Genomic DNA, 115,343 nt, shown 5'->3' with positions numbered 1-115,343 from the left:
CTGACCTACGATGAAAAGGATATTAGTGTATTGGCAGCTAAACTTTGTTCGGATTTAAGAGAATCATATCCGTATTTGCATCGTGGCGAAATCGTTATCTGTTTCGAACTGGGCGCCAAAGGCGAGTACGGCGATTATACAGGCGTCAATCTGCGCACATTTTGCAAATGGCTGAAAGCCTACAAAACCAGCGACTTGCGCTATCAGATGATCAAGCAGATGGAGCAGGAAAAAGAAGTCAAAGCCTTGCCGGCGGTGAGCCGCGAATACAACGAGCAGAGCATGAACCGACTGATCATCAAGCGGTTTCACGAATACAAGAGCCGCCCGGACTTGGAAATCCCATTTGCCAGCATCTTGTATCAAGAACTGCAAAGCCGCGGTTTTATCCGCAACAGCCTGGAAGAAAAGCTCAGTGCGATGGCGCAGTTTTCCCGTTGGCGGCCACAAAACAACCTGCACGTCAGCGAAGATTACCGCCAGGCCATGATCAAACTCAAAGCCCAGGAATGGCTATTGAAACAGTATTTCAATTCATTGGTGCGCCTGCCGTTTGAAGGATGAGAATTGCCTACCATTTTGCTAACGTCAGCAAAATGGTAGAATTGGCAAAAGGCACTCAGCATGAGATGAATGCCTATAAACAGCGATAATGAAAATGACTGTAGAGGCGTGATGCAATTGAAAATGGACAATTGAAAATTAATGATAGAACATGACTGTAGAGGCGCAGCGCTGCTGCGCCTCCTACTGGCGGTATTGGGAGAACTGGCGGATAACAAAATAAACCAATGTAAATACATATATGCACAAAAGTTTATTTCCTTACCGGTTTTGAAATTCAATAAAGTCAACCTATCTTTGTGTAGATTCACAAAAAGAGATATAGAATGATGTCACAAAAATCAGATATAAAAGAAATTATGGAACAGATCGTACAGTTTACCCATGACAGAGACTGGGATCAGTTTCATAACGGAAAAGATTTGGCTTTGGCTTTATCCATTGAGGCTTCAGAGTTAAACGAGGCTTTTCTATGGAAGCAACCGGAAGATGTAAATATTGATAAGGTTAAGGAAGAATTAGCTGATATTCTGAATTATGCATTCTTGATTGCCGACAAATACAATTTAGACATCAAAGAAATCATATTATCGAAATTAGCTAAAAACGCGGAAAAATATCCTGTTGACAAATCCAAAGGCAACGCAAAAAAATACACTGAATTATGATCGTATACCACGCCAGTAAGAAAGGATTCATTAAAGATGTCTTCAATAATACCATTGCGGATGACATCGATCATGCTTTTTTACTTCATTTGGGAAGGCATACTTCGCCCAATGAAAAATCATCATGGAAAAACTCCATGATGCATATGTATAAAGTTATCGACACACCAGATATTCCTGATACTTCGACAATTGCCATCGAGTATCAGATACCGCTTACTTCCAAGCGAATTGACTTTATCATTTCCGGAGCGGACGAGAATCAACATTCCAACATGATCATTATTGAATTAAAGCAATGGGAACAAGCCAAACTTTCTCAGAAATCCGGCATCATACAGACACGTTTCCAACACGGCGAAAGTGAAACAGCACATCCTTCTTATCAGGCCTGGTCGTATGCTTACATGCTTCAAAACTATAACGAAACCGTACGTGAGCAAGGCATTCAGCTTTTCCCTTGTGCCTTTTTACATAACTATCAGGAAGATCATATCATTTCCAATGATTGTTATGCAGAATATATTACGAAAGCACCACTCTTTCTAAAGTCGGATGCAGGGAAATTACAGGAATTTATCAAGCAGCACATCAGATATGGTTCGAAAGAAGATATCGTGTGGCTGATTGATAAAGGGAAACTACGTCCGTCTAAGCAATTGGCTGACGCATTAAGTTCTATGCTTCATGGGAATAGAGAATTCGTATTGCTGGATGATCAAAAGGTCGTATACGAAACCGCATTAAGTCTGGCTCGCGAAGCGGCAAAAGGCCGCAAACAAGTTTTCATTGTAGAAGGTGGTCCTGGCACAGGGAAAAGTGTCGTTGCCGTCAATCTTCTGGTTGAATTGACCAAAGAGGGAGCCGTTGCCCAATATGTATCCAAGAATGCTGCCCCGCGAGATGTTTACACCGCCAAACTATCAGGGAGTTTCAAGAAAAGTTACATCAATAACTTGTTTGTGGGAAGTGGCAGTTTCATCGAAACGCCACCAGATACCTTTGGAGCGCTGATTGTTGACGAGGCTCACAGACTGAACATGAAAAGCGGTCTGTACAGTAATTTAGGTGAAAACCAGATTATTGAAATTATACAAGCTTCCCGTTTTTCTGTTTTCTTCATTGATGATCGTCAAAGGGTTCATATTAAAGATATAGGATCGAAAGCTGCCATTCAAAGATTCGCAGAATCGTGTGGTGCTGTTGTACACACAGCCAAGTTAAGTTCTCAATTCCGATGCAACGGTTCAGACGGCTATTTAAGCTGGCTCGACAATACGTTACAAATCAAAGAAACAGCCAACATCCGATTAGCGGCTGATGATTATGACTTCCGCATATTTTCTGATCCTAACCAGCTTTTTGAGACGATTAAGGAAAAGAATAAAATCAACAATAAAGCGCGTGTTGTTGCCGGCTATTGCTGGGATTGGAATAGTAAAAAAGATCCCAATGATTACGATATCATCATACCGAAGTTCAATTTCAAAAAGCGCTGGAATCTGAATACCGACAAAAATCTATGGATCATAGGAAATAATTCTATCGAAGAAATAGGCTGTATACATACATGCCAAGGTCTGGAATTAGATTATGTGGGTGTAATTATCGGACCGGATATGCGTTATGAAAACGGACAAATCGTTACGGATGTTACTAAACGCTCTGGCAATGATCAGTCAGTAAAAGGATTCAAGTCTCTTATCGCCAAAAACAAGGACAAAGCCTTGCAGGATGCTGATGAGATTATAAAAAACACATACCGGACATTGCTCACACGAGGAATGAAAGGCTGTTACGTTTATTGCTGCGACAAGCCGCTGGCAGAATATCTTGCAGCCCAACTCGAGCCGCAACAAGCGCCAGTTCCTGAAATACGAATTGAACCTGAAGTCAATGACGAAGTTAAATACATCGACTTTTTACCCTTATATTCAATTCGGGCAGCCTGTGGTTATTTCGGAGAAGGTGAAATGGTTGAAGAAAGCGGCTGGATGAAAGTGGAAGGAATGGGAAAACTTAACCGTAATATGTTTATCGTGCAAGCAGTAGGACATTCCATGGAGCCACTAATTCATGATGGTGATTATTGCGTCTTTAGAGCTAATCCGGCAGGTAGCCGACAAGGAAAGATTGTCCTTGCGGAACACCACAACTATTATGATCCGGATTATACAGGCAGTTATTCTATTAAGACGTATACCAGTAAAAAAACTTATGATGCGCAAGGAAACTGGAGTCACGAGGAAATTGTTCTGCATCCTAAAAATCCAGACTATTCTCCGATCATCATCGATGAAGAAAATGCAGACGAATTTAGAATTGTCGGAGAATTTATAGGTATTTTGCAAGCAGAGGTAAAATAAAACTGCAAGCCAGGAATTCTTTGGGTTGTATATCAATAGCTTGAATTTAAATAAGATGATAGCTATCATACAAATAATATCTTACAGTAACGAGCATTTCCGAACAACCGGCACCGACTTGGATAAAATCTTGCCGCCCGTTTCCCGTTTCGGCGGTGGCCGAGAAAAGAAGAAAGCAACAGTTATCGGAAAACTCTCTGCATTCTTTGAGCGGTTTTTTGGGATTTCGTGAGAGTAGTAATGATTGAAGTAAGGGAATATAAGTAACGGTATTAGAATATTTTCGGATAGAGTTCAAGTTTTAATTGCACCATATTTGCCATGTTAAAAAGATAGTGTATCTTTGTATAATATGAACAAAAGAAAAAAGAAAAATATTATTTCATTATCATGCGAGGATAGTAATCAAGCATTCATGACTTCTTTAAAGATAGTACAAGAAGTCATGAATGTTCCTATGTGTGCATTAACTTCCCTGCTAAGAGTTAATGGATTCAATGATAATGAAGATCCTTCCAGCCTTTGTATAGATGAAAAAAGGCTGAAAGTATTTGTGAAAGCTTATATTCGCAAAATGCGTAGTTATTTTCTCAGTTCTCTACGCAATATTAGCAGTTTATCCCTAAAAGAACGATATGATTTTAATCATTTTGTTAAACTCTTTAGAAAGAAAGGAGACGTTCGAAGTACTTCTTGTAGTTGGTCTGATATTGATGAAATAAAGATCGAACAAGTATTTAGGAGTACTATTAAAAAGAAAACACAAACGGGCATTCTTAGTTTACATGACAATTTCAATGATTTATTAGAACATGTTTGCCTGGCATGTGATAAACCCAAAAATGATAAGCTAAAGAATAGCCTTTACAATCTACTTGAAAAAGTATCGCCCATTGATAAACTTGTATATAATGCTGACGATATTTTAAAAACTTTCACAAGTAGATTTAGCGAAGAAGAAAATTTACTTTTAGAAATCACTCATAGTGATTATTATGTAGCCAAAATCACTTGTACTGTAAATAGAAATAATACAGTAGACTTTATAGAAAAAATATTAAGATCCGCTAGATACTACATATACTCTTCCAATTCTGATGATGATCACAATAATATAAGATTCTATGCTCTAGGTGGTTATTAATCCATCATTAGAGTCTATAACAGGAGAATTTATAAAAATATTATTAATTCTTAATTGTATTATTATGATCAAGATTTTTTTTAAATACTCTAAAATAGACAGTATAAGTAGAGTAGAACAAAGATTAGTTTTCAATCTTTCAAAAAATCATAATTCTTTTATTAATAAAGAGTTATCAATATCATTTTTTACAAACCTACTAAAACGCTGTTTCAGGGTATTATATTATTTTCTTTTTACCCAAAAATAGTGACTAATTTAAATTAGAGGTTAGTGAGATGAGAAATATTGAGTCAGGTAAATCTTTCCCGGGAAAAGAAACAATAAACAAAATCTGTGAATCCTTGCAGATTCCAGAATCTTATCTGTTGTTGTTTAGTTTAACAGAAGAAGATATTCCTGAACACAAAAGAATATTATATCGGATTTTATGCGAACCTTTAAAAGAAGAATTGATGCGGGATTATTAATCTTGCGTTTGTAGATAATAAGATAGCAAAACAAGAGTTTATTCATTTCCAAAACTCTTAGTTTTGCTATTTTTTTACATTAATTTTTCTCCCATCATCCACCATCTAATCATAACCCAACACCCGAGGCGCAGCAGCGCTGCGCCTCTACTTCGCATAATCATAATGAAGAACGCCGTTTTTTTGTCTGCTCTAATCGGCCATTTTCCCAAAAACTTCCCCCTATTTCATCCACATTGATCCACATTCATCCCATTTGATCCCTTTTCGTCCACATTCATCCACACTGATCCACATTGATCCACACGGCGATTTTCGGGTGTTGTATCTTTGTAGTGTGACAAGAGAGGAAGAGGCGCGGTTGCCGAACCTATTAAAAACTTGTCCTGATAAAGTTATGGCAATTTCTTATACCTTAGTGCAGAGAAAAGACATGAGTAAGGGCGCGTTGGAAGACGCGAAGTTGTATTATGCCCAGGCAGTGAGCACGCGCCGGGTGAATTTCGATGATTTGTGCGACGAGATCGCTGAAACCTGTACGCTGACATCGGCCGACATCAAGGCCGTGTTGGACCGTGTGATCTGGGGCATGGTAACGCACCTGAAGAACAGCGAGATCGTTCAGTTCGGCGATTTGGGTAATTTCCGCATCGCTGTGGGCAGTTCCGGAGCGTCGACGCCCGAAGAATTCACTGCCACCATGCTCCGCAAGCCGAAAGTGGTGTTCCACCCGGGCAAACGCTTGCAGGAGATGCGCGATGTCGCCAAGTTCGCCCGCTTCACCGTCGATAAAGACGAGGGCGCAGATGGCGGCGGCGTGTAAGCCCTGCCCTGTAATGATTCCGGCTTCCCCGAAGTCAGGCTGTCACATCAGTCGCTTCCGGGAAGCCGGATTTGTTTTTTCCCGTTTCGCGGAGAATTTTTGTATATTCATCCGTCTTGTCGTACTTTTGCACCGTTATGCAACAAAATCAGATTATCACTCCGACCATTCATCTGCAAAGGCAACTGGATGCCCTTCAGAAAGAGTACCTGTATGAGAAGGAAATGTATCAGGAACAGACGGAAAAGACCGGCGTCTGGAAGAAGATACAACAGGGACTTTGCTGGTATCCGGTCAGCGTGGGCAGAAGCTATTATAACTCATTGAACCAGCTGGTGGTGGAGATAAGCCGCCGCGAGGAAAAAGAAGTGGAACACAACTTCGAATACGGCCGCCCCGTCTGCTTCTTCAAGACCAACGGAAACGGGAAGCCGTTCTACTTCAACTTCAGTTCGACCATCAGTTATGTGCAAGACGACGTGATGGTCGTCACCCTGCCCTCGCCTTTCGCCCTGACCGAAATTGAGGGAGAAACCGATCTGGGCATCCAGCTTTATTTTGACGAGACGAGTTACAAGGCCATGTTTGCCGCCCTGAAGGAAGTGCTCGCCGCCAAGGGAAACCGGCTGGCCGACCTGCGCGACATCCTGCTGGGAAAGTCGGCTGCCTCGAGGCGTGAGCTTTTCCCGATCCGCTTCCCGTGGCTCAACCCGTCGCAGGAAGCAGCTGTCAATCAGGTACTGGCCGCCAAAGATGTAGCCATCGTACACGGGCCTCCGGGAACGGGAAAGACCACCACGCTGGTGGAAGCCGTCTATGAAACCCTGCACCGCGAGAACCAGGTGATGGTATGCGCGCAGAGCAACACGGCCGTCGACTGGATTGCCGAGAAGCTGGTTGACCGCGGTGTCAATGTACTGCGTATCGGCAATCCGACGCGGGTGAACGACAAGATGCTCTCGTTCACCTACGAACGGCGGTTTGAAGCCCATCCCGACTACAGCGAACTGTGGAGCATCCGCAAGGCCATCCGCGAGATCCATTCCGGACTCCGGAAGAAAAGCCGGAGCGAACGCGATACCGAACGCAACCGGCTGTCGCGCCTGAAATACCGCGCCACGGAACTGGAGATGAAGATCGACGCCGAACTGTTTGACGAGGCACGCGTCATCGCCTGCACCCTGGTGGGCGCCGCCAACCGCCTGCTGACGACACACCACTTCACGACGCTTTTCATCGACGAAGCGGCCCAGGCACTGGAAGCTGCCTGCTGGATAGCCATCGGGAAAGCCGACCGCGTCGTCCTGGCCGGCGATCACCAGCAGCTGCCGCCCACCATCAAATGTCAGGAAGCGGCGCGCGAAGGACTGGACCAGACGCTGATGCAGACCATCGCCCGCAACAAGCCCGAGACGGTGTCGCTGCTGACGCTGCAATACCGGATGAACGAGACCATCATGCGCTTCCCCTCACGCTGGTTCTACGACAACCGGCTGAAGGCGGCTCCCGAAGTGCGCGACCGCGGCATCCTGGAATGGGATACGCCGATTGTCTGGACCAACACCGCCGGCTGCGAATACCTTGAGCACCAGCAGGAAGAAAGCCTGAGCCGGATCAACAAGCGGGAAGCCGAGCTGCTGGTCCTCCAGCTGCAGGTCTATATCGAGAACATCACCAAAGAACGGGTACTGGAAGAACAGATCGACTTCGGCGTCATCTCGCCCTACAAGGCACAGGTCTATTACCTGCGGAGCCTGATCAAGCGGAATGCTTTCTTCAAGCCTTTCCGCAAGCTCATCACGGTGCACACCGTCGATGGCTTCCAAGGCCAGGAAAGAGACGTGATCCTGATCAGTCTGGTGCGGGCAAACGAGGCCGGACAGATCGGTTTCCTCAATGACTTGCGGCGCATGAACGTGGCCATCACCCGCGCCCGGATGAAGCTCATCATCATCGGCGACGCTTCTACCCTGTCACATCATCCGTTCTACCGGAAGTTATATCAGTATATACAGGAAAAAGGGAAAGTCATCCAGCTGGGTGACGACACGAAACAAGAAACAGCAGAAACAGAAAACGACGAGATATGAAATATAAACTACTTGTATTGGATCTGGACGGCACACTGACGAACAGCCAGAAGGAAATTACACCTTTCACGAAAGAAGTATTGATCCGCGCCCAGCAGCAGAGCCTGCACATCGCGCTGGCTTCCGGACGGCCCACGTACGGTATCGTCCCGCTGGCCGACGAATTGGAGCTGAAGCAGTACGGCGGCTTCATCCTCTCCTTCAACGGAGGGAAAATCATCGATGTCAAGACAGGCAAGGTCTTGTTTGAACAGGCGCTGCCGCCCGATGTCATCCCCGTGCTCTACCGCGAATCACAGCTGGCCGGCGTGTCGATCCTCTCGTACAACGGGCCTTATATCCTGACCGAAACGCCCGACAACCAGTATGTGCAATACGAATCGTTCCTCACCCGGATGAAGGTGCAGGCAACCGATAACTTCGTACGCGACCTGCTGCAGCCGGCCGACAAATGCCTGGCTGTGGGCGAGCCCGAAGCGCTGGTCCCGCTGGAAGAGAAGCTGCGCCGCGAGCTGGCCGACCGCATCAACGTCTACCGCTCCGAGCCGTTCTACCTCGAGCTGGTGCCCAAGGGAATCGACAAGGCCAATTCGATCAAGGTACTGCGAAACCGCACACGCACCAAGCGCGAAGAAGTCATCGCCATCGGCGACGGCTACAACGACTTGTCGATGATCAAGTATGCCGGACTGGGTGTAGCCATGGGAAATGCCCAGCCGCCGGTCAAAGCCCAGGCCGACCTGGTGCTGCCGCACACCAACGATGAAGACGGCGTGGCGCGTTTCGTACAAAGCATCCTCGACGCGGGCGAATGACGGGCGAACGAATACGAAACTTCCTGAAATTATCCCAAAAGCGATAGGAATCTTTCGGCAATTTCCCTATATTTGTCAGATAATCCCTAAAAATAAAGGCTATGAAGTACAAATTATTAGTGATCGATGTTGACGGGACACTGTTGAACGATCAGAAACAAATAACACCTCACACCAAGGCTGCCATCCTGAAAGCGCAGCAGATGGGAGTACATGTTGTATTAGCCTCCGGACGTCCGACAGGAGGAATTCTGCCATTAGCCCAAGAACTGGAATTGAACAATTACGGCGGATACGTCATTTCCTACAACGGCGCGCAAATCATCGACATGCCGACAGGCAAGGTCTTGTTTGAGAAACGGCTTAATCCGGAACTGATTCCGTATCTCGACAAGAAAGCCAAGAAAAATGACTTTGCCATCTTCACCTATCTGGAAGATTTCCTGATCACCGACAGTATCGACGATCCTTTCGTGCAGCAGGAAGCCAATCTCAATAATATGCACATCCGGCAAGTATCCAACTTCCCGAATGCCATCGACTTCGAACCGTGTAAATGCATCCTGGCGAGCGACAACGAGGAAGAGCTGGTCGGCCTGGAGAATCACTGGAAGAAGAAACTGGCCGGTGTGGCCGACGTGTTCCGCTCGGAAGACTACTTCCTGGAAGTCGTTCCTCCGTCGGTCGACAAGGGAAATGCCATGGCCCTGCTGATGGAAATGCTGAAGATGAGCCGCGAAGAAGTGATTGCCATCGGCGACGGTATTGCCGACGTGCCGATGCTACAGCTGGCCGGACTGGGCATAGCGATGGGAAATGCCCGCGACTCGGTCAAGGTCTGCGCCACGGCAATGACACTGACCAATGAACAGGACGGTGTGGCAGTCGCCATCGAAAAGGCTATCCTGGCCGCTATTCATCCGACCGAGATACCGCTCGACCAGCTGAATGAACGGGGCAAGCACGCGCTGATGGGAAATCTGGGAATTCAATATACGTATGCTTCGGAAGACCGCGTAGAAGCGACGATGCCTGTTGATGAGCGGACCCGCCAGCCATTCGGCATCCTGCACGGCGGAGCGACACTGGCTTTGGCAGAAACCGTAGCCGGACTGGGTTCGATGCTGATTGTGCAGCCCGACGAGATCGTTGTCGGAATGCAGGTCAGCGGAAATCATATTTCGTCGGCACACGAAGGAGATACAGTCAGAGCTGTCGCCACCATATTCCATAAAGGACGTTCATCTCATGTATGGAATGTAGATGTTTACACATCAACAGACCGGCTGGTTTCATCCATCCGTGTTGTAAACAGCATTTTTAAGAAGAAATGATAACAAAAGAGTCTTATTATATCATTGACGCACTTATCAGACAAGGCCGGAGTTTCGCCCTGTGGCGTACGCCGGGAAGTGACACCATCCATTTCCGGATGCAGAGTTACGGAACTCCGGACTTGCTGACTGATTATACTGAATTGAACGGGCGGACAGGCTTTGTCATCGCCCCGTTCCAGATATCCGATAAACATCCCATTGTACTGATCCAGCCGGACTGCATGGATTTGCCGGAAGACATACTGGAGACACCGCAAGGCGACATCGAAGTCTTCTCGCAGGAATATCCGGAGATCACGACGTACGAAAAGGAGAAAGAGCATTATCAGGCATGCTTCACGGCTTTCCGGGAACCCTTATTGCGGGGCATTCAGGACAAGCTGGTGCTCTCGAGAGCCAAGACGAGCGCGAAACCGATCAGCTTCTCGCCCGGGAAGGCTTTCTTCCAGGCATGCGACCGCTATATCTATTCGTGCGTCTATCTGTGTTATACTCCGCTGACAGGCATCTGGATGGGCGGAACACCCGAAATCCTGCTGGCCGGCGAAGGCCATCAGTGGCAGACGGTGGCTCTGGCCGGAACGCAGCGGCTGAAGAACGGCAAGCTGCCTCATGCCTGGGACCAGAAGAACTGGCAGGAACAGCAGCTGGTGGCGACCTATATCCGCCGGCAGCTGGGAACGCTGGGAATCGTACCGGATGAGAAAGGGCCTTATTCGGCCCGGGCAGGCGAACTGGCCCACCTGAAGAGCGACTTCCGCTTTACGCTGCCCGATAATCGCCACCTGGGCGACCTGATCAACCTCCTTCATCCGACACCGGCCGTGTGCGGACTGCCCAAAGAAGAGGCTTATCAGTTTATCCTCGGACACGAAGGCTATGACCGCAGTTATTATTCCGGCTTCGTGGGCTGGCTCGCTCCCGCCGGACGCACAGACCTGTACGTCAATCTGCGGTGCATGCACATTCATGCCGATACTTATACCTTGTTTGCGGGCGGCGGCCTGTTGGCCTCTTCCCGACTGGAAGATGAGTGGAATGAGACAGAAGATAAGATGAAAACGATGAGAAATATTTTAGAATAACGATATATTTATGTACGCTGATAAAAAGAACATTCTCCAGCTTGTGGCGCTGCTGAAAGCCCATGAAATCAGAAATATAGTTTTATGTCCGGGAAGCCGGAACACACCGATTTCTCATACGATAGCCAATCATCCGTTCTTTTCCTGCCATGCCGTCACCGACGAACGAAGCGCCGGATTCTTTGCCTTGGGCCTGGCTCTTTGTACCGGAAAGCCGGCTGCCGTGTGCTGCACGTCGGGAACAGCCCTGCTGAATCTGCATCCGGCCGTGGCAGAAGCCTATTATCAGCAAATCCCGCTCGTGGTGATCTCGGCCGACCGCCCCGGCGCCTGGATCGGACAGATGGACGGACAGACGCTGCCGCAGCCTAATGTATTCGGTTCCCTGTCTAAATACTCGGTCAATCTGCCCGAAGTGCAGACGGAAGAAGACGAGTGGTATTGCAACCGCCTTGTCAACGAGGCTTTGCTCGAGCTGAATCACCACGGAAAAGGTCCGGTGCACATCAATGTCCCAATCTCAGAACCGCTCTTCCGCTTCACCACAGAAGAGCTGCCGGAAGTGCGGGTCATCACCCGATATCAGGGATTGAACATCTATGACCGGCAGTACAACGACCTGATTGCCCGCCTCAATGCGTATCCCAAACGCATGATGCTGGTCGGACAGATGAATCTGATCTATCTCTTCGAGCGGAAGATATGCAAGCTGCTCTACAAGCATTTTGCCTGGCTGACCGAGCACACGGGAAATCAGACAATACCGGGCATTCCGGTCAAGAACTTCGACGCTATCCTCTATTCGCTGCCCGAAGAAGAACAGGTCAAGCTGGTGCCCGACTTGCTGATCACCTATGGCGGACACATCGTCTCGAAGCGGATGAAGCAGCTGCTCCGGAAACATCCGCCCAAAGAACACTGGCATGTGGCAGCCGACGGCAAAGTGACCGACACCTTCGGCTCGCTGACGACGGTCATCGAAATGGACCCGTTTGAGTTCCTCGAGAAAATCGCCTATCTGATCGACAACAAGAGCAGTGAATACCCGAAACAGTGGGAATTCCAGTCCAAGAAAATACAGCAGCCCGACTTTGCCTTCTCGGAAATGGCGGCAATCGGGAAAGTGCTTCAGGCCATTCCCAAAGAGGCCGTGCTGCATCTGGCCAACAGCTCGACGGTGCGGTATGCGCAGCTGTTCAAGATTCCCGACACCGTGGAAGTGTGCTGTAACCGCGGAACCAGCGGCATAGAAGGCTCGTTATCGACGGCTTTGGGCTATGCCTGGATTTCCGACAAACTCAACTTCGTCCTGATTGGCGACCTGAGTTTCTTCTACGATATGAACGCGCTGTGGAGCAATCACCTGCGCGGCAACTTGCGTATCATGCTGCTCAATAACGGAGGCGGAGAAATCTTCCAGGCGCTGCCCGGACTGAAGATGGAAAACCGGACGCACCGCTTCGTGACAGCCACGCATTCGACACATGCCGAAGGCTGGGCCAAAGAGCGGGGCTTCGACTACCAGGCCGTGCATTCGATGGAAGAACTCGAACAGGCACTGCCCGCCTTCATGCAGGCCGAACAGCAGATTCATCCGCAGTTCATCGAAGTCTTCACCGACAGAGCCGAAGATGTCCGCCTGCTGAAAGACTATTATCATTCACTTAAATAAGGAGAAACAACCGTATGTATCGGATTCAGGTCTTGCCCAAGACACTTCATTTCAAGCAGCCCGCCGGAACGTCGCGGGGAATTTACACCATCCGGAAGGTCTGGTACGTCGTCCTTTCCTCCGACGAACAGCCGGAGCGGAAAGGCTGGGGCGAATGCGCGCCACTGCCGCAGTTGAGCTGCGACGACCGGCCCGACTATGAAGACATCCTCAAGTCGGCCTGCCGCGATGTGGAAGTCAGCGGACGCATAGACAAAGAAGCCTTGCGCCCTTATCCATCCATTCTGTTCGGCCTCGAAACAGCCTTGCGCCACTATGAACAGCAGTCGGTGGCCTTGTGGGACACGCCTTTTTCCAGGGGCGAAGCCGGCATTCCCATCAACGGATTAATCTGGATGGGAAACTATGAGCGGATGCTCGAACAGATACGGGTCAAGATGGAGACCGGCTTCCGCTGCATCAAGCTCAAGATCGGAGCGATCCATTTCGAGGAAGAACTCGACTTGCTGGCCTTTATCCGGAAACATTTCTCGGCGAAGGAAGTGGAGCTGCGCGTCGATGCCAACGGCGCTTTCCAGCCCGACACGGCCCTGGAGAAACTGAAGCGGCTGGCGGAACTCGATCTTCATTCCATCGAACAGCCCATCCGCGCCGGACAGTGGGAAGAAATGGCCCGGCTCTGTGCCGTCACGCCGCTGCCGATTGCCCTCGATGAAGAACTGATCGGCATCAATACGCCCGAACGGAAACAGGAACTGCTCGACACCATCCGTCCGCAATACATCATCCTGAAGCCTTCGCTGCACGGAGCGATGTGTGGTTCGGAAGAATGGATTCGGGAAGCCGGGAAACGACAGATCAACTGGTGGATTACTTCGGCCCTCGAGTCGAACATCGGACTGAATGCCATCGCGCAGTGGTGTGCCACGTTCCGGAATCCGCTGCCACAAGGACTGGGCACAGGCGCTTTATTTACGGATAATATCGAGATGCCGCTCGAGATCCGGAAAGACTGTCTCTGGTTCAAGCCGGAAGGAAAAGACTTACTCATCCGGGAATAACATCGCCCGCAGGCGGGCAACGGCTTTCTGCAGCTGAGCATCCACCGTATGAACGCTGATATTCAGGGCAGCCGCCACTTCTGCATACGACTGCCTGTCTTCACGGATGCGGATAAAGACCTCGCGGCACCGTGGTGGCAGGCGGTCGAGCGCTTTCACATAGCGGGCAAACAGCTCCTCGCCTATCATGATTTCTTCCGGCGAGTCATCCGCATCCGGCAGGATGTCGGCAGTCAGGTCGGTTTTCTCGGGCTGTCTGTTTTCCTGTTCCAGGCGCGCCAGGGCGGCATTGCGCACGGTGATGAAGAAATAATCTTCCAGATTGGCAATCTCCTGCAATGACCCGCGCCGCTGCCAGATACGGAAGAACACATCCAGCACGACTTCCTGCGCGGCTTCATCGGCATGCAGATAATACCAGGCGATCCGGTAGAAACGGTCATAACAAAGATCATAGAACTTCTTCAATGCCAGCTGGGAATCATCGTCCCGCATCTGCCGCAAATATTTCCTCACCTCCTGCTCTGTCATATCCGTTCTTCTTTACTGCGGATGCAAAAGTAGCATAAAAAACAGAAAGAAGAACAATCGCCCCACAAAAGAAGCCCGGAAAGCGGAAAACGCTGATTGGTCTTCCGGCTTCCGGGCTTCAGGCTATCAATAAACTTCTATTTACAAGGTTCCCTGTTTCAGCTGCTCGACAAAGCTGTCGATCCGGTGCAGCTCTTTCGGGATATCGATGCTTTGCGGGCAATGCGGATTACACTGGGCGCAACCGATGCAGTGACTTGCCTGGCGGAGTTTCGGTACACTCCGGTCGTATCCGACCAGATAAGCCCGACGTGCTTCCTTGTAATTCTCGTCTTGCTGACTCTTTGGAAGATTTCCCTCGTTCACACATTTATTATAATGTAGTAGAATGGCAGGAATATCGATACCATACGGACAAGGCATACAGTACTTGCAGTCGTTGCACGGCACCGTCGGATACTTCAGCATCAGCTGGGCTGTCTCTTCCAGGAAGTCTTTTTCCTCGTCAGAGAGCGGAACCAGCGGAGAATAGGTGCGGATATTATCCTGCAGGTGCTCCATATACGTCATGCCGCTCAAGACGGTGATTACTTTGTCCGGTGAGCCGGCAAAGCGGAAAGCCCACGAAGCCACACTGCTCTCGGGCGTGCGTTCTTTCAGGCGCAGCATGATATGTTCGGGAACATTCGACAAGCGTCCGCCCAACAGCGGCTCCATGATGATGGCCTGGATGTTCCGTTTCTCCAGTTCGCTATACAGGTATTCGGCATTCACATTATTGCCCGAAGCATGACGCCAGTCCACATAATTCAGCTGGATCTGGACAAAGTCCCAATGCGCATGTTCGTGCATGGCCAGCACTTCGTCGAAGACTTCCACCGTTCCGTGGAAAGAGAAACCCAGGTTGCGGATCCGGCCGGCTTCACGTTCCTTGATCAGATAATCGAGCATGCCGTTCTCGATATAGCGGGCACGGAAGGTTTCGATACCGCCGTTTCCGATAGAGTGCAGCAGATAATAGTCGATATAATCGGTCTGCAGGTTCTCGAACGACTGCTTGTACATGGCAATGGAGTTCTCGCGCGTCCAGTTCTGGAAGTTCGACAGCTTCGTAGCGATGAAGAGTTTCTCGCGCGGATGGCGCTTCAGGGCAATACCGGTCGACTTCTCCGACCAGCCCTGCACATATACAGGTGACGTATCGAAGTAATTGACTCCATGTTCGATGGCATAGTCAACCAGGCGGTTGACAGCATCCTGATCAATGATGTTTCCTCCTTTTTCGGGAGCCGGAATCGTCGGCCAGCGCATGCAGCCATATCCTAACAAGGAGATTTTCTCACCTTTCGGATTGGTCCGGTATGTCATCTTGTCGGTCGGCACTTCGCCCAGCGGACCGCTGGCGGCTCCATTTGCCTTATCCGACGAACAGCCTGTCAGCAACGGAGCTGCCGTGGCTGTACTGATTCCTACAATCTTCAGGAAATCCCGACGATTGATGTTATGTTTGTCTTGTAATTCCATATCCAATCTCTGTTTATACGTTATACTTCGCGGTGGCGTTCATGTCCTTCTACATAGATGGCACTGTATGGACGTGCCGGACACAGGTTCTCGCAGGCACCGCAACCGATACATTTCTCTTCGTTGACGATCGGCTTCTTGACGGAGTTCGGGTCGTTCTTGTCGACAGGGATCATCTTGATCGCCTGTGTCGGACAATGGCGCTCGCAGTTGCCGCACTCAACACCGTCGGTCACCGGAATACAATTCTTATGGATCGTAACGGCATGACCAATCTGGATGGCCGACTTATCCGCCCGTGTGATCAGCTTGATGGCGCCGGTCGGGCAGACTTCAGAGCACTTCACACATTCCGGACGGCAATAACCGCGCTCGTACGACATTTCCGGCTGCATGAGGTTCTCGAGCTTGGTGGAAGGACGAAGCACCTCGTTCGGACAAGCCGAGACGCAAAGCTGGCAGGCCGTACAATGCTGGTAGAAGTTGCTGATGCCCAGTGAACCCGGAGGCGTCAGCGGAGTAAGGCGTTCGGGAGCGAGTTTCGGCTCGATATCAGCCAGACCACCATCTACTTTCTGTTCCACTTTATTCTTGTCGGTCGGCAGATCAGCTCGTGTATCCTTCCGTTTGTTCGGGTTCTTCTGATACTGACGGAGCGTTTGCTGCTGCTTTTCCTGTGCATGCAGGGCAGCCGTAGTCGCTACAATGCCCACAGCCGAGAAGAAACTGCGGCGTGACGTGTCGGTCGCCGTCTTGCCGGCTTCCTTCTTTCCATAAGCATACTGATAATGCAGCGCGCCGTGCTTACAGTTGTCGAGACAATCCATGCAGGCCACACAGCGGCTGTAATCAATCGTATGTTCCGGGATGTTGATACACGCCGCCTTGCACTTGCGGGCACAGAGGTTGCAGTTCTTGCATTTGTCGGCATCGATCACCGGACGGAACAGCGAGAAGCGGGCCACAAAGCCCAGCAGAGTTCCCACCGGACAGATCGTATTGCAGTATGTACGTCCGTTCCGCCAGGCCAGGACAGCCACAACAACGAACGTCAGAGCGGCAACAGCCAGCGTCGACAGGCTCTTCACCCAAACATCTACCGAATAAAAGGCATAACTGTCGGCCCGCTCAGCCAAGTGAGCCAACAGGTTGTTTCCCCACAAGTAGATCGGAGAAAACAGGTTGTTGGCAATACGGCCATAAGCGCTGTAAGGCGCCAGCAAAGCCACGGCCGCATGAACGCCGGCCACCAGCAATACCACAAACAGAACAAAGACACCATAACGCAGCCAGCTCACAGCCGGTGAATACGTGAAGCGCATCTTCTTTTTCTTGCGCTTCCCGCTTATCCACGAAATGATATCCTGAAAAACGCCCAATGGGCAGATAACCGAGCAGTACACACGTCCTAAAACGAGTGTAAGCAGCAACAAGGCGATTACTACGCCTACATTCAGCGCCAACAACGACGGCAGGAACTGGATTTTAGCCAGCCAGCCGAACCACGCGTGAATGGTTCCCGTAAAATCGAGGAACAACAGCGTGATCAGCGCAAAACAGACAATCGCTAATGTCAATCGAATCTTTCGTAGCATATAAAATTAGATATAAATATTAGAAATTCGCTTTTATATAGTCATCCTATACAAAGGAATAAAAAAACAAGGACAATTTATACACTTTTTCTGTTAAAACGACATAAACCCGCAGCGGAATGATCAGGAAAAGCATTTTAAGCAGCCAAAACGAAAAAGAACAGGTCAGACAGCCTTTCCGGCCTGTCTGCCTGCTCTTCCTGCTTATTCAGTCATGTTCTGATTTATTTCTTCAGCCACTTATCAAGCCATTCGAAGAAGGTGCGTTGCCACAGCACGCCGTTCTGCGGCTGCAATACCCAGTGATTTTCGTCCGGATAAATCAATAATTCAGCCGGAATGCCGCGCAAGACAGCCGCGTTGAAGGCAGCCATTCCCTGATTGGCCAGGATGCGGTAGTCTTTCTCGCCGTGGATACAAAGAATCGGTGTATCCCACTGATCGACGAACTTATGCGGCGAGTTGGCAAAGGTGCGCTGTGCCGTCGCATTCTGCTTGTCCCAGTAAGCGCCGCCCATATCCCAGTTGGCGAACCACATTTCTTCGGTCTCCAGATATTGCATTTCCATGTTGAAGATACCGTCGTGCGCGATGAAAGCCTTGAAGCGCTTGTTGTGATGACCGGCAATCCAATAGACCGAGAAGCCGCCGAAGCTGGCGCCTACGCAGCCCAGGTGATCTTTGTCGACAAACGGCTCTTTAGCGAATTCGTCGATGGCCGTGAAGTAATCTTTCATACATTGTCCACCGTAATCACCACTGATTTCTTCATTCCATTCCTTGCCGAAGCCCGGCAGACCGCGGCGGTTCGGAGCGACAATGATATAATCGTGGGCAGCCATGATCTGGAAGTTCCAGCGATATGACCAGAACTGGCTCACCGGACTTTGCGGACCGCCTTCGCAATATAATAAGGTAGGATATTTCTTGTTCGGATCAAAATGAGGCGGATAGATAATCCACGTCAGCATGTCCTTGCCGTCGGTCGTCTTCATCCAGCGGGCTTCCACCTTGCCCATTTCCAGCTGGTCGTAGATAAACTTGTTCTCGAAGGTGAGCTGGGTGGCTTCGCCCGATGCCGGTGAGACGGAGAAGATTTCATCCGCAGCGCTCATCGAATGGCGCAGGGCAATCAGCTTGTCGCCCATCAGGGCAACACCCGAATAATCGTTCATGCCTTCTGTGATCTGACGTATCGAACAAGCCGTAGCATCAGCACCATAAATCTGGATTTCGCCATGCCATACACCGGTGAAGTACAGGGTATTCGAATCAGAGCCCCAGCAGAATTCGCTCACGCTCGAATCGAAGTCCTTGCTCACAAAGCGCTTCTCGCCTGTCTGCAGGTCCATCACCATCAGGCGGTTCTGGTCTGATTCATATCCGTCGCGCTCCATGCTCAACCAGGCAATCTGCTTGCCGTCGGGCGAATACTGCGGATTCGTATCATATCCCATGATGCCTTCGCTGATGTTGGTCGTCTGCTTCGTATTGAGGTCATAAACATAAATATCCGAGTTGGTAGAAAGGGCATACTCTTTTCCCACCTTCTTGCGGCTCGTATAAGCCACCTTGTCTGACGACGGGCTCCAGGCCAGCTGTTCCATGCCGCCGAAAGGCTTCATCGGAGATTCGTAGGGTTCGCCTTCCATGATATCGACCGGATTCGAAACCGTGTCGCCATCGAAATCGGCTACAAACGGATGCGGAGCCGTCGTCACCCATTCATCCCAGTGCTTGTACATCAGGTCTGTCACAATGATTCCGGTCGTCTTGTCGAGGTCCGGATATTTATCCTGCGTGCTCGGGACAGTCTTCACCTGCGAGATAAACAGCACCTTCTTTTCATCCGGCGAAAAAGCGAATCCTTCGATATTTCCGTCGTAGTTCGAGATTTGCTTGCGGTCGGACCCGTCCGGATTCATCACCCACAACTGGCTGGAACCACTTTCCGACGACAGGAAAGCGATTTTCGATCCGCCTTTGATCCATTTGGCTTCATTTTCCGAGAACGGGGTGCGTGTGATCTGCTGGTTTTCTGAACCATCGGCATTCATCACGAAGATTTCCCGATTACTCTTGTTCTCCGGTACGCTGTAATAAGCCACCGAATACACCACCTTCCGGGCATCGGGCGATACTTGTACACCGCCAATACGGCCCATGGCCCAGAGCGCTTCCGGAGTCATCCGCCCGTCTTCGATCTTAATGTCAGAACGACCAATCACAGGCTTCGTTTCCACCGGGTCAGTTTTTGCGTCTTTTACCTCCGACGACTGGCAAGAACCCAATAAAATAGAGGTAGCCACCATCATTGTACTTAATGTTTTGTTCATTCTTTTATAATAAATTATTTTTACATGCGAAAGTACTAAATAAATTTATATCTTTGCGCAATCAGAACACGAAGAACAAATAATTTAAAACATAAAAAGACATGAATAAAATTGTGTTATTTGCTGCAACAGCTTGTTTTTTACTGACTTTCGGATCATGTAAACCGAAACAGAGTGCATACAAGGCAGCATATGAGCAGGCTAAAGAAAAAGAAACGACTGCTCCTGTAACGGATGATGAAGATACTTATGATGAAGAAGAGGTAGCGCCGGTTTCCAAACCACGGACCAGCAATGTTTCTACTCGTTCGGAACGTATCAATGCGGCCGAAGGAGAAGATGCCAGCCGTCTGAAACGGTATAGTGTAGTTATCGGCAGCTTCAAGAATAAAACAAATGCTTACTCACTGAAGGAACGCATGCAGAACGAAGGTTATCATGCTGTTCTGGGTGAAAATGAACAGGGTATGTTGCGTGTGATCGTATCCAGCTTCGACGATAAGGCCGATGCTGCTGCCAGCCGCGACGCCATCAAAGCTAAATATGCTCCTAACTTCCAGGATGCCTGGTTGCTGGAAAGAGCTTATTAATCTCGGGTAAATTCATAATTTATCTTCTCCATAAAGCCGGACAGTCCTTGTTTTTTCAAGGGTTGTCTGGCTTTCTTTATGTATGCGAGACTGACCGAATGTCAAGGAAACGGGTCTGAAACAGACACTTTGCCCCTAATGAGCCTTTCCTGCTGACAAGCCCATGGAAGAAAAGAGGCCATATTTTTACTCAAAGACGAGGTTTTCAGACCGATTTCGGGTATTTTCCGCCTGATTTATGCCTATTTTGCGGGAAAAATCCCCTTACTTTTCCCGCAAAAGCCCGGATGTTTGGAAGAAAAGGTAAGGCATTTTTGGAAAAATGTCCGACATTTTCAGGAAAAGACGCCGGCTTTGGGCCTTTTCGAGCCGGAAATCACTCCAATCAGTGGCCAAACTTTTCAATTTAACACTTTTTGTGATTGTAAAAGCCTCCCGTTTTTTGTGGCTTAAAGTCGGCATAAAGATTTATTCACCAGTGTTTTATCCGATAACTACATAGAAATTAACCCCTTTCAGAATCGTTTATTTTCCGGTCGGCCGTACTGGGCTCCGAAATAGACGATTCTGGAAGGGGTTAATCTGACATTTTGCTATTTTGACAAGCTGACACACTGGTAGGTTGCTGCATCAGCCGAACAAATCCAGCGTCAGCTGTTCCTGTTCTGCCTGCATCTTGCGCAGGTGCTTCTTGCCCTGCGGCGTGATGATCTCCATCTTATCGACACGCGTGCGGACCACAGTGCGGACGACATAGCAGGTATTGACTACTTCGCCCAGTTCGGAGAGGCGTCTCGAGATTTCCAATACACAGTCGATGCACATGCCGCTGGCAAAAGCGATCTTGTCGTCAATCATCTGCCGCTTGAAATCTTCGTCCTGCATATAGAAATCGATGGTGATTCCACCTTTATTATAAATACCTTTCCAACGATAGCGGGCATCGCTCAAGACAGGCGAGATGATTTCGATCGTCGCTTTCTGGTCGACCATCGGAGGCAGATCGTCGGTGCGCAGGATATAATAGTCGAACTGGTCGCGCTTCACCTCGAGCGAGCCCGAGCGGAGGCGATTGTTCTCGTTCAATTCACGAATCACGATCTTGGAAATCTTCGGGAAACCTTTGATGGCCTCGAAAAAGTTCGACTTGTATTTACAGAAGCGCGGCGAAGTACTCAGCAGTTCCACCAGCCGGTGCGGCACGCCCTGCGCCTTCAGCTTCAGGTCTTTGCGAAACAGAGCCGTCTCGCGCTGGAGCAGAGCTTCATCGTCGGCCGAGCGTTCGCCCAGCGGCTGCCCGCCCACCGAAAGGGTTTTCCGCACCAGCACCTGCATCATCAGATTCAGGATCACCGAGATGCAGCGCGAGTTTTCGCCCGCCACGGCCCAGATCTCGCGGTAATTGTCGGCTGCTATGGCCGCCGGCTCGTTATAAATCATCAGACGGACATCCAGCATGTCGGCCAGCGCACGGATCATGGTCAGGATTTCCTTCTCACAGCGGTTTCGGATCACCGCATCCATATAATTCGACTTCTCGTTGAAGACGTAGCGCAATTCCAGTTTGTTCAAGAATTTCATACCTGTGTTTTTCTGCATTCGCTCATCCTTATTTATTCTCTTTCGGCTTCCGGTCGAAGAACGGATTCTTCGAAGAGGCACTTACCGGAATCGCCATCACGCATTTGCTTTCCTCGCCCAGATAATGTAAATGCTGGGCAGCCAGGCCGGCGCTGAACATCACTCGCGTATCGACGCGCAGATCGGCCGCCGTCGCACAAGCCGAACCGATGGCAATGCCCAAGTCGATGGCATTGATCGCGCACGGAACAGCTTCAGGCTTTTCAGCACAGGTGGCAAAACCGCAATGTGCGCAGTTCAGTCCCTGCACCTGCTGCCGTGTGCCGAGCAGCAAAATGGCTTCGGCGCTCTTGATGTTCTCGGCATCGCGCAGGAAGAACTTCATGCCTGTCTCACCGGCAATGCGGATCATCTCGGCCGAGAGGCGCTCGATGTCTTCGTCGGTTGCCATGCCTACTTCTACAATGTCAATACCTTTCCCTTTCGGAGCCGTGCGAGCTGCCACCATCATCCGATGTGCGGCTTCCAGCACGAGCTGATGTCTTATATTTCTTTCATTTACTACCATACAATAACTCCTTTCCTTCAAAACAGATCCGCCATCACCGCCCGGACAGGCCGTATGAATAACGAATTAATTCTTCAAAGATAATAGATTTTATGCAGACTGCCTTACTTTTTGCGGGATATTTCACGGCATCGGAAACAGAGAAAAAAATAGCGGCCGAAAGTGCATTTTCGATTCCAAAAAGTATCCACAATCGAAAATGTTTATGTAAGTTTGCATAGTATAAAAGACAGAATATACACAAATTTATGAAAAGTAAAAGTTTAGTATCAATCGATCAATGTTCTAAAGAGGACATTCTTCGTATTCTGGACAACGCAGCCAAGTTTGAAGAAAATCCGAACCGGCGTCTGCTGGAAGGAAAAGTCGCAGCCACTTTGTTCTTCGAACCTTCTACGCGTACCCGATTGAGTTTCGAAACAGCTGTCAATCGCCTGGGCGGACGTGTTATCGGTTTTCAAGACGCTTCAACAACCAGTTCATCTAAAGGAGAGACATTAAAAGACACCATTCTGATGGTCAGCAACTATGCCGATCTGATCATTATGCGTCATTATCTGGAAGGTGCAGCCCGCTATGCTTCGGAAGTGACACAGGTGCCTATTATCAACGCCGGTGACGGAGCCAATCAGCACCCGTCACAAACCATGCTCGACCTGTATTCTATCCGCAAGACACAGGGCAAGCTGGAAGACCTGACCATCACGATGGTGGGCGACCTGAAATATGGCCGCACGGTTCATTCGCTGATTGTCGGCATGTCGCACTTCAACCCGACTTTCCACTTCGTCGCTCCAGACGAATTGCGTATGCCGGACGAACAGAAGAACTTCTGCGACAAGCACGGACTGAAATACTATGAGCATACTGACTTCACCGAAGATATCATCAACCAGACAGATATTCTGTATATGACCCGCGTACAGCGCGAACGCTTTACAGACCTCGAAGAGTATGAACGAGTAAAGAATGTGTATATTCTAAAGAATGCCATGCTGGCCAACAGCAAAGACAATTTGCGTATCCTGCATCCGCTGCCCCGTGTGAATGAAATTGCCTATGATGTAGACGATAATCCGAAAGCCTATTACATCCAGCAGGCACGCAACGGTCTGTTCGCACGTCAGGCTATTATTTGTGAAGTATTGGGTATTTCAATCGATTAAACAAGAAAATCATTATGTCAGCAGCTAAAAATAACAAAGAATTGCAGGTGGCCGCTATCGAAAACGGTACAGTCATTGATCATATTCCTTCCAACCAGCTATTCAAGGTGGCTTCTTTGCTGGAACTCGACAAGATGGAAGGTAACACCATTACGATTGCCAACAATCTTCCGAGCAAGAAATGCGGTTTCAAAGGAATGATCAAAATATCGGATAAGTTCTTCGACGACGATGAGATCAGCCGTATCGCGCTTGTGGCTCCGAATGTGATTCTGAATATCATCCGCAATTATGAAGTGGTTGAAAAGAAACGGGTGGCTCTGCCCGACGAAATCATCGGACTGGTGAAATGCAACAACCCGAAATGTATCACCAACAACGAGCCGATGCCGACTCGCTTCGAAGTGATCGACAAGGAAGCAGGCACCATCAAATGTCATTATTGCGAACGCAAGATCAACAAAGACGACATCATTATCAAATAAGTTATTACCGTATGAGCATACAGGCCCGAAGCAATGCGCAAGCAACAGCGAAGGCCTGTATGTCTTTTTAGCGTTTTCTCTCATAATTCATTCCATCGTATGAAACAGTCTTGGAAACCGGGAACCATGATTTATCCGCTTCCGGCCGTCATGATCAGTTGCGGAAGCTGTCCCGAAGAATACAACATCATCACCGTCGCGTGGGTGGGAACCATCTGCACCAATCCGCCGATGTGTTATATTTCCGTCCGGCCCGAGCGTTACTCCTACCCGATTCTCAAGAAGAACATGGAGTTTGTCATCAACCTGACCACCAAAGACCTGGCCTATGCCACCGACTGGTGCGGCGTCAACTCGGGAAAAGACCATCATAAGTTCGAGGAGATGAAGCTGATACCCGGAAAAGCCAGTCTGGTAAAAGCGCCGATCATCGAAGAATCGCCGCTCTGCATTGAATGCCGGGTGAAAGAAATCATCGCATTGGGCAGTCATGACATGTTCATCGCAGATGTAGTCAATGTCTTGGCCGACGACCGGTATCTGAATCCGGAAACAGGCGCCTTCGACATGCAGAAAGCCAATCTGATGGCCTACTCTCACGGGAAATATTATGAATTGGGTGAGATGATCGGCAAATTCGGCTGGTCGGTACAAAAGAAGAAATAAAGATGAAAATCAGGCAATGGATCATAGGAAGCTGTCTGGCGCTTGTCTCTCTGGCCTCGCCGGCACAAAGTATCATGGAAGTGTATGACAAGCCCTGCAGTTTCAGTGTGCGCGTCGGGTTCAATTCCTCCTTTCCGGTGATCCATTCGTTCATGCTCGACGATCAGGCCATTGATCATTTCCGCCTGCATTACAAAGTCGGCTATATGGCTTCGGTTTTGTGCAGCATCAACATGAACCGTTTCTTTATCCAGCCGGCCGTCAATTGGGAACGGAGCAGCTCGGAAATCCAGTTTGCCTGGCCACAGACGGAAGATATTTATCCTTCGGGAAGCATCTCTGTGTACGATCATAAGATTGATGCTGAATACAATTCGATAGCGGTGCCGGTATTAGTGGGCTATCATCTGGTGAAAGAAGGGCCTTACGGGTTGAACTTCAAGCTCGGTCCGAAAGGAGTCTATCATTACAAGAAGCAACAGTCCGGCTCTGGTCCGCAGGCTATTATCACCCATCAGGATGACAATATCAACTATGCCGTCGATCTGGTAACGGCCGTGGGTGTTACTATCGGCCGTCTGTTCCTCGACTTCTCCTACGAATTCGAACTGCACAAGACGCAATCTACATATACTTACCAAAGCCTGACACAGAATCAGGCAGGCATTCTTTCCATCCAGCAACGGCGGAATGCCCTGAGCTTCTCGTTGGGCATTATCTTCTGACCGCTTTCCTACGAGGTTTATTTCCCGCACAAGCCACGGAATGTACAATAGGCACACGCCTTTCCAGTCTCCGTCTGGGTAAAGGGAACATCCGGATCAAAGATTTCTTCCAAGCAACGCCGCAGCCCGTCTTCAAAGTCGGAGGCAAATTCCTCAAACGAATCTACCTTTTCACCTTTTCCATGAGCCTTGTACAGCACCACCGGATCAAACGTGCCCTGAAACAACGTCCGCAGGAAATAGATAGCCGGCTGAATCGGCATTCCGTTATAAACAGGCAACTGCCGGTACATCCAGGCATACAGGAAAACCTGCATGACAGCCTTCGGGCGGTCTTTAGCTTCCTTGTCGAATAAGCCGTCGACCGAATCGAAGACCAGCTTTCCGTTGCCGGTCTTGTAATCCACGATACGCAACACGCGGTCCAATGCATCCACCCGGTCGATGAATCCTTTCAGCTGGACAACTTTCCCGTCGCCCAACGCCAGGTTCGCCCGCACCTGCTTTTCCGATTCCACATACTGGAAAGGCGTATAATGCGCATCCTGCTCCAAAATCTTCTCGACATACTTGCGGATCATCTCGCCTGTCAGGAAATTCTTCCCTTCCAGCGGACGCACGACCGGCGACTTGAAGAACAACTCGGCAAAAGCCCGGGCAATGGTGCCCGTCAGCAGCGCCTTGTCTTTGCGCAGCAGCTTCAGCAAATCGGCCGTCACCATCTTTCCTTTGAACGGAGCATACAATTCTTCCATTACTTTATGCAGGATGCTGCCAAATACATTACGTTCGACGGTTTCTGTAATCTCATCTTCTTCCCGTATCTGCTCGACAGCCGAGAAATAGAACTTCAGCGGACAGTCCAGGTACGCATTGATCGCACTGGCCGACAAAGCCCTTGATCCGCCAGCCAGGAAGTCCGACAGCAAACGCCTGACTTCGGCCGTCTTCTGCACAATGATCGGAGGCACAGCCGATGAAGCCACATCATAAACCACCAGCTGGTCGGTCAGCGGATACTGATAATGATAACGGAGCTGATGCACAAAGCGGCTTACTTCGCCGGTCTGCAAGCCGGTCGTCCGCGTGTCATACAACAGCGAGACTTGCTTGGCACGGCGGATCAGGCGATAGAAATGATAAGCCCACACACTGTCCTGGTGTTCATAGGTCGGCAGGCCGAATCCACGGCGCAAGTTATAGGGGATAAACGAATTGGCCGCCTTCTTCAGCGGAAAAATGCCTTCATTCATCGAGAGAATAATCAAGCGGTCGAAGTCGAGCGCACGCGTTTCCAGCACACCCATAATCTGAAGACCCGACAACGGCTCACCTTCAAACGGAATGGTAATCAGATCGGTCATCCGCTTCAGCAGGCGGAAATACGTATCCAGGCGCATTTCTACCTTTGTTTCGCGCATGACCTCCTTCATCCGGTTCACGGTGGCGAAATAATGGAAGATAAATTCCTGCTCGATATCCACGGCTGTCTGTCCGCTGCCGGCAGATGCCGTTTCGTCTTCATCGTCGGGAAGCTCTTTATGCAAGCAGGCGTTGAGAGCTTCCAGCACACGGATCAGATAGTCCGACAATTCCGCCGCATGCTGCACCGGAGTAAAAAGGATCGACAGCAGCTCGTGGCCGTTCAGGTCTGAAGCCTGTACATAAATCCGGTTTCCTGCCGTCATGTCATTCACCAGCCGGGCAACTTCTTCGGGCGCAGCGGCCGTTATATACTGATGATTCAGGATCGGCAACACATCGCGGAAATAGAAAACCGGAACCCGGTCTATATAACGGATATTCTTCTGCAGCGTCAGGATATATTCCATCAGGGCAGCCACCGGCGTTCCGGCCAGCGGATAACCCATCGTCACATTGATATGCTGAATAGCTTCCGGTATGGCATTCAATACCGGGACAAGCAGATGCTCATCCGGCAGGACAATCGCCGTCCGCAAAGCCGATTCATCCGTCAACGCTTGCTCCTCAGTCAGTGCCTGCAAGATAGGATATACTTGCTTGGCCTGTCCGATAGCCGACGGAACGCCCATCACCCGAATCTCTGCCTGAACTGGTTCTTCTGCCGGCAACTGCATGCTGGAAGGGAAAAGCCTCAGGTTCCGTTCGAGGAAGAACGACGCCTTATTGTCCGGATCTGTCACCCACGGTTCCACATAATCCCAATAGAAATCAGCCACACCTTTCTTCTGCAACGCCAGCAGCAACCGTTCTTCCGAGACCGAAAGAGCATTCAGTCCGACAAACACCACCTGGTCGAATGGGAAATCGGCCAGCGGTTCTTTCTCCAACTGCTCTACGACTTCCCGAAAGATCATTCCGTCGTAGCCACAGCCTTCTTTCGCTAATGAAAGGCGCAGGCCGGTGTACAGATCATACAGGATTTCCCAAAGCTCCAGGAAATGCTGCTGGTTCGGAGAATCGCTTTTGGGATAGAATGACGACCAGAACGAACGGATGGCCTGAATCTGTTCAGGCGACAAATACTGGAAGTCATCGTCCAGGCTCTTCAGATCGGAGACGTTCCGGAACAGCATCCGGGCATCAACCATGTATTTGTCGATGTCATCGAAGTCGTTGAGCAACATTTCTCCCCAATACAGGAACTCATCAAACGACTCCGACGAACCGCTCCGCTGCCGATAAAGCTCATAAAGCCGGAACAGCATCTGGATCTTATCTGCTGTGTGCTTGCCCGAAAGCTGCATGAACAGGTCGTTTATCGTCAGTACAGACGGAGAAAAGAGCGGCTTCTCCGAAATCTCGGACAAATACTTCTGGAAGAACAGACCGGCACGGCGGTTCGGAAAGACAAAGGCCAGCCGGTGAATCTCCGCTCCGTACTGTTGATAGAACAAGGCTGCTACCTGATACAAAAAAGGCTTCATATTTCCATTCGTTTTCGGCGTATCACATTAAAAGGGGAAATCTTTGTTTCCCGTACTCGTCAGCAGCTCGGTCGGAGGCAAGGCCTGATCCGGAGCGGCTGTCGTATCGGAAGGCAACTGGTTTCCGGAGCGGAATTCCTGCACCGGAATATCATCCTCGATGTTCATGAACTTGGCAAATTCACTCTTGAACCGCAGACGGACATCGCCCGTCGCACCATTACGGTGCTTGGCTATGATGATCTCGGCCAGTCCGACCAGTGAATTTCCCCGTTCGTCTTCCGTAATCTTGTAGTATTCCGGACGGTGGATGAAACAAACCATATCGGCATCCTGCTCGATCGCACCTGATTCACGCAAGTCGGCCAGCTGCGGACGCTTGCCTTCTGCTCCCTGACGATTTTCTACACCACGGTTCAACTGCGAAAGGGCAATGATCGGGATATTCAGTTCCTTCGCCAGTCCTTTCAATGAGCGGGAAATCATACTGACTTCCTGCTCACGGCTGCCGAAACTCATGCCACTGGCGTTCATCAGCTGCAAGTAGTCGATGATGATACACTTGATATCGTGTTCGCGTACCAGGCGGCGCGCCTTGGTTCTCAACTCGAAGACCGACAAACTCGGTGTATCGTCAATATAGATGGGAGCATCATAAAGCTCCTTGATCTTATAGTCCATCTGTTCCCATTCATACCGTTCCAGCCGTCCGCTCTTGATCTTCTCACCCGGAATCTCACAGACATTCACGATCAGACGGTTCACCAGCTGGACGTTGCTCATTTCCAACGAGAACAAAGCCACCGGCGTATTGAAGTTGACAGCCATGTTCTTGGCCATCGACAAGACAAAGGCGGTTTTACCCATGGCCGGACGGGCTGCAATGATCACCAAATCTGAATTCTGCCAGCCCGACGTGATCTTGTCGAGTCCGTCGAAGCCGGTACGCAAGCCGCTCAGACCTTCTTTCTGGTTGGCCGCATTTTCCAGCATCTTCAAGGCTTCTTTGATGATCGGGTTGATCTGCGTCACGTCTTTCTTCACATTCCGCTGCGAAATCTCGAACAGCTTTCCTTCAGCTTCCTGCATCAGGTCGTCGACATCGGTGGTCTCGTCGAAGGCTTTCGACTGAATCTGCGAAGAGAAAGAGATCAGCTCGCGGGCCAGGTATTTCTGGGCAATGATTCGGGCATGGTATTCGATGTGCGCACTACTTGCCACCTTGCTTGTCAGCTGGGCAATGTAATAAGGGCCGCCCACCTGATCCAGATCGCCCCGCTTCCGAAGCTGTTCCGTCACTGTCATCATATCAATCGGAAGCTGCTGCACGGCCAGATCGACAATGGCCGCATAGATCAGTTCATGCGCCTTCTCGTAAAAGCACTCCGGCTTCAATATTTCACTGACAATCGAATACGCATCCTTTTCCAGCATCAGCGCACCTAAAACGGCTTCTTCCAGTTCGGGCGCCTGCGGCTGCAACCGTCCCATTTCCGGGACGACCACCGTCTTCTGCTGTGTTCGGCGTGTTGTCTTACGCATTTGTTCTGCCATATCTCTCGTTGATTATTACTCTTTAAATGTATAGACTTTGTTAAAGATAAAATTGATGACTGTATAAAAAGCCATCGCTATTAACTGATTATAATACGGATCAATAGGAAGCCAGGCATTCAGCAGGAAGAGAAATCCCAATTGCAGGAGATAACAGATGCCGAACACCAGTCCGAAGCGGACGGCACTTTTCACCCATCCGGCATGGCTCTGGAATGTCCACTGCTTGTTCCAGACAAAGCTGTTGACGACGCCGGCTATATAGCCCACCACGTTCGACAGCACATCCGAACAATGCGCGACCTTCATCAATATCCATATCACCACGGCTGTAATCAGGGTGTTGCTCACACCCACAATGCCATACTTAATCGCCTGCCTGACCGTCTTCATCTTCTTTCTCCAGTATTTTCTGTATTTCTTCTTCCGTCAGCGGTTTCACGTTGGTGATGTTGTAACGGTCTGACAGGAAATGACCGTATTCATTACATTCCTGAATCGTATCACCCATCACTTTCTTGATGTTCCCGGCAATCGGGATCAAGAGCAGCAGTTCCGCATAATTATCGGCAATGTGCAAGGACTCGATTTCCCAGTCGACTTGCGAGAAGGCATACGTAAACTCCCGCTCGATGACCTGCCGCTGATACGACTCAAACGGCTTCCCTCCGGCCGAGACCAGCAGGACATAGAAACGCAGCTTCGTCCCTTTGCCGCCCATGCCTGTAGAAATATAAATCTGCCGCTCGTCTGAATAATCCGACTCCAAGGCGATCTGTATTTCCATCAAGGCCAGATAAGCCCAGTCGGCCACATCAGGATCAGGCCCGTCGGCCACATACTGCTTCAGCAGCCGGAACGACACCGGATTCTTCGAGTTGGCCAGATTAAGCAGCAGGTTCTGCTTCTTCTCGACCGACTTCACATCTTCCCGGTCGGTCAGCTGCCGATACCAGTGATTGCATTCTTCGTCATACGCCGGCAGCAATCCGCCCGCATTTCTCTTCCACTGTTCGGAAGCCCGGAAATAACGCATCTGTTCTTCTACCGGCACCTGCTGTTCCAGTATATGAATCTTCCCCTTCAAGTTCCTGAAGGACTGCTGATATTTCCGCAATATATCATCTTCTTCCTCTTTCATGATTCTTCCGTTTTGGTTTCTTGTTATTCCTCCTCGTCTTCCTTCAGATAAGCCGTTTCGACTTTCTGCAGCCGATTCCGCAAGCGCTCGGCTTCCCCTTTGCGGATGCGCAGCCGCATGACACAGTCCATATCAAACTGCTGGGAGACGATCGTCGGTCCGTCTTCCTTCACAATCCGCATGATCTGATTCAGATAAGGATATTCGAATACGACCGTGATGTCTTCATCGACGGTCCGTTCTTCTATGGTGGCCGCAGCAATGGCATCGGCGGCAGCCGTCCGGTAAGCCACGATCAGTCCGCTTGTTCCTAATTCAATGCCACCAAAATACCGGATCACGATCACCAGTATATCCGTCAGCTCGTTGGAATTGATCTGTCCCAAGATGGGTTTTCCGGCAGTCGACGAAGGCTCGCCGTCGTCATTGGCACGGAATATCTTCCGCTCCGGACCTAACATATAAGCCCAGCACACATGGCGGGCATCATAATAGTCCTTCCGGTACTTGGCCAGCTGGGCTTTCACGTCTTCCACGGTTCTGACCGGAATGGCATACGAGATAAAACGGCTGCGCTTTTCGGTATAATAGCCTTCGGCCGTACCGGTAATCGTCCTGTACGTATCTTCTGCCATATCAATCGGGTATTTTGGTTCGTTCCACTTCCTCCCGATAAGCCCGGAAGTCTTTCATGATCTCTTCTATTTCTTCCACGAAATAAGGATTCTTGACGTGCTTCTTTACTTCGTTATAATAGGCTTCGATGGCCGCCAGTGCACAACGGTCTTGTCCGCGAAGGACGAAATAGGGTTCGTCTTTCTCCACACACTGCTTGATCATTTGTATCGGATTCTTCATCTCATTTCTGTTTATGCTTGTTCGACCATTCCAGTTCTTCTTTCAGATAAGGTGCTGTAAAGCCCACCTGCTGTTGTGCCAGCATTTCGGGCGTACCCGAGAAAAGGATTTCTCCGCCGCGCCGTCCGCCTTCCGGGCCCAAGTCGATGATATAATCGGCCGACTTGATCACGTCGAGGTTATGTTCGATGACGACCACGGTATTCCCTTTTTCTACCAGTTTGTTCAAGACGCCCAACAAGACGCGGATGTCTTCGAAGTGCAGACCGGTTGTCGGCTCGTCGAGTACATACAACGTGTTGCCGGTGTCTTTCTTGGCCAGCTCGGTGGCCAGTTTGACGCGCTGGCTCTCGCCTCCCGACAAGGTTGTTGAAGGCTGGCCCAGCTTGATATATCCTAATCCCACATCTTGCAGCACCTTGATCTTCGACAAGATGGAAGGAATGTTCTCAAAGAATTCGACTGCCATGTTGATGGTCATGTCCAGCACGTCGGCAATCGACTTGCCACGGAAACGGACTTCCAGTGTTTCCCGGTTATAACGCTTTCCCTGGCAGTCCTCACAAGGCACCAGAACATCGGGAAGGAAGTTCATCTCGATCGTCTTGTAACCGTTTCCCTTGCAGGTCTCGCAGCGTCCGCCCGGAACATTGAACGAGAAACGCCCCGGCTTGTAGCCGCGCATCTTCGATTCGGGCAGCTCGACGAACAGATTCCGGATGTCGGAGAAGACACCGGTATAAGTAGCCGGATTGCTTCGCGGAGAACGACCGATCGGCGACTGGTCTACATTCACGATCTTATCGACGTATTCCAGTCCTTCGATGGCATCGTAAGGCAACGGATCTTCCAGCGAATGATAGAAATGCTGGCTCAGGATCGGCTGCAAGGTCCGGTTGATGAGCGTCGATTTGCCACTTCCCGACACGCCGGTCACGCAAATAAAGGTTCCCAACGGGAACGAAGCCGTGACATGCTTCAGGTTATTTCCGCTGGCACCGATAATCTTCAGGAACTTCCCGTTGCCCGGCCGGCGTGTTTCCGGCACGGCTATTTCAGATTTACCGTTCAGATAAGCCGATGTCAGGGTATTGGCCTTCAGCATTTCGGCCGGTGTTCCGGCAAAGACTACTTCGCCGCCCAGCCTTCCTGCCCGCGGACCCATGTCGATGATATAATCGGCATTCAGCATCATGTCTTTATCGTGTTCCACCACGATCACCGAGTTGCCCAAGTCGCGCAGCTCTTTCAGCGAATGAATCAGCCGCGTATTATCCCGCTGGTGCAAACCGATACTCGGCTCATCGAGGATATAGAGCACATTCACCAGCTGGCTTCCGATCTGCGTTGCCAGTCGGATACGCTGACTTTCTCCGCCTGACAGACTTCCCGACGAACGGTTCAGCGACAAATAATCCAGTCCGACTTCGAGGAGGAAATTCAGGCGCGAGCGGATTTCCTTCAGGATTTCGACCGCGATCGTCCGCTGCTTTCCGTCGAGTTTATCTTCCAGTCCGTCGAGCCATTCCTTCAGCTCCGAAATGTCCATCGCGGCCAGCTCGGCAATGTTCTTCCCGGCGATGCGATAATGCAAGGCTTCCTTATTCAGGCGCTGACCTTTACACTCCGGGCAGACCGTCATCTTAACGAACTGCCCTGCCCACTTCTGGGCCGAAGCCGAAGCATCCATCTCTTGCTGCATCATAATGTATTTGGCCACACCCTCATACGAAAGGAAATAACGCGACGTATCCAGCAGTTCACCCTTGATCTGCAACGGCTCGTCGGTTCCGTTCATGATCTCGTCCATCGCTTCCTCCGGTATTTCACTGATCGGCGTCTTGAGCGTCAGGCCATATTTCTGACATATCGCTTCGATCTGCCAGAAGATCAGTGTATTCTTATATTTTCCCAATGCCACGATACCGCCGTTATAAATACTTACCGACGGATCGGGCACGATTTTCTCCATATCCAGCAGATTGACCTGCCCCAATCCTTTACACTTCGGACAGGCGCCCTGCGGCGAATTGAACGAGAAGTTATGCGGTGCCGGCTCGCTGTACGAAAGTCCCGTTACCGGGTCCATCAGCCGCTTGCTGTAATGACGCGCTTCGCCCGAATCCGCATCCAGTACGAGGATGAGTCCGTCGCCCTGCTTCATTGCCACCTGCAGGCTTTCCTTGAGCCGGCGCTCGTCGCTGTCGGAAACAATCAGCTTGTCGATCACCACTTCCACGTTGTGCATCTTGTAGCGGTCGAGTTTCATCCCGTGGATGATCTCACGCATCTCGCCATCCACCCGTACATTCAGATAGCCTTTCTTGCGCAACTGTTCGAACAATTCCTTATAATGTCCCTTACGGTTGCGGACCACCGGCGCCAGAATGTAGGTGCGCTTTCCCTTGTAGCGTTCGAGGATCAGGTGCAACACCTGTTCTTCGGTATATTTCACCATCTTCTCCCCGCTCAGGTACGACCAGGCTTCGCCGGCCCGGGCATACAGCAAACGCAGGAAATCGTAGATTTCGGTAGTCGTTCCCACGGTCGAACGCGGGTTCTTGTTTGTTGTTTTCTGCTCGATCGAGATGACAGGACTCAACCCGGTGATCTTATCCACGTCCGGGCGTTCCATATTTCCCAGGAAATTCCGCGCATAGGCCGAGAAGGTCTCCACATAACGCCGCTGCCCTTCGGCAAAGAGCGTATCGAATGCCAGCGACGACTTGCCGCTGCCGCTCATCCCCGTAATCACCGTCAGTGTATTACGCGGAATCTCGACGTCTATATTCTTCAGATTGTGAACCCTTGCTCCCCAGACGGAAATTTTTCCCGTTTCTAATGCCTCCTTGTCTATCGCCATAAGTTAAAATAACAGATTAGCTCAATTTCTATTTTGACCCGTAAAGATACATTTTTTCCAGGCTTCTGTTGCAAAATGACGGTTCTTATTCTCGAAAATTAAGAAAAATCACCTCTCGAGAGCCGATGTCCGAGCGCTCCGCCCGACTTCTCCATTCCCTTTTCCGGGCTGAATAAAACTCTAATCCCGCTAAAAAGATGGCCGTTTCTGCCTGGCAATTGATCGTTTCACCCGGGTGGAACGATCATTTCACAGCCGTGGTACGATCGTTTCACCTAGGTGGAACGATCGGCTCACCCAGGTGAAACGGTTAGTTATTCACGAGTTCCGCCTCTGAAAAAATAACACTTTAGACAAAAGAATGCCGGGAAGCCAACAAAATGTTGTCGGCAACTGGCAACAACCACAAGTAGCAAATGAGAAAAAAAGACAAAAGAGAAGCATTATTCAAAGTTTTTACTACCTTTGGCAATCGAATAAAAGTGTTACAATCGTTTTTTAATCATAAGGAGTATGGCAAAATTCAGAGGCGCCGTCGTAGTGAATACCGAGCGTTGCAAAGGTTGTAATCTTTGCGTAGTAGCCTGTCCGGCTGATGTATTGGAATTACACCCGCGGGAAGTTAACAACAAAGGTTACCATTATGTATACATGAAGCATCCCGATAACTGCATTGGGTGTGCAAGTTGTGGACTAGTATGTCCAGACGGATGTTTAACAGTCTATAAAAAGAAAATTGATTGACCTATGGCTGAAGAAATAAAACTGATGAAAGGCAACGAGGCAATCGCCCGTGCAGCTATACGCTATGGTGTAGACGGATACTTCGGTTATCCGATCACGCCGCAGTCTGAAGTCCTGGAAACCCTCATGGCCGAAATGCCATGGGAAACAACCGGTATGGTGGTTTTGCAGGCAGAGAGTGAAGTGGCCGCCATCAATATGGTATATGGTGGAGCCGGAACTGGTAAAAGAGTCATGACATCATCGTCGAGTCCGGGTGTCAGCCTGAAGCAGGAAGGTATTTCTTACCTGGCAGGCGCCGAACTTCCTTGTCTGATTGTAAACGTCATGCGTGGTGGTCCGGGTTTAGGAACCATCCAGCCAAGTCAGGCTGATTATTTCCAGACAGTAAAAGGCGGCGGTCATGGTGACTACCGGCTGATCGCACTGGCTCCTTCGTCGGTACAGGAAATGGCCGACTTCGTAGGGTTAGGTTTCGAATTAGCTTTCAAGTACCGGAATCCGGCTATTATTCTGGCCGACGGAATCGTAGGTCAGATGATGGAGAAAGTAGTGCTCCCTCCTTTCCATCCGCGCCGCACCGAAGAAGAAATCATCGCCGAATGTCCGTGGGCTGCCCAAGGCAGAAAGGCCAACCGCAAGCCGAACATCATCACTTCACTGGAACTTGATCCGGCCCGCATGGAAGAGAACAACATCCGTTTCCAGGCTAAATACCGGAAAATAGAAGAAAACGAAGTACGCTACGAAGAATTCATGTGCGAAGATGCCGAATATCTGCTCGTGGCATTCGGTTCGTCGGCCCGTATCTGCCAGAAAGCGGTTGAGCTGGCCCGTGCCGAAGGAATCAAGCTCGGACTGCTCCGCCCGATTACCCTGTGGCCGTTCCCGAAGAAAGAGATTGGCCGTTATGCCGACAAGGTAAAAGGCATCCTTTCAGTTGAGCTGAATGCCGGTCAGATGGTTGAAGACGTCCGCCTGGCCGTTGAATGTCGTGTAAAGGTAGAACACTTCGGCCGTTTGGGCGGAATCGTGTTTACACCGAATGAAGTATTGGAAGCTCTGAAAGAGAAAATCATCGGATAAGAGCCATGATGAGAGGAAGCAAATTAGATGAAATACTGACCCTGTTGTTCATGTTGCTGGCAATAGGAACAGTGGTATGTTTCTTTCTGGGCGCAGCCTATCGGACCGAAGTGCTCGTCGTCGGAGGTATCGCCGTTGCGATCCGGATTGTGCAATACATACTAAGATATTTTTACTAAAGAAGAAGAAGAAGCTGGATTGATTATGGAAATAAACGAAATCATAAAACCGGAAAACTTGGTTTATGAAAAGCCCAAGTTAATGAACGACAATCCGATGCACTACTGCCCCGGTTGCAGCCACGGTGTCATCCACAAGCTTATTGCCGAAGTGATTGCCGAAATGGGTATGGAAGACAAGACCATTGGTGTGTCTCCAGTAGGCTGCGCTGTGTTTGCCTACAATTATTTGGATATCGACTGGGAAGAAGCCGCCCACGGACGTGCGCCTGCCATCGCTACTGCCATCAAACGTCTGAACCCGTCGAAGATGGTATTTACGTATCAGGGTGACGGCGACCTGGCTGCCATCGGTACGGCCGAGACAATCCATGCGGCCAACCGCGGCGAGAACATCGTGATCATCTTTGTCAACAACGCCATTTATGGTATGACAGGCGGACAGATGGCTCCGACAACCTTGGTTGGCATGAAGACAGCCACTTGTCCTTACGGCCGTAACGTCGCCCTCAATGGATATCCTTTGAAGATCAGCAATCTGCTGGCCCAACTCGAAGGAACTTGCCTGGTAACTCGCCAGAGTGTGCAGAATGCGGCTGCCGTACGCAAAGCCAAGAAGATGCTGCGCAAGGCATTCGAGAACTCGATGGCCGGCAAGGGAACTTCGGTGGTCGAATTCGTTTCGACCTGCTCTTCGGGATGGAAAATGACGCCCGAGCAAGCCAACAAGTGGATGGAAGAAAACATGTTCCCCTTCTATCCGTTGGGTGATTTAAAGAATGTGGAATAATAAACGGAAAGGAAATGAAACACGAAATAATTATAGCAGGATTTGGTGGTCAGGGCGTCTTGTCGATGGGTAAGATTCTGGCTTATTCCGGACTGATGGAAGGCAAGGAAGTAACCTGGATGCCTTCATACGGACCCGAACAGCGAGGCGGAACCGCCAATGTGACCGTGATTTTGAGTGATGACCCGATCAGTTCGCCTATTCTGAATGAATATGACATCGCCATCATCCTCAACCAGCCTTCACTCGACAAATTCGAAAGCAAAGTAAAACCGGGCGGTATCCTGATTTATGACGGATATGGTATTCATACGGAAATCAAACGCAAAGACATTCAGGTCTATCGTGTAGACGCCATGGATGCAGCTGCCGAGATGAAGAATGCCAAGGCCTTCAATATGCTGATCTTGGGCGGACTGCTGAAAGTGGTTCCGATGGTGAAGATGGAAAATGTACTGTTGGGCCTTAAGAAATCACTTCCCGAACGGCATCATAACCTGATCCCGATGAACGAAGCCGCTATCCGCAAAGGCATGGAGATCATTCAGAAAGTCTGACTTCGACAAAAAATGATAAAGATAAGGCGTTTCTTTCGAGAGAAACGCCTTTTTTATATCTTTGCCCCGATGAAACGCAGTTTGTATTTATTCATATTAACTCTTATTCCCACGTGTCTTCTTGCGCAGGCTCCGCGAGGAGGCAAAGGTGGATTTTCCCTATCGAACTTATCCAAAGGAAGCAATAAGGTTCCGGACAGTCTGCTGATAGCCGACAGCACCGAACTCAAGAGCAAGAAAGTCATTGCCTACCGGCTCACGCCGTTGTTGGGTGACGCTTATATGGCGCCTATGGATACAAGTATCCTCAATACGGCCAACAGTACTTTGGTAGAAGGGAAAGGATTGGCAATCGGCTATTTGGCAAACCTCGGATCGGCAGCGCAGACGCGTATCTTCACCGAACGGAAGGAAGCACGCGACTTTATCTTTGCCGATGCCTACGATTATTATATCACAACACCCGAAAACGCCCGTTTCTATGATACCAAAACGCCTTTCACCGATGTCATGTACACAACAGGCGGAAGCAGTACCAACAAGGAGGAGCAGCTGGTCGGCACCATCGCCATCAACTTCGGGAAGAAAATCAATGTCGGTGGCGACTTCGACTATATCTATGGCCGCGGTCAATATAATTCCAACGGAAACAAGCTGGTCAATTACCGGGTGTTCGGCAGTTACCGTTCCGACCGCTATGAACTGAATGCCTACTTCAGAGGACTCAACTATGTAACGCACGAAAACGGCGGTCTGACGAATGATGCTGTCCTGACGAATCCAGACGATTATGCAGAAGGGAAAAAGCAGATCGTTCCGAAAGACTATCCGGTTAAATACACCGATGTGTTCAACCGCATCCAGGGAAAAGAGTTTTTCCTGACACACCGTTATAACCTGGGCTTCATGCGCACCTTAGACGAGACCGACGAAGAAGGCTATGCCAAAGAAGTGTTCGTGCCGGTCTCGAGCATCATCCATACATTCCAGTATGAAGACATGAACCGCCAGTTCACAGCACCCAACAGTACAGGTATTGATACGCTCTACAACCAGGGTTTGCCGCTTAACTACGACGAGAACCTCAACGACCTCTATTATTACTGGCAGATGAAGAACACCTTCGCCCTTTCCCTGCGCGAAGGTTTCCAGAACTGGGTGAAGTTCGGACTGACGGCTTTCATCGACTTCGAGAAACGCCGTTATCAGATGCAGGACGGCAAGCGGGATTATACACAGGAAGGCAATTCAAACCTGAATTCATTCTCCCCTCCTTTCATCCAGGGTGCCAACATCGCGACCTACGATGAGTTCTCGACCTTCATCGGAGCGGAGTTATACAAGCGGCAAGGCCAGCTTCTCACCTATAATGCCCGCGGTGAACTCTGTGTGATCGGTGACGACGTAGGTGAATTCCGGGCCAATGGAGAATTGCAGACATCATTCAAGCTCTTCAAGAAAGACGCTTATATCAAGGCTAACGCATATATCAAGAATACCACGCCGGCATTCTTCCAGCGTCATTATCATTCGCGCTATTTCTGGTGGGACAAAGACTTCAATAACATCCAGCAGTTTTATGCCGGTGGCGAAATCAACCTAGCTTCGACCGAGACACGCATCTCGGCCGGTGTTGAAAGTATCCAGAATTATGTTTACTTCGGTAAGAATGGCGAGCCCGAACAGCACGACAGCAACATCCAGGTGATTACGGCCCGCCTCAAACAGGACTTTCATTTCCGGGCTTTGGGCTGGGAAAACGAACTTGCCTATCAGATCAGCAGCGACCAGAGTGTGCTTCCGCTGCCCGACCTGAGTGTGTACACCAACTTGTACCTGAAGTTCAAGCTGGCGAAAGTGCTGAGTGTCCAGATCGGAGCCGATATGCACTACAACACGGCCTATTATGCTCCGTATTATGAAGCGGCTACCCAGCAGTTCCAGGTGCAGGACGAAGTAAAGGTGGGCAATTATCCGCTCATCAATGCCTATGTCAATTTCCACCTGAAGCAGGCACGCTTCTTCGTCACGGCTTATAACCTGAGCAGTAAGTTCGTCGCTCCGAATTATTTCTCGCTGGCGCATTATCCGCTGAATCCGATGGTATTGAAGATGGGCGTTGCCGTACGGTTCAATAATTGATCAAGATGAAAAAGACACGAAAAATCCTACTAGTGTATGTTATCCTTCTTGTGCTCGTCGTTGTGACGATGATGAACTTGTGGTCTTATCGGCAGCAAAAGCAGCCGCTGTCTCCGCGCGATTATCCGGAGATCAGCCAGGAAGGCGTCTTGCGCGTGGTGACAGAGTATAATCCGACCGGTTATTTCGTAGACGGCGATACGATCCTCGGCTTCCAGTATGAGCTGTGTCAGGCCATCGCCCGCGTCTCCGGACTGGAAGTACAGATGCAACTCGAGATGACACTCGACAAGAGCTTCGACTTGCTCAACCGTCAGGCCGTCGATGTCATAGCCCGCAACATTCCCATTACTACGGAAATCAAGGAACATTATCTGTTTACCGAACCAATCATCCTGAACCGTCAGGTCTTGGTGCAGCGTACAGCCAAAGCCAATCATGGCATCCAACCTATCAGAAACCAGCTGCATTTAGGGAAAAAGACACTGTATCTGCCCAAAAACTCACCGGCTTTACTACGCTTACGCAACCTTGAACATGAAATTGGTGATACGATTTATGTACATGAAGACGAACTGTATTCAGACGAGCAGCTCATCATTCAGGTAGCCAAAGGCGACATCGACTTTGCCGTCTGCAACCAGCAGAATGCCGAACAGCTGCTTAATCAATATCCTGAAATCGACATCCAGACCGACATCAGCTTTACACAGCTGGAGTCGTGGGTCATGCGCAGTGATTCACCGTTTCTGCGCGACAGCCTCAACTGCTGGCTGGAACGGCTGAAAGCCGACGGAACATACAAGAAAATCTATAACCAATATTACAATAAGAAATAAAAGATGTATCTTTGAACCGCATTTAAGAACAGACATGAGATTTGACGAATTAAACTTAGAAGATGCGATTCTGGACGGACTGGATGCCATGAACTTTGAAGAGGCGACTCCGGTACAAGAACAGACGATTCCTGTTATTTTAGCTAAAAAAGATATTATAGCCTGTGCACAGACCGGCACAGGAAAGACAGCCGCCTATGTGTTGCCCATCATCAACGAACTGAGTAAAGGCGGTTTCCCCGACAATGCAGTCAATGCCATTATCATGGCGCCGACTCGCGAGTTAGCCCAACAAATCGACCAGCAGATTGCGGGTTTTACCTATTTTGTTCCCATTTCGGCTGTCGCTATTTATGGCGGAACAGACGGCGTTGCCTGGGAACAGCAGCGCCGCGGACTTGAAATGGGCGCCGACATTGTGATTGCAACTCCCGGACGACTGCTGTCGTACATCAAGCTCGGCACGGTCGATCTCTCGCAAGTCTCCTACTTCGTTCTCGACGAAGCCGACCGCATGCTTGATATGGGCTTTTACGACGACATCATGCAAATATACAAGCAGCTGCCGGCTTCCTGCCAGATTATTATGTTTTCGGCAACCATGCCGCCCAAAATCCGGACGCTGGCCGAAACCATTCTGAAGAATCCGGAAGAAATACAACTGGCTATTTCCCGTCCGCCGGAGACCATCTTGCAGACGGCTTATATCTGCTATGACACGCAGAAGATCAAGATTCTGGAAGATCTCTTCAGCAAGGCTCGCCCGCAGCGTGTGATCATCTTCGCTTCGGCCAAGGTCAAGGTGAAAGAACTGACGAATACCTTGCGGCGGATGAAGTTCAATGTGGCAGAGATGCATTCCGATCTCGAGCAGTCGCAGCGCGAAGAAGTAATGAAAGACTTCAAGAACGGAAAGATTGATATCCTGGTGGCGACAGATGTCGTCGCACGAGGCATCGATATCAATGATATCCGCCTGGTAGTAAACTTCGATATTCCACATGATCCTGAAGATTATGTACACCGCATCGGCCGTACCGCACGCGGCACAAACGGAGAAGGTTTGGCCATCACCTTTGTTTCGCCAGAAGAACAGACCGGATTCAAGCGTATTGAAGATTTCTTGGGCAAGGAAGTCTACAAAATCCCAATCGATCCGTCGTTCGGTGAAACACCTGAATACAAACCCGAAACCCGAACCCGGAAGAAAGGCCGGACACAGAAAAGCAGAAATACATCTTCACGAGGCCACAAACGCCCGTCACGCAAACCACAGAATTCATAAAACATGACAGAGGCGCGAAAACACAGCTGCTTGATACAACTCACCGTGCTTCCGCGCCTCTGCGCTTATGCTATCTCAAAACAACAGGTCTGACTTAACTCAAACCTTCAATCAGACCATTTACCAGATCAATATGCTTGGCCTGCGGTTCTTTAGGCAAACCCGGCATACGCATGATTTCACCCATAATGACGACAATCATCTCGGCTCCGTTGTTGATGACGACATCACGTACTTTCAACTCGAAGTCTTTCACATCGCCATAGGCTTTCGGATCCGATGAGAATGAATACTGCGTCTTGGCAATACAGATCGGGTAATGACTGATGCCCAGTTCATCGATCTGTTTCATCTTCTTCTCGGCCAATGTCGTATAAGTCACCATGCCAGCCCGATAAATACCTTTAGCTACTTTCTCGATCTTGGTACGGACCGAATCCGAATCTTCATAAGTGAACTTCAATGGAGCCGAAGGATGCTGTTCTATCGTATCGATCACCAGACGGGCCAGCTCTTCTCCGCCCTTTCCACCTTCAGCAAAGACCGTATTGAGGGCAAAGCCCACACCTTTTTCCCGGCAATGCTCGGCCACCAACGCAATCTCTTCGTCGGTATCGGTTGCAAAGCGGTTGAATGTCACGATTACCTGCTGACCGAAGCCTTGCAGATTGTCGATATGCCGGTCTAAGTTCTTCAGTCCATTCTTCAGGCCTTCCAGATTCTGCTGCTTGATGTCGGCTTCAGGCACACCGCCGTGTAACTTCAGGCTCTGTGCCGTTGCCACGATCACCGTCACTTTGGGCGACAGACCGGCTTTCCGGCATTTGATATTGAAGAATTTCTCCGCACCCAAGTCGGCACCGAAACCAGCTTCAGTAATTGTATAATCACCAAACGTCAGTCCCATCTTCGTCGCCAAGACCGAATTACAGCCATGAGCGATGTTGGCAAACGGACCGCCGTGAACAAAAGCTGCCGTGTTCTCTGTCGTCTGCACCAGGTTCGGCAGTAAGGCATCTTTCAGCAAGACAGTAATAGCTCCAGCCACACCCAGGTCGCGCACCGTGAAAGGCTTGTTCTCGTAGGTGTAACCTAACAGAATATTCCCGATGCGGCGCTTCAGGTCATCAATATCCGAAGCCAGACACAGGATTGCCATGATTTCGGAGGCCGGCGTAATGTCAAAACCGGTTTCCGTCGGGACACCGTTCGCACTTCCGCCCAGTCCGGTAACCACGTTACGCAGGCTGCGGTCGTTTACGTCGAGCACACGCTTCCACTTGATTTCCTTCAGTCCGATACAACTGTTGCGGTTCTGATAAATATAATTATCGAGCAACGCCGTGATCATGTTATGAGCCGACGTCACCGCATGGAAATCACCCGTAAAATGCAGGTTAATATTCTCCATCGGCAATACCTGCGAATAACCGCCGCCGGCCGCTCCGCCCTTCATACCGAAACACGGTCCTAACGAAGGCTCGCGCAGCGCGACTACGGCCTTTTTACCCAGCCGGTTCAAGGCCAGGGCCAGACCGATCGAGACGGTTGTTTTTCCTACACCCGCCTTGTTCGGTGTGATGGCAGTGACTAAGATCAGGTTATGTTCCTTCACCCGGGCATCATCAATCAGGTGAATCGGAATCTTCGCCATGTATTTACCATAGTTCTGCACTTCTTCCCGTGGGATTCCCAACTGAGTCGCCACTTCCTTGATCTTCTTCAGAGGAGTCTCTCTTGCTATTTCAATGTCTGTTTTCATACAACTTATTATAGGCTAATTTCTCGGCAAAAGTACACAAAATCCGCCAGCAGTCCATACTGCCCGTCCGTACATCGCCTTTTATTCATCATAACAAATTAGAAGCCAGTTCCGACAACTGACTGCGTTCGCCTTTCACCAGATTGATGTGAGCGAACAGGTCCTGCCCTTTCATCTTGTCAACCATATACGCCAATCCGTTACTCTGCGCATCCAGATACGGAGAGTCGATCTGCTGGATATCACCGGTGAAGACCATCTTCGTTCCTTCGCCGGCACGCGTGATGATCGTCTTGATCTCGTGCGGCGTCAGGTTCTGGGCTTCATCCACGATGAAGTAGGTTTCCGAAAGACTTCGTCCGCGGATAAAGGCCAAGGCTTCGATCACCAGCTGATTGCTCTTCTGCATCTCGTCGAGACGGCGGGCTTCAGCGCCATTCACCGGAATCTGTCCTTTAATCACATTCAGGTTATCAAACAAGGGTTGCATATACGGAGCTACTTTCTGTTTCTCGTCGCCCGGCAAGAATCCCAAGTCTTTATTGGCAAGAGCTACAATCGGACGGGCCAACAGAACCTGCTTATACAGATCGGCCTGCTTCAGTGCTGATGCCAAAGCCAACAAGGTCTTTCCTGTTCCGGCTTTTCCCGTAAGAGCCACCAACTTGATTTCCGGATCATTCAGTACTTCGAAGGCAAAGCTCTGCTCGGCATTCCGCGGCTGGATACCGTAGTTCGTACTCTTGTCAACCCGTTTGATCTTATGCGAGAACGGATTGAAGCGTGCCAACACCGAGTTGCGCTCGCTCTTCAAGATAAAGCAGTCGTTGGCCGACAACTTGGCACTCAAGTCGAGCTCGTCGGCATCAATACCTGCCGGGTTCGCATAAATACGGTCAATCAGTTCCGGATCAATACCCTCATACGTTTCTTGCGAGCGCTCGAAGATATCCACGTTTGTCACCTTGTCGGTGATGTAATCTTCTACCTTAATACCCAACGAGCGGGCCTTCATACGCAGATTGACATCCTTTGTCACCAGGATAGTCTGCATATCCGGATACTGCTGCGCCACGAAGAGCGTACACGACAGGATACGATGGTCGGCTGTCTTCTCAGAAAAGGCCTTTGCCACGGCATCCTGATACGGATCGCCCGTCACTACATGCAGCATTCCCAAATTCGGCCCTAATGAAGCGCCTTTGGTAAACAGATCGTTGGTGATGATCAGATCCAGTTCGCGCACAAACTCACGCGCATTATAATTGATTTGCTCGCTCCCTTTCTTGAAGCGGTCCAACTCTTCCAGTACGACAATCGGCAGATAAATATCGTTTTCCTGAAAATTCTCTATACACTTGTAATCATGTAGGATGACATTTGTGTCAAGCACGAAATTCTTTTTTGTTCCCATGGCTCTTCTCTTTTTATACGTTCAACAATCATTAGGAACGTTTGGAAAGCTGACGAGCTTTATCCTGAAGCGTTTCTATATTTAGATAACCAGTTTCAGGACCCAAATGTTCACTCATTCATTCACTTATGCCATCATCAACCACAATGGAAATAGGTTTCAACCAGTTCGAGCATCTTCCGCTCGTTGTCGGTCACCTTACTCCGGATATTCTCGTCTTTAAAAGCCTTCAGACGGGCGATGATACTGTCAATCATTCCCGGACTGAACACATTGTATTCCTCATATACCGCACGCTGTTCCTCCAGACATTTCGATGAGGCCACACAGCTGTCCGGCAATTGCTTCAGCTTCGCCAGTTTATCCTTGTTCTCTTTCTTATGAATATTGACGTTGACATACGTCTGCTCGGCTATTTCCAAGGCATTCTCCATCTCGAAACCATGACGGCAGGCGACAGCCAGACTGGCAATCAGCAGATAGACATCCGCAGAGCCATCCGGTGAGCGCATTTCTACCGTCTGCTTCTGCGTCGTATCATAAGTAGCCGATGTACTGGCCGGATTAATCTGTCCGCACATATCTTTTCCTCCCGACCAGCCTAACGGCACACGTACCAGAACCGAACGGTTACGGTCGCCCCAGCAAATATTAGTCGGAGCTTCCTGATGCGGAACCAAGCGGAAATAAGAAGTCGGATTAGTATTGCCAAAGGCTGTAATCGAAGGAGCCAGATCCATCATACCGGCGATAGCCTTACGGGCTGTTTCCGAAATAACGCCTTCTTGCAGCATCTGGTTCTTGCCGTCTTTCATCATCCGCATGTGAATGTGCAAACCGGAGCCAGCCTTACCGATACTGATCTTTGGTGCGAAGGTTACATTCAAACCTAAGTTATAAGCTTCGTTGCGGATCACCCACTTGGCAACCATCAACTGATCGGCCGCGTCTTCAGCAGCAACCGGCAGGAATTCGATCTCATTCTGTTCGAAGTTCAGTCCGTCATCCGAGAAGTTTCCTACTTCACTATGACCATATTTGATCTGTCCGCCACAACGAGCTATCTTCAACATGCAGTTGGTGCGGAAGTCATTATTCTTGGCAAACGGAGCTGATTCATGATAACCCCGCTGATCAACAGCCGGGAAGTCATCCTGAGCCTCGTCTATCACATAAAACTCCAGCTCGCCCATGGCCTGAAACTCCATACCTGTCACCTTTCGGAAAGATTCGCAGGCCTTATGCAACACATATTCCGGCGAACTGTCCAATAACTCGCCGTCTTTATTGAAGTACGAGCACAACATCGTTACGGTTTTCTCCTCAGCAAACGGATCGACAAAAGCCGTACGATATCTCGGGATGACATACAAGTCGCTACTGCTTGCCTCGATAAAGGGGAAAAGGCTGGAACCATCCACCCGTTCGCCGCAGCTGAGTATCTCATCCAGATAGGCCAGGTCGTTCACCACAAAGTTTAAAGTCTTCAGCCGGCCGTCTCCGCCGGGATACATGAAATTAACCATGTCAATATCATTTTCCGCGATAAAGCGTTTGATATCTTCTTTCGTAAACTGAGAAGCCGGCTTCTTCAAATAAGCTACCAGCTCATTTTTGTTCAATGCTAAACTGTTATCCATCACTAACTAAATTACTAAGGTTATACTAATATCGATTCGATTTGTTTCAATTCATCTGTAGAAAAGTCAAGGTGGTTCAATGTTTTGAGGTTATCATCAAGCTGAGCAACCGAGCTGGCGCCAATCAGAACGCTCGTCACCCGCTTGTCACGCAGAATCCAGGCCAAAGCCATTTCGGCCAATGTCTGTCCGCGTTGTGCCGCCAATTCATTCAGCCGGGCAGCACGGGCGATCTTATCGGCCGTTACTTGTTCCCGTTTCAGATGCCCGGTCGGTTTCGCGGCTCTCGAATTTTCAGGAATGCCCTGCAAATATTTATCCGTAAGCAAGCCCTGGGCCAGCGGAGAAAAGGCGATCATCCCGACTCCTTCATCGTCGAGAACAGACAATAATTCCGGTTCCACCCAACGGTCGAACATCGAATAACGCGCCTGATGAATCAGACAATGCACCTTATACTCCTTCAGTACGGCCAGAGCAGCCCGCGTCTGTTCCGGATTATAATTGGAAATGCCCACATACAACGCCTTGCCTTGGCGTACGATATCGGCCAGCGCGCCCATCGTTTCCTCGATCGGTGTCAGCGGATCAGGGCGATGCGAATAGAAGATATCCACATATTCCAGTTCCATCCGTTTCAGACTCTGATCGAGACTTGCCATCAGGTATTTCCGGCTGCCCCAGTTTCCGTACGGTCCCGGCCACATATCGTAACCCGCCTTCGTCGAGATCAGCAACTCATCCCGATAAGCCCCTAAGCCTTTACGCAGAATCCGGCCAAAATTCTCTTCAGCCGAACCGTAAACCGGCCCGTAATTATTGGCTAAATCAAAATGAGTGATGCCCTGATCAAAAGCCCGAAAAGCAATCTGCTTAAATTGTTCGAACACATCCACACTCCCGAAATTATGCCACAAGCCCAACGAAATGGCAGGAAGTAGCAGTCCGCTCTTTCCACACCGGCGATACGACATCTGCTCATACCGTTGCTTGTCTGCTAAATACATATCCATGGTATTTATCGTTTAAATAATTTATAAATCCTGCACCTGGCAGATAACTTCACAAATCTAAAGATTTTTCTCGGGAAACAAAACGTATCGGAGAAAATCTAAGCATCATCGTGCAATCTTTCTTCCGGTACTGCCTTTTTCCCTGCAGACGATTCACCTGCTTCTGCCTGGCAACTAAGGGAAAGAGTATATAGTTTTAACTTTCCGACGACCGGCGGAATAGTTTCCTCCGATCGTCGGAACAGTTTCCGGCGTTCGACGGAAAGTTGTCCTCCGACCGTAGGAAAGATAATATCTCTGCGGATCCGGACCAATAGCTGGTGATAAAGCGGCTTATTGTTAAGCAGCTAACGACCAATCCCTCTGCTCCACAGAAACGCCCATGCTTATAATTTGCAAAGCACGATTGACTATTCTCCTTTTTTTATTACATTTGCAATTCATTTTGATTAGTCAGGTTTAGATTATCAAACAATATGAGAAAAATAGTATTATCAGCATTCCTTTTATTGACCATGTTCTGCAGCTTCGGACAAACTTCGAGCAAGAAAGTTTGCCGCTTAGGGTTCACCTACGATATCAGCAAGAACAGCAACTGGGGAAAGAATGATCTGGTTGTGACATCAGTAAAACCTTATTCCAACGCCGAGAAGGCCGGAATCCAACCGTATGACATCATTACCCATATCGAAGATATTCCCGTATCGAGTGTCTCCAAGGATGAAATTATCCAATTGCTGAATCCGGCCAACAAACGGAATATCATGCTTACCATCAAGTCGACCTCCACTCCTTCGCGGGAAGTGATCCTGAATAAAGAATGTAAGCCGATCAATGAAATCAGCGAGGATCAGTTAGCCATGGCTTTCAACATGTACAGCCTTGAAACGACTTCGGTTCGAGAATTCGTTTGTCCGTTCAAGACGATCGTGACGACTGATACGGTCGATTTTGCCCAGTTTCATACCTACAAGTTTGCTGCTTCCGAAGAAAACACGAAGCTGGAAGCAGACATTAACCAGGTTATTGAAAAGGAACTGACCAAGAAAGGTTTTACGAGCGATAACCAAAAGCCGGACTTCCTTGTACAGACGTTTTATTACTTCGACAAGAATCCGAATTACGTCGGGCCGAGTCCGATCAAATTAAAACAGCCGGTGTACCGTTTCAACATCAATCGCAACAAGATGGAAAAGGTTCCGTTCCTCGAACCCTCAGCTTCCGAATCAGAAGCCGCCTATCTGTTGCAGCTCGGTATCCGCATCATCGATCAGAAAGTCAGCGCCGGGCGCGTCTTATGGGAATGCGAAGCCAACGAATTACTGGAAGAAGCCTATCATCTGGAAGAATATGCGCAGATCCATGTACCGCTCATGCTGATGCAATTCCCGTACCTGAAGAACAAGAAGAATGTACATTTCATCGTCAGTCAGTGTTCTTATAACTACACAGGTATCAACTACAACATGGATAAACTGAGTTCGGTTGTTTCCGTCGACCGCAATTCGCCGGCCTACGAAGCCGGAGTCCGGGCAAAAGATGTTATTGAAGGTATCGAAGGACAAAGCACGGATTATTCGATTGAAGAATTCACCGCAGCGTACCGTCAGTTTATTACCAATACGATGACATTGAGAAACCCCGACACCCGGTTTACCGACAGCAAAGGTTTCAGCCGGTGCATGTATTGGGATGCGTTTAAATATCCGCAAGTGACCAAGGCCATTCAAAATCCGAATAACCTGACGGCCTTTGCCTACTTATATTACTTTGCTCCGTATATCAATCCGACGAGCAATAACGCTATTACGTTTTATGTCAAACAGGGAAGTGAACGGAAGAAGATCATTATCCGTCCGACTATCCGTACTGGCATCACTATTGAATTAAAATAAACAGCAAACAAGATTTAACGTGATATATCCTTCTAATTTTGAGCAAAAGACGGGCTTTGACAAAGTTCGTCTTTTGGTTTCAGACAAATGCCTGAGTCCGCTGGGCAAAGAGAGAGTCGCAGACATGTCCTTTTCAACGGACTTCGCCTTCATCAGTAATGAACTCGATTTAGTAGACGAGTTTGTAAAGATACAACAGGGCGAGACCGATTTTCCCGCCAACTACTTTTTCGACGTACGTTATTCACTGAAGCGTATCCGCCCGGAAGGAACCTGGATGGACGAGAAAGAATTATTTGATCTGAAGCGCTCATTACAGACCATACACGACATTATCCGCTTCTTCCAGCCGGACGAAGACGGGGAAATCAAATATCCGGCACTGACGGCCCTGGCCGGTGATATACTGGTCTTTCCGCAATTGGTGGGCCGCATTGATACGATCCTCGACAAGTTCGGGAAAGTGAAAGACAGTGCCTCACCCGAATTGCAGACGATCCGCCGCGAGATGACGATTACGATGAGTAACATCTCCCTGAACCTGCAATCCATCCTGCGGGCAGCCCAAAGCGAAGGCGTTGTAGACAAAGACGTAACGCCCACCATGCGCGACGGGCGTCTGATGATTCCGGTAGCACCGGCATTCAAACGGAAGATTAAAGGTATCGTACACGACGAATCAGCCAGCGGTAAAACCGTCTTTATCGAACCGGAAAGCGTAGTGGAAGCCAACAACCGCATCCGCGAACTGGAAGGAGAAGAGAAACGGGAGATTATCCGTATCCTGACGGACTTTACCAACTTTGTCCGTCCGCTGGTTCCGGATATCCTTCAGTCGTATGAATTCCTGGCAGACATTGATTTCATCCGGGCCAAGGCTCTTTTTGCTATCGAAATACAAGGAATTCGTCCGGTCGTGGAAGACAAACAGCAGCTCGACTGGGCGCGGGCCATTCATCCCCTGCTCTATCTTTCCCTAAAGAAGCAGCATAAAGAAGTTGTCCCCTTGGACATTGAACTGACAGCCGAGAAACGTCTGCTGATCATCTCGGGTCCGAATGCCGGAGGTAAGTCAGTCTGCCTGAAAACCGTCGGTCTGTTGCAATACATGCTGCAGTGCGGTTTGCTGGTTCCGATGCACGAAAGTTCGCGGACCGGCTTATTCGAACATCTGTTTATCGACATCGGCGACGAGCAGAGCATCGAAAACGACCTGAGTACGTATTCATCGCACCTGACGCACATGAAATACTTTGTCCGGAACTGCAACGAACGGACCATCCTGCTAATAGATGAATTCGGAAGCGGTACGGAACCGCAGATCGGAGGCGCCATTGCCGAAGCCTTGCTCAACCGCTTCAACCAGCATAAGAGTTTTGGCGTAATCACAACGCACTACCAGAACTTGAAGCATTTCGCCGAAGACACACCGGGAATCGTCAACGGAGCGATGCTGTATGACCGCCATCTGATGCAGCCTTTATTCAAGCTGGCGATCGGAAACCCGGGCAGTTCATTCGCCATCGAGATTGCCCGGAAGATCGGATTGCCGGAAGATGTCATTGCCGAAGCAACCGAAAAGGTCGGCATGGATTATATCAACATGGATAAATACCTGCAGGACATCGTACGCGACAAGCGTTATTGGGAAAGCAAACGGCAGAATATCCGCCAGCGGGAAAAGAAACTGGAAGACATCATTGCCCGGTATGAGAAAGACTTGGCTGAAGTAAACAGCCAGCGGAAGGAAATCGTACGTGAAGCCAAAGCGGAAGCCGCCCGCATTTTATCAGAGGCCAATGCCAAGATAGAAAATACGATCCGCGAGATCAAGGAAGCACAGGCAGAGAAAGAACGGACCAAACAGGCCCGGCAGGAATTACAGTCGTTTAAAGACTCGGTCAGCGATGCCCAGGAAGAAGACGACAAGCTGGCACGCAAGATGGCCAAACTGAAGGAACGCGCCGAACGGAAGAAACAGAAACAGAAAGCCAGCGCACAGCCGGAATTTAACCGGGATGTGATTGAAGTAGGCGATTCTGTCCGGCTGAAAGGCCAGACTTCGGTCGGCACCGTGTTGGAATTGCAGGAAAAGCAGGCAACCGTCGCCTTCGGGATGATCAAGAGCACCGTTAAACTGGATCGGCTGGAGAAAGTCAGCAAGAACCAGATCAAGAAGGAAATACAGAAAAGTACATTCGTCAGTGAGCAGACCTCCGAACAGATGCATGAAAAACGTCTTCATTTCAAGCAGGAGATTGACGTCCGTGGTATGCGGGGCGACGAAGCCTTGCAGACAGTCACGTATTTCATTGATGATGCCATCCAGGTTGGAGCCCAGCAGGTTCGTATCCTGCACGGGACAGGAACCGGTATTCTGCGGCAATTAATCCGGGAATATCTTCGTACCGTTCCAGGCGTCAAGAACTTTCACGACGAACATGTCCAGTTTGGAGGTGCGGGAATTACTGTAGTTGAATTAGAATAATACAGGCAGAACCATGAATCGGAAAGAATTAATCAGCCGGAAACAACGCCGGAGTGCCAACCGGAGGCTGGCAGAACATTATAAATATGTAGGAGAAGAGCAGCTCAAGACGTCTATCAACCTGATATCTTATAATAAGCTGGCTGTTAAAAAGCAACCGGTTTCTCCCCGGCAAGTTTCTTTCCAGAAACTCTGCCATACGCCGGATACACACTGGCTGGAGATTAACGGACTGGCCGATGCCGATATCATCACGCAGATTGTAAAAGACTTCGGGTTGCATAATATTGATGCGAAAGACATTCTGACGCCTCAGCATATCGCTAAGGTAGAACTGTATGGAGACCGGACGCTGATTATCCTGAATGCCTGCTATTACGATGGATCGACCGAGCTGCATACCGAACATATCTGTCTGCTGGTAGCCGGCAATACCATTGTCACCTTTAAGGAAGGCGACTCCTATTCTATCTTCGACGGCGTAAAGAAGGCTATCGACGAGAACTTGTTAGATATCCGGGCCAATGGAACGGGACAGCTCCTCATTCATCTGCTGAATGCCATCACTTCCAGCCTGGTGGAAGCGGCGACACAGACCGAGGAAATGCTGGAAGATATCGAAGAGTTACTACTCGATATCCATAATATCCCGGCCAACACGGGGCAATTGATCTTAGGACGCAGGAAAGAATCCATCACCATCCGCAAGAACGCTCAGCCGCTCAAGGAACAATTCATCAAACTGTCGAAGAATCCGGCACTCATCTCATCTGAACTGCTGCCGCTGTTCAACGATGTGTATGACCAAATCCTGTTTACGCTGCAAACGACAGAAAGCTGCCGTGAAATCATCTCCTCGCTGGTCGATCTCTACATTTCCAACAATGACTTGCGGATGAATGCCATCATGAAACGGCTTACAGTAGTATCGACAATCTTCATTCCGCTGACGTTCCTGGCAGGTATCTGGGGGATGAATTTCCAGTTCATGCCGGAGTTAAGCTGGAAATACGGGTATCTTTTCGCTTGGATAGTGATGTTACTGGCCGGCCTCATTTCCTGGTTATACTTACGCAGGAAAGACTGGAATTGATCAATCGTCGGAGAACGGAAGATACAACTGTTCCCAACGGGCGGATAAGTCAGTTTCACCCACCGGATTGGATACAGCCAGACCAATCAGACGGATGGGATGATGTGAATAGTCAATCTGTTTCATCAGCCTTTTGGCCAACGGCAGGATATCATTCAGTTGGACGAGTTCTTTCGTAAAACGCATACTGCGGGTCTTCATCTCGAAGTCGTCGAACTTGATCTTGAGGGTTAATGTATCTCCCCGGAAATTCTTACGGGCAATCCGTTCCATCAGCTCCGTGGCTACGTGGTACAATTCAATCACTACACTCGAAGAAGCCGTTATGTCCCGCTCAAGTGTATGCTCACAACCGATGGATTTCCGGATCCGTTCTGCCACAACCGGACGGTCGTCTTCACCGTGGGCGAAAGCATAATACAGCAAACCGGCTTTCCCAAACTGCCGCACCAGCATTTCCTGAGAACAGTCTCTTAACTGCAAGCCGGTATGAATGCCTAACAGATGCATCTTCCGAGCCGTCACCGGACCGACTCCCCAAAACGATTCAACAGGCAAAGAAGCAATAAAGTCGAGAGCCTGATCCGGATGAATCGTACACAAGCCATCCGGTTTCCGGTAATCAGAAGCGACTTTGGCCAGGAACTTATTATACGATACACCGGCCGAAGCGATCAAATGGCACCGTTTATGGATTTCTTCCTTGATTGCCTTGGCGATATCAACCGCTAAGGGAATATCCTTCTTATTCTCCGTTACATCCAAAAACGCCTCATCCAACGAGATCGGTTCAATCAGATCCGTGTACTGATGAAAGATTTCGTGTATCTGGGCAGAAACTTCCTTGTAAACATCCATATGGCCCGGGACAAAGACCAACTGCGGACACAATTTCTTGGCCTTTTGAGAAGACATGGCCGATCGGACACCATATTTCCGGGCCTCATAACTGGCAGCCGCTACAACACCTCGCTGCTCTTCATGCTCAACCGCAACAGGTTTCCCTTTCAGCTCAGGATGATCTCGCTGCTCAATGGAAGCATAAAAGGCATCCATATCAATATGAATTATCTTTCTCCATGTCATCTTTACATATCCAGCCTGTTTTCCCCGGCAAAAATAATCATCTTTTCCCGAATCGGAAACGGCAGAAATAAAACTAATGGGAATCGGAATCAAAACCAGGCAGAATCAAAAACGATTCCAACGAATATCGATACAAAAGTTAAGGATGTTTTATTTTTACATAGCAAAAAGCTATCCGGCTTGCTTATATGAAATATTTTCTATTTCTTTGCGGTACAGATAAGAAACAAAGGGGTGCCCTTCAAAGAGAATGGGCTGAGATGATACCCTCACACCTGATGCAGTTCGTACTGCCGTAGGGATTGTTGATGAGCTCTGATCCGAAAGCAACCTTTCTCTTTTTATAGTATACTCACCTACCTTTGTTGATTGTTCATCATTAAAACAGATAAACGATGATTATTAAAGTCAACAACAAAGAAATGGAGCTTGCCGAACACGCTTCTCTCCAGCAACTGGCCGAATTATTGCAAGTACCCGACAAAGGTGTAGCTGTTGCCGTCAATAACCAGATGATTCCACGGACAGAATGGTCCGACAAAATCATGCAACCCAATGACCAGGTTGTCATTATCAAGGCAGCCTGCGGCGGATGATATGTCCATATCGTTCGAAGAATAGATAACAATAACCAATAAATACATATACATATAAAATAAATATAAGACAATGGAGAAGTTGATCATTGCGGGAAAAGAATTCAATTCCCGTTTGTTCTTAGGAACAGGTAAATTCAATTCCAATGATTTGATGGAAAAAGCAATTTTGGCATCCGGCAGTGAAATGGTAACGGTTGCCATGAAACGTATCGATCTGGATAATAAAGAAGACGATATGCTACATCACATTGTGCACCCACATATTCAGTTATTGCCCAATACTTCAGGAGTTCGTAATGCTGAAGAAGCAGTGTTCGCAGCGAAGATGGCCCGCGAAGCCTTCGGTACCAACTGGCTGAAACTGGAAATCCATCCGGATCCACGTTATTTGCTGCCTGATACGGTTGAGACACTGAAGGCAACCGAAGAGCTGGTTAAGCTGGGCTTTGTTGTATTACCGTATTGCCAGGCTGATCCGGTCTTGTGCCGTCAACTGGAAGAAGCCGGAGCTGCCACTGTAATGCCTTTAGGTGCTCCTATTGGAACAAACAAAGGCTTGCAGACTCGTGAATTTCTGCAGATCATTATCGAGGAAGCCGGTGTTCCGGTAGTTGTAGATGCGGGTATCGGCGCACCGAGTCAGGCTGCCGAAGCCATGGAATTAGGAGCTTCAGCCGTATTGGTAAATACAGCCATTGCCGTTGCCGGTGATCCGGTTCGCATGGCGCAGGCATTCAAGGCTGCCGTAGAAGCCGGACGAGAGGCTTATGAAGCCGGATTAGGCGGTGTTTCTTCTTCCTTGAAAGCATCTGCCTCTTCACCGCTCACTGCCTTTCTGAACAATTAATAAATATTCATCATCTATTACAACTCATACGTATGAACAACGATAAGAAAGCCTATGCGCAACGGGAAAAAGCCTATATGAGCGGCAAGCTTTTCCCTTTTATCCGGGTCGGAATGCAGAAAGTGAATCTGACACCAACCGTTACTGTCGTAAACGGTGAAAAGGTAATGACACCCAATGCTCCGATTTATATCTACGATACCAGCGGACCTTTCAGTGATCCGTCGATGCAGATTGACCTGAAGAAAGGATTGCCTCGCATGCGTGAAGCTTGGATTACCGCTCGTGGTGACGTAGAACAGCTGCCGTCTATTACTTCCGAATACGGAAAGATGAGACGTGACGACAAAAGTCTGGATCACCTGCGTTTCGAACATATTGCCTTGCCTTACCGGGCCAAAGCAGGGAAATGCTGTACGCAGATGTATTACGCCAAGCAAGGCATCATCACTCCTGAAATGGAGTATGTAGCCATCCGCGAAAATATGAACTGCCAAGAGTTGGGCATCGATACACATATTACACCGGAGTTTGTTCGTGACGAAATCGCAGCCGGGCGTGCTGTCTTGCCAGCCAACATCAATCACCCGGAAAGTGAACCGATGATCATCGGCCGGAATTTCCTGGTCAAGATCAATACGAATATCGGTAATTCGGCAACCACTTCTTCCATTGATGAAGAAGTAGAGAAGGCTGTATGGAGCTGTAAATGGGGCGGTGATACATTAATGGATCTTTCAACGGGAGCCAACATCCACGAGACACGCGAATGGATCGTGCGCAACTGCCCGGTGCCGGTTGGAACAGTGCCCATCTACCAGGCACTGGAAAAGGTCAATGGCAAAGTGGAAGATCTGACTTGGGAGATTTATAAGGATACACTCATTGAACAATGCGAACAGGGTGTTGATTACTTCACCATCCACGCCGGTATCCGCCGGCATAATGTACATCTGGCAGACAAGCGTCTGTGCGGAATTGTCAGCCGTGGCGGCAGTATCATGAGCAAATGGTGCCTGATTCACGACCAGGAATCTTTCCTGTATGAGCATTTCGATGAGATCTGTGATATCTTAGCTCAATATGATGTGGCTGTTTCCTTGGGAGACGGACTTCGTCCCGGCTCTATTTATGACGCCAACGACGAGGCTCAGTTTGCCGAACTCGATACCATGGGTGAACTGGTTGTCCGTGCGTGGGAAAAGAACGTACAGGCCTTCATTGAAGGACCAGGCCATGTGCCCTTGCACAAGATCCAGGAAAACATGCAGCGCCAGATAGAGAAATGTCATAACGCTCCTTTCTATACATTAGGTCCGTTGGTAACTGACATTGCTCCTGGATATGATCACATCACGTCGGCTATCGGAGCGGCACAAATCGGATGGCTGGGAACTGCCATGCTCTGCTATGTTACTCCGAAGGAACATTTAGGATTACCCAATAAAGAAGATGTACGTACCGGTGTAATCACCTATAAGATCGCGGCTCATGCGGCCGACTTGGCCAAAGGTCATCCGGGAGCTCAGATCCGTGATAATGCCTTGTCGAAGGCTCGTTACGAATTCCGCTGGCGTGATCAGTTCCATCTGAGTCTGGATCCGGACCGTGCCCTCGCCTATTTCCAGGAAGGCAAACACGAAGACGGTGAATACTGTACGATGTGCGGCCCTAATTTCTGTGCGATGAAGCTGTCGAAAGACCTTTCATCCATCAATAAATAAACATTATCAATGGACAACGATTCTTCCCGACACCGCTTACCGGCTTAACGGACGAATCGTTGTTAATCAGTACCTTTTAATTTTAACGCATAAACATGTTCTCAGAAGAATTAGAAAAAATAGACTGGGATGAAACTACGGCGGCCATTTATGCCAAGACCGACGCAGATGTCCGCCGGGCTTTATCGAAAAGCCATCTGGACGTCCAGGATTTCATGGCATTAATCTCACCGGCTGCCGAGCCTTATCTCGAACAAATGGCTCAATTGAGTTATAAATATACGCGCGAACGCTTCGGAAACACGATGTCGATGTTCGTTCCCTTGTATATTACGAACTCTTGTACCAATTCATGTATCTATTGTGGTTTCCACATCAGTAATCCGATGAAGCGGACTATCCTGACGGAAGAAGAGATCGTTAATGAATACAAGGCAATCAAGAAGCTGGCTCCGTTCGAGAATCTGCTTCTGGTAACAGGCGAGAATCCGGCAAAGGCCGGCGTTCCGTATATTGCCCGTGCGCTCGACCTGGCCAAGCCTTATTTCTCAAACCTGAAGATTGAAGTAATGCCTCTTACAGCTGAAGAGTACCGCGAACTGACACATCACGGTATGAACGGTGTGATCTGCTTCCAGGAAACCTATCACAAGGCGAATTACAAGATCTATCACCCGCGCGGCATGAAGTCGAAGTTTGAATGGCGTGTCAACGGATTCGACCGCATGGGACAAGCCGGCGTTCACAGCATTGGCATGGGTGTGCTGATCGGCTTGGAGAAAGAATGGCGTACCGACGTGACTATGATGGCTTATCACCTGCGTTATCTGCAGAAGCATTACTGGAAAACCAAATACAGCTTTAATTTCCCGCGTATGCGTCCGTCGGAAAACGGAGGATTCCAGCCGAATGTTATCATGAGCGACCGCGAACTGGCCCAGGTGACATTTGCTACCCGTATCTTCGATCATGATGTCGATATTTCCTATTCTACCCGCGAAAGTGCCGACTTCCGCAACCACATGGCCCGTCTGGGTGTAACAACCATGAGTGCTGAAAGTAAGACTGAGCCGGGTGGTTATTATTCTTATCCGCAGACATTGGAGCAGTTCCACGTAAGTGACGAACGTACTGCCAAAGAAGTAACGCAGGCATTGAAGAGTTTAGGAATTGAACCGGTCTGGAAAGATTGGGATCAGTCATTCGATGCTGTCAATTGCCAGGAACATGCAGCTGCAGCAACGGTATAATAGGCATATCATCTTACCGGAGATTGGAGAAGAAGGTCAGAAGAAACTGGGCGAAGCAAAAGTCTTGCTCATCGGTGTGGGCGGACTGGGTTCGCCCATTGCCCTTTACCTGGCTGCTGCCGGAATCGGAAGAATCGGACTGGTTGATGATGACGTCGTAAGTGAATCGAACCTGCAGCGTCAGGTGCTTTATACCGAAAGTGAAGTCGGACAGCCGAAGGTGATTTGTGCTGCCCGTCGTTTGCAGGCACTGAACAGCCAGTTGATTGCAGATACTTTTCCCTGCCGCTTAACCGACGGGAATGCCGAGGAACTGATTTCACAGTACGATCTGGTCATCGACGGCTGTGATAATTTCCCGACCCGCTATCTGATCAGCGATGTTTCGTCCCGGTTGCATAAACCGTATGTTTACGGTGCCATCCGTGAGTTCGACGGACAAGTGGCTGTATTCAATCTGCCGGGAGGAAAAACATACCGGGACTTGTTTCCAGAAGCGGAAACCAGCCAGATGGAAACGCCGCCCAAAGGTGTGATGGGCGTATTGCCCGGCGTTGTAGGCTGCGTGGAAGCGTCTGAAGCCATCAAACTAATTACCGGATGCGGCGAACCGCTCAACGGGAAACTCTGGACAATCGACCTGAAGACAATGAACAGCTGCCTCTTCTCTCTTTGAGAGGAAGATGATTACTCCTGACTTATACACATCCCTATAATCTCTTTTCTGTACGCTGGCTTGATAAAGACCATGGCTTTTATCAGGTCAGCGTATTTTATACCCTCCGAAGAAAGTAGTTTTAACCACTCAGGCGAAACAATGCCAACAAATAAATTGTTACTTTAAGATAGGATATGCAGAAAAGGCCTGTCTTGTCATTATTGTCGGATCATAAAATAAGAAAGAACAATGAATATACTGGAAAAGCTCAAGCGCAATCATCATCCGCATTCAGGAGCACTCGAACTGCTGAAATATATCGGTCCCGGACTACTTGTTACCGTCGGTTTCATTGATCCGGGCAACTGGGCAACCAACCTGGCCGCAGGTTCTGAATTTGGTTATGCTCTTCTCTGGGTCGTGACCTTTTCTTCCATCATGCTCATCATCATCCAGCACAATGTGGCCCACTTGGGCATTGTCACCGGACTGTGTTTATCTGAAGCGACAACCCAATATCTGCCCAAAAAGCTCAGCCGGCCCATCCTGATTTCTGCTATGATGGCCAGCATTTCCACTTCGCTCGCCGAAATATTAGGCGGCGCCATTGCCTTGAAGATGCTGTTCAGTATTCCTATCAAAGCGGGAGCTGTCATCGTAACACTGGCGTGCCTGCTGATGCTTCTCAGCAATACTTACAGCAAAATCGAACGCTGGATCATCATGTTTGTTTCCATCATCGGCCTTTCCTTTTTATATGAACTGGCGTTGGTCGACGTCAACTGGCAAGAAGCTGCCGTTGGCTGGATCAAGCCGTCGTTTCCGGATCATTCATTGCTGATCGTGATGAGTGTCTTGGGTGCCGTCGTGATGCCCCATAACCTGTTTCTGCATTCCGAAGTCATACAGAGCCGGAAATGGAATCTGGAAGACAAGACCGTCATACACAAGCAGCTCAAATACGAATTCTATGATACGCTGTTATCAATGGTTATCGGCTGGGGTATTAATTCGGCCATGATTATCCTGGCGGCTTCGACCTTCTTTCAGGAGAAAATAGCTGTCAGCGAACTGGACCAGGCACAACAGCTGCTTGTTCCGCTCGTTGGCAACAACGCCGGCGTTATCTTTGCTGTCGCGCTGCTGATGGCCGGAATTTCATCTACCATCACATCCGGCATTGCTGGCGCTTCCATCTTTGCCGGTATCTTCGGCGAAGCCTATCACCACAAGGATATTCACTCCAAAATCGGTGTGCTCTGTTCTTTCCTGCCGGCGCTGCTTTTGATTTTCGTTGTCGATGATCCTTTCCGCGGACTCATTCTTTCGCAAATGGTACTGAGTATTCAATTACCAATTACTATCTTTACCCAGGTTTATCTGACCTCCAGCAAAAAGGTCATGGGTGAATTTGCCAACAGCCGGTTAACGAATATCGTATTACTCATTTTAGGCACCATCGTCAGTCTGCTTAATCTGTTCTTGCTGATCCAGCTGATTATCGGCTGAGAACAAGGAAAGCACCAACACATTGTAACATAATTGTAATATTGATTTCATTCAACCGAAACATACCAGTCGTTCCTTTGCAACAGAAATGAAAAATATAATATTAGTACTATGATAACAAAACAGAATCCTCATATTCTTGTCGTCGACGATGAAGAAGATTTGTGTGAAATCTTAAAGTTCAATCTCGAAACAGAAGGCTACACAGTCGATACAGCCTACAGCGCCGAAGAAGCGCTTACGTTGAACCTGACAGATTACGACCTGCTGCTGCTCGACGTCATGATGGGAGAAATATCGGGTTTCAAGCTGGCCAGCATGTTGAAGAAAAACGAAAAGACAGCTCATATTCCCATTATATTCCTGACGGCCAAAGATACTGAAAACGATATGCTGACAGGTTTCAACCTGGGTGCCGACGATTATATTTCCAAACCTTTCTCTATCAAGCAGGTGCAGGCCCGCGTCAAAGCCGTGTTGAGAAGAAGTCTGGAAGAAAAGAAGCCTGTCAATGAAAATATCCTGACATACAACACCCTGAAGCTGGACACGCAGCGCATCAAAGCGACAATCAATGGCGAAGAAGTGGCACTGACCAAAAAGGAATTTGAAATTCTGAAACTGCTGCTCGAGAATATCAATCATGTGTTCTCCCGCGAGGAAATCCTCTCGCGCGTGTGGAAAGACGAAGTCTATGTTCTTGACCGGACCATCGACGTCAACATTACCCGCCTGCGTAAGAAAATCGGTGAATACGGGAAAAATATCGTAACACGCCTGGGTTTCGGTTACTGTTTTGAAGGCTAAAAACAGGAATACTGACAACTATTATATGAAAGGAACGTGAATGGAAAATAAAACAGAAAAAATTATAACCAACAATCGGATTCCATTCAGCCAACGATTGTTCTGGTCTATCTTCTTTATCTTTCTTGGTTTTACGGGTTGTGTACTGATCTTTCAGTATCAGCGGGAAACCGAATTTGCCCAGGAAAAACTGGATACTGTCTTAAAGACGTACAATTATCAGATTCATTACCGCATCCAGCACGAAAAAGGTCAGGAAACGGATAGCATCATCCATAGTTTTCTCGACGAAATCCCGCAAAAAGATATCCGTGTGACGGTGATCAACCCGGAAGGAGACGTCTTGTTCGACAACAGTGGAAACGATATCTTCGAAAATCATAACGACCGAAGCGAAGTGCATAACGCGCGGCTCACTAAAAAGAGCTTTGCCATCCGCAAATCGAAGACGACGGGAAAGAGATACTTCTACTCGGCTTCCAACATCAACAATTATATCTACCGGACGGCCATTCCGTATGATCCGTATGTGAAAGGAATCTTGGCTATCAACAAGGACTTCATCTATTTCATGGGGCTGATGGTTGTGATCTTCCTCTTCGTGTTGTCTAAATTTACCTTGAGTATCGGACAAACCATCTCCAAATTAAGGGATTTTGCCCGTAATATCCGGGATGTGAAGCAGGATGATGAAGAATATGTCTTCCCGAACGACGAGCTGGGTGATATTTCCAAACTAATCATTACCCTGTATCATAAACAGCAGAAGGCAAAGAATGAACTGGCTGTCGAACGAGAAAAGATCATCAAGCACTTCCAGTATTCACGGGAAGGATTCGCCATGTTTACCGACGACGGACAGGAAATCCTGTCGAACATCCTGTACATCCAGTTTGCCAATCTCATCTCTGATAATCCTATTCATACGGCTGAAGAGGTATTGGACCTGGAAGAACTCACGCCGATCCGCAATTTCCTGGAAGAACACAAAGGTACCGATCATAAACGGGTGCTGCGGGAAACGATAACCATCGACAAGGGCGGAAAGATTTTCCTGGTTGAATGTATGATGTTCCTCAACAACAGTTATGAAATCTCTATCAATGATATTTCCCGCCAGGAGGAAGAAAGCCGGATGAAAAGGCAACTGACGCAGAACATCGCACACGAGCTGAAAACGCCGGTCAGCAGTATTCAGGGATATCTGGAAACAATCATCAACAATCCGGATCTGCCGGCCGACAAATGGAAGTTCTTCATCGAGCGCTGTTATTCGCAAAGTACCCGACTGACGGTTCTGCTGCAGGATATTTCTGTCTTGAACCGGATGGATGAAGCCGGATCCATGTTTGATCTGACCGACATCAATATCAATCAGCTGGTACAAGAAATCGAGCATGAATGCGCTCAGAAGATGGAAGAAAAGCATATTTCCTGCCAGATCGACCTGCCGGCGAATGCCACGATTCATGGAAATCATTCGCTCCTCTACTCTATCTTCCGGAATCTGTTTGATAATTCCATCGCCTATGCCGGCGAGAATATTACCATCAGCCTGACCTGTTATAAAGAGGACGAGAAATTCTATTATTTCAACTTCTCGGACAACGGTATCGGAGTGGAAGAAGAACATATCAACCGCATCTTCGAACGCTTCTATCGGGTCGATAAAGGCCGTAGCCGCAAACTGGGAGGAACCGGACTGGGTCTTTCGATCGTTAAGAATGCCGTCCTCTTCCACAAAGGACAGATTTCGGCCAAGAGCCAGAAAGGAAAAGGCATCAGTTTCTTATTTACCCTGAAGAAACATATCTAAAAGGATTTCGTCTTTACATAGATAAAATAACCCCGCTGAAAAGTTCATTCACTGACTTCCGGCGGGGTATTTTTATGGCTGCCTGCAAAATTAGATCCAAACTTCGTTTATCGTTCCACAGATGTGGAATGATCGTTTCACCCTTGTGGAACGATCGTCCCACCCAGGTGAAACGATCGAATCACCTGGGTGAAACGATAAAATCCATGTCATTTAACGATTTGTTTGACTTCAAATCTCTTTATAAATAAAAGGGATAGACTCTTATTGCTCTTACTCATTGACTGGATTGACTCTATAAGAAATAACCATAATCTTTTAATGAAGACACAAAAAAAGCCAGAGATGAAATATTCACCCCTGGCTTTCGTATTCTTAATCAAAGGGAAAGATTATTCTTCCTTGCTGTCGTCTTCCTTCATGTTGTGGAAAACATTCTGTACGTCGTCGTCTTCTTCCAGCTTTTCGATCAGCTTTTCGATCGTTTCACGCTGTTCTGGAGTTACTTCCTTCAAATCATTCGGGATACGGACAAACTCACTACTTGTGATTTCATATCCGTTTTCTTCCAAATACTTCTGGATAGCTGCATTCTGGGCAAACTCGCCATACAGAATCACTTCATTGCTTTCGTCGTCTACATCCAGTTCATCAACACCGAAGTCGATCAATTCCAGTTCCAAGTCATCCAAAGAAACATTTTCCGGCTTTACGATATGGAACACACATTTGTGCGTGAACAAGAATTCCAAGCTACCGCTTGTTCCCAAAGAACCACCACATTTATTGAAGTAGCTGCGTACATTGGCTACCGTACGCGTTGTGTTGTCGGTAGCTGTTTCAACGAAGATAGCGATACCGTAAGGACCGTAACCTTCGTAATTCATTTCCTTATAATCGGTGAAGTCTTTTGATACAGCACGCTTGATGGCTCTTTCCACGTTTTCCTTCGGCATGTTTTCCTTCTTGGCTGTCTGCATCAAGACACGCAAACGCGGATTGTTTTCCGGTTCCGGACCACCTTGCTTAGCACAAATAGTGATTTCCTTACCCAGTTTTGTAAATACACGGGCCATGTTGCCCCAACGTTTAAACTTTCTTGCTTTACGGAACTCAAACGCTCTTCCCATACTATGTTATTGTTTTATTATTATTTTTTATATAGACTTAATTTCATTCCCTTATCGCAGCTGCGCACCCAGCTTCTGTTCCAGGTTTGTCTGGATCTTCTTCATGATGGCGTCGATCTGCTTATCGTTTAATGTCTTTGTTTCATCCTGCAGATAGAAGCTGACTGCATACGATTTCTTACCTGCCGGCAGATTCTTTCCTTCATACACATCAAACAACGTTACTTCTTTCAGCAGCTTGCGTTCGCTGTCCTGAGCAATCTTCTGGATTTCGGCAAACTGAACACTCTTATCCAGCAACAAGGCCAGGTCACGCTTAACAGCCGGGAACTTCGACAGATCCGAATAAGTCACCTTGTTCTTCTTCGTTTCCTTCATCAGCAGGTTCCACGAGAATTCGGCAAAGTAGACTTCGGTATCAATATCCATTGCCTTGCAAATCTTATGGCTGACAATACCCATGGTGCCCAACAGCTTGCCCGACTGCGTCGTGTAGCTCAGAGCCGCATCGTAGATATCGCTCGTCAGATTAGCTACGACAACTTTCTTCAGGTTCACACCCAAGCGAACCAGCACATTTTCTACATAGGCTTTCAGTTCGTAAACAGATGATTTCTCGTTCGGATGCGCCCAGTTGTTTTCTACCCGATTACCACACAACCACAAGGCCAGGCGATAATCTTCGCTGAATTCACTCAAGATCTGGTCTTCTTTCTTGTTTGCCTTGTTATAATCGTAGCAATTGCCGAACTCATAGAAACGGATATTTCCTTTCTTCCGTTTGATGTTATGCTCGATACTTTCCAGACCACCGAACAGTAATGTCTGACGCATGCAGTTCAGGTCAGCACTCAGCGGATTCATCACCATCACACAATGATCGGCCGGATAAGTAGTCAGCTTGTCATAATAAGCCGAGCGGGTCAGTGAATTATTCAGGATTTCATTGAAACCGCAACCACACAATTGCTCAGAAATCAGGTTCTGCATCTTGTAGCTGTGGTCGGTCGGTGTCTGATAGCTCAAGTTTGACTTGACATGATCACTGAACTCGATGTTATTATATCCATAAATACGCAGGATGTCTTCAATCACGTCGACATCGCGCTGTACGTCGATACGGTAAACCGGAACTTCCAGGCTCAGGCCTTCGGCTGTTTCGTTTGTAATCTTCATTTCCAGGCTGTCGAGAATACTCTTTACCGTTTCTACCGGAATGACTTTTCCTGTCAGCGAGTTGATCTTATCATATGTAATATCTACCTTATACGGATTAAATACGGTTGGATAAACATCCTGGATGTCACCCGTAATGGTTCCGCCTGCCAGTTCCTTTACCAGCAAAGCCGCATATTTCAGGATATAAATCGTCACATTCGGGTCCAAGCCACGTTCATAACGGAAAGAAGCATCGGTATTCAAGCCGAAGCGGCGTGCACTCTTACGGATCCAAGTCGGATGGAAAGTTGCCGATTCCAGGAATACATCTGTTGTATGTTCAGTAACACCTGATTCCAGTCCACCGAACACACCGGCAATACACATTGGTTCTTCAGTGTTGCAGATCATCAGGTCGCGGGCTGTCAAGGTACGTTCTACGCCATCCAGTGTAACGAACTTCTGTCCTTCTTCGGCCGATTTAACGATTACTTTGCCTCCTTTTATCTTGTCTGCATCGAAAGAATGCAGCGGCTGTCCCATGCCGTGCAAGATATAATTGGTGATATCTACGACATTATTGATTGGACGCAGACCGATGGTACGCAGTTTGTTTTGCAGCCATTCCGGACTTTCCTTTACGGTAACACCTTTAATGGTCACTCCTGAATAACGCAGGCAAGCCTCTGTATTTACGACTTCAACCTGAACGCCCGGCGTTGGATCGTCAATCCGGAAAGCATCAACCGAAGGACGCTTCAAAGCTGCCGGTTTCCCGTTTTGCTTCAGATAAGCAGCCAGGTCACGAGCCACGCCGAAATGAGAAGTCGCATCCACACGGTTCGGTGTGATGTCTACTTCCAGCACATAATCGCTCTTTATATTATAGTATTCTTTAGCAGGAGTTCCTACAACTGTATCAGCCGGTAATACAATAATGCCCGAATGATCCGTACCCACACCGATTTCATCTTCCGCACAAATCATACCGTTCGACTCAACTCCGCGCAGTTTGGAGCGTTTGATCGTAAACTCCTTATCACCATCATACAGCTTCGTCCCCGGAACTGCTACGACAACTTTCTGTCCGGCAGCAACATTCGAGGCACCGCAGACAATCTGCAAGGGTTCGCCACTACCTACATTGACTGTAGTAACATGTAAATGATCTGAATTAGGATGTGCTTCGCAGGTAAGTACTTCGCCGATTACCAAACCTTCCAAACCACCTTTGATGGTCTGTACTTCTTCAACGCTGCCCGTTTCCAGACCAATGGAAGTCAGGGCGGCAGCTACTTCTTCGGGCTGTAAATCGAAATCAAGATATTCTTTCAGCCAGTTGTAAGATATGTTCATTGTTATTTAAGTTTTTCTATATTCTCTTTTCTGAATGAGTTATTTCATACTCGAAAACAACAACTCAAGCCTTAATGACTTGCAAAAATAGAAATAATAATCGAGAGAATAAAAAAATTCTTTACTTTTCATAAATGCAAATATGTGCTTAAAGTCCGTTCCCTGAAATTCTCTTCGACCGGTATTCGTTCGGTGAGACACCGGTTATTTTCTTGAAAAAGCGGCTCAAATACGACGAATCAGGGAAGCTACAGACAGCGGCAATTTCGGATAATGACAAATCCAGCCTATTCAGTTGTACCATGACTTCGGCCGACAATTGTTCGTCAATCAACTGCTTAGGAGTCTTTCCTTGCGAGTGCGACGCGGTGATCGCACATAAATACCGGGTTGATATGCAGAGTTTCTCCGCATAAAAGGAAACCTGGTGTTCCTTGAGGGCATATTCGTGTATCAGATGCATGAACCGGTGAAAAAGTACTTGTTTCCTTGTATAGGATTCGGTGGCTGAAACATACTGCTCCGGAATGGAGGAAAAGATCCACATCAGCATACTTTGCAGATAGTTTTCAGACAATCGTTCCGTAAAGGGGCCAGGATTTTCCGCAAACAGCATCTTTGCCATGTCCATCCACAAATTCACGGAGTTCCAACTTTCCAGACGTCCGTCTTTTCCATGCTCAAAATAGGGGAACTCACGGATGTAATTAAAATAGGTCGTATCCAGCGTGACCGCTACTTTCAGGAACAACGATTGCGGATACAGCAGGAGGCGGACTTTGAAATCGTCTGACGATTCCAATAGTTGCATGATACTTCCGCTCCAGAATATCAGCTCGGACATCGGTTTCAAGGAGAAACGCTGCGCGCCTGTCGATACCAAGGCTTCACCCCGGATACAAACCAATTGGATGCCACACGAAAGCATCTGCGGCAAAGGCCGGAGAAATGCCAGGTCTGTCTCTTCATAATGAATGGAAGAAATTGAAGCCAGTTTTGATAGTTCCATCGTACAGGGAATTTTATGAAACAAAAATAATTCATTTCAACCACTTCTGGAAGTATTTTATTCCGATTATGAAAACTTTTGTAGAATAAAAGAAATAAAAAGACCTTATCAAATTTTCTAATTTTGCGGCAAAATAAAAATGAACAATGGCAAAAAAGAATTCAAAATTATTTCTCCTTGTTTTTCTGGGAATGCTTACGGCCTTCGGTCCTTTCGTGACAGATATGTATTTACCGACATTGCCGGCCATGTCCCACTTTTTTAATACGACTTCATCGTTTATCCAACTCGGTTTGACAACCAGTATGATCGGACTGGCCGTCGGACAGTTATTGTTCGGTCCGCTAAGCGATAAATACGGCAGACGACTACCGCTTATCAGCGCATTGAGTTTATTTCTTCTATCGACAATCGGCTGCATTTATTCTCAAAACATCATGCAGTTTGTTGGCTGGAGACTTATTCAGGGAATGGCCGGAGCCGGAGGCATCGTCATCTCCCGTTCAATCGCTGCCGATAAATACAGTGGAAAAGAATTGGCCAAAATGCTGGCTATCATCGGTGCCATCAACGGAATAGCTCCGGTTGCTGCTCCTATCGTAGGCGGTACAATGGCAGATATAACCGGTTGGCAGGGAATCTTCTGGGTTTTGTTCCTGATCGGTATCCTGCTGCTCAGCGGAAGTATCCATTTTAATGACACCTTACCAGCGGCACAACGGGGAAAGACAAAGTGGGTTGATGTTTACCACGGATTAATTACAGTTCTACACAATCGTAGTTATGTCGGCTACATCCTGCAAAACGGATTTGCCCAAAGTGTCCTGTTCGCCAATATATCTTCTGCCCCATTCATCATGCAACAGCACTATGGCTTTTCACCTTTGATGTTCAGTATCTGTTTTGGGATCAATGCTGTAGCAATTGGTATTGCAGCCGCTTCGGCCGCCAAATTCAAGCATCCAGAACAAGCCTTGTACACCGGAAGCGCAGGCATGCTACTGGCTTCTCTGTGTTTACTCATCGCCTTTTATTCAGACTGCAGTTTTTGGATATACGAAACTTTACTTATTGCCCTGTTGCTTATGTTAGGTTTGACCTTTACTGCCTCTAATGCTTTGGCAATGGATAGCGCGCGGGCAAATGCCGGTATTGCTTCTGCCCTGCTGGGTGCATTAGGTTTTGCTTTTGGTGGACTGGTTTCTCCGCTGGTCGGCCTGGGAAATATTCTGATTTCAACCGGACTTGTATTTGTAATAGGCTCTTTAGGTTCTTTGATCTGTACACTACGGGCATTGAACCGGAAATTTACCTTGGCAAAGACATTCAGAACAGCCAAATCTTAACTCTAATATAAAATATATAATAAGCCCCATAAAAGCAGTCTGCTTTGCCCAAGCGACTACAATTATGGGGCTAACTATTTATATATGAATATCCGAGGACTTCTCTTATTTCTCGCGGAAGGCTTTACAATAAGTAGTCATCAGGAAGAGGCAAAGCCCCAATACTCCGACAACCAGATACGCATATTCCAGATCGAAGGCCTTTGATATCGCACCAATCAATATCGGAGCGACCAATGAGCCGACAAAACTGATGCTGGAAAGAATCGTCAAAGCTATGCCGACCGGTGTATGCGACTTCGCTCCTACCAGGCTATAAATCGTAGGCACGACACACGAAATTCCAAGTCCGACCAGCATAAATCCCAATGAATTGACCAGAACTTTAAGCGCCATATTCTCAAATACGCCACCTAAAAGAGCGGAGACGAAGAAACCAACAAAGATAAAAGCGCCTGCCAGTTGCAAAACCCGCTGTTTACCTAACCGCCCATAAGCCCAGTTAGCCAGAAAACGGCCGACCGTCATCATCACCATGAATACAAGAAACCCGATCTGCAGCGATTTAGGCACTTGCAGCACCGACTCGAAGTAGAGACCGCTCCAGTCGAACATGGCACTTTCCACAATCAGACCAAACAGACCAGCCAGACCAAACTGGATCAGGATCAGTTCCGGTTTGCGGATAAAGCTCAACAAGGCCGGCATTTCCTTCTGCCCCTTTTCTTCCTTGACTTCCACTTCTTCAAACTGACGGACGCGGTCGTCCTGCAAATACCGTCTGCCGCAAAGGATGACCAATAAAATCAGCACAGCTGAAACTGTGAAATGTATAAAAGGAGGAACGCCGCCCACGATCATAAAGAATCCCATGACAGCACCCAGACAGGCAGCCAAGCTCCAGCCTCCATGAAACGAAGCCATAATGGTCCGCCCAAACAGGCGCTCAATCACGATACCTTGCGTATTGAGCGATATATCACATAAATTCCAGAAGACACCAAAGAAGAAAAGGCACACGCCCAATGCATAAATAGAAGAGACAGCACCGATCAAGAACAACGACAGAGCATATCCGAACACGCTCGCCTGCACCATAACCCGACTGCCCAGACGAGAAACCAGAAAGCCGGCTAAAGGAATAGCCACGAACTTACCCACCGGAATCAAGAATAGCACTAATCCCCAATAAAATACATCATACACATCAAACATTGCCTTCACATCCGGAATCCGGCTGGCCCAACTCGAAAAGCATAATCCTTGTGCCAGAAAGAACGACAAGACCGCATAGCGGATTCGTTCTTTCGGATATGCCAACTGTTCATTCATCTCCATGTTTATCTTTCTATTTTAATTAATGATTTGTTGCATTGCAAAGATAACCAGAAAAAACAGTACTTTTGTATTCCACTTTAATACAATTATAGGATGAATCATGGATTTGTAAAGGTAGCAGCAGCCGTTCCGAATGTGCAGGTGGCTGATTGCTTCTATAATATTACACAAATAGAGAAGTTGATGCGCAAAGCAGCCGACAAAGGCGTCCAGATCATGGCATTCCCCGAATTATCAGTCACGGGCTACACGTGTCTGGACCTGTTTCAGCAGGACTTGCTGCTCAACAGCGCCGAAACAGCCTTGCTTCAATTAGCAGAAAACACGGCCGATCTGCCGCTGTTGGCATTCGTCGGAGCGCCTTTGCGTACAGACAACAAACTGATTAATGCGGCTATTGCCATTCAGGAAGGCAAAATCCTTGGCGTGGTACCGAAGACTTACTTGCCCAACTACAAAGAATTCCAGGAAAAAAGATGGTTTACGTCATCAAACGACTTGGATAATGACTTCATTGAGATTGGCGACCGGTTCTATCCGCTTCAGAAGCAGATGATCATCATCGCCGATGAAGTAGCCGTGGGTGTAGAAATCTGCGAAGACTTGTGGATGCCTGTTCCTCCGAGCTCTGAACTGGCCATGTTGGGCGCCAATATCATCGTCAATCTTTCGGCCAGCAATGAGCTGATCGGCAAACATGCATATCGCAAACAGCTGGTTGCCCAGCAGTCTGCCCGCTGCGTTTGTGGATATGTATATGCTTCCAGCGGTTTCGGCGAATCGACCACCGATCTGGTTTTCTCTGGCAGTGCCTTAATAGCCGAAAATGGTGTCATCTTAGCCGAATCCAAACGCTTCTCATTGGATGAACAACTGATCATATCAGATATCGATGTCGAATATCTGTACCACGACCGCCTTGTTTCAACGGCTTTCTCGGAAGGCAGCTTGTCGAAAGACACAGACCGCGGATTTGAACTGGAGTTCATCCTGCCGGAATACCGGAAAGAAGCAGCCAACAAGTTGTCAAGGACTGTCGATCCGCATCCTTTCACGCCCGAAGGACTGGCTTTGCGCGAACGCTGCGAAGAAATATTCCAGATGCAGACGTCCGGACTGGCGAAACGAATCGTACATACGCATGCCAAAACGGCTGTTGTCGGCATTTCCGGCGGCCTCGATTCTACTTTGGCTCTTTTGGTCACTGTCATGACATTCGACTTGCTCCAGATTCCGCGGAACCGCATCATCGGAATCACTATGCCCGGATTCGGCACGACGGGCAGAACCTATCGGAATGCCGTCAATCTGATTCATTCACTGGGCGTCACCTTCCGCGAAATATCCATCAAAGAAGCCTGTATGCAGCACTTTCAGGATATTCATCACGATGCCAGCGTGCACGATGTCACGTATGAGAACGGCCAAGCCCGCGAGCGTACACAGATTCTGATGGACGTGGCGAACAAGGAAAACGGCTTGGTGATCGGTACGGGCGATTTATCCGAACTGGCCTTGGGCTGGGCAACTTATAACGGCGACCACATGTCGATGTACGGCGTTAATGCCAGCATCCCGAAAACACTGGTGAAATACCTCGTGGAATGGGTGGCGCATAACCGGGTAGACGAGGATTCCAAAGAGACATTGCTTGATATCCTGGATACGCCCATCAGCCCGGAACTGATTCCGGCGGACGAACAGGGAAACATCCAGCAGAAAACAGAAGACCTGGTCGGTCCTTATGAGCTGCATGATTTCTTCCTCTACCACTTCATCCGCTTCGGAGCAACACCGGCCAAGATCTATTATCTGGCCCAGCAGGCTTTCCGCGGAGCTTATTCCGACGAAACTATCAAGAAATGGCTGTACACCTTCTTCCGCCGTTTCTTCCAGCAGCAGTTCAAGCGCAGCTGCCTGCCCGACGGTCCGAAAGTAGGAAGCATCAGCCTCTCGCCACGCGGCGACTGGCGCATGCCGAGTGATGCAGCCGCAACACTCTGGCTCAAGGAAATAGAGAAACTGTAATAAAACAAACAAGAGGGTGTGTCGTAATACGCGATTCACCCTCTTTTCTTTATCAACGATAAGAGCGTAGTTAACTTTTTCAGGCAGCGATATTCTGAAGATAATCTCGATTATTTTGTTCCCAATAGCTTAAATGAGCGGTAATAAGGCCGTAAAGGTGTTTAATTGGCCAATTTATACCCTCTTTATTCATCTTGGTACACATCTTTTTTATATTGAAGGCGATGGCCAGGAAGGAAAAGTCCATGAGAACCTTGTCCTTTCCAAAATGACGGAAGCGCTTGTAGTTCATGTTGAATTTTATCTGTCCAAATACAGCTTCCGGTTCTATGCACCTTTGCCCTCTGTGTTTCAGCCCTTCTTCGGAACAGAGAAGTTCCCGGGCTTTCTGTTTGTATATCCAGAGTCGGTGATTCAGTTCTATCGTCCTGTTTCCTTTAGCTTTAAAACACAGACATCTTAACGGACATCCTTCGCATCTGACAGCCCTATACCTGGCATATTCGACTACATATCCGGATTCGGTTTTCGTATGCCTGGTGCCTGCCCTCTGCATCTTTTGTCCCATTGGACAGACACAGTAATCCTGTTCTTCATTGTAGAAAAAGTTTTCGGCTTTAAAAGGATTCGGTTTAAATCTTGGCCGCTGCTCCATGTGGAAATAATTGTATTTGACGTATGCTTCCATCCCGTTTTCCGACATAAAGTGGTAATTCTCTTCTGATCCGTAACCGGAATCAGCAACCACCGTATGAGCCAACTGGCCGTATCTGTCGGCAAAGGACTTCAGGAAGGGAATCATCGTCAAGGTGTCAGTCGGATTCGGGAAAAGAGAATAATCGATAATGAATTGATTTTCCGTAGCAATCTGAAGATTATATCCGGGTTTTGTCTGACCGTTGCGCATGGCATCCTCCTTCATTCTCATAAAGGTGGCCTCTTTGTCTGTCTTGGAATAAGAGTTGCGGTCCTGAAGATTGTCCAGATGGTTATTGTATTCCTGAAGCTTATCTCTATGTGCTTCCAGTTCTTTCAGCTGCCTGCGTTTCTTTCTCAGTGCAGATTTCTGCTCTTTCGTGGATGGTTCTGAAGCCTGTTCAAGGGCATTGCGTAATTCTCCTGCCATTTCTGTCAGCATGGAAGGGGAAAACTCAATTTCCTCGTTGTTTTCCGAAGCTTTTTCCTGAGCGATGACGTCATCTATTTGGCTTAACAAAACACTGATTTTCTTCATCAGTCGTTCACGGTTTCGCTCAACGCTCTTCCGCCATACAAAAGTATATTTGTTGGCCTTGGACTCAATCTTTGTTCCGTCAATATATTCCACATTCAGACTGATGAAACCTTTGGATGAAAGCAGAAGTACGGTTTGGGTAAACACTTCGTTAATTTCCTTCTTCACCCGGTTACGGAAACGGTTGATAGTAATGAAGTCCGGTTTCTCATAACCGGCTAACCATATGTAATGGATATCACGACGAAGATGCTTTTCTATTTTCCGGCAGGAGTATATATTGTTCATATAGGCATACAAGATAACCTTTAGCATCATCTTGGGATGGTAAGGACTACGGCCGTATTCTTTGTATAACTTCCTGAAACCTTCAAGATTCAGGCTTTCAACCAAAGCGTCAACCATGCGTACAGGATCGTTTTCTGCAATATCTTCATCGATTCTTTGCGGAAAAAGTACCGTTTGGTTGGGAGTGTATGGACGAAAATGTATCTTTGTCATATGTGTAAATCTTTATGCTTAAAGATACAAAATCTTTAGGTAATAACAAAGCCCCAGCTTGTGAAAGTCGGGGCTTTGTGCTAAAAAAGAAGGTGTGCTTTTTGACACACCTTCTTTTCTATTTACTGCACACACGGCATTCTGCCTTCCTTATTTCTTTCCCGGCAGCGGATGATTCTCTTCGAAGATCTTCAGGCGTTCATCCAGTAATTCATACTGGTGATCCTTGATGAAAGAGACGCAAGCCCGCAAACCTTCCTGCCGGCTGCCGGTCGTGCCGAGCGAAATGGCACTGACTCCATAATATATTAATTCCTTCATCAATTCCGAACCGGTCATACCCGGATAAGCAATGGTAAAGTAAAAGCCGTCGGCTATCGGCTGGTCTAGGTCATGGTCATAAACGATTTTAAAGCCGTGCTTAATGAATATCTTCTTGATGCGGGCTGCCCGACGACCGTATTCCTTGATCTCAGAGACGAAATCGAAGGTACCGTCGGCTGCTGCCTTGAACATCGCCGCCAAGGCATACTGGGCTGAATGGCTGGTGCCGGAAGAAAGGGCATACAAAACCCGGTGAATATAGACCGTCCCGAATGTGCCACCGCCATAACGCTGCGTCAAGCCTGGATATTCCCGATGATAGAGCTTGTCTGAAATAGCCGTTATTCCGATGCGCTGCCCGGCATAGCTGAAGGCCTTCGAGCCCGAAATCTGCATGATGTAATTATCCGTATAATGGGCGATTGTCGACTGATATGGCGGTTGGAACGGCGTACCTAAGTTCTTGCGGAAATCCATAGCAAAATAAGCCAGATCTTCTATGACGATAACGTCATACTTATTGGCCATCTCAGCGATGATCTTCAGCTCGTCGTCCGTCAGGCAGAACCAAGCCGGATTGTTCGGGTTCGAATAAATCAGGGCAGCGATGTTCCCTTTGCTCAAGTACGATTCCAAGACGTCCCGAAGCTTCTCACCGCGGAAGTCATACACGTCGAACGATTCGTAACGATATCCCATCACGGTAATCTGCTGTTTCTGCACCGGGAAACCCGGGTCGATGAACAGAATGGTGTCTTTTCCGGGTGTACATTGTCCGCATACCAGAAACGAAGCATACGAACCCTGCATCGAGCCGGTCACCGGCACACATCCTTCCGGCGAAATATCTACATTGATGAAAGCCTTGATAAAACGTGAAGCCTGTTCTTTCAATGCGGGAAGGCCATTGATATTGGGATAAATAGAGGCTATGCCGTCTTGCAATGCCTTAATTTCTGCATCCACGCCTACTTGTGCCGGCTTCAGACCAGGCACACCCATTTCCATGTGGATAAATTCTTTTCCCGTGCGTTGTTCCAGCTCATTCGAAATAGCCACAACCTCACGGATCGTCGCTTTGCCAAAATCAGGCAAGTGATAGCTGTCTATTACTTCCTGCGCTATCTTAAAATCTATCGGAGTGTTTTTCATTTCATGTTATATTTAATATTACGAAAGGCAAAAGTAGAGAAAATATTTCTAACTTCCCCCAGCTTTTGCCTTTCAATTTGTCCTGTTATCCCAGTTTATTTACGTCTTTTGTAAAGAAAGTCTTTCCATCTTTCTTCGGCTTCTCCCTGACTGAACATTTCATAGCGCGCCATCACAAACAGCAGATCGGACAGGCGGTTGATGAATTGCAACAGACAAGTCGGCACTTCGTCTTGCCTGTTCAGCGTCCAGAGACGGCGTTCGGCGCGACGGGCCACCGTACGTGCCCACTGCAAATGGGCGGCTACGGGCGTTCCTCCCGGCAGGACGAAGTACGAAGTTTCCTGCATCTGGGCTGTCAGACGGTCAATCTGTTCCTCACAATAAGCAGCCAAACCTTCCGGAAGTGGATTTGGATTCTTCATACGCAAGGCAGAAGGCGTTGCAACATGAGACATAACCACCATCATTTCCCGCTGGATATGCCCCAGCAGCGCCTGCCATTCATGATCAGAAGGGAGGAAAGTCCGAACAATTCCCAACAAGGCATTCAATTCATCCAGCGTGCCGTTCGCTTCAATCCGGATATCATCCTTATCTACCCGTTCGCCACCATGAATACCGGTCTTCCCTTTATCACCACCTCGTGTATAAATCCTCACCATATATCAAGCAACTGTTCTTTTCTGGATTAACGGATCGGGCGTGCTTCAACGCCTTCAAAGGTTATCTTCACCGGATTGATGTGTCCTTGCTCGTCGAATGTCATCCGGTCGATGCACGTTACGCGATGGTTGCCATTATCATCTCCCAGCGGGTGACGGTGATAAACAATATAATACTCATCCGTTCCCGGCACCTGAATGACTGAATGATGGCCGGCTCCGGTACCAACTTCCGGATCTTGCTGCAGGATTTTACCAATGCGCTTGAATGGTCCGAACGGAGAATCGGCAATGGCATACGCTACTGAATAATCCGGACCAGTCCAGCCTCCTTCGCTCCACATGAAGTAGTACTTTCCATCTTTCTTGAACATGAACGGGCCTTCCACATAGCCTTCGGGCGTTACTTCCTTATACATTTCTCCATCCTCGAAAGGCTCCAGACCGGTAAAGTCATCCTTCAGCTTCACCAGGTTGCAATGACGCCAGCCACCATAATACATATAGTAAGTTCCGTTGTCCTGGAAGACAAACTGGTCGATAGGCTGTGCTCCATTAATGATCTCATTGATCAGCGGTTTACCCAACAAATCCTTATAAGGTCCTTCCGGACGGTCAGCCACAGCTACACCAATACCGCCCACTTCGCCTTCGTGTACATCATTAGCTCCAAAGAAGAGATAATATTTCCCGTCTTTGCTGATGACTGCCGGCGCCCACATGGCCCGTTTGGCCCACTTTACTTCCGTCGTATCAAGAATAGATTCGTGCTTGGTCCAATTAACCAAGTCTTTGGAAGAGAAACAATCGAAATGCGTCTGCAACTCATACTGGTCGCTATACGTCGGGTAAATCCAGTAAGTATCACCATAAACGATTCCTTCCGGATCAGCATACCAGCCTTCAAACACCGGATTTCCACTCTTTGCTACGGCTTCCTCAGCCGGTTGCTCCTTCTTCGTCTGTCCGCAAGCGACCAGCAAAAGAGCCGACAGAGATAAAACAGAGGTCTTCAGAATTAATTTATTCATATATTCATTTGTTATTATTGATGAGCATCATATTTAACAGCCAAACCACCTTCAGCCGTTTCTTTATACAAACTTGGCAAATCTTTTCCTGTCTGCCGCATCACTTCTACTACCTGATCAAAACTGACCCGGTGCTTTCCGTCAGAGAAGTTTGAGAATGTATTAGCATCCAATGCACGTGCAGCAGCAAATGCGTTCCTTTCAATGCATGGAATCTGTACCAATCCACAGACCGGATCACAAGTCAACCCTAAGTGATGTTCCAAACCCATTTCAGCAGCATATTCAATCTGAGCAGGAGTTCCACCAAACAACTGACTGGCTGCTGCAGCAGCCATAGCACAAGCCACACCCACTTCTCCTTGACATCCGACTTCAGCCCCGGAAATAGAAGCATTCGTCTTCACCACATTGCCAAACAAGCCGGCTGTTGCCAAGGCACGCAGAATACGAGAATCACGGAATTCTCGTGTTTCTTTCAGATGATATAATACAGCCGGCATCACACCACACGAGCCGCACGTTGGAGCTGTTACAATCTTACCGCCACAGGCATTTTCTTCTGATACAGCTAAAGCATAGGCATAAACCAAACCGCGACTCTTGATACTGCTACCATATCCACGAGCACGGATCATATAGTCAGAAGCTTTACGACGAATACCAAGACCTCCAGGTAAAATGCCCTCAGCTTCCAGTCCTCGATGTACAGCTTCCTGCATGACTTCCCATACTTCACCCAAATAATCCCAAATTGTATTTCCTTCGCATTGCTCAACATATTCCCAATACGAATATCCGGTTTTCTCGCACCACGCTTGGATATCACGGATACAATTCATCGAATACACTTCGGTCGTTGTATTCTCATTATATGTCTCGTTGGCCAAAGCACCGCCGCCAATACTGAATATTGTCCACGAATCTGTCTTCTTTCCTTCCGCATCAAAAGCTTCAAACAGCATACCATTTGGATGAAAAGCCAAGAATTCCTTAGGTTTCCAGATAATTTCTGTAGTTGTGACAGGCGAAAGCACACCCAAAATGGCCGCATCCGTCATGTGCCCTTTTCCTGTTGCTGCTAAACTGCCATACAAGGTTACCTCAAAACGTGCTGCCGAAGGATTTTTCTTTAAGAACATTTCAGCGGCCCGCATCGGTCCCATTGTATGACTACTTGACGGTCCATGACCGATACGGAATATATGTCTAATTGAATCCATATTTGTTTCTTTTTAATTCATAGAACAAAGATAGCGAGAAAATCTGGAGATAACAGATGTTCCATCCATAAAATCCGAGTATTTACTCAGACAAAGCAAGGCGGATTCCTCTCAAGCCAATTTCTATAACAAGCAAGCCCAGTAATTCAGAATTGGATGCCTGAATGCTTTTCCAGATAAGCAGCCGTATCGTTCCACAGAGAATCCATTTGCGGATGATTCAAATAAATCGGTTTCAAACGACGTTGCTTGCAGGATGCATACATTTGTCCGGTCTCCGACATGGGAAGCTCATCTAACAACAAATGAACAGCCGTAGCCGCTCCTTGCTTCGGTGTGCGGATAAACGGGCGGAAGAAGATATCTGTCAACGGATCAAACCACATATCCATCCGGATAATATTCGTCGAAACTATACCCGGATCGGAAGCTCCTACCCAAATACCGCGCGACGCCACCTCCAAAGCCAGCTTACGCACAAAAAGCCAAAGAGCTAATTTCGTATTGCTATAAATCGGAATGCGCCAGAAATTTCCTTTCTTTCCACGAGTGAAAAACTCAGGCGTAATCTGACCGATGGCATACGTACAAGAGACCATGCAGACGACCCGGGAACCAGCCTGCATCAAGGGTAATAACTTACGAGACAAAAGATAAGGGGCCACATAATTTACCGCCACTGTATATTCCAGTCCGTCGGGTGTTTGCTGAAAATGTGTGCACATGGTCCCGGCATTATTCATCAGCAAAGCTATCGGTTTTCCATCAGCCAGTAAGCCATCTGCAACGGCCATGACTGAACTCATGATCGATAAATCCACTTGTCGGACCTGTATTTCCTGGTTACCGGTCTCCCGTGCTATCTGATTCCGGCGGATTGTTCCGGCATCCAGACTTGAACAAAGCATAATGACTTCATAACCCGCCTTGGCAACAGCCTTCGTAATTTCAGAGCCCATACCTCCATCGGCACCTGTAATGACGGCACGACCTTTCATGATCGGGCTTCCTCCTCCAAGCGTTCGATTTCTTTTTGCAGGCTAGCTGGGATTTTCTCCTTCAGATGCTTATGACAAGCCATATCCAATGTGTACATACGAGCTATACAGAAGTTGCTATGACCACAATCACAACAATAATCTTCTTCCGCTTTCATACGATTGACCAAATCAGGTGTATTCAGTAAGGCACGACCCATTTGCACAAATGGGAAACCTAACGACAGGACCTCTTCTATCTTCTTCCGAGATACCAGACCACCGACATAGACTAAAGGAATACCCGGGACTTCCCGCTGAAATAGTAAAGCATCATCCAAGAAATATGCTTCCTTGAAAGGAACAGTCGGAATCATCCATTTACCAACCATTCGGACGCCCCATTTCAGCCACCAGCAATCCATATAATGTGTCATCGTCTTGATCGGCATCGCTCCACGCATAACATACATAGGTGCCTTACTTACGAATCCACCGCTTAATACCAACGCATGAGCACCATCTTCTTTCAGTCGGCGAGCTACCTGTAAAGTTTCATCCAGTTCCATACCACCTTTGAAACCGTCGCGCATATTCATCTTTACCAAGACAGCCAGATCATTACCGGCAGCCTTCATTACCTCTTCCATTACCATATCCATAAAACGCATCCGGTTTTCCAATGTACCGCCAAACTCATCTTTCCGATGATTGGTATAAGGCGACAGAAACTGACTGATCAGATATCCATGTCCGGCATGAATTTCGACAGCATCAAAGCCACTCTCGCGTGCCAGACACACTGCATTACCGAATTCCTTCGCCATTGCAGGAAGTTCGTCTTTCCGCAAGCCACGAACAAAAGTCGGGGAATATAAATTGAATCCGGTAGAAGCACCAACCGGTGTTTCTCCACAGATATTTTTATGTGACATATTTCCGCAATGCCCTAACTGAATACTGGCAGCCGCACCTTCTTTGTGTATAGCATCCGTTACCTTTCTCAAACCAGGAACAATCTCCGGACGCATCCATAACTGGCGATCGAAAGACAAACCACTGCGTGTCACTGCAGCATAAGCCACCGTTGTCATCCCAACACCACCGGCTGCCACCGAATGATGATAATCCAATAATTCCTGGGAAGGAACATTTCCCGGACACATACTTTCAAACGCTGCCGAACGAATCGTCCGGTTACGCACGGTCAGCGGCCCTATCTTTCCGGGTGTAAATAATATCGAAGTCATATTAGAATATATAAGGTATTAAACATTTCCGTTTTCCGACAGCTTCCACACCGAATTCTTCACGGTATTTCTGGCGAATGGCATAAGCCCGGGGAGCCAAATTGGCAAACGTCCACCAGACAAATACCCAGGCAGCCGGCGAAGCAGTAGCTAAAGCAAATCCGGTCCATTCCAACAATTCACCGAAGTAATTTCCGGATGTCACCCAATGATACAACCCTTTCTCCGGTAAATAATGCCGGGTGTCGCCCGGCTGACGCAAATGGCGGATCACATAATCAGAATGCCAGTTGATTCCCATTCCCAGGAAGAAGACAATAATTCCTATCCAGCAATTAATCCGGCATAAATAAGCCGACGAATACAATTCTTCCGGAGCCAAAAAGAAAAGCCATTCTCCCTGAATATATCCGTTCAGCAAATTAAATACCACACCCATCAGCATGATAGCAACAGGCATCCGGCTCTTTCCCTTCATCAGAAAAGGAAAGACAAAAGAACGCTGGAAATAATGCAATTCAAACAAGAGAAAAAAGAGGAAAGGAACTGATAAAACAGACCGGTCACTCTGAAGCCACAAGATTAGCATGACGAAAAAGACAGGAGCTTCCATCAGTAGCCAGCCTATTTTATTCGGAATAGAAAATCCCCATTGCGCTGTTCTGAACATACCATAACCCGCTTTCACAAAAAACAGGGCAATAAAAACAATCAATCCAACAGCTGAAAAACCGATTAATATCTGGTGAAATAATTCTATACTCATAACACTAAAGAATATTGCAAACGCAAAGTTAAAAGAAATAAGGAAGAGGCCTTTCCTTTACCCATGAAAATCAAGGAACAATCAGAAAAAGTTACCAATAAAAAGGAATTAGGGAATTGAGTTTATTACATCCACTCAATTCCCCAATATCAATCAAGAATTAAATATATAGTTCTATTTATTTCTTAGCATCAACCAAACGTTCTTTTAACTTGGTCAGCATATCACGAGTCATAGAATCCAAATCATATTCCGGCTTCCAACCCCATTCTTCGCGAGCACAAGTATCGTCCAATGAGTTAGGCCATGATTCAGCAATAGACTGGCGCAACGGATCTACCTCATATTCCATCTTGAAATCCGGCAAATATTTCTTGATACTATTATAAATGATTTCCGGATCAAAGCTCATGGATGCGATATTGAATGAATTACGATGTACAAACTTTGTAGGATCAGCTTCCATGATTTCAACAGCAGCACGCAAACCATCCGGCATATACATCATATCCATAAATGTGCCTGCAGCGATCGGGCATTTGAATGTTTCTCCTCTTACTGCAGAATAATAAATATCAACAGCATAGTCAGTTGTTCCACCACCCGGAGGTGTTACATATGAAATCAAACCCGGGAAACGAACAGAACGTGTATCAACACCAAAACGAATATAATAATAATCGCTCAGCAGCTCTCCAGAGACCTTGGTTACTCCATACATCGTTCTTGGATTACGAATAGTATCCTGTGGAGTTTTATCCTTCGGCGTATTATTACCAAAAACACCAATTGAACTTGGAGTAAATACAGCACAATGCATCTCACGGGCTACTTCCAAAACATTGAATAATCCGCCCATACCGATCTTCCATGCCAACTGGGGTTTTGCTTCAGCCACTGCAGACAACAAAGCGGCCAAATTATATATTGTATCTACTTTATAACGAGAAACCGTTTCTGCAATCTGCTGTTCATTCGTAATATCTACAATTGCAGAAGGACCAGACTCCAATAATTCTCCTTTTGGTTCTGCACCCGGAATATATCCTGCTACTACATTTGATCCACCATAAATACCTCTCAACTTCATGGTAAGTTCTGAACCAATTTGTCCAGTTGAACCAATAATTAATATATTCTTCATTTTACATTTGAGATTTAAGTTATCTGCGAACAAAGGTAGAAGAATAAAAATTGTTTTTACATGATTTTCTTGATTTTTTTCATCAGTTTCTCAAAAAAAAATAAGAACTTTGTTTCGTTCAGTCATAAACTGAACTTCTCCGCAAGAATCAAATGAAAAGTTTGTTTCCTTACGGCATTATAATTAAAACCATTAAATATATATTAACATGTACGGAAAATTTAAGGAATTCTTAGCTGAAGAACTGGCAAACATTCAGGCTGCCGGATTGTACAAAAATGAAAGAATTATAACGACTCCACAGCGTGCCGATATCAAGGTTAATGCAGGTAGTGACGTTTTGAACTTTTGTGCAAACAATTATCTGGGTCTTTCTGACAACAAACGCTTAATCGAAGCTGCCAAAGCAGCCATGGATTCTCATGGTTACGGTATGTCTTCCGTTCGTTTTATCTGTGGTACACAAGATTTACATAAGCAATTGGAAGCTGCTATTTCCGATTACTTCAAAACTGAAGATACAATTTTATACGCTGCATGCTTCGATGCTAATGGAGGTCTTTTCGAACCGTTGTTTACAGAAGAAGATGCTATTATTTCTGATGCGTTGAATCATGCTTCCATCATTGACGGTGTACGTTTATGTAAAGCAAAACGTTATCGTTATGCCAATGCTGATATGGCTGATTTGGAACGTTGCTTAAAAGAAGCACAAGCTCAACGCTACCGTATCATTGCTACAGATGGTGTTTTCTCAATGGATGGAAATGTTGCTCCTATGGACAAAATCTGTGATTTGGCTGAAAAGTACGATGCACTGGTAATGGTAGACGAATCTCACTCTGCAGGTGTAGTTGGTCCGACCGGCCACGGTGTAGCAGAAAAATTCAACTGCTATGGACGTATTGATATCTTCACCGGAACATTAGGCAAATCATTCGGTGGAGCTATGGGTGGTTTTACCACTGGTAAGAAAGAAATTATCGATATACTCCGTCAGCGTTCTCGCCCATATTTGTTCTCTAATTCAGTTGCTCCTGCTATTGTCGGTGCAAGTTTGGAAATGTTCAAGATGCTGAAGGAAAGCGATGCTCTGCATACTAAATTAATGGAAAATGTTACTTACTTCCGCGATAAAATGTTGGCAGCAGGCTTCGATATCAAACCGACTCAATCTGCAATTTGTGCAGTTATGCTGTATGATGCGAAATTATCACAAGACTTTGCTGCTAAAATGCAGGAAGAAGGCATTTATGTAACAGGCTTCTATTATCCAGTTGTTCCAAAAGGACAGGCTCGTATCCGTGTACAATTATCAGCTGGTCACGAAAAAGCTCATTTGGACAAAGCAGTTGCTGCCTTTATTAAAGTTGGCAAAGAATTAGGTGTTATTAAATAAAACCAGGAAAAGAATCTAATCTCCGATTGGAAAACTGATATATCTTAGTTCTCTACAGAAAGGAGATAGTTTACACATAAAAGCTCCCGAGGATTAATCGAAATAAAATCCTCGGGAGCTCTTTTATATGCACAAATTTACCCAATATCAAGACAGATAAAAAAGAGATGCGCCTGTAAAGACGCATCTCCATTCTTTTAAATTAAACTTAATAATATATTATTTATCGTCTGCACGCATAATAACCACACGGTTCCAGCTGTTTTCGCTATAAGGCTGTTCTTCGCAACCCTTCCATTCGATTGTAATACGGCTAGAATCAACACCGTATTTCTCAGTCAATTCCTTAGCAACAGCTTTAGCACGTTTTTCTGACAACTGCATGTTGTAATCAGCCTTACCAGTCTTCTTGTCGGCATAACCAATCACCTTAATCGGTGTGTTGTTTGCTTTCATATACTCAGCAGTATTGTAGATATTGATATGCTGATTCTTGTCAATCTTAGAACTATTCAAACGGAAGAATACAACATTGTCAACTACGTTATTGACAACTTCTGTAACAGTTTCCTTGCATTCAGGACAAGAAACCGGACGTTTGCTCAGTTCTTCATTTTCAGCACGCAAAGCATTGATCTGATTGTTCAGATCATTCAGCAAATCATAATCCATTGGTTCAAGAACCTCGAAGTCTGTCTTACCCAATTTGAATGTCAGACCAGCAGTCAACTGAGCAATACCGTCAGTCAAGTGATACATGCTTACACGGTTAAACTGCTCGTTCAACAAAGAACCCTGCAATTCAACATTCAAGTCAACACGTTTGCTCAAACGGAAAGCTGTCAAGATACCGGCATTCAAAGTAGGAGACTCTGTTCTTGCACGTTCAACAGCTTCTGTTGTCTTGAAACGCTGTGCATAACCAAAACCAACCCAAGGAATCAAACGGAAAACTTTCTTTTCATTGTACGGAGCCCAGAAATTAGTAACATCCCACAACAAATCAACGTGAGCTGCTACATATTTGTTATGCTGCATACGAGCTTCTTCTCCTTCAAAGCCATGCAAAACACCACCATTAATCTGTGTTCTGAATGCCAAATACGGATTAAACCATTTTCCAAATGAGAATTGAGGAGCGAAATTCAAACGATTACCGAAGTCGGCTTTTCCGTTCTGATCACCCAACAAAATACTTGCACCACCCGCAATAGAAATAAACCAGTTATCACCAGCTTTATTCTTCTTGAAATTGGTCTTATAACCTTTTTCTGTGCTAAACCCAACCTGGGGCTTAAACTCCTGCGCTGTAGCATTCAGTACGAACCCTGACAGCAATGCTAATAATAACGCTTTTACTTTCATAATTTATCAACATTTAAATGAAACAATTCGCAATTAAATTAAATACAAAATTAATCTTTTTCTATATATACAACAAATAAAAGGGAGAAATGTTTTTACACTATTCAAAATAATTCAATATTCTATAACCGCCTTCACGCAAATATGATTCTTTTTTCATCAATTTGATATCACTGACCATCATATCATGCACCAAGTCTGTTAATGAATATACAGGCTCCCAACCTAATTTCTTTTTCGCCTTCTCTGCATTTCCAATCAGAAGATCAACTTCTGTAGGTCGGAAATACTGAGGATCTACACCAACGACAACGCTGCCTATACGTTGTTTAAAATCCGTAAGATAAGATTCTCCTACTACCTTATTAAATAAGGACTCATCAATACCCGATAACAAAGCTACTTCTTCCACGCCTTTTCCCCGAAACTCCAGTTGGGCTCCAATTTCTGCAAATGCCATTCTTACAAAATCCCGGATAGAAGTTGTTACACCCGTCGCTATCACATAATCATCCGGCTTGTCCTGCTGTAAAATAAGATGCATGGCACGCACATAATCTTTGGCATGCCCCCAATCTCGCTTTGAATCCAGATTTCCTAAATACACTTGCTTCTGAATACCCAATGCTATACGAGAAACGGCCCGCGTAACCTTACGGGTCACAAAAGTTTCGCCGCGTAAAGGCGATTCATGATTAAAAAGAATGCCATTCGACGCATGCATGCCGTAAGCCTCTCTATAATTTACCGTAATCCAGTATCCATATAATTTAGCGACCGCATACGGACTTCTTGGGTAAAACGGTGTCGTTTCACGTTGCGGAACCTCTTGCACCAGTCCATATAGCTCGGAAGTAGAAGCCTGATAAATTCTCGTCTTTTCTACCAGCTTCAACAGCCGGACTGCTTCCAGAATTCGCAGAACACCCAAACCATCAGCATTGGCAGTATATTCAGGTGTATCAAAACTTACTTTCACATGGCTCATCGCTGCCAGATTGTAGATTTCGTCCGGCTGAACTTCCCCAATAATTCGTGTCAGATTCAGGCTGTCGGTCAAATCGCCATAATGTAGTACCAAATTACGATTTTCCACATGTGGATCTTGGTAAAGATGATCAATACGGTCTGTGTTAAACATAGAGGAACGGCGCTTGATACCATGCACTACATATCCCTTCTTTATTAAATATTCAGCCAAATAGGCTCCATCTTGTCCGGTAATACCGGTAATTAAAGCAACTTTTCCCATGTTCAACTATTTTTCAGATACCACTGATATAAACGATCTATTCCCTCTTCCAATTCAACTTGATGATGCCATCCCAACTTATGCAATTTGCTTACATCCGTCAGTTTCCGCAATGTTCCATCAGGTTTGGATGCATCAAAATTCACTGTACCCGTAAAACCTACCACCCGACAAACCATTTGAGCCACTTCCCGGATTGTATGTTCAACACCTGTACCTATATTTATATGTGTATTTCGGATATCAGGCCCCTGTCCTTTACACAAATCGGCAAAGTCAACCTTTTCCATGATATATACCGAGGCATCCGCCATTTCTTCGCTCCACAAGAATTCACGGAGCGGACGACCTGTACCCCATAATTCCACACGATCGGGAAATACACCATATTTTGCCAGGACTCTTTCGATATCATCCGATTCAGCCTTTCCATCAACGCCTTCCACCGGACGCTGATCCAAGTCTTTGCGGAGTGCCGCCCAATCAGCTTGCATCAGACAATTTGCCAGATGAATCTTCCGGATCATAGCAGGCAAGACATGCGAAGTCTCCAGATCAAAATTGTCATTAGGCCCATATAAATTTGTAGGCATAACGGCAATAAAATTCGTGCCATACTGCAAATCATAACTCTCACACATCTTCAACCCCGCTATCTTAGCAATCGCGTAAGGCTCATTTGTATATTCCAAAGAAGAAGTCAACAGACAATTCTCAGTCATCGGCTGTGGTGCTTCCCGAGGATAAATACACGTACTACCTAAAAACAAAAGTTTCTTTATTTTGTTCAAAAAAGACGCATGAATTACATTGTTTTGAATCATCAGATTCTGGTAGATAAAATCAGCCCGGTAACGACTGTTCGCCATAATACCGCCTACATGAGCCGCTGCTAAAAAGACATATTCAGGCTTTTCTTCCTCAAAAAAACGACAAACAGCACTTTGATCCGTTAAATCCAGTTCTGCATGTGTCCGCAAGACAAAATGATGATACCCTTTATCCTGCAAGTTCTTTAAAATAGCCGAACCGACTAATCCCCGATGCCCAGCTACGAATATTTTACTGTTCTTCTCCACAATCCTCTTCTTTTATCAGTTGCAGCAAATATTGTCCGTACTGGTTCTTTGCCATAGGTCGGGCAATTTCGGCCAACCGGGCTGCTTCAATCCAACCGTTTCTATAAGCGATTTCTTCCAGACAAGCAACTTTCAGCCCCTGTCGCTTCTCTATCACCTCTATAAAGGTAGAAGCTTCCGATAGCGAATCATGCGTTCCCGTATCCAGCCAGGCAAAACCACGGCCCAATAATTGTACTTTTAACTTACCTTCTTGCAGAAACTCCTGATTAACGGTAGTTATTTCTAATTCCCCACGAGCGGACGGCTTGATATGCTTGGCTATTTCTACGACCTTATTCGGATAGAAATAGAGACCCACCACCGCATAGTTAGATTTGGGCTTCTGAGGCTTCTCTTCAATGCTGATTACATTCCCGTCTTTATCAAACTCTGCCACGCCATATCTTTCCGGATCATTCACATAATATCCGAAGACTGCGGCCTTTCCTTCCTGGTCAACCACCGAAACAGCCTGACGCAACATCGACGAAAAGCTCTGACCATAGAATATATTATCACCTAAAACCAGACAGACAGAATCTTCTCCAATAAAATCTGCTCCGATAATAAAGGCCTGGGCCAGACCATCGGGCGAAGGTTGTTCTGCATATTCAAACCGGACACCATAATCACTCCCATCACCCAGCAAACGCCGGAAACCAGGTAAATCCTGCGGAGTAGATATAATCAGAATCTCACGTATCCCGGCCAGCATCAAGACGGATATCGGATAATACACCATCGGTTTATCATATATGGGCAACAATTGCTTTGACACGCCTTTTGTTATTGGGTACAGCCGGGTACCTGATCCTCCTGCTAAAACTATTCCTTTCATATATTTATCACATTTATGGCAACAAACATACTAAAAAAAGATTATCAGCCATAGAAGATTTTAGAAAAATAAAAAACAGAATGAAAACAATGGAAGGGTTATAAATCATAAAGAGGATCTTTTCTCAAAGATCCTCTTTACAGGTTTTTAATAGGCATTAGTCTTTAAGGCAAAAAGATTGTTTAGGTTATCTGATGCAAATATAGAACCTTTTCATTTTATCAACAAAATAAAAATATATATTCTACAACACCTTTTTAAAAAATATCTAAAGTTTATTAGGTTTAAGTCCTTTCCTTTTAACAATTTATTTCCATATCGGAAAGATTACTTTCAGATCATAAGGGTATAATAGACCCTATAACCTGTTATAAATCTTTATCTTATAAGCTCCAGTATTCCATTTTTTTAATTTTATGTCGGAAAATTCCTTTAATATCTCCTAAAACAGCTTTTCCAGCAGACAATGAAATAAAATAATTTTCATCCAATAAGAGATAATCTTTATGAGCTACGGCAACAACAATAGCATCGTAAACACCTTCCGGCTGTTCTTTCAGCTCAATGCCGTATTCTTGCTTAACGGCTGCTGGAGAAGCGTAGGGATCCACGACATCTACCACAGCGCCAAAGTCGATAAATTCGCGGACCATATCAACGACTTTTGAATTGCGTATATCGGAAACATTCTCCTTAAAAGTCATTCCCATCACCAATACACGGGCGTGCAGGATATTCTTTCCTAATCCCAACACCTTCTTTACAATTTTCTTGGCTATATACCGACCCATGGAATCATTGACAAAACGACCTGAGTTGATCATTTTGGGATGATACTGCAATTCTTTCGCCTTATGTACCAGATAATACGGATCAACACCAATGCAATGGCCGCCTACCAACCCTGGATAAAAATGCAGAAAATTCCATTTCGTTCCTGCTGCCTCCAATACATCATACGTATTAATGCCCATCCGATCGAAGATGATTGACAACTCATTCATCAAAGCTATATTGACATCCCGCTGGGTATTTTCTATAATCTTGGCGGCCTCAGCTACCCGAATAGACGGAGCCTGATGCAGGCCGGCTTCAATAATCAGACCATATATCTGCCTGATTTCTGATAAAGCCTCATCATCGCAACCGGAAACAATTTTCACTGTATTCTGTAAGGTATGTACTTTATCACCCGGGTTTATCCGCTCCGGAGAATAACCAACCTTAAAATCCTGCTTATATACCATTCCGGATATTTCTTCCAATAGCGGAACGCAATCTTCTTCGGTACAACCCGGATAAACCGTCGACTCATAAACAACATAGTCTCCTTTCTTCAGCACCGAGGCAACCGTCCGTGTTGCCGTAAGCAAAGGTGTCAAGTCCGGTTCATTATGCTGGTCAATCGGCGTCGGCACGGCAATGATATAAAAGGATGCCTCACGCAACTTATCCGCGGAAGAAGTGAATTCAATATCTTTCCCCACCAGTTGCGAAGATGCCAGTTCTCCGTTCGGATCGATTCCTTCCCGAAGCTTAGCCAAGCGTTCTTCATTGATATCATATCCTATCACTGAAAGTTTATCGGCAAACCCCATCGCTAAAGGGAGTCCGACATAGCCTAATCCAACAATCGCTATCTTCTTTTCTTTATTTCTCAACGCTTCAAACATAAACATCCTTTTAATTTAATACGACCACGCTTTTTGATTGACTGTTGCCTCCATCTGTGATTCGACTGAATCCGGCAGAGAAGCAAAGAAGTCAATTTGTGTCAGCTTCTCTACACTGTCAACAGGAACCATCAGACTGCGCAAAGAGGTCTGCCCGTAATCCTTGTTTTCAAATATAAACCCGACAGCCTCGTATTTATTGTCCTGGATCATACAAATTACTTTATAAAACTTCTTCGGAATGGCAACCCGGTTTTTCCCCAACCGTTTCAGGTCTGGTGTCAAGACAGGTCCCGTTGCAATAAGAAGCTCACCGTTATCGGCTGCCCACATCCGGCACTGTTCTTCCAGATCTTTCCAGACGCCCCGGTTCAGACCCGGCTTTTGAGGGGTAATATTGCTCAGATAAAACGATTCGCGCATCGCTTGTGCCGACCATTTCATATCTCCTGCCGGTGCCAGATGCCCCCGGTCATATCCCGTACGGGTATAATCTCCATTTTCGGCAGAAGCACCTTTCACCATCGGATCACGCACAAATTTATTCGAACGCTCGGCGGCATTGCTTTTGGCTTCCTGACTTGTCAATTCATAAGCCACCCAATTGGCTACCCGATAATCAGAATTGTAAGAAACTGTATATCCTTTATGCCGGATAACTTGCTCCGTACACGACTTGGGACATACCGGTAATTCAGCACCTTGCGGAAAACGGTTCGTCTTCGATTCGGATGTTTTCGGCAACTGATTCTCCAGCGGTTTGACGATTTTATCCTTCACTTCCGAAACCGCCTGTTCTACCGCCTGATCGTTCTTCTTAATATCCGGTATCCAATCGGTAAACTTACCTATCGACCAGTCCTTATCGGCCGCATAATCTGATACCTTTTCATATACAAACAAAACCCCGACAAGTATGACCACAAAGAAACAGGCTGTATAAAACAGATGTTTCAACGAAGCAACAACCGCTGTATTCCGCTTGCTGCTCTTTTTCTTCCGGGCTGATGTAGTGTTTTTCTTCTTTGCCATTACTGCTCTAAAACAAAAAAGTCCGTATATCTATTCAGAAAATAGTTATACAGACAGGACATATTTAAATTGATCAAAGTACGTAGGATGAGACTCGAACTCACACGCCGTAACCGGCACTACCCCCTCAAAGTAGCGTGTCTACCAATTCCACCACCTACGCATATCAAAATGCGTAGTGCCCAGAACAGGACTCGAACCTGCACGACCGCAAAGCCACTCGCACCTGAAACGAGCGCGTCTACCAATTCCGCCACCTGGGCATTTCACTACAAAAACAAAGCGGTCTCTTACCGCTCCTTCTCAGAGCGGAAGACGGGACTCGAACCCGCGACCCTAACCTTGGCAAGGTTATGCTCTACCAACTGAGCTACTTCCGCGTTGACGGGTGCAAAGATAGGTATATTTTCTTACCCTCCAAAATTTTCTTTCTTTTTTGAGCAGAAAATTCTACAAGATTATTCCAAATACAATGATTGTAAACTGATACTCAACGAATAAAGAAGCTACCTAAAAAGTGTTAACAGCCGTCGATGAGACGAGAAATAAAATCCCCGGCATCTTTTAGTAAAAAGCCGGCGTGTTTTCATCAAAAGCCGGCGTATATTGACAAAAAGCCGGCGTATATTTTTATACATCCAACCAGGCTTGAAATCAGTATTCACGAGAATCAAAAACAGAACTAACGAGAACCGTTTCCGATTCCCGTTAGTTTCATTTATCTTGCTCTCTGCTCTTTTCCCGACAAGACTTACAATCCCTGCAAATAGGTTTTCAGAGTGGCTACATATTCTTTCATAGCCTCGTGCCCAACCGGCGTAATCCGGCAAGCCGTACGCGTCTTTTTCCCAACAAAACTCTTTTCTATGCTGATATATCCTGCCTCACACAGTTTATCAAGCTGCACACTCAAATTACCGGCTGTCGATTGTGTTTTCTCTTTCAGATAAACAAAATCAGCTTCTTCAACCGATAACAGGATCGACATAATTGCCAATCGAAGTTGGGAATGCAACAAGGGATTCAACTCTTTCAGCATAATTCTTTCATTTTACGATTCAAGATATGTCCGGGTATAACCATCATGATGGCAAAGATAGCACCAAAAATCAAAATTGAGAGCGGCATACTGACAAACAATAAAACAAACGACAGAACCACTCCTACGATACCGCAGCATACCAAAGGTTTGAATTTGCTGACAGCTCCCGATAAAGTCGTCGCCATGCCCATCATCAACGCCACCATGAACAGGATTCTCATTGGAATGAAAAAGGCACTTATGCTTAACACGACAACAACCGCTCCAAACAAACACCAAATATAAGTAGTGATCCGGTCCATATAATTCCGGATACCACAATTCGGATTTTTCCGATTAAAATACAGGGATGCGGGAGCACTGATCACAGGCAAGGCAAACCATAAAAAGTTAATCTGCCAGGAACATCCTAAAATGGCCATTCCATACCAGATACAAAACGAAACCACAATAGTCATATATCCCCATATCAATAAAGGATAAGCCTCATAACGGGCTTTTCTTTCCTGCGTCTCCTGAATCATCCGCGAAATCAGTTCCAAACTTTCCTTTTCCGATAATTTTCTGTCTTCCATCATATCCTTACTATTTTTAATGTTTCAAAATTAAATTTCCTTCCCACCAACATATCATACGCATCATCTTTTTCCCTCCTCTCCTTTTGTAAAATACCAAAAAAGAATCTGCTTGATTAAATTCATGCTCCAACCAAGTACAACCCAAAATATCCACCATTCATGCGGTGTAACAACCAGGTTTAAAATACCTAGAAATACACAAGTCACCAGACAAGTTGCAATACGCTCTTTTAAATATAACGGAAAATGCCTTTTCTCTGAATTGATTGTTCCCATCATTCTTCTCATTTAGTTAGACAAATTAGTTTATAAAATAAACCATTTAATGAAAAAAGAAAAGCAAAGAGGCGCGCATCTCGTTTGCTTCTGATGCAAATATAAAACAGTTTATTTTATAAACCAAATAATAAAACAAAAATAATCTTCCCCTAAGAGAATTTTCAAATAAGTTGCATTATTAAAATTAATGCTTATCTTTGTAGCGTAAAGATCGTATTATAGTTGAAAAGTAAAAGATGAAACTTTCCGATTGGAAATTATTTGTGGCAAGAATCTTGTACGTCATTACAATCTTGTTGATTCAAACAGATGTATTGGCAGCAGAGAATACACCCTATCAATACCATGAAGAAACTTGTGTTTCAGCACAGACATCCATACCTACCGATCAAGTTGATCCGGATGATGATTATACACGCACCCGTACTATAACACGAACATTTGTAGCCACTCTACCTGTGTTACTGACACTAATTCCTAATATATATATTTTACCTCATGTAGAGGATGTAAAACCAAAACCAGAAACCGCATGTGTAACATGCAATAATAGTCGGCAGGCGACTCTTTGCATTTATCTGATTTAGCTTTTCCTCTTTCTTGCAATTATTTCTTCTGATCAGATCAGAGGACATTCGTATTGCATATTCATTTAAACAAACTCATAAAATATTGACTAACGAAAAGAATTATGATGAATTTTCATCATAAGATAATACTTCTGCTAAGCGTAGTAGAAGTTATGGTTCTTATGTGCTGTCATGCACAATGAGAGGACATTTAAGAAAAGATTTTTTCTCTCCACAACTGTTGAATTAAAGAGCATTTATATGGATTACCGACAATGAATTATCGGAAACATAATTACATATAGCTCATAACAAACAGAAACGGGTTAGAAGTTTAAAGAGAGGAAGTTGGCCAAAGGTATATTATAAAATTAGAGGCAACTGAACCAAGAAGAGTAACAGCTAAATTACAATTGCAAAGAGCGCAAACCTACTATTTCATATATTACTAAGTTGTAAACGCTTCGCCCGATGGCTATATTACCTTTGATATATCCAATATCTGATATGAGGAGAGAAAAAATATCTATTCGAAATAGAATAAAATGAAGACACACTTTAATTACAATAATATCTTTTTTATTTCCACTTTCAAAAGGCTGCTCATCTGTGATAGACTGGCAGCCTTTATTTTAAATGGATAAAATGATGATCAGGATCTTACTGACAATTCTCCTTTATTAATTTCTCAGCTACCGGATCACCCAGTTCTTTAGCTTTGTTCAAAGCTTCACAAGCCGCATCTTTCTTCCCTGCACGGACGTAACAAACACCACGCAGACGATAACAAGCCGCAAAATCAGGAGCTAAGGCCAATGCTTTATCTATACTTTGCAATGCCTCTTCATACTTTTCTTGACGAATATAAATGGAAGCCTCTTCTGCCTGATACATCGGGCTTTGAGCATTAATTGACATGGCCTGTTGAATATCCTGTAAAGCACCCTCCAAATCTCCTTGGCGGAATTTGGCCTGTTCCCGCAAATAATAGAACGAATCGTCTACCCGTCCGCCTACTACCTTATAATATAAGTCATAATCATCTACTGCTTGCTCATACTGCATAAGCTTTAAACGCCAATCAATACGCTCCAGAATGTACGGAGCCATCTCCGGATTCATAGATTCTCCATAGCAAGCAATCGTACTGTCGAGTAGCTGGATAATCTCACCGATATTCACTCCACCCGACTTGGATGATTTCGACTTGGCTGCCATATACCATGAACTGGCGTTGGCCGCATCACTTTTGTTGACAATCATATATTCCTGATAGGCTTCATCAAATTTCCCCTGGTTGAAATAGATTTCACCTTGCAACTGATGATATACCGGATTATTCTCCTCTTTCATCGCCTCTGTCAAACGATTCTGTGCATTTTCAACAGTCCAGTCTGTATTCTTCAAGGTGGAGTCTGATAGAGCTACACTATAAATCAATTGAGCTTCGCTATACAACACATCACTTTTCTTCTCAGCCAAATCGAGAGCTTGCTTCATGTCTTCTTTGGCTTTTTCCAAGTATTGTAATTGTCCGGCTTGATCTTTAGCCAAATCTGCCCGGCGATATGCATAATGCGAAGCCCGGCGAATATAACTTTCCGACCAGTCTGGAAAGGTCGCCACAAAATCATTCAATGTATTCAGATAAGTCTGCGCATCCTGCGAATTTCCCAGCAAATACAAAGCAATCTGCGCCTGATCACGATCAGCCGGCCACGCCTTCTTAATACCAATAGCCGTATACGTAGAACTTAACATATCCATGGTAGATATTTGCAGACTCTCAGCATAAGCAGCCGATACAGCATATGAAACCTCTTTCTTCCCGGAAGCATCCTCTTGTGCCAAACCGAATACTTCTCCTTCTTCATTCAGCACAGGCGCATTCACCCAACTTACCTCCAGTGGAAAAGACAACTTATAATAATGATAGATATCTTTCAACTTAGTAACTTCCTCAACCTTTCCGGCTGCAAAAGTCTTAACTTTTTCAGTCGTATAAGGCTGCAAATATACCGAAGCGCCTACAGCTAATGGAGTTGCCGCCATCTTCAGAAAGCTGACCTTCTTCGGGACTTCCACTTGGAGTTTGATTACGTCATACAATTCATCAGCTGCCAAAACGGTCGAAACGGTATAAGTTTTTCCACCGCCATCTGTAACAACAGCCTTATAAGCATCCTTAAACAACGAATAAGCTGAAAGCATTTTTCCATCTTCCGAAATGAAAAAACCGGTACCTGTATGCAAGGCCGTTCCATCAGCTTTATATGTAGCAATCTTTACAATTGCCTTCTTTTGTTTCTCCATCCATTTCGGCACTTTTTGCTGGGCAGAAAGTGGTATAAATATACATGCCAGCAGGCCTAATAACAATAGTATTCTTTTCATGATATACAAATTATAATATTAATCATTATTCTTCTATTTCTTTCCCATCAGGCGTATGCAGGATAAAAGTAGTTGCACCAATTGTTACAACAGCTCCGTCGCCGATACGAACCACTTCCCGATCACCCAATAATTCACTGCGCAAGAAAGTTCCCGTCAAACTGGGAAAATCCCGCAACGTATAGATTAATTTACCCTGGGCATCTTGTTTAACATGAATCACGCAGTGTTTACGCCCCATACTCGGATCGCTGGTAATAATCGGAACATCCACTCCGTCTGTATCCTTATTTCGACGGCCTATCACGTTATCACCTAATACCAGCGGTAAATCTTGCTTGAATGCGAATGAATTCTCAATTACTGTAATAAAACCACATGAGAAATCCGGCTCCTTTACTTCCTTTTCCTGACCCGATTTCGAACGGACTACTTTCCGGCCGATTTTAATCTTAAACTGTGATGCACACTGTGGACAAACAAACGCCACAACTTTACCTTCTTCGTATTTAGTTTCATCGAAAGCAATCTGATGATCACACTTCGGACAAAAAACTCTTTTCATATTATCCATTCTATTTTAGTGCAAAGATAACCTAAGCCACTCATAGAACAAAACAAAACACACAACAGAAAGTCTCCCTGCACAACATTCCTTCTGAAAATTTGGATAAAGAAGCAGGTTATCGTAATTTTACAAAGCTGAAACCTGCAGTTACTTTCCATACTGCAGGCAATGGTCAATTCAAAATGTAATATAAACTTTTATATCCACATATCTTATGAATCACACATCGGATACAACACTTACGCCTATCAGAAAAGGAATTGTAGGTGTACAATTTCTTTTCGTGGCATTCGGAGCGACTGTTCTGGTACCCTTATTAGTAGGACTTGACCCTTCAACAGCCCTATTTACAGCCGGAATCGGAACATTAGTCTTCCACTTAGTAAGCAAAGGGAAAGTTCCTATCTTTTTAGGAAGCAGCTTTGCCTTCATAGCTCCCATTATCAAAGCGACCGAATTATACGGACTTTCGGGAACATTATTTGGACTTACAGGAGTCGGACTTGTCTATTTTGCGATGAGCGCATTAGTCAAATGGCAAGGACTATCCGTCATTCATCGTATTTTCCCTCCAGTCGTTATTGGTCCCGTCATTATTCTGATCGGTATTACATTGGCTGGTACAGGTGTAAAAATGGCTGAAGAGAATTGGGTGTTAGCTCTGATTTCATTAGCAACAGCTGTAATAGTGTCTTTAAAAGCCAAAGGCTTGCTCAGATTGATTCCCATATTTTGTGGGATCGGTATTGGATATCTGACAGCCTTGTTCTTCTATGAGGTAGACTTGAGTGGAGTACGCGAAGCCTCGTGGTTCAGCCTGCCAGAATTCGTACATCCTACGTTTTCATGGGAAGCCTTCGTCTTCATGATTCCCGTCGCCATTGCCCCAGTGATCGAACACATTGGTAATATTTATGTAGTCAATACGGTTGCCAACAAAGATTTCGTCAAAGATCCAGGATTGCACCGAACCTTATTGGGAGATGGAATAGCCTGTATGATTGCCGGAGTTTTAGGTGGACCTCCAGTTACTACCTATGCAGAAGTTACCGGTGCGATGTCGATAACCAAAGTAACCAATCCGCAAGTCATACGGATTGCGGCCGTAACAGCCATTCTTTTCTCTCTGATTGGTAAAATAAGCGCCCTGCTAAAATCTATCCCCAATGCTGTTCTAGGAGGAATCATGCTGCTGATCTTCGGAACAATCGCTACTGCAGGCGTTACGAATATGTTGCAGCACAAGGTCGATTTGACAAATACCAGAAACATCATCATCTTCTCTCTGACTCTGACTATCGGTATTGGAGGCGCAAACTTCACCTGGGGCGAATTATCACTATCTGGAATCGGGCTTGCAGCAATCGTTGGAGTGGTGCTTAATCTGATCTTGCCACAAGAAAAGGAAGCAAAAGAAGAAAAACAGGAACAATGAATCATCAGTCCATTTTAATTCCGTACCTTTGCACGATCATAATTATTTCAAAGTGTTAAAATGAGAAAAAAGAGCATAAACATATCCAAGATATGTTTTTTCCTGATGGCCTTGTTGCTTATGGCTACCGCTTGTGAAAACAAGGACAACAAAACAGACAAGTACAGTAAGTATAACGAGACCACCCAGCAATTAATTTCGTTGGTTGAGAGTGATACTCGCCTGAAATCACTCCTTACAGAAGCAATTGAAAAAGGAATACTGATCAATCCGGACAAATCTACCAACCCGGCACAGTCCCTTGAAGAGTACTACGACTTTATCGACTACTCACAGACGGCTATGCCTTGGGATGTTATTTTCTGTCCGGGACAACCAAGTATCTTCGGACGGATGTACCAGGCTCTTTGCTACTGTTATTTTATCAACTGTATGCCGCTGGAATCACTCGAAGGCAAAAGTCTTTTTACAAACTCCGTACAATATGTAGAACCATACCGCAGCTGGCTCGTGGATTATTGCAAATCGTGGGGGAATTATCTGTCATCTGCAGATTCATGGAACAAGGAATACGAAGAGTTGATGATGCAACAAGAAGAACTAGGAATGACGAAAGGTTGGTATGAATCCCCTTCCAACTGGCATTCGTTCAATGACTTTTTCAGCCGCCGATTGGCTTCGCCCGATCAACGCCCGATTGCTTCTCCAGAAGATAATTCGGTTGTAACTTCGCCGGGTGACTGCGTACCTCAAGGAGTATGGGATATTGATGACGAATCGTATATCATCACAGACGAGAAGATCGCAGTAAAATCGCGTGTGTTTAATTCCATCCGTAACCTAATCGGTCCGGAGAGCGCTTATTGCGATGCTTTTGCAGGAGGAAGATTTTTCCATGCCTTCCTGAATGCCAACGATTACCACCGATACCATTTCCCTTTATCCGGTGTAATCCGCGAAATCCGTCTTATCCCCGGTGATGATGCCTTAGGCGGAACTATCACTTGGGTACCGGATCTGCAACAATATGTAGTAGATTGCTCCGTTCCTGGCTGGCAGAGTATCGAAACACGCGGCCTCGTTATCCTTGATACAAAAACGCACGGATTGGTTGCCGTGATGCCTATCGGTATGTCGCAAGTGGCATCCGTTAACTTCACCGAAGGATTAAAAGTAGGCGACCATGTAGAAAAAGGAGATGAATTAGGTTACTTCTTATTCGGAGGTTCTGATTTTGTCCTCGTATTCCAAAAAGAAGCCAACTTCCAGCTTACATCACCTAAAGAAGGAAAAGAATGGAGCCATATTTTAATGGGTGAGAAATTAGGGGAATTGAAAGCCCTTTAATATATTCCTTTCAGAGAGTCAAAGAAAAGCCCAGGATAACTCCTTGGGCTTTTCTTTGACTGTTCTTTTATTTCTTCCCAAGCCACGTCAACCGGTGCCAGATGGTTTCCAACGGACCACGACGGAAATGACGGAACCACCAATGTGCAAAGGCTACTTGCAGAATAAGGAATACGATTCCGATCAGCAGACTATAGGTCGTTCCACAAACCAGGTGCAGTTCCAATCCGTAACCGAAATACAAAAGACTTCCTATTATCGATTGCATTACATAATCCGTCAGACTCATCTTTCCATACGGCACAAGAATCTTCTGAACCTTGCCTTCATTTACCCAATAGAGTAACAGAAATCCGGAAACAATCAGCAGCATACCTGACAAATTATACCAAGAATCCCAAATCGTCCGCATAGACGACTTCAGGAACGGATTCTCTATCTGTGAATAAATGAAATCCTTCAGATAATACAGAATGACAGCCGACGGCAATGCCAGAAAGGCTACCCGTTGCCAAAATGCAGCTACCCGTTCTTTGTTTTCCCCTGAATATAGAAACAGACCTTTTCTTCCCAGCAACATTCCTAACATAAACAAAGCTGCTGTCTGGAATACCCGACCATGAGACCACGCCCAATTTAAACTGGCCAACTGACCGGTAACGAAATTTGCTTTCAGCATTTCCCAAAAGGAATGTCCTCCTAACTGCAGATATACGTCACCCAGCGAGAAATAAGTCTGCTGTGGATTTGCATCCGGAACCAAGCATGCATAAAGAACTTTTAGCCATTCCAATGGCTGCAACATCAGAATCAAAGCAATCCATGCGACTGTCCGGTCTTTCAAATGGCGTACAGGAACCAATACAAAACCAATCAATGCATATAGTACCAAAATTTCTCCTGGGAAAAAGATGGCATTCACAAAGCCGAACAGTAAAAGCAATGTCAGCCTCCACATATATCTGTTTCGGAAATCTTCACCTCTTTTCTCGCAATTATGAAATTGCAAATAAAAAGTAAATCCAAACAGCAATGCAAAGATGGCATAGGCTTTCCCGGAAAAGGCAAAAAACAGCATATCCCATAAATGAGAATCTAAGCTCGATAATAAGGGTGATGTCGTTTCGGGAAAAGAATAAAAGTTAAAATGTTCAATGTTGTGCAACAAAATGATCGACATTACGGCAAATCCGCGCAAGGCATCCACGGCCAATATTCTCTCCTTAGAATGAACTATTTCTGACATAACTTACAGTTTTTATATTTAAGATAAAATCATTTCACTACTGATATGGAAGAGATCATGCCAAAATTCCTGCTATCATTTATTTTCCACACGATCTTTCCCTGCCTATCAATTTCTATTAATTGTGGAACATGCCTGGAAGCCACATCCGGATCATGGCCTTGCCAGTTGCAAATATACATTCCACCACCGGTAGTTGGCAACAGCTGAGCGACAAAGCAAAACTCAACTCCTTCAATATCTCCCGAGTTAACGGTACGGACAATTTCTCCACTTTCCAGATTAAACTCAACATAACAATGGGAATCTCCGCAAGCTCCTACATAATTTCCATTATCCAATCTGCTGACACAAAACATATTTCCCGGCATCTTGATGGTACGCAGCAAATTTCCTTCTATATCTATTACCCGTACATCTGCTGTCTCAAACAAAGGAACCAGATAGTTTCCATCTTTATCTACATTCACATGGCGGAATTGAGCATGAGGAACTTCAATACCAGTTTCGTAGGCAGTCTCACGAATAATTTCTCCCTTCGGACTAAATTCGAATATTTTAGCCGGATGACCACATTCAGCAACCAGATAATTTCCGTTATCTAATACGCAGGCAGTCTGAAACTCAGAACCGGCATCTGCTGGAATATTCCATAATTCTTCACCAGCCATCGTGATCAGTTTAACTCCTTTGGCATACGAAAACAGAATATTTCCATCAGGAGTCCAGCTGGCTGAATTACATTCCCAGCCTTTTTCCAATGAATATTCCCATTCTATTTCCTGGATTTTCTTATCGATAATCACAATTTTACTCCAACCCGAACCGGCTAACAATAACTTTTCTCCTTTCTCACCACAGGACAATAATCCCACCAGGAAACAGAGCATACACAGATAAGCAACTATTGATTTCATAATAACATATTAATGACATAAGTAATCCGGATCACCCGCAAAATAAAAGTTCGTACCCACAACTTCTAATCATTCCAATAGTAACTCTATCTTCATTTCAGGAATGGGTACGAACTACAAAATGATGGCTTCTATTTTTACTTTATAGGTAAGCCCACATAATCTTCCATCAGTTCTTCATTCAACTACTATGGTGGAATCTTGTCTTTATTTTCAGCTCAAACTTCGTTTTAAGGCTTTTCATTTAGTTTCCATCAACTCAATTGCAATTCCTTCTTCTTCAATAAAAGCAATTGTCAGATGCTCATCACAAGGAGCCGGACCAAAAATAACCTGCTTACCTTTAAGCGCTTCTTCCAAAGAAGGTACAATATAGGCTACATGAGCCGTTGATAAAACTTTATCCGGCAGCGGAGTTTTTCCTGATTCCAGGTAAAGGAACTCTATTTTGTTGGCACTTTTACTGTAATCAGTCAACCAAATATTCAAACCTTCATTGTACATAGCTCCTTCCGGTTTGTAATTTACCGGAATACCAAAATGACTTAATGTTCTCATAGCACTATCTGTTTAAATTATTAGATGTAAAATTATCTTCCGCTATTATCTTTCTGCGCATATATTTCCAATAGGCAATGACAGAAAGAATAATAACTACGACTATCACTACAAATATATACATAAATATTCCATTAACCTGATCATTTTCTCCATAAGAATGCATACCGCTCAAAAAATAATTCACACCGAAGAATGTCATCAGTACGGAACAGAAAGCCATTACCGATGAGAAATTAAATGACCACAGGTTATACCACTTCCGCACCAGGCGCAAGTGCTCAACTAAAGCATAGATAATCATGGTTATCAGTGCCCAGGTTTCTTTCGGATCCCAGCCCCAGTAACGTCCCCATGATTCATTGGCCCAGACGGCACCCAAGAATGTTCCGATCGTCATCAATGCCAGACCTACCAGCAAAGCCATTTCATTAACAACCGTCAGTTCCCGGATACGAAGCAGCATCTGTTCCTGATTCTTATTCCGCATGAGCGCCATTATCACCAGATTTGTTATTCCCAACAAGCAGCAAATACCGAAGAATCCATAAGCGGCTACTATAACAGCCACATGAAACATCAGCCATGGTGATTTCAACACCGGTACCAACGGACTAATTTCTGGGTCCATCCAGTTCAGACCAGATACAAATAAAATAATACCCGCAAACAAAGTGGCCAGTGCCATCGTTATCCGACTGCGACGGGCAAACAACAAACCGGCAGCAACCGTAGCCCATGCCACATAAACCATCGTCTCATAAGAGTTACTCCAAGGAGCATATCCGGCAATATACCAGCGGACTCCCATTCCATACGTATGAAAACCGAACACCGCCACTACCAGTCCGGCCAGCAAAAGAAAGAGTGTATTCAATTTTCTCTTTTCATTGAACATGGCAACAAAAGCCACAATCAGTAGCAATCCGCCCGTAACCAAATAACCTATCTTGCACTGACGGAAGATGTTCATCTGGTTATATTTGATCTCGGCCTGCATCTTCTTGGGGCTTATGTCAACACCCTGGCTTTTAGCTTGCTGGTATGTTTCGATCATACCCAGTACTTCGTCGGCCTTACTCCAGTCCTGGGTTTTCAATGCCGACTGTACTTCTCCCAAATACCACAAAAAGATCCGGGAAACAAACAGCGAATCCTTTCCACTATAAACAGAAAGATCATCGCCCGGTGCATACCATTTATGATTCGGATCGCCTTCTTTCGGGAAAATATGGATTCGCTGATAATTAAACACTTGATACAGGATATTCACCTGCTCGTCTAATTTCATCAAATCCTTGTCAAAGCGAGTCCTCTCGTTCGGCATTTTGGCATAAGCCTTCTCTACATCTGCCTGAAATTTATAAGCGCCACGGTCATCAAAGACTTGCAAATAGGAACATGATTTATCAGGTAATCCGTAATGGGCAGATATCTCCTTATCTGACAGACGAATCAACGGAACCCGCATCCACATATCCGGCATCGCCAGCAAGCTTAACAGGAACTGGTCGGAATTCAATTTACCAAAAGTGTCTTCCTTATGCAACTTTCTCAATACTTCCGACGAAAAGGTATTCATCGGAATCATTCGTCCGTTTTCAGACTGCACGGGCAATGCCCCGAAAGCCGCCGCATGTTCAGGACTGACCACAAACTGCTGCACCACTTTATTCAAATCCATCGATTTCTCTTCAGCTTTCATTCCAGCTGAAATGCTTAACAGTCCTATCAGAAGAAGCGTAGTAACACCTGCCGAACGCATATCCTTCAACTGACGGCTCAAATACATGAAGCGTGAATGAGGACCTACAATACAAAGAAGCAGGCCTAAAGCCAGTAAAATATATCCAGCATAAGTAATGTTCCGGCCGGCAACATCCCGGTTGACCGAGAGGATTGTTCCTTGCTCATCTTTATCATAAGAAGCCTGATAAAATCTGTAGCCTTTAACATCCAGTACATTATTCATAAAAATAAGTTCCCGACGCGTTTCTCCGTCTACATGAACCAGCACTTCACTCTCAAACGAAGACGGACTTGCCGAACCCGGATAACGGGTTAATGTAAATTTGACTAATTCAACTTGAAAAGGCAAAGTATGAAAATAGGTTTTGTCGCCTGCCCGAACCGCTATCTGGTTACTGGATTCTCCCTCACGTAAATGCAACAATCCTTCTTCACTGAATACATGCGAACACATCGCTCCACCCAAAATAACGATAAAAGCCAGATGAGTCAGTAAAGCTCCCCACTTTTTCCGGCGAACCAATTGATATTTCCCGGCCATTGCCAGAAAATTAACGACCATCAGGAACTGCCAGAAAATAAATACTGGCGAATAATACACCCACTCTTTTGCTGTTTCGGTTCCGAGCTGCTTTTCTATAAATGTAGCAACCGCCAACCCCAACGCATAAACTACCATTAATATCAATCCCGTTACCGGAGAAGATAAATACCTTAGAATAACTGATTTCATATATGTTATTAATATAAACTTCGTCATCCCTTAAGGGAAAACACCCGAGACACTGCCTTTCCGTCGGTTGTCGGAAAGGTTTCCGCCGTACGCCGGAAGGTCGTCCGCCGATTGACGGAAAGCCTTCCGCCGACCGGCGGAAAAGTATCTGCTGGTATGAATTACCTCAGATACCCCTCAGAAAAGGGCCTAAATATAGGATTTTTCCTTTTAATCTTCAATAATCACACGAAAACCTACATTAAATACAGGTTGCCATGGATAGAAGGCTTTTCGGCTATGAGCGGTAGCATATTTTGGCCGTTCCACCCATGAACCACCACGAACTACCTTATATTCTGAAGTTTCCTTTGTATTCTCCTTGTACGGATAAGCAACATAATCCGATCGAGTCCACTCGGCTACATTACCGTGCATATTATACAGGCCGAACGGATTCGCTTCATATTTCTTACCTCCTACCTGAATCAAACTGCCATCATTCACGCTTTCTTCTTTCGGCAAGAAAATATAGTACTTGTACCAGAAGCTTGTCTTTGGCATCGGTTGCGGATCAATTCCGCTTACTGCCAGCAGATTCGTAGTTTCATCCGCCAGATTTTCCTTCTTTCCGAAATCAGCATGTTTATCACCATACCAGAAATCCTGATCACTTCCGGCACGACAAGCCCATTCCCATTGTGCCTCCGTGGGTAAAGTAACATGCAAACCTGTCTTTTCGCTTAGCTTTTTACAGAAAGCCATGGCATCATTATAGCTGACACGGATAACCGGCTGGTCCGGATCATTAGCCACATATCCCGGATAAACGTGGTCTTTCCACTGCTGATCCATGTGACGGCTGTCATGATCTGGGAAGAATACGTTATACTGCTGATTGGTTACTTCCAGTTCACCCATCCAAAACGCCTTGTTTATCTTAACCTTCGCCGTTGGATAAGCATCCGGTTCACCCTGATAACTGCCCATCACAAACTGTCCGGCAGGAATGCGTACAAAAGTCATCTTCACACCCGGAGCCAGCTCTATCTCCTTACGCGTTTGCATTTCATCTGCCAGCATTTCCTTGACAGCATCAGCATTGAATGGCCAACCTTTCACCTTCAGTGTCTTTTCCTTTACAGGAGCTTCCTTTTCGGGCATCACCGGAGTAATCGGACCTTTGGCCTTCAAATAAGCAGCATAATCGGCAATTTCCTTTTTCCAGTCCACTCCAGAACCACCGGCATACTTGTTGTTCAATTCGATACGACGTTCGATCTGGTCATAGCCCTGATACGGAATAATATCTTTCCCAAGCACATTCGCATTGAAATAGCCCTTGTCCGGCGCATTGTAATCAATCCAGTTATACAACGTCTTCCATTCAGCATCCGTCAGTTTCACATTATAGTGACCTTTCTTCAACAAGCGAACCAGTTCACTTGTATTCTGATAATACTCATACGGATATAATACCAGCATATCACCTTCGCCTCCCTGACGATGTACATACGGATGTAAGTTCAGATAAGATGGGCCATAGCCCAACTTGTCTTTTTCGCCGGCACGCAAGTCGAAAGCCTTGCCCTGACCATTATGGCAAGCAATACAAGCACGGTCCAAGATAGGTTGAATTTCCAAATCAAAAGTAAACGAACGGACACCGCCTTCCGGTGCTTTCAGTTTGGCAGCAGTCTTCTGCGAAGCAATCACACGTTTAGGAATGGGAATCTCATTCTGATCTTCATGACAACCTACGCAAGAGACAACTTCACCCGGCTGCCCGGTCAGCCAACTGCGCATCCACTGAATAGCGGCACCATTCTTATCAAGAGGCTGGATAGAAATCGGAGTATTTGCCGGAATCTTAAAGATAACAGAGCCATCCTCTTCAACCGGAACTGTACCCAACAGACGTTTGATGTCCCATCCGCTCTGAATACCATGCCAGTTATGGTCAGACTGAGTCTTTACATAGGCATATTCATATGCATGGATACGCAGTTCCTTTACCGTACCACGCGGAACATTCTTCAAACCTTCACCAGCATATATATCCTGAATAAAGACAGTTGCTTCTTTGTCATTTAGCTTTACACGATCCGGAATACGTGGAGGAGTAACCGACTTACGAACCGGAATCGGACTGATGAAACCTTCTCCTTCAGCCTGATATACACAAGTCATATTATCATAAATATCTACCAGGTAAAGTCCCCACAAATCATTGGAAGACAGTTTGGCAGATACCAGGAAATATTTATCATTCAACGGCATTGGCTTTATAAACTGCGGCCAAACACCATTGACCAATTCATCCTTTATCAATTCCTGTACAGGGCGGCTCCGGTAAGGTATTTCCTGCGTCATGCCGGCTGCTCCTTTACGGGCTTTCGACGGATCGAACAAGATCAAACGACCTGACCGGGCAATACCGTGGTGGCCTGAAATAATGCCGACGAATGCAGAAGGATGACCGGGCAGCGGTTGTACGTCGAATGTACTGTTCGGGAACATAGAACCACTACCGAACAAGGCTTTCTGCTCCGTTCCATCCGGATTCATGTGCATCACAATACGAGAATAGTAATGAGTCAAATCAGTATATTCCCAACGCGTATACATCACTTTCCCGTTAGCCATAATGGTCGGATTCCAGTTTGCATCCTGGTCAAATGTGATACGACGCATACTCTTATCCTTCGGATTATACAAGATCATATTTCCGACAGGATCATCTCCGCTCACACAAGGCACGCCCTGATAACCGATGTTTGAAACACCTATGATTCGTCCATCCGGCAAATAAGTACCATCATAAAATTCCAAATCAGGCTCTTTCATTTCAATCATCGGATGATAACCAGTTCCGTCTAACTTGACTTCATGGATATTCCAGCGCTTGTCCGGCATGGTCTGCGTAAACATCACACGATCGCCATCCCAATGAAGCTTCAGGTCGGCAATAGAAGAAGAATGATCCGGCTTATACACCCGACGCATCTGAACATCGCCCCGCAAATTCGTCAATTCAACAATCTCGGAATCGAAACCTTCCCGACGGGCCGATTCCTGATTGCTCCAGTTGTTTGCCTGTGTACCTAAATCCGGAGCCATAGCCAAACGGGCATTCATGCCTAATTTAAAGCGGGTAGCAACAATCTTATCACCATCCAGCAAGACATTTCCCAATAAAATAGCCCGTTTGTCGGCCAAAGCCTTTTTCGCATCAGCAATAACCTGTTCGTCTCCCTTATAAATACCATCGAAACCTTTCTTTGTCAATTCAATCAGTTCATTGAGCAAAGGTTCATACGTAGCCACATCATAACCTTTTTGCCGTTTCATATCGGCAAAGGCCAACTTTACGGATTCCACATTCAACCACTCTAATTCATTCTGAAGAGCAACAACCTGTTGTATTTGTTCCAATAAAGACAGGTATTTGTGCATTTGGGTATTCACATCTGTCTCATCAGCAACCCGTTTAGCCGCATCGGCAAAATAAGTTTTATCTTTCAAATAAGAAAGGGCTTTTTCTACAGCCTGCTTTTCCTCTGAAGCATCAGCCGTAATCAGCCATGAATCCAAACCATCCAAAACAGAACCCAACATGGCGATCTCTTTCGGATATCGGTTACTCAGCTCCTTGCCCACAGTTTCGGGCATCACATTCAGCGCCTGGAAATAGACACTTCCGCCCTGCGATGCGTCGTCAATACCGACTTCTGCCTCAAAACGGACATATTCACCATTCAAAGGATAAACCAAAGTACCATCCGCATGACATAAAACACCGTGCGCATATTCTTTGCCTGCAATGACAATCTTATTGTCGTATACGTTGACATTCATCTTTGGCTTATCCCATCCAGCAACACCATATTCATAAGGGATTTCGTCCAGCCAAACGGATGTTCCATCTTTTTTAATCAAACGGGCATTTGCCCAAACCGCCTGATCATAATTAGTTCCATCCGGTCCTCCTGCGGTGACCAATACAAGCTTGTCCAAACCTTTTACATCCACAACAAATGATTGAGCCTTTTGCTTATGCTTCATCCATTGTGAAATGACAGGCATACCTGCCTTCTTCAGTTTTTCCTGTAATTCAGTCTTCGCTTTAACAGAGGCATCAATCCAATTATCAACCTTCTTTTGCTGTGGTCCCGCCCAAGATACAGCCGACGTTGATAAAAGAACCGATATCACTAATTGAAGTTTATTCATGTTATTTCAATTATACAGTTAGCAACACACCTTGCAATTCACAAGATTACCATAGCATTTGTTCTGTACATTTTATTATATACAGAACAAATCAAAAGAGAATTATAATGCAGCTTTATCGTTGGTAAAGCGCAAGCCATCATTATCGTGGTAGCAAGCCCACTCATCAACTATCGCACCTTCCGGTCCAGCCATCATAAAATGGAATGACTCTAACTTTTTCAGGCGTAACACATCTCCTACTTTCTGAACCACAAAATTCTTACTCTTAATCGGACCATGAGTAGCCGGAATAGTCGGAGCATTAGGTGTCTCATCTCCTATCTCAGAGAAATTATACACCCAACCTTTCTCAACCATCCATGATTCATGTTTTGCCGGGAATTTTGTTTTAACGTGAGCATGCTCAGGAATCATCTGCCCCGGCAACAAATAAATGGCGTGAGCGAAATAACCATATTCCGGATCATTTACCCAGAAAATACCGCCCATACCAACATTTTCAAAGTCTCCTAAACCAAAATCTGTCACCCACATTTCTTTAGCCATCAGCTCGGTAAAAGGGACTCCATAATATGCAAACATATCTTTCATTGCTTCCATAGCAACATCCTGCAGGAATTTGCCGTCTTTATAGAAATCGGCATTTGTGTACTTTTTAGAATACGCCATAAACTTTCATATTTTTAGTAGATTAATTATTTTCAGTTATTGCCTAACATCTGCTATATATTCACTTGAGTAAATTCATCCGAAGATTTATCTTCTTCCTTATTCAGCCAAATTACTAACAGAAAAACTATTTCATCGCGATACCTTCAATCTCAATTAATAATTCTTCCCGACAAACATCAGCACACATATATGATATAGGGACATTCAAATGATAGGTTTCCAAAAGAAACTTCGCTTCTTCATAATAAGAACGGTCTTTTAAATAGACACGCAAAAATTTTATTGCTGCATCACCTATCAATTCGGCTATATTTTCCATGGTAATACGCAACTGCCGTTCCAATCCAACACCAACCAAAGTTTCTTCTCCCCGGATAGCCGCTGTCCCAGATATATAAATCAAACTATTATTACCGGTAGTAAGCCGTTTGGCTCTTTCAAATTTAGGAGTTGTCTTCTGCACCCCAGCTTTCTCCAGAACCTTTTCAGAATACGCATGTGCAGCAATTTGGAGTTTATTATCTATCGGCGTTGCATAACAGTCTTCTTGTTTGAATACAACAGCATCGACATCCACAACCAAACCTCCCAAATCAGCACCAATACCAGTTGCAGCCGGATATCCGTTACTCCAATCAACCGGTTTATAAAATTCACTGCGGGCATTATTAAACATCTGGTAGCGCTGATCGGCTCCATCACAATCTGTGATTCGCTCAATATAATTCCATTGCCGAACAATACTGCTTATCGGAAAACCTTCTTTACGTAATACATCACCCAAACGGGCAAAAACGCCTGCTGCCTGCTGCTGAATACCAAACATCAAGATATCTTCCTGGAAACCGCCAGCATACAGACATTTCATCTTATCGTTTTCCACCATAACATAAGGAGTTCCTTCATAATGACGAAAGGCTATGCAATCACTCCCATCTGGTATATAACTATGCACTTCCATAATTAATGCAGCACCCAACGGTGGTTGTGCAACATACGTTAATGCCGGTTCACTATGCTGATAACGATAACGGACTTTCTTTCGGATTAACAGTCTCCGCTCTAAATACTGAGCATTTGACAAAGGCTTTCCGAAAAACACCAGGCGTAGAACTATTTCATTCTGAGGAATACAATCTAGCAGACGATCAACCAATTTATCAAAATCAGCCTGATCTGCCTGAAATATATTATAATGTATCTTCTGACAATAATTCATAGAACTCATTTTTACAAAGAATTTACATACTCTGATAACTCCTCAATTTCCTTATCTGATACTTTTTTATCAATACCATGCTTATATACACGGAATACATCTTCCATAGTAGCGGCTGATCCATTGAACAAATAAGGAGCTGTGCGCCACACTTCACGTAAAGTAGGTGTATCCCATCCTTTCTCGAATTCAACATTCTCACCTATCACATGATATTTCATATCTGTATAATATGGACCACTATGGCACTCTCCGCATTTAAGTTTCTCAAAGACCTTACGCCCAGCTTCTGCCTTTTCACTTAATTTTCCATTCACCAAGTATGGACTTGGAACAGGCTGCAGTGATTTTAAATACGCATCAACGCATAAGGACATATCTTCTTCCGGTTCATAAAACTGAATATACCGAAAACCTGCGCGAACAGCCAATTCGGCAGATTCCCGAATTCCAGAAATCATACAAGGAGGTGTCACATGACTGAACAGCAAACTTTTACAATTCTTAGAATTTCCAATTCCATCATTCATTAAATCCCAATTCATACCATCCGTACGCGCATCACCGGGATGACAGCCATTACAACTCTGCCAGTTCTGGAAACATTTGGCAGCATCATTAAAATAACGCTCGCCTTTCTGCACATCCGTCTCTGTTCTATCCGGATTTAACGGAATTGAAGTTAATTCAAGTGTTTCTTTATCCAATATATTCAATACGTCTGCGAAATATGTTGGAATTATGACTTTGTTCTCACCAGCAAACATACAACGTGGACCATTTCCCTGCAAGGGAATTCGTGTCCGAATACCATACAGAAATGTCAGATCGTAGTCCAACCGAGACTTATCAGGATAAGCTTCAAACTTATCTCGCATAGCTTTATGATCAATTACACTTATTTCATGGGTACCACTGTGCGTGATATAAATCTTTTCCTCATCACAAGCAATGCTCCATATACCAGCTGCTCCTCTATCCGGTTCATCGACAACAACAACGCCGGCATAACTCAAATCGTCAGCATCAATGATACTAAATGCACTCGTATTCATCCATCCTTGCTGTAATTGAGACGTTGGTACCGTAAAACGACCTAAATTATGAGAGACATATACATACTTGCCATCAGGCGTTACACACAAACCCCGCAAAGCATTACTGCCATTTGCAAGCTGTATATCTTTTATCTTTTCAAACTTAGACATGTCGATCACCGACACGCAAGCTGCTACATAATCGATATCGGCTCGTTGTGCCGGCAGGAAATTGGCAACAAACATATATTTACCATCTTTACTAAATACTGCCGATCTGGGCTCACGAAGAACTTTAACCGTACGTAGTATTTTTCCATTAGCCAAATCTATTTCCACAACATTATTAGAAAACTGATTGCAAACATAGATACGTTTCCCGTCTGGTCCCAATAATGGAGAGCAAGCTCCTGATCCCGTAGGTATAATCTTTTCTACTTTCCCAGTTTCCTTTTGCATAACCTGTAAATGACCCGTCGAACCAAAAGTTGTTATATAAACTTTATCTTCATGCAACAAAAGGCCCGTGGGCGCTTCATCTACCGGGTAAGAATACAACAATGTTTCTCCATCCGCTGAAAAAACATCTACGCAATTCTTTCCTTTTTCAGCTAACCACATCTCTCCATTCTGACCAATATCTATCCCTGTTGTAAAGAAAGGAGGAGTACCAGCTTCAACCCAGGATAAGCAACAACAAGCTAGTCCTGCCAACAATAATTTTCTCCATATATTTTTCCGCATTTTCATGGTCCAATATTTTAATGGTAACTTATTTTCTAATCTATCAGTCTCGGACTAAATCCCAATTCTGAAGATATCATCTTTGCATATTTCATAATAACGAGAGCAGATTCTTCTCGAATGGATTCTGGCAAACGATCTTTCGGTCCTGAAATCCAAATCGCCCCACTCGGGAAACCAGTATAATCTAGAATAGCCGCACCTATACAAACCACACCACTCATTTCTTCCTCATTGTCTAAAGCATAACCTTTTTTCCGGACCTCATCCAACTCTCTTAAATACACTTCACGATCAGTTATCGTATTTGCATTAAAACATTGAAATGACATATTAGACAAATATCTGTCCCTTACTGTATCAGGCAAATAAGCCATAATAGCTTTTCCCGGAGCTGAACAATGAAGTTCAAAAGGTTTTCCAGGAGTTAAGACAAAATGAAAAGCATGTAGTCCTTGGGCCTGCTCTATAAATATACCTTTTTCATTTCCCAGTACACCAAAACAAACCGTTTCTTTTACGATATCCCGCAGTTCTCGCAGTTTAGGCAGCACTATCTCTAATAAATTGTGCTCTTTCAACGAATAAAAACCTAACGTAAGCAATTTTCGAGTTATCCGATAGTGTTTTGTCTTATCATCAAAACATAAATATTCAAGACGAACTAATGTATTCAATATACGATAAGCCGTTGTCTGAGAAATATCCAAAGCCTGCTTGATTTCTTGTAAAGTTCGTCCATTCGAATTATATGACAGATACTCTAAAACAGCTATTCCTTTTTCCAAATTAGGTACTTTGTAATTTTCATCCGTTTTTTCCAGATTTGAGAGAAGTGTTTCCATATTTGAAATACCGTTTCAGATTTGAATCAAAAATACGTTTCTACAGAATCAAACCAGTAACAATTATGCAAAAATGAGTTAATCCTGCTTTTAAACATAAAACATCTTTAAAAATCATCCGAAATACAGCTTGTCTTCCAAATTTAATAAAAAAACTCAAGATATATGATTTTTTTTTCGCAACTTTGATGCTGTTTTAGAATCGGCCTGACAAACGAATATTCATATTCATTGAAATAATATTCTTTCAGATAATGTTTCACAGCAAGGAGCCATTCTATACATATTATTCTTTATTATTACCTCTAACTTATTAACAGGAAGTAAATGAGAAAATGGAAAATTGAAGATTCAGCCGAACTGTACAACATCAATGGTTGGGGACTGAATTATTTTTCGATTAATGAAAAAGGGCATGTCGCTGTACAACCCAAAGCTGGCGGACCAATCATCGATTTGGAAAATCTGATGGAA

The 115,343-nt window shown here is 46.3% G+C and carries 91 protein-coding genes, 3 tRNA genes, 1 pseudogene and 1 riboswitch (2 of these 96 cut by a window edge); of the genes and pseudogenes, 41 read left to right on the top strand and 54 right to left on the bottom strand.

Translation table 11 applies throughout. The features are described 5' to 3' along the window. The 11 genes from NEE14_RS02650 to NEE14_RS02600 all read left to right on the top strand — a co-directional run. A protein-coding gene (locus NEE14_RS02650) for a hypothetical protein (protein ID WP_338578775.1) crosses the window boundary here: on the top strand, positions 1–564 show its 3' portion. 132 nt of this gene lie to the left of the window's left edge; only the last 564 of its 696 coding nucleotides appear in the window; its start codon lies beyond the left edge, outside the window; its stop codon occupies positions 562–564. Between the two features lie 326 nt (positions 565–890). Then, a complete protein-coding gene (locus NEE14_RS02645; protein ID WP_251968296.1) occupies positions 891–1,232 on the top strand; it encodes a nucleotide pyrophosphohydrolase in 342 nt (113 codons plus the stop codon). Continuing rightward, positions 1,229–3,598: a DNA/RNA helicase domain-containing protein gene (locus NEE14_RS02640; protein WP_251968295.1), complete on the top strand. Its 2,370-nt coding sequence runs from the start codon at positions 1,229–1,231 to the stop codon at positions 3,596–3,598. Before NEE14_RS02645 ends, NEE14_RS02640 begins: the two co-directional genes overlap by 4 nt. A 352-nt stretch (positions 3,599–3,950) precedes the next feature. Further along, positions 3,951–4,742, top strand: a complete 792-nt coding sequence (locus tag NEE14_RS02635) for a hypothetical protein (RefSeq protein ID WP_251968294.1) — start codon at positions 3,951–3,953, stop codon at positions 4,740–4,742. A gap of 867 nt (positions 4,743–5,609) precedes the next feature. Further along, positions 5,610–6,035, top strand: a complete 426-nt coding sequence (locus tag NEE14_RS02630; protein WP_251968293.1) for an HU family DNA-binding protein — start codon at positions 5,610–5,612, stop codon at positions 6,033–6,035. A 137-nt stretch (positions 6,036–6,172) separates the two neighbouring features. Continuing rightward, a complete protein-coding gene (locus NEE14_RS02625; RefSeq protein WP_251968292.1) occupies positions 6,173–8,125 on the top strand; it encodes an AAA domain-containing protein in 1,953 nt (650 codons plus the stop codon). Continuing rightward, the gene (locus NEE14_RS02620; protein WP_251968291.1) at positions 8,122–8,940 is read left to right on the top strand and encodes a Cof-type HAD-IIB family hydrolase; all 819 of its coding nucleotides are present in this window, start codon (positions 8,122–8,124) and stop codon (positions 8,938–8,940) included. Before NEE14_RS02625 ends, NEE14_RS02620 begins: the two co-directional genes overlap by 4 nt. Before the next feature lie 101 nt (positions 8,941–9,041). Next, positions 9,042–10,274 carry a Cof-type HAD-IIB family hydrolase gene (locus tag NEE14_RS02615; protein ID WP_251968290.1) on the top strand — a complete coding sequence of 411 codons (1,233 nt, stop codon included), beginning with the start codon at positions 9,042–9,044 and terminating at the stop codon, positions 10,272–10,274. Beyond that, complete coding sequence (locus tag NEE14_RS02610) at positions 10,271–11,362, top strand: isochorismate synthase (RefSeq protein ID WP_251968289.1); 1,092 nt, start codon at positions 10,271–10,273, stop codon at positions 11,360–11,362. The genes NEE14_RS02615 and NEE14_RS02610 overlap by 4 nt, the downstream gene beginning before the upstream one ends. 10 nt (positions 11,363–11,372) lie before the next feature. Further along, a complete protein-coding gene (menD, locus tag NEE14_RS02605) occupies positions 11,373–13,034 on the top strand; it encodes a 2-succinyl-5-enolpyruvyl-6-hydroxy-3-cyclohexene-1-carboxylic-acid synthase (RefSeq protein ID WP_251968288.1) in 1,662 nt (553 codons plus the stop codon). A gap of 14 nt (positions 13,035–13,048) precedes the next feature. After that, on the top strand, positions 13,049–14,095 hold the full coding sequence (locus NEE14_RS02600; protein WP_251968287.1) for an o-succinylbenzoate synthase: 1,047 nt from the start codon (positions 13,049–13,051) through the stop codon (positions 14,093–14,095). Here NEE14_RS02600 and NEE14_RS02595 read toward each other — a convergent pair. The 4 genes from NEE14_RS02595 to NEE14_RS02580 form a co-directional block, all read right to left on the bottom strand. Next, a complete protein-coding gene (locus NEE14_RS02595; RefSeq protein WP_251968286.1) occupies positions 14,078–14,626 on the bottom strand; it encodes an RNA polymerase sigma-70 factor in 549 nt (182 codons plus the stop codon). The two genes, NEE14_RS02600 and NEE14_RS02595, sit on opposite strands and share 18 nt — an antisense overlap. A gap of 141 nt (positions 14,627–14,767) precedes the next feature. Further along, on the bottom strand, positions 14,768–16,150 hold the full coding sequence (locus NEE14_RS02590) for an aldo/keto reductase (RefSeq protein WP_251968285.1): 1,383 nt from the start codon (positions 16,148–16,150) through the stop codon (positions 14,768–14,770). A 20-nt stretch (positions 16,151–16,170) separates the two neighbouring features. Beyond that, a complete protein-coding gene (locus NEE14_RS02585) occupies positions 16,171–17,745 on the bottom strand; it encodes a 4Fe-4S binding protein (RefSeq protein ID WP_251968284.1) in 1,575 nt (524 codons plus the stop codon). A gap of 224 nt (positions 17,746–17,969) precedes the next feature. Beyond that, positions 17,970–20,060, bottom strand: a complete 2,091-nt coding sequence (locus NEE14_RS02580) for a prolyl oligopeptidase family serine peptidase (RefSeq protein WP_422394692.1) — start codon at positions 20,058–20,060, stop codon at positions 17,970–17,972. Between the two features lie 122 nt (positions 20,061–20,182). Here NEE14_RS02580 and NEE14_RS02575 point away from each other — a divergent pair, with 122 nt between their 5' ends. After that, the gene (locus NEE14_RS02575) at positions 20,183–20,671 is read left to right on the top strand and encodes an SPOR domain-containing protein (protein ID WP_251968282.1); all 489 of its coding nucleotides are present in this window, start codon (positions 20,183–20,185) and stop codon (positions 20,669–20,671) included. A gap of 630 nt (positions 20,672–21,301) precedes the next feature. Here the strand turns inward: NEE14_RS02575 and NEE14_RS02570 are convergent. Together NEE14_RS02570 and NEE14_RS02565 are read right to left on the bottom strand one after the other, a co-directional pair. Further along, positions 21,302–22,252, bottom strand: coding sequence for a hypothetical protein (locus tag NEE14_RS02570; protein WP_317259022.1), 951 nt, complete (start codon positions 22,250–22,252; stop codon positions 21,302–21,304). 28 nt (positions 22,253–22,280) lie between these two features. Further along, positions 22,281–22,820, bottom strand: coding sequence for a ferredoxin domain-containing protein (locus tag NEE14_RS02565; RefSeq protein WP_251968280.1), 540 nt, complete (start codon positions 22,818–22,820; stop codon positions 22,281–22,283). 248 nt (positions 22,821–23,068) lie between these two features. Between NEE14_RS02565 and pyrB the strand changes: the two genes are divergently transcribed. From pyrB to NEE14_RS02545, 4 genes are all read left to right on the top strand, one after another. Further along, a complete protein-coding gene (gene pyrB, locus NEE14_RS02560) occupies positions 23,069–23,986 on the top strand; it encodes an aspartate carbamoyltransferase (RefSeq protein WP_251968279.1) in 918 nt (305 codons plus the stop codon). Between the two features lie 14 nt (positions 23,987–24,000). Next, positions 24,001–24,471 carry an aspartate carbamoyltransferase regulatory subunit gene (gene pyrI / locus NEE14_RS02555; RefSeq protein ID WP_251968278.1) on the top strand — a complete coding sequence of 157 codons (471 nt, stop codon included), beginning with the start codon at positions 24,001–24,003 and terminating at the stop codon, positions 24,469–24,471. Positions 24,472–24,570: 99 nt separating this feature from the next. Then, entirely contained in the window at positions 24,571–25,137 is a 567-nt protein-coding gene (locus tag NEE14_RS02550; RefSeq protein ID WP_251968277.1) for a flavin reductase family protein, read from the top strand. A 2-nt stretch (positions 25,138–25,139) separates the two neighbouring features. Continuing rightward, positions 25,140–25,862, top strand: coding sequence for a porin family protein (locus NEE14_RS02545; RefSeq protein ID WP_251968276.1), 723 nt, complete (start codon positions 25,140–25,142; stop codon positions 25,860–25,862). Between the two features lie 17 nt (positions 25,863–25,879). Here NEE14_RS02545 and NEE14_RS02540 read toward each other — a convergent pair whose 3' ends face one another. From NEE14_RS02540 to uvrA, 7 genes are read right to left on the bottom strand one after another with little or no spacing between them, the layout of a single operon-like run. Beyond that, positions 25,880–28,771 carry a PD-(D/E)XK nuclease family protein gene (locus NEE14_RS02540; protein WP_251968275.1) on the bottom strand — a complete coding sequence of 964 codons (2,892 nt, stop codon included), beginning with the start codon at positions 28,769–28,771 and terminating at the stop codon, positions 25,880–25,882. 27 nt (positions 28,772–28,798) lie between these two features. After that, a complete protein-coding gene (dnaB, locus tag NEE14_RS02535) occupies positions 28,799–30,325 on the bottom strand; it encodes a replicative DNA helicase (protein ID WP_422394667.1) in 1,527 nt (508 codons plus the stop codon). A gap of 15 nt (positions 30,326–30,340) precedes the next feature. After that, a complete protein-coding gene (locus tag NEE14_RS02530) occupies positions 30,341–30,718 on the bottom strand; it encodes a GtrA family protein (RefSeq protein WP_251968274.1) in 378 nt (125 codons plus the stop codon). Next, positions 30,693–31,466: a hypothetical protein gene (locus tag NEE14_RS02525; protein ID WP_251968273.1), complete on the bottom strand. Its 774-nt coding sequence runs from the start codon at positions 31,464–31,466 to the stop codon at positions 30,693–30,695. The genes NEE14_RS02530 and NEE14_RS02525 overlap by 26 nt, the downstream gene beginning before the upstream one ends. 23 nt (positions 31,467–31,489) lie before the next feature. Further along, complete coding sequence (locus tag NEE14_RS02520; protein WP_251968272.1) at positions 31,490–32,101, bottom strand: IMPACT family protein; 612 nt, start codon at positions 32,099–32,101, stop codon at positions 31,490–31,492. A gap of 1 nt (position 32,102) precedes the next feature. After that, positions 32,103–32,324 carry a hypothetical protein gene (locus tag NEE14_RS02515; RefSeq protein ID WP_251968271.1) on the bottom strand — a complete coding sequence of 74 codons (222 nt, stop codon included), beginning with the start codon at positions 32,322–32,324 and terminating at the stop codon, positions 32,103–32,105. Position 32,325: 1 nt separating this feature from the next. Then, positions 32,326–35,187, bottom strand: coding sequence for an excinuclease ABC subunit UvrA (gene uvrA / locus NEE14_RS02510; protein WP_251968270.1), 2,862 nt, complete (start codon positions 35,185–35,187; stop codon positions 32,326–32,328). 513 nt (positions 35,188–35,700) lie between these two features. Here uvrA and NEE14_RS02505 point away from each other — a divergent pair. The 8 genes from NEE14_RS02505 (at position 35,701) to NEE14_RS02470 (ending at position 42,809) form a co-directional block, all read left to right on the top strand. Continuing rightward, positions 35,701–35,931, top strand: coding sequence for a 4Fe-4S binding protein (locus NEE14_RS02505; protein WP_251968269.1), 231 nt, complete (start codon positions 35,701–35,703; stop codon positions 35,929–35,931). 3 nt (positions 35,932–35,934) lie between these two features. Next, positions 35,935–37,017 carry a 3-methyl-2-oxobutanoate dehydrogenase subunit VorB gene (locus NEE14_RS02500; RefSeq protein ID WP_251968268.1) on the top strand — a complete coding sequence of 361 codons (1,083 nt, stop codon included), beginning with the start codon at positions 35,935–35,937 and terminating at the stop codon, positions 37,015–37,017. Between the two features lie 5 nt (positions 37,018–37,022). Beyond that, positions 37,023–37,196 carry a hypothetical protein gene (locus NEE14_RS02495; RefSeq protein ID WP_251968267.1) on the top strand — a complete coding sequence of 58 codons (174 nt, stop codon included), beginning with the start codon at positions 37,023–37,025 and terminating at the stop codon, positions 37,194–37,196. Between the two features lie 25 nt (positions 37,197–37,221). Further along, entirely contained in the window at positions 37,222–37,986 is a 765-nt protein-coding gene (locus NEE14_RS02490; protein ID WP_251968266.1) for a thiamine pyrophosphate-dependent enzyme, read from the top strand. 14 nt (positions 37,987–38,000) lie between these two features. Beyond that, positions 38,001–38,543: a 2-oxoacid:acceptor oxidoreductase family protein gene (locus NEE14_RS02485; RefSeq protein ID WP_251968265.1), complete on the top strand. Its 543-nt coding sequence runs from the start codon at positions 38,001–38,003 to the stop codon at positions 38,541–38,543. A 69-nt stretch (positions 38,544–38,612) separates the two neighbouring features. Continuing rightward, a complete protein-coding gene (locus NEE14_RS02480) occupies positions 38,613–40,685 on the top strand; it encodes a putative porin (RefSeq protein WP_251968264.1) in 2,073 nt (690 codons plus the stop codon). Positions 40,686–40,690: 5 nt separating this feature from the next. Then, positions 40,691–41,524 (top strand): transporter substrate-binding domain-containing protein, encoded by an 834-nt coding sequence (locus tag NEE14_RS02475; RefSeq protein WP_251968263.1) that lies wholly within the window; start codon positions 40,691–40,693, stop codon positions 41,522–41,524. A 34-nt stretch (positions 41,525–41,558) separates the two neighbouring features. Beyond that, entirely contained in the window at positions 41,559–42,809 is a 1,251-nt protein-coding gene (locus NEE14_RS02470; RefSeq protein ID WP_251968262.1) for a DEAD/DEAH box helicase, read from the top strand. Positions 42,810–42,903: 94 nt separating this feature from the next. On the opposite strand, the gene NEE14_RS02465 is transcribed toward NEE14_RS02470, so the two are convergent. The 4 genes from NEE14_RS02465 to mgrA all read right to left on the bottom strand — a co-directional run bounded on the left by NEE14_RS02465 (position 42,904) and on the right by mgrA (position 48,638). Beyond that, positions 42,904–44,571, bottom strand: coding sequence for a formate--tetrahydrofolate ligase (locus NEE14_RS02465; protein ID WP_251968261.1), 1,668 nt, complete (start codon positions 44,569–44,571; stop codon positions 42,904–42,906). A gap of 88 nt (positions 44,572–44,659) precedes the next feature. Then, entirely contained in the window at positions 44,660–45,985 is a 1,326-nt protein-coding gene (locus tag NEE14_RS02460) for a PhoH family protein (protein WP_251968260.1), read from the bottom strand. 137 nt (positions 45,986–46,122) lie between these two features. Next, positions 46,123–47,625, bottom strand: coding sequence for a glutamine synthetase family protein (locus tag NEE14_RS02455; protein WP_251968259.1), 1,503 nt, complete (start codon positions 47,623–47,625; stop codon positions 46,123–46,125). Positions 47,626–47,645: 20 nt separating this feature from the next. Beyond that, complete coding sequence (gene mgrA / locus NEE14_RS02450) at positions 47,646–48,638, bottom strand: L-glyceraldehyde 3-phosphate reductase (RefSeq protein ID WP_251968258.1); 993 nt, start codon at positions 48,636–48,638, stop codon at positions 47,646–47,648. 476 nt (positions 48,639–49,114) lie between these two features. On the opposite strand from mgrA, the gene NEE14_RS02445 reads away from it, so the two are divergent. From NEE14_RS02445 to corA, 3 genes are read left to right on the top strand one after another with little or no spacing between them, the layout of a single operon-like run. Next, on the top strand, positions 49,115–50,533 hold the full coding sequence (locus NEE14_RS02445) for a DUF4136 domain-containing protein (protein ID WP_251968257.1): 1,419 nt from the start codon (positions 49,115–49,117) through the stop codon (positions 50,531–50,533). 19 nt (positions 50,534–50,552) lie between these two features. Next, positions 50,553–53,021, top strand: a complete 2,469-nt coding sequence (locus tag NEE14_RS02440) for an endonuclease MutS2 (protein WP_251968256.1) — start codon at positions 50,553–50,555, stop codon at positions 53,019–53,021. A 13-nt stretch (positions 53,022–53,034) separates the two neighbouring features. Continuing rightward, the gene (gene corA / locus NEE14_RS02435) at positions 53,035–54,114 is read left to right on the top strand and encodes a magnesium/cobalt transporter CorA (RefSeq protein WP_251968255.1); all 1,080 of its coding nucleotides are present in this window, start codon (positions 53,035–53,037) and stop codon (positions 54,112–54,114) included. Here the strand turns inward: corA and dinB are convergent, their stop codons facing one another. After that, the gene (gene dinB, locus NEE14_RS02430) at positions 54,115–55,200 is read right to left on the bottom strand and encodes a DNA polymerase IV (protein WP_251968254.1); all 1,086 of its coding nucleotides are present in this window, start codon (positions 55,198–55,200) and stop codon (positions 54,115–54,117) included. It lies immediately after the preceding gene. Positions 55,201–55,420: 220 nt separating this feature from the next. After that, positions 55,421–55,519: riboswitch (TPP riboswitch) on the top strand. A 76-nt stretch (positions 55,520–55,595) separates the two neighbouring features. On the opposite strand from dinB, the gene thiS reads away from it, so the two are divergent. From thiS to NEE14_RS02390, 8 genes are all read left to right on the top strand, one after another. After that, positions 55,596–55,796, top strand: a complete 201-nt coding sequence (gene thiS, locus NEE14_RS02425; protein ID WP_251968253.1) for a sulfur carrier protein ThiS — start codon at positions 55,596–55,598, stop codon at positions 55,794–55,796. Positions 55,797–55,869: 73 nt separating this feature from the next. Beyond that, a complete protein-coding gene (locus tag NEE14_RS02420) occupies positions 55,870–56,646 on the top strand; it encodes a thiazole synthase (RefSeq protein ID WP_251968252.1) in 777 nt (258 codons plus the stop codon). A 32-nt stretch (positions 56,647–56,678) separates the two neighbouring features. Beyond that, entirely contained in the window at positions 56,679–58,370 is a 1,692-nt protein-coding gene (gene thiC, locus NEE14_RS02415) for a phosphomethylpyrimidine synthase ThiC (protein ID WP_262922380.1), read from the top strand. Between the two features lie 95 nt (positions 58,371–58,465). After that, complete coding sequence (gene thiH / locus NEE14_RS02410) at positions 58,466–59,620, top strand: 2-iminoacetate synthase ThiH (protein WP_251968251.1); 1,155 nt, start codon at positions 58,466–58,468, stop codon at positions 59,618–59,620. After that, on the top strand, positions 59,598–60,296 hold the full coding sequence (locus NEE14_RS02405; RefSeq protein WP_251968250.1) for a HesA/MoeB/ThiF family protein: 699 nt from the start codon (positions 59,598–59,600) through the stop codon (positions 60,294–60,296). Before thiH ends, NEE14_RS02405 begins: the two co-directional genes overlap by 23 nt. A 231-nt stretch (positions 60,297–60,527) precedes the next feature. Further along, complete coding sequence (locus NEE14_RS02400; RefSeq protein ID WP_251968249.1) at positions 60,528–61,787, top strand: Nramp family divalent metal transporter; 1,260 nt, start codon at positions 60,528–60,530, stop codon at positions 61,785–61,787. A gap of 111 nt (positions 61,788–61,898) precedes the next feature. Further along, entirely contained in the window at positions 61,899–62,594 is a 696-nt protein-coding gene (locus NEE14_RS02395) for a response regulator transcription factor (RefSeq protein ID WP_251968248.1), read from the top strand. A 40-nt stretch (positions 62,595–62,634) separates the two neighbouring features. Then, positions 62,635–64,410, top strand: coding sequence for a sensor histidine kinase (locus NEE14_RS02390; protein WP_251968247.1), 1,776 nt, complete (start codon positions 62,635–62,637; stop codon positions 64,408–64,410). A 392-nt stretch (positions 64,411–64,802) separates the two neighbouring features. Here the strand turns inward: NEE14_RS02390 and NEE14_RS02385 are convergent, their stop codons facing one another. The 3 genes from NEE14_RS02385 to NEE14_RS02375 all read right to left on the bottom strand — a co-directional run bounded on the left by NEE14_RS02385 (position 64,803) and on the right by NEE14_RS02375 (position 69,063). Continuing rightward, positions 64,803–65,540: a YebC/PmpR family DNA-binding transcriptional regulator gene (locus tag NEE14_RS02385; protein ID WP_251968246.1), complete on the bottom strand. Its 738-nt coding sequence runs from the start codon at positions 65,538–65,540 to the stop codon at positions 64,803–64,805. A gap of 51 nt (positions 65,541–65,591) precedes the next feature. After that, positions 65,592–68,054: a phenylalanine--tRNA ligase subunit beta gene (gene pheT / locus NEE14_RS02380; protein ID WP_251968245.1), complete on the bottom strand. Its 2,463-nt coding sequence runs from the start codon at positions 68,052–68,054 to the stop codon at positions 65,592–65,594. A gap of 148 nt (positions 68,055–68,202) precedes the next feature. Then, on the bottom strand, positions 68,203–69,063 hold the full coding sequence (locus NEE14_RS02375) for a helix-turn-helix domain-containing protein (RefSeq protein WP_251968244.1): 861 nt from the start codon (positions 69,061–69,063) through the stop codon (positions 68,203–68,205). A 146-nt stretch (positions 69,064–69,209) separates the two neighbouring features. Between NEE14_RS02375 and NEE14_RS02370 the strand changes: the two genes are divergently transcribed. Then, positions 69,210–70,409, top strand: a complete 1,200-nt coding sequence (locus tag NEE14_RS02370; protein ID WP_251968243.1) for a multidrug effflux MFS transporter — start codon at positions 69,210–69,212, stop codon at positions 70,407–70,409. Positions 70,410–70,514: 105 nt separating this feature from the next. On the opposite strand, the gene NEE14_RS02365 is transcribed toward NEE14_RS02370, so the two are convergent. Further along, complete coding sequence (locus tag NEE14_RS02365) at positions 70,515–71,741, bottom strand: MFS transporter (protein ID WP_251968297.1); 1,227 nt, start codon at positions 71,739–71,741, stop codon at positions 70,515–70,517. Positions 71,742–71,840: 99 nt separating this feature from the next. On the opposite strand from NEE14_RS02365, the gene NEE14_RS02360 reads away from it, so the two are divergent. Further along, positions 71,841–73,775, top strand: a complete 1,935-nt coding sequence (locus NEE14_RS02360; protein ID WP_251968242.1) for an NAD(+) synthase — start codon at positions 71,841–71,843, stop codon at positions 73,773–73,775. Between the two features lie 79 nt (positions 73,776–73,854). Here NEE14_RS02360 and NEE14_RS02355 read toward each other — a convergent pair whose 3' ends face one another. From NEE14_RS02355 to NEE14_RS02315, 9 genes are all read right to left on the bottom strand, one after another. After that, a complete protein-coding gene (locus NEE14_RS02355; RefSeq protein WP_338578715.1) occupies positions 73,855–75,510 on the bottom strand; it encodes an IS1182 family transposase in 1,656 nt (551 codons plus the stop codon). A 150-nt stretch (positions 75,511–75,660) separates the two neighbouring features. Next, complete coding sequence (locus NEE14_RS02350) at positions 75,661–76,986, bottom strand: aminotransferase class I/II-fold pyridoxal phosphate-dependent enzyme (RefSeq protein ID WP_251968735.1); 1,326 nt, start codon at positions 76,984–76,986, stop codon at positions 75,661–75,663. A 95-nt stretch (positions 76,987–77,081) separates the two neighbouring features. Next, the gene (locus NEE14_RS02345) at positions 77,082–77,651 is read right to left on the bottom strand and encodes a cob(I)yrinic acid a,c-diamide adenosyltransferase (RefSeq protein WP_251968734.1); all 570 of its coding nucleotides are present in this window, start codon (positions 77,649–77,651) and stop codon (positions 77,082–77,084) included. 26 nt (positions 77,652–77,677) lie between these two features. After that, complete coding sequence (locus NEE14_RS02340; RefSeq protein WP_251968733.1) at positions 77,678–78,682, bottom strand: glycoside hydrolase family 43 protein; 1,005 nt, start codon at positions 78,680–78,682, stop codon at positions 77,678–77,680. 14 nt (positions 78,683–78,696) lie between these two features. Beyond that, positions 78,697–79,905 (bottom strand): L-serine ammonia-lyase, encoded by a 1,209-nt coding sequence (locus NEE14_RS02335; protein WP_251968732.1) that lies wholly within the window; start codon positions 79,903–79,905, stop codon positions 78,697–78,699. A gap of 146 nt (positions 79,906–80,051) precedes the next feature. Beyond that, positions 80,052–80,903, bottom strand: a complete 852-nt coding sequence (locus tag NEE14_RS02330) for an SDR family NAD(P)-dependent oxidoreductase (protein WP_251968731.1) — start codon at positions 80,901–80,903, stop codon at positions 80,052–80,054. Then, entirely contained in the window at positions 80,900–82,132 is a 1,233-nt protein-coding gene (locus NEE14_RS02325; protein ID WP_251968730.1) for an NADH:flavin oxidoreductase, read from the bottom strand. Before NEE14_RS02325 ends, NEE14_RS02330 begins: the two co-directional genes overlap by 4 nt. A 1-nt stretch (position 82,133) precedes the next feature. Then, positions 82,134–82,898, bottom strand: a complete 765-nt coding sequence (locus NEE14_RS02320) for a DUF1295 domain-containing protein (RefSeq protein ID WP_251968729.1) — start codon at positions 82,896–82,898, stop codon at positions 82,134–82,136. Between the two features lie 178 nt (positions 82,899–83,076). Further along, positions 83,077–84,042 (bottom strand): NAD-dependent epimerase/dehydratase family protein, encoded by a 966-nt coding sequence (locus NEE14_RS02315; RefSeq protein WP_251968728.1) that lies wholly within the window; start codon positions 84,040–84,042, stop codon positions 83,077–83,079. A 208-nt stretch (positions 84,043–84,250) separates the two neighbouring features. On the opposite strand from NEE14_RS02315, the gene kbl reads away from it, so the two are divergent. Next, positions 84,251–85,441: a glycine C-acetyltransferase gene (kbl, locus tag NEE14_RS02310; RefSeq protein ID WP_251968727.1), complete on the top strand. Its 1,191-nt coding sequence runs from the start codon at positions 84,251–84,253 to the stop codon at positions 85,439–85,441. A 219-nt stretch (positions 85,442–85,660) separates the two neighbouring features. Here the strand turns inward: kbl and NEE14_RS02305 are convergent, their stop codons facing one another. From NEE14_RS02305 to NEE14_RS02240, 14 genes are all read right to left on the bottom strand, one after another. Next, a complete protein-coding gene (locus NEE14_RS02305) occupies positions 85,661–86,806 on the bottom strand; it encodes an OmpA family protein (protein ID WP_251968726.1) in 1,146 nt (381 codons plus the stop codon). Between the two features lie 100 nt (positions 86,807–86,906). After that, a complete protein-coding gene (gene gmd / locus NEE14_RS02300; protein ID WP_251968725.1) occupies positions 86,907–88,058 on the bottom strand; it encodes a GDP-mannose 4,6-dehydratase in 1,152 nt (383 codons plus the stop codon). Positions 88,059–88,060: 2 nt separating this feature from the next. Then, entirely contained in the window at positions 88,061–89,137 is a 1,077-nt protein-coding gene (locus NEE14_RS02295; protein WP_251968724.1) for a GDP-L-fucose synthase family protein, read from the bottom strand. Beyond that, on the bottom strand, positions 89,121–90,017 hold the full coding sequence (gene rfbA, locus NEE14_RS02290) for a glucose-1-phosphate thymidylyltransferase RfbA (RefSeq protein ID WP_251968723.1): 897 nt from the start codon (positions 90,015–90,017) through the stop codon (positions 89,121–89,123). Before rfbA ends, NEE14_RS02295 begins: the two co-directional genes overlap by 17 nt. 383 nt (positions 90,018–90,400) lie before the next feature. Then, positions 90,401–91,690 (bottom strand): nucleotide sugar dehydrogenase, encoded by a 1,290-nt coding sequence (locus NEE14_RS02285; RefSeq protein ID WP_251968722.1) that lies wholly within the window; start codon positions 91,688–91,690, stop codon positions 90,401–90,403. Positions 91,691–91,705: 15 nt separating this feature from the next. Further along, on the bottom strand, positions 91,706–92,722 hold the full coding sequence (locus tag NEE14_RS02280) for a DNA/RNA non-specific endonuclease (RefSeq protein ID WP_251968721.1): 1,017 nt from the start codon (positions 92,720–92,722) through the stop codon (positions 91,706–91,708). 79 nt (positions 92,723–92,801) lie between these two features. Continuing rightward, a tRNA-Leu gene (locus tag NEE14_RS02275) sits at positions 92,802–92,885 on the bottom strand. 16 nt (positions 92,886–92,901) lie between these two features. Beyond that, positions 92,902–92,985: transfer RNA gene (locus NEE14_RS02270), tRNA-Leu, on the bottom strand. 44 nt (positions 92,986–93,029) lie between these two features. Further along, a tRNA-Gly gene (locus tag NEE14_RS02265) sits at positions 93,030–93,102 on the bottom strand. A gap of 371 nt (positions 93,103–93,473) precedes the next feature. After that, complete coding sequence (locus NEE14_RS02260) at positions 93,474–93,761, bottom strand: winged helix-turn-helix domain-containing protein (protein ID WP_251967618.1); 288 nt, start codon at positions 93,759–93,761, stop codon at positions 93,474–93,476. Further along, complete coding sequence (locus NEE14_RS02255; protein WP_251967619.1) at positions 93,755–94,342, bottom strand: hypothetical protein; 588 nt, start codon at positions 94,340–94,342, stop codon at positions 93,755–93,757. The genes NEE14_RS02260 and NEE14_RS02255 overlap by 7 nt, the downstream gene beginning before the upstream one ends. Before the next feature lie 60 nt (positions 94,343–94,402). Beyond that, positions 94,403–94,618 (bottom strand): hypothetical protein, encoded by a 216-nt coding sequence (locus NEE14_RS02250; protein ID WP_251967620.1) that lies wholly within the window; start codon positions 94,616–94,618, stop codon positions 94,403–94,405. Between the two features lie 1,232 nt (positions 94,619–95,850). Continuing rightward, on the bottom strand, positions 95,851–97,584 hold the full coding sequence (locus NEE14_RS02245; protein WP_251967622.1) for a serine protease: 1,734 nt from the start codon (positions 97,582–97,584) through the stop codon (positions 95,851–95,853). Between the two features lie 25 nt (positions 97,585–97,609). After that, entirely contained in the window at positions 97,610–98,149 is a 540-nt protein-coding gene (locus tag NEE14_RS02240; protein WP_251967623.1) for an FHA domain-containing protein, read from the bottom strand. Positions 98,150–98,366: 217 nt separating this feature from the next. On the opposite strand from NEE14_RS02240, the gene NEE14_RS02235 reads away from it, so the two are divergent. Both NEE14_RS02235 and NEE14_RS02230 read left to right on the top strand, forming a co-directional pair. Then, on the top strand, positions 98,367–99,587 hold the full coding sequence (locus tag NEE14_RS02235; protein ID WP_251967624.1) for a uracil-xanthine permease family protein: 1,221 nt from the start codon (positions 98,367–98,369) through the stop codon (positions 99,585–99,587). Between the two features lie 60 nt (positions 99,588–99,647). Continuing rightward, positions 99,648–100,934 (top strand): phosphatidylserine decarboxylase, encoded by a 1,287-nt coding sequence (locus tag NEE14_RS02230; RefSeq protein ID WP_251967625.1) that lies wholly within the window; start codon positions 99,648–99,650, stop codon positions 100,932–100,934. 67 nt (positions 100,935–101,001) lie between these two features. Here the strand turns inward: NEE14_RS02230 and NEE14_RS02225 are convergent, their stop codons facing one another. The 9 genes and pseudogenes from NEE14_RS02225 to NEE14_RS02185 all read right to left on the bottom strand — a co-directional run bounded on the left by NEE14_RS02225 (position 101,002) and on the right by NEE14_RS02185 (position 114,869). Further along, entirely contained in the window at positions 101,002–102,180 is a 1,179-nt protein-coding gene (locus NEE14_RS02225) for a DUF418 domain-containing protein (RefSeq protein ID WP_251967626.1), read from the bottom strand. Positions 102,181–102,209: 29 nt separating this feature from the next. After that, entirely contained in the window at positions 102,210–103,097 is an 888-nt protein-coding gene (locus NEE14_RS02220) for a YncE family protein (RefSeq protein ID WP_251967627.1), read from the bottom strand. Positions 103,098–103,337: 240 nt separating this feature from the next. Beyond that, positions 103,338–103,655, bottom strand: a complete 318-nt coding sequence (locus tag NEE14_RS02215; protein WP_251967628.1) for a hypothetical protein — start codon at positions 103,653–103,655, stop codon at positions 103,338–103,340. A 4-nt stretch (positions 103,656–103,659) separates the two neighbouring features. Then, complete coding sequence (ccsA, locus tag NEE14_RS02210; RefSeq protein ID WP_251967629.1) at positions 103,660–106,137, bottom strand: cytochrome c biogenesis protein CcsA; 2,478 nt, start codon at positions 106,135–106,137, stop codon at positions 103,660–103,662. 210 nt (positions 106,138–106,347) lie between these two features. Beyond that, the gene (locus tag NEE14_RS02205) at positions 106,348–110,349 is read right to left on the bottom strand and encodes an SUMF1/EgtB/PvdO family nonheme iron enzyme (RefSeq protein ID WP_251967630.1); all 4,002 of its coding nucleotides are present in this window, start codon (positions 110,347–110,349) and stop codon (positions 106,348–106,350) included. A gap of 102 nt (positions 110,350–110,451) precedes the next feature. Beyond that, a pseudogene (locus NEE14_RS02200) lies at positions 110,452–111,027 on the bottom strand (hypothetical protein); the annotation flags it as partial. Positions 111,028–111,148: 121 nt separating this feature from the next. Continuing rightward, the gene (locus NEE14_RS02195; RefSeq protein WP_251967632.1) at positions 111,149–112,243 is read right to left on the bottom strand and encodes an endoribonuclease L-PSP; all 1,095 of its coding nucleotides are present in this window, start codon (positions 112,241–112,243) and stop codon (positions 111,149–111,151) included. A gap of 11 nt (positions 112,244–112,254) precedes the next feature. After that, the gene (locus NEE14_RS02190) at positions 112,255–114,030 is read right to left on the bottom strand and encodes a YncE family protein (protein ID WP_251967633.1); all 1,776 of its coding nucleotides are present in this window, start codon (positions 114,028–114,030) and stop codon (positions 112,255–112,257) included. A gap of 29 nt (positions 114,031–114,059) precedes the next feature. Continuing rightward, complete coding sequence (locus NEE14_RS02185) at positions 114,060–114,869, bottom strand: IclR family transcriptional regulator (RefSeq protein ID WP_251967634.1); 810 nt, start codon at positions 114,867–114,869, stop codon at positions 114,060–114,062. A gap of 327 nt (positions 114,870–115,196) precedes the next feature. Between NEE14_RS02185 and speA the strand changes: the two genes are divergently transcribed. Further along, on the top strand, positions 115,197–115,343 hold the 5' end (the start) of the coding sequence (gene speA / locus NEE14_RS02180; protein WP_251967635.1) for a biosynthetic arginine decarboxylase. It continues 1,746 nt past the right edge of the window; the window shows 147 of its 1,893 coding nt (coding positions 1–147); it begins with the start codon at positions 115,197–115,199; the stop codon falls past the right edge of the window.

Origin of the sequence: Parabacteroides sp. AD58, from assembly GCF_023744375.2 — a bacterium.
In the GTDB taxonomy this organism is placed as follows: domain Bacteria; phylum Bacteroidota; class Bacteroidia; order Bacteroidales; family Tannerellaceae; genus Parabacteroides; species Parabacteroides absconsus.
The sequence above is the reverse complement of the archived record's forward strand: the minus strand, read 5'-3'. Positions and strand labels throughout refer to the sequence as shown.

Coding starts and splice junctions, on each gene's coding strand:
- NEE14_RS02645 (WP_251968296.1), top strand. CDS start 891: ATGATGTCACAAAAATCAGATATAAAAGAAATTATGGAACAGATCGTA.
- NEE14_RS02640 (WP_251968295.1), top strand. CDS start 1,229: ATGATCGTATACCACGCCAGTAAGAAAGGATTCATTAAAGATGTCTTC.
- NEE14_RS02635 (WP_251968294.1), top strand. CDS start 3,951: ATGAACAAAAGAAAAAAGAAAAATATTATTTCATTATCATGCGAGGAT.
- NEE14_RS02630 (WP_251968293.1), top strand. CDS start 5,610: ATGGCAATTTCTTATACCTTAGTGCAGAGAAAAGACATGAGTAAGGGC.
- NEE14_RS02625 (WP_251968292.1), top strand. CDS start 6,173: ATGCAACAAAATCAGATTATCACTCCGACCATTCATCTGCAAAGGCAA.
- NEE14_RS02620 (WP_251968291.1), top strand. CDS start 8,122: ATGAAATATAAACTACTTGTATTGGATCTGGACGGCACACTGACGAAC.
- NEE14_RS02615 (WP_251968290.1), top strand. CDS start 9,042: ATGAAGTACAAATTATTAGTGATCGATGTTGACGGGACACTGTTGAAC.
- NEE14_RS02610 (WP_251968289.1), top strand. CDS start 10,271: ATGATAACAAAAGAGTCTTATTATATCATTGACGCACTTATCAGACAA.
- menD (WP_251968288.1), top strand. CDS start 11,373: ATGTACGCTGATAAAAAGAACATTCTCCAGCTTGTGGCGCTGCTGAAA.
- NEE14_RS02600 (WP_251968287.1), top strand. CDS start 13,049: ATGTATCGGATTCAGGTCTTGCCCAAGACACTTCATTTCAAGCAGCCC.
- NEE14_RS02595 (WP_251968286.1), bottom strand. CDS start 14,626: ATGACAGAGCAGGAGGTGAGGAAATATTTGCGGCAGATGCGGGACGAT.
- NEE14_RS02590 (WP_251968285.1), bottom strand. CDS start 16,150: ATGGAATTACAAGACAAACATAACATCAATCGTCGGGATTTCCTGAAG.
- NEE14_RS02585 (WP_251968284.1), bottom strand. CDS start 17,745: ATGCTACGAAAGATTCGATTGACATTAGCGATTGTCTGTTTTGCGCTG.
- NEE14_RS02580 (WP_422394692.1), bottom strand. CDS start 20,060: ATGATGGTGGCTACCTCTATTTTATTGGGTTCTTGCCAGTCGTCGGAG.
- NEE14_RS02575 (WP_251968282.1), top strand. CDS start 20,183: ATGAATAAAATTGTGTTATTTGCTGCAACAGCTTGTTTTTTACTGACT.
- NEE14_RS02570 (WP_317259022.1), bottom strand. CDS start 22,252: ATGAAATTCTTGAACAAACTGGAATTGCGCTACGTCTTCAACGAGAAG.
- NEE14_RS02565 (WP_251968280.1), bottom strand. CDS start 22,820: ATGGTAGTAAATGAAAGAAATATAAGACATCAGCTCGTGCTGGAAGCC.
- pyrB (WP_251968279.1), top strand. CDS start 23,069: ATGAAAAGTAAAAGTTTAGTATCAATCGATCAATGTTCTAAAGAGGAC.
- pyrI (WP_251968278.1), top strand. CDS start 24,001: ATGTCAGCAGCTAAAAATAACAAAGAATTGCAGGTGGCCGCTATCGAA.
- NEE14_RS02550 (WP_251968277.1), top strand. CDS start 24,571: ATGAAACAGTCTTGGAAACCGGGAACCATGATTTATCCGCTTCCGGCC.
- NEE14_RS02545 (WP_251968276.1), top strand. CDS start 25,140: ATGAAAATCAGGCAATGGATCATAGGAAGCTGTCTGGCGCTTGTCTCT.
- NEE14_RS02540 (WP_251968275.1), bottom strand. CDS start 28,771: ATGAAGCCTTTTTTGTATCAGGTAGCAGCCTTGTTCTATCAACAGTAC.
- dnaB (WP_422394667.1), bottom strand. CDS start 30,325: ATGGCAGAACAAATGCGTAAGACAACACGCCGAACACAGCAGAAGACG.
- NEE14_RS02530 (WP_251968274.1), bottom strand. CDS start 30,718: ATGAAGACGGTCAGGCAGGCGATTAAGTATGGCATTGTGGGTGTGAGC.
- NEE14_RS02525 (WP_251968273.1), bottom strand. CDS start 31,466: ATGAAAGAGGAAGAAGATGATATATTGCGGAAATATCAGCAGTCCTTC.
- NEE14_RS02520 (WP_251968272.1), bottom strand. CDS start 32,101: ATGGCAGAAGATACGTACAGGACGATTACCGGTACGGCCGAAGGCTAT.
- NEE14_RS02515 (WP_251968271.1), bottom strand. CDS start 32,324: ATGAAGAATCCGATACAAATGATCAAGCAGTGTGTGGAGAAAGACGAA.
- uvrA (WP_251968270.1), bottom strand. CDS start 35,187: ATGGCGATAGACAAGGAGGCATTAGAAACGGGAAAAATTTCCGTCTGG.
- NEE14_RS02505 (WP_251968269.1), top strand. CDS start 35,701: ATGGCAAAATTCAGAGGCGCCGTCGTAGTGAATACCGAGCGTTGCAAA.
- NEE14_RS02500 (WP_251968268.1), top strand. CDS start 35,935: ATGGCTGAAGAAATAAAACTGATGAAAGGCAACGAGGCAATCGCCCGT.
- NEE14_RS02495 (WP_251968267.1), top strand. CDS start 37,023: ATGATGAGAGGAAGCAAATTAGATGAAATACTGACCCTGTTGTTCATG.
- NEE14_RS02490 (WP_251968266.1), top strand. CDS start 37,222: ATGGAAATAAACGAAATCATAAAACCGGAAAACTTGGTTTATGAAAAG.
- NEE14_RS02485 (WP_251968265.1), top strand. CDS start 38,001: ATGAAACACGAAATAATTATAGCAGGATTTGGTGGTCAGGGCGTCTTG.
- NEE14_RS02480 (WP_251968264.1), top strand. CDS start 38,613: ATGAAACGCAGTTTGTATTTATTCATATTAACTCTTATTCCCACGTGT.
- NEE14_RS02475 (WP_251968263.1), top strand. CDS start 40,691: ATGAAAAAGACACGAAAAATCCTACTAGTGTATGTTATCCTTCTTGTG.
- NEE14_RS02470 (WP_251968262.1), top strand. CDS start 41,559: ATGAGATTTGACGAATTAAACTTAGAAGATGCGATTCTGGACGGACTG.
- NEE14_RS02465 (WP_251968261.1), bottom strand. CDS start 44,571: ATGAAAACAGACATTGAAATAGCAAGAGAGACTCCTCTGAAGAAGATC.
- NEE14_RS02460 (WP_251968260.1), bottom strand. CDS start 45,985: ATGGGAACAAAAAAGAATTTCGTGCTTGACACAAATGTCATCCTACAT.
- NEE14_RS02455 (WP_251968259.1), bottom strand. CDS start 47,625: ATGGATAACAGTTTAGCATTGAACAAAAATGAGCTGGTAGCTTATTTG.
- mgrA (WP_251968258.1), bottom strand. CDS start 48,638: ATGGATATGTATTTAGCAGACAAGCAACGGTATGAGCAGATGTCGTAT.
- NEE14_RS02445 (WP_251968257.1), top strand. CDS start 49,115: ATGAGAAAAATAGTATTATCAGCATTCCTTTTATTGACCATGTTCTGC.
- corA (WP_251968255.1), top strand. CDS start 53,035: ATGAATCGGAAAGAATTAATCAGCCGGAAACAACGCCGGAGTGCCAAC.
- dinB (WP_251968254.1), bottom strand. CDS start 55,200: ATGACATGGAGAAAGATAATTCATATTGATATGGATGCCTTTTATGCT.
- thiS (WP_251968253.1), top strand. CDS start 55,596: ATGATTATTAAAGTCAACAACAAAGAAATGGAGCTTGCCGAACACGCT.
- NEE14_RS02420 (WP_251968252.1), top strand. CDS start 55,870: ATGGAGAAGTTGATCATTGCGGGAAAAGAATTCAATTCCCGTTTGTTC.
- thiC (WP_262922380.1), top strand. CDS start 56,679: ATGAACAACGATAAGAAAGCCTATGCGCAACGGGAAAAAGCCTATATG.
- thiH (WP_251968251.1), top strand. CDS start 58,466: ATGTTCTCAGAAGAATTAGAAAAAATAGACTGGGATGAAACTACGGCG.
- NEE14_RS02405 (WP_251968250.1), top strand. CDS start 59,598: ATGCAGCTGCAGCAACGGTATAATAGGCATATCATCTTACCGGAGATT.
- NEE14_RS02400 (WP_251968249.1), top strand. CDS start 60,528: ATGAATATACTGGAAAAGCTCAAGCGCAATCATCATCCGCATTCAGGA.
- NEE14_RS02395 (WP_251968248.1), top strand. CDS start 61,899: ATGATAACAAAACAGAATCCTCATATTCTTGTCGTCGACGATGAAGAA.
- NEE14_RS02390 (WP_251968247.1), top strand. CDS start 62,635: ATGGAAAATAAAACAGAAAAAATTATAACCAACAATCGGATTCCATTC.
- NEE14_RS02385 (WP_251968246.1), bottom strand. CDS start 65,540: ATGGGAAGAGCGTTTGAGTTCCGTAAAGCAAGAAAGTTTAAACGTTGG.
- pheT (WP_251968245.1), bottom strand. CDS start 68,054: ATGAACATATCTTACAACTGGCTGAAAGAATATCTTGATTTCGATTTA.
- NEE14_RS02375 (WP_251968244.1), bottom strand. CDS start 69,063: ATGGAACTATCAAAACTGGCTTCAATTTCTTCCATTCATTATGAAGAG.
- NEE14_RS02370 (WP_251968243.1), top strand. CDS start 69,210: ATGGCAAAAAAGAATTCAAAATTATTTCTCCTTGTTTTTCTGGGAATG.
- NEE14_RS02365 (WP_251968297.1), bottom strand. CDS start 71,741: ATGAATGAACAGTTGGCATATCCGAAAGAACGAATCCGCTATGCGGTC.
- NEE14_RS02360 (WP_251968242.1), top strand. CDS start 71,841: ATGAATCATGGATTTGTAAAGGTAGCAGCAGCCGTTCCGAATGTGCAG.
- NEE14_RS02355 (WP_338578715.1), bottom strand. CDS start 75,510: ATGACAAAGATACATTTTCGTCCATACACTCCCAACCAAACGGTACTT.
- NEE14_RS02350 (WP_251968735.1), bottom strand. CDS start 76,986: ATGAAAAACACTCCGATAGATTTTAAGATAGCGCAGGAAGTAATAGAC.
- NEE14_RS02345 (WP_251968734.1), bottom strand. CDS start 77,651: ATGGTGAGGATTTATACACGAGGTGGTGATAAAGGGAAGACCGGTATT.
- NEE14_RS02340 (WP_251968733.1), bottom strand. CDS start 78,682: ATGAATAAATTAATTCTGAAGACCTCTGTTTTATCTCTGTCGGCTCTT.
- NEE14_RS02335 (WP_251968732.1), bottom strand. CDS start 79,905: ATGGATTCAATTAGACATATATTCCGTATCGGTCATGGACCGTCAAGT.
- NEE14_RS02330 (WP_251968731.1), bottom strand. CDS start 80,903: ATGAAAGGTCGTGCCGTCATTACAGGTGCCGATGGAGGTATGGGCTCT.
- NEE14_RS02325 (WP_251968730.1), bottom strand. CDS start 82,132: ATGACTTCGATATTATTTACACCCGGAAAGATAGGGCCGCTGACCGTG.
- NEE14_RS02320 (WP_251968729.1), bottom strand. CDS start 82,898: ATGAGTATAGAATTATTTCACCAGATATTAATCGGTTTTTCAGCTGTT.
- NEE14_RS02315 (WP_251968728.1), bottom strand. CDS start 84,042: ATGAAGAATATATTAATTATTGGTTCAACTGGACAAATTGGTTCAGAA.
- kbl (WP_251968727.1), top strand. CDS start 84,251: ATGTACGGAAAATTTAAGGAATTCTTAGCTGAAGAACTGGCAAACATT.
- NEE14_RS02305 (WP_251968726.1), bottom strand. CDS start 86,806: ATGAAAGTAAAAGCGTTATTATTAGCATTGCTGTCAGGGTTCGTACTG.
- gmd (WP_251968725.1), bottom strand. CDS start 88,058: ATGGGAAAAGTTGCTTTAATTACCGGTATTACCGGACAAGATGGAGCC.
- rfbA (WP_251968723.1), bottom strand. CDS start 90,017: ATGAAAGGAATAGTTTTAGCAGGAGGATCAGGTACCCGGCTGTACCCA.
- NEE14_RS02285 (WP_251968722.1), bottom strand. CDS start 91,690: ATGTTTGAAGCGTTGAGAAATAAAGAAAAGAAGATAGCGATTGTTGGA.
- NEE14_RS02280 (WP_251968721.1), bottom strand. CDS start 92,722: ATGGCAAAGAAGAAAAACACTACATCAGCCCGGAAGAAAAAGAGCAGC.
- NEE14_RS02260 (WP_251967618.1), bottom strand. CDS start 93,761: ATGCTGAAAGAGTTGAATCCCTTGTTGCATTCCCAACTTCGATTGGCA.
- NEE14_RS02255 (WP_251967619.1), bottom strand. CDS start 94,342: ATGATGGAAGACAGAAAATTATCGGAAAAGGAAAGTTTGGAACTGATT.
- NEE14_RS02250 (WP_251967620.1), bottom strand. CDS start 94,618: ATGGGAACAATCAATTCAGAGAAAAGGCATTTTCCGTTATATTTAAAA.
- NEE14_RS02245 (WP_251967622.1), bottom strand. CDS start 97,584: ATGAAAAGAATACTATTGTTATTAGGCCTGCTGGCATGTATATTTATA.
- NEE14_RS02240 (WP_251967623.1), bottom strand. CDS start 98,149: ATGAAAAGAGTTTTTTGTCCGAAGTGTGATCATCAGATTGCTTTCGAT.
- NEE14_RS02235 (WP_251967624.1), top strand. CDS start 98,367: ATGAATCACACATCGGATACAACACTTACGCCTATCAGAAAAGGAATT.
- NEE14_RS02230 (WP_251967625.1), top strand. CDS start 99,648: ATGAGAAAAAAGAGCATAAACATATCCAAGATATGTTTTTTCCTGATG.
- NEE14_RS02225 (WP_251967626.1), bottom strand. CDS start 102,180: ATGTCAGAAATAGTTCATTCTAAGGAGAGAATATTGGCCGTGGATGCC.
- NEE14_RS02220 (WP_251967627.1), bottom strand. CDS start 103,097: ATGAAATCAATAGTTGCTTATCTGTGTATGCTCTGTTTCCTGGTGGGA.
- NEE14_RS02215 (WP_251967628.1), bottom strand. CDS start 103,655: ATGAGAACATTAAGTCATTTTGGTATTCCGGTAAATTACAAACCGGAA.
- ccsA (WP_251967629.1), bottom strand. CDS start 106,137: ATGAAATCAGTTATTCTAAGGTATTTATCTTCTCCGGTAACGGGATTG.
- NEE14_RS02205 (WP_251967630.1), bottom strand. CDS start 110,349: ATGAATAAACTTCAATTAGTGATATCGGTTCTTTTATCAACGTCGGCT.
- NEE14_RS02195 (WP_251967632.1), bottom strand. CDS start 112,243: ATGAATTATTGTCAGAAGATACATTATAATATATTTCAGGCAGATCAG.
- NEE14_RS02190 (WP_251967633.1), bottom strand. CDS start 114,030: ATGAAAATGCGGAAAAATATATGGAGAAAATTATTGTTGGCAGGACTA.
- NEE14_RS02185 (WP_251967634.1), bottom strand. CDS start 114,869: ATGGAAACACTTCTCTCAAATCTGGAAAAAACGGATGAAAATTACAAA.